This window comes from Rickettsia endosymbiont of Ceutorhynchus obstrictus (genome assembly GCF_964026565.1).
GTDB lineage: Bacteria > Pseudomonadota > Alphaproteobacteria > Rickettsiales > Rickettsiaceae > Rickettsia.
The window spans coordinates 56,319-170,850 of the sequence record NZ_OZ032162.1; the positions used below are offsets into that span (position 1 = coordinate 56,319).

A 114,532-nucleotide genomic window follows, 5' to 3' on the forward strand; every position below is an offset into this window, starting at 1 on the left:
AATAAACAAAATTATATAAAAATTTACTATATAATTCGCTTAAACATTTTCTAGATTCCCGCTTTTAGCTAGAATGACATCGAAAATTCGAGCCATCCAACAAAGCCGGCTTGACCACGGCATCCAGTCTTTTACTAAGATTTTTTCTGGATACCGTGGTCAAGCCCACTACTGTACGAACGTTGAAAAAAGGCTGTGTCATGCCGTGACTTGATCACGGCATCCAGGAAAATAAAGCCATATTAGACTTATTTTAGAATCTTTTTATGATATTATAAGCTGGATTCCGTGGTCGTAGCCACGGAATGACAGAATTTTTACCTCTTTATTTAAACGTTCGTACAGTAGTGGGTCAAGCCACGGTATGACACCATACTTGTATAACCATAATACGGTAAATTATGAGCCATGCAACAATGCCTACAGCGGCTCGCAATGACGATTTGAGTACCTACGCACTTACTTTTGCTTCTTTAACATTAACAAATTTTTGATCTTTCTTAGTTACAAATTCAACCAAGCCTTCTATCAACGCAAAGATAGTGTGATCCTTACCAAGACCGACATTTTTTCCGGGATGAATTTTTGTACCGCGTTGCCTGACAATAATATTACCGGGTACTACATATTGACCGTCTGCTTTTTTTGCTCCTAGCCTTCGTCCGGCTGAATCTCTTCCGTTCCTAGAACTACCGCCAGCTTTTTTGGTTGCCATTTTATAATTCCTTTATTGTCTAGACTCTGTAAATATTTCTAAAATAACATAATTTTGGCTCTTTTTTGCTGCAAATTATAAGATTTTTTTGAAATAAGAATAACTATTCCTACAAAAATCTTATTAATTTTCGCTAAAAAATACCTCAAAATATAAATTAATTAGAAATGTTCACAGAGTCTAGTATTATTGTTTAGTAATATCTAATATTTTTAACTCTGTTAATTCCTGTCTGTGACCGGCTTTACGACGATAATTTTTCCTACGCTTTTTCTTAAAGACGATAATTTTATTATCTTTAAATTGATTGGTAATCTCAGCGGTAACAACCGCCCCTTTTACCATTGGAGTACCGATAAAAGACGGTTTCGAGTTTTCACCTATCATCAAAACTTGATCAAGACTGATTTTAGCACCAAGCTCTCCTTCAATCTTTTCTACTTTGATGATACTGTTTGTACCTACTTTATATTGTTTTCCACCTGCTTTTATGACTGCGAACATGAAAAATATCTCTTTAAAAAATTATAAACACTTGCGATATCATATTATTATATTAAAAATTAGTCAATAGAAACTATTATGTGAATGTAATATAGTAGTTTAATCCACTACTGTACGAACGTTTAAATAAAGAGGTAAAAATTCTGTCATTCCGTGGCTACGACCACGGAATCCAGCTTATAATATCATAAAAAGATTCTAAAATAAGTCTAATATGGCTTTATTTTCCTGGATGCCGTGATCAAGTCACGGCATGACACAGCCTTTTTTCAACGTTCGTATAGTAGTGAGTTTAATCGCAGTTGATGACATCGGAAATTCGAGTCATGCAACAACGCCCCTAATACCGGAAAAGTAAGAATCGGATACCGGTCAAGCTACGGTACGACAGCCCTTCAATTTAACCAAATATATACCCAATAACAACATAGGCAGTGATAAAATCTGACCCATAGTTAGGGTATCAAAAATAAAGCCGATTTGTATATCGGGTTCTCGAAAAGTTTCGATAATTATTCGGAAAATAGAGTAAAATACCAAATATATTCCAAAAGTTAAACCGGATCGTTTAATAGTTTGATATTTAAATACTAAGCATGCTAAAATAAGGAATAATACTAAACCTTCAAAAAATGCTTCGTACAATTGGCTAGGGTGACGTGGTCGTAAATCACTATTCGGGAAAATCATCCCGAAAGAAGAGCTAGTTACTCGACCGTATAATTCACCGTTAATAAAATTGGCAATTCTACCGAAAAATAAACCGATCGGCGCAGCGCTTGATATAATATCTGCAAGGCTTAAAAGGTTAATATTATGCTTTTTACAGAAAAAATAAGCAGAAATTATAAGACCGATAAGACCGCCGTGAAAGGACATTCCGCCTTCATAGGTTTTTAAAATTTCAATCGGGTTTGTTAAATATTTGTAAGGGTTATATAATAAAACATAGCCTATTCTGCCGCCGACTATTATTCCGATAATAGCCCAGCTAATAAAATCCTCCAAATTCTTTTTGGTAATTGAAAGGTTAAATTTTTCTATAATTTTACTCGCATACCGCCAACCGAGCAAAATACCCGTAACGTAAGAAAGTGAATACCAAGAAACGGCAAGCGGTCCTATAGAAAAAATAATAGGGTCAATATTCGGGAAAACCATATAAAAAGAATATTTTTGTTGATAAGCATAAAATTTTTAGTCAAGATGTATATTTTGTAAATGGTTCGATGTCATTCTAGCTAAAGGCGGGAATCCATTCTTGTCATGCTGAACTTGTTTCAGCATCTATTAAAAGATATCCCGAAATAAATTCGGAATGACGCACAAAATGGATTCCCGCCTTTAGCTAGAATGACATCGGAAATTCGAGCCGTACAGCAACACCATTCAAGTTAACCAAATATATAACCATAATAATAATGGGGGGAATATGCAATATCTAATAGATTTATATAATAGACTTAGTGCTGAAATTATAATGCTGATCATTATGTTATTGTCTCTTATTCCCTTAGTTTTATTTATTCAAAAACTGGTTTTTGCACCTATTAAAAATTACATGGCTAAGCATCATTATGATGATTATGAAAAAATATTAAGAAAATATTCCATATTTCGCTATTTATTACATAGTTTACTTGGAATTTATTTTATATTTTGGGGTAATATTTTCAAGCCGAGTTCCTTTGGTTCGCACGTATTAATTAATATTAAAGATACCGTAGTAATCTTATATACTAGTATATCTTTAACGATGTTACTATTATCTATTACCGATGCTGCTGCCGATCTTTATCAACATAAAATTAAAGCTGTTTCTAAAAACGCTCCGCTTAGCTTATATTTCCAAATATTAAAAATTATGGTAATAGCTATAGCGATTATCGTAACTATTTCTTATCTTTTAAATATTTCTCTGAGGACGTTTTTAACAAGCTTAGGCGCAGCGGCGGCTTTATTAACATTTGTCTTTAAAGATACCGTTTTAGGATTACTCGCTAGCCTGCAACTGACTAGTCAAGGTATAATTCATATCGGTGATTGGATACGTGTCGGTGATATTGAAGGGACTGTTGAGAAAATTACTATTTCCGTGGTAAGTATCAGGAATTTCGACCAATCTATCTCGACGATTCCCACTTATAATATTGTAAATACCAATGTGACGAATTACCGCGGAATCAGTGAAGCGGGGGCCAGAAGGGTTCAAAGAGTTCTTAATATTAATATGACAACTATTAATTTTTGTGATGCTACTTTTTTAAAAGAATTAAAAAAATCGCTGTATCTTTCAAAAAATGTAATTAATAATATTAATTTTGATAATGAAAATAAAGACTTAACTAATCTCAAACTATTTAAATTATACATACAAGAATATTTGAAAAATAACCCTGCCGTATATCAAGAAGGTTTTACTTTTTTAGTAAGACAGCTTGCTCCGACAATTAACGGTTTACCGATAGAGATATATATTTTCGTTAAAGAGGTCGGTATGGTCGGGTATGAAAATATACAGGGCGATATTTTTGAACATTTAATTTCTATATTACCGGAATTTAAATTAACAATATTCCAAAATATAGGTATTGTACAAAATGTGATTTAGAATCTTATAATGTCATTCCTAGCTAAAGGCGGTGTTGTTGCATGGATGGTTAAAATCGCTTAAAACTTGTCATACCGTGGCTTGACCCACTACTGTACGAACGTTGAAAAAAGGCTGTGTCATGCCGTGACTTGATCACGGCATCCAGGAAAATAAAGCCATATTAGACTTATTTTAGAATCTTTTTATGATATTATAAGCTGGATTCCGTGGTCGTAGCCACGGAATGACAGAATTTTTACCTCTTTATTTAAACGTTCGTACAGTAGTGGGCTTGACCACGGTATCCAGAAAAAATTAAAAAGCCTGACTGGATGCCGTGGTCAAGCCACGGCATGACATCGCGGTACTTTTAAAGAATACCCAAAATATAGCAATTTTCGATCCATGCAACAAAGCCGCTAAAGGCGGGAATCCAGAAAATTATAGTAATCCTGAATTTATTTCAGGATATCTTTTAATAGATGCTGAAACAAGTCCAAGATGACAAGGAAAAGTCTGGATTCCCGCCTGCGCGGGAATGACATACGGCACTTTTTTAGAGCCATACAACAAACGCTAATGCTTTGTGAGAATGACATGAAAGTAATTAATTGTAAATCTCTTGATTATTTTATATAAATCCTATAAAACTCAATACCACTAAAATATTGAAAAATTAAGACTTTATAATGAATCATAATATAATTAATCTTATAGCGGCAGTTGTATTGTCCTTAAGTATTATTTTCGGCTGGCAGTATTTTTATACGGCACCACAAGCAAAAAAGCTTCGACAACAAGAGGCTTATACCAAAAAAGTAGAGAATTTAAAGAAACAACAGGTAAGCTTGATAAAGTCGGAGTCTAAAACTGAAGAGGTAAATCTAGACCAGCGTATTAAAATAGAATCAAGTTCGCTTAACGGCTCTATTTCCTTAAAAGGGCTGCGGTTTGATGATTTAATTTTGCGTAAATATAAGCAAGATTTATCAAAAGATAGCCCCGAAGTAGTGCTATTTTCGCCTGCTAACACGGAAAATGCTTATTTTGTTGAAATGGGTTGGGTGAGTAACTTATCAACCGTAGATTTGCCGAATAGCGAAACTATTTGGCGTAGCGATAGTAATCTACTTACTCCGACAAATCCGATTAATTTATTTTGGGTAAATGAGGATGATGTTAAATTTTTAGTTACTATTAGCTTAGATGATAATTATTTATTTAATATAGAACAAACTATAGTTAATAACAGTGACAAGGATATTCCCGTTCAATCTTACGGTTTAATTAACCGTAAATATATTTCGTCCGAAAAAGCCGTTAATATATTACATCAAGGTCCGATCGGTTGTATTAATGGAAATCTTGAAGAATATTCTTACGATACTATTAAAGATAAGAAGAGCGAAAAATTTGCTACCTCGATTGTTGATTGGATAGGTATTACCGATAAATATTGGCTTGCTTCTTTAATTCCGGATAAAATAAATCAATATAGTTCTAACTTTAATTATGCTGCCAAGCAAGGAGTGGAGAGATTCCAGGTAGACTTTATTTCATCCATGCAAATTATAAAGCCCGGACAAAATTTTACTATTTCTCAAAAACTTTTTGCCGGTGCAAAAAAAGTTGATTTACTTGATAAATATGAAAAGCAATATAACATCAAACTTTTTGATAGAGCTATTGATTTCGGTTGGTTTTATATTATCACTAAGCCGGTTTTCTATGCGATGAATTTTTTCTACCGTTATGTAGGTAATTTCGGTATTAGTATATTAATCGTGACGGTGCTTATTAAGCTGTTAATGTTTACTTTGGCTAATAAATCATATCGTTCAATGAAGAAAATGAAGAATTTACAGCCGGAGATTGAACGTATAAAAGGCTTATATAGTGAGGATAAAGTCCGCTTAAATCAAGAAATTATGACTCTATATAAAAAAGAAAAAGTAAATCCGGTAGCCGGGTGTTTACCGATACTTGTTCAAATTCCGGTATTTTTCTCGATATATAAAGTATTATATGTAACTATTGAGATGCGTCATGCACCGTTTTACGGTTGGATTAAGGATTTATCGGCACCTGATCCTACCACGATTTTTAATTTATTCGGTTTAATACCGTTTTCCCCCCCTAGCTTCCTAATGATTGGAGCGTGGCCTATTTTGATGGCTATAACTATGTTCTTGCAGCAAAGAATGAGTCCTGAGCCGGCTGATCCCGTTCAAGCTCAAGTAATGAAGTTTATGCCGTTAATCTTTCTAGTAATGTTTAGCAGTTTTCCGGCAGGACTATTAATTTATTGGTCTTGGAATAATATTTTATCTATAATTCAGCAATATTATATTAATAGGCTGGATAAGTAGTTTTGCATGCGATAGGTGGGTGCATGATATCAATTTAAGAAGAAACACCGGCGTTGTTGCATGGCTCGAATTTTCGATGTCATTCCCGCGCAGGCGGGAATCCAGAAAAGTATTTAAGCGAATTATATAGTAAATTTTTATATAAGTTTGTTTATTTTAAGTGTTTTTTCTGGATTCCCGCTTTTAGCTAGAATGACATACTGCTGCTTTTATCGAGCCATGCAATAATGCCTGTGCCTCCTCGCAATGACGATTATTTGTAACGATAATAACCTTAAACATTTTATGACAAATAAAAATTATTAGTTGATGAAAATTGATAAAAATTTACCGAATTATCTGACGATAGCTAGAATTATCGTCATTCCGGTTATTGTAATGACTTTTTATCTAGATCATCCCTTTGCTCATAGGCTTGGGGCAGTATTATTTATTTTAGCCAGTATTACCGATTTTTTTGACGGGTATATAGCAAGAAAATTTAATTTAGTTTCAAATTTCGGTAGGATGTTCGATCCTGTAGCAGACAAAATATTAGTCGGCTGCGTTATTATAATGTTATTAAAAAAAGATATGGTAGGAGAAATACCTTGCTTACTAATTTTAGCTAGGGAATTCTTAGTTAGCGGTTTACGGGAGTTTTTAGCCTTAGTTAAAGTAAGCGTTCCGGTATCAAGGCTTGCTAAGGTGAAAACATTTTTGCAGATGTTTGCTTTGTCGATATTAATACTGGGGTCAAAAGGTTCCGGTATTGCTTATTTGGATTTATTCGGAGAAATAATTTTATGGATTGCTGCTTTTTTAACAATTATAACCGGTTATTCTTATTTTAAGGCGTGTAGTAAATATTTTTAAATGAGGGTTATGTTATGCTGTATATAAAATATATAATTTTAGGGTTAATTATGTTATCTAATTTCAATCTTTATGCCGATAGTAATAGTAAAGATGCTCTTGCCGGCAAAAAAGTTTTAAAAGTAAAAGTAAGTAACGAACATCTTCGTATTCTTAATACAGCTTCTACTCTGCTTATTTCTTGTGTTGACTTTCGTTTGAGAGATGAAACCGTTGATTTTATGAACGAATTAAATTTGCTAGATGACTATGATGAAGTATCGCTTCCGGGTTCCTCCCTTGCTTTAGTCAATAATCAATATCCTTATTGGGGTAAAACAATTGAAGATGTTATTGAGATTTTACAAAAACTACATAATATTAAACAAATTATTTTTCTTGATCACCGTGAATGCGGAGCTTATAAGCTTCTTGTCGGTGAAGAATATCTTGAAACCCCTGAAAAAGAAACAGCGGCACATGCAGAAATTTTAAATAAGGCAAGAGAAATAATTAACGAAAAATTTCCTCACCTTAAAGTTTATACATTTTTAATGGGGCTTGACGGGGTAGTAGAGCAGATTTACGAAGATAATAAGAAGTGAAATTCATATGTCATTCCCTGCCCTCTTAGGCTTTGTTGCATGGCTCGATAAAAGCAGCAGTATGTCATTCTAGCTAAAAGCGGGAATCCAGAAAATAATAATTCCCATAGCATTCCTGGCTATTTTTTTCCTAGATTGCCACGTCGGGACTTTGTGCCTCCTCGCAATGACGATTCCGGTAGCCATGCAACAATGCCGCCCTCTTATGCCATTCCCGCCTGCGCGGGAATGACATCGAAAATTCGAGCCATGCAACAACGCCGTGAGTATAGGCGAATGTCGAAAATTTGCTTGTATCAAGCGATCGAGATGACGCTGTACAAGGCGAGAGAGGATCATTTGACTATAGCTCTTATAAATTTTGCGGCTCTATCTTCATTAATAGCTTTTTGGTGATATTTGGTAATTATATAATTATCGTGAGGTTGATAATAATCGTCATTATCTGCAATTTGAAAATTAGGATTTTGTTGAATTAGCTTAAGCACCTCATTAAAATAATCTTGAATATCCGAAGCAAATATTAGATTGCCGTTAGTTTTTAATTTATTTTGTAAAATATTTAATCGCTCCGGATTCAAAATACGTTTCTTTTTTTGTTTGTTTTTCGGCCAAGGATCGGGAAATAAAATATAAATCCCATCTAGTATTTTATTCGGTAGTTCATATAATATTAAATCTAAATTATTAGACCACAGTAAAAAATTTGTCACATTTTGTTCGAGTGCTAGCTTTAAAACATTTGCTACGCCGTTTAAATATACCTCCGCACCGATAAAAAGCGCTTCCGGATTATTTTTAGCTTGATGGATAAAATGCTCGCCCATACCAAAGCCGATCTCTAAAAATATTTTACGTTTCTCGAATTTTATTTTTTCGTTAGAAAATAGATAATTCGGTAATTCGGTTTTTAGTAAATTTTGTTGTAAAGATGACAGGCTTTTGCCGATTCGCCTCGCATATGACCGATTTAAACCGGCATATGATATTACGAGTACGCGCGGATGACCTTGTAGATCCTTATAAATATGATCAATAATATAACCGTAATCATTAAAGATTTTGCTTACCTTTTCCGCTTGCAGATAGCCGATTTCTATTATTAACTTACCGCTCGGTTTTAAAAATCTTTTGGTCTTCTGCGCAATTATATAATAAGCTTGTAGCCCTTCTTGCTCGGCAAATAAAGCAAGATGCGGTTCGTAATTAATTGTCTCGACTGCCATATTTGCAGTTTCTGCCGGTGAAATATAAGGCGGATTACTAACGATAAAGTCAAATTTTTCTTCCCCTATATTTTCAAACCAATCGCTATGAATTATTTTTATTCGGTCGCTTACCTTATGTTTTGAAGCGTTATTTTTTGCAACCTCTATCGCCTCTTTACTTATGTCGGTTGCGATAATCGTAGAATTAGGAATAGCAAGCAGCAAACTTACAGAAATGCAGCCGCTACCGATGCCGAGCTCTAGGATTTTTGTTTGTTCATTATTGAATTCTTCTTTTATGTCATTCCCGTTTTCGCGGGAATGACATTGAAAACTACTCATTACACTATCAACTAATAACTCCGTATCCGCACGTGGGATTAATACATGCTTATTAACGATAAATTCATGCGAGTAAAATTCTTTAACGCCGGTAATATATGCTATCGGTTCGTGCTTTAATCTTCTTGCTAAAACTTCTTCAAAAGCTTCTATCTCTGTTTTGTTTAACTGCTCATCAAGATTAATAAGCAAATATTGGAGGGATTTATTTGTAACATACTGTAATAAAATTCGTGCTTCTAATTGCGGCGAATTGATACCTATTTTATTTAATTTATCTGCTGCGGCACTTAAAACTTGCTTTATAGAACATTGCATGGAAATTTATTCTCTATCGAAATTCTTCATTTCTAAAATCTCATCTACATTACCTAACGGTACTCGTTTTTTAAGTTCTACAAACTTTTGAAATCTCTCGGTATTATTATCTATAATCTCTTTCATATCTTGCGGTAAATCGCCGGAAAACTCAACTATTTCCTCACTTACCGGATGAGTAAAGCTTAAATACCATGAGTGCAGAGCTTGGCGTTTAAAATTCAATAACTTTGATTGCAAAGCCGGCGGGCTATAATTTACTTTTCTATCGTTATTGCCGTATAATTGATCGCCGACAATAGAATGCTTTAAATTACTTAGCTGCACTCGAATTTGATGAGTTCTGCCTGTGCTAAGTTTACACTCGACCATGCTGATAAAGCCGTTAAAAAATAGCTCTATTGTTTTATAATGAGTGATAGCCACTTTGCCGCCGTATTTTAATATCGTCATTTTTTGCCGATCTACGCGGCTGCGCCCGATATTATTTTTAACTATTCCCTCTAGCGGATTAATTACTCCCCATACTAATGTTTTATATTTCCGTACCACTTGCCGCTTCTCTATTTGATTTGCCAGATGCATATGAGCAAAATTATTTTTAGCAACTACCATTAATCCCGAAGTATCTTTATCTAAACGATGAACTATTCCGGGTCTTTCCGGTGAACCGATATCGGATAAAACCCTAGTATGGTATAATAAAGCGTTGACTAACGTATCTTGATAATGACCGGCTCCAGGGTGTACCGTCATACCGGCGGCTTTGTTGATTACGATTAAATCTTCATCCTCGTAAATTATATCAAGTTTAAGATCAAGTGCTTTCATCGTTACCGGCTCCGGTTCTTTAAAGGCAAATAATATAACATCATTCTCCTTGACCGAAACGTTAGAATCGGAAATAATTACCTCATTAACTTGGACGCAAGAAGCTTTAATAGCTTTTTGAATTTGACTCCTTGAAACTTGATTAAGAAGAGTAGATAAGGCTTTATCAAGCCTGGAGCCGCTTAACTCAGGCGGTACGTGGTATTTTATCATATATATTCAAGTATAATTTAAAGGGTCGTGGTTTATATCATGCTTGCGAGCATTGTTTGGTGGATCGATAAAACCTTTCGATGTCATTCCCGTGAAAACGGGAATCCGGAAAAAACAAAAAAGTCATCCTGAATTTATTTCAGGATCTACTAAAAAAAGATGCGCAAAACTTGTTCAGCATGACAAGGACCGGATTGCCGCGTCGGCATAAATGCCTCCTCGCAATGACGATTCCGGTAGCCATGCAACAACGCTCCTTGAGCTAGGAATGACATCGATTTTAAACATTATAATAGAAAGAACTATAGATTAAAATGGATTATTTAACACAAAAAACCGATCGTCTTAAGTGGTTGCAAGCAATCGGTATAGAATATTATTGCTCAGAATCAATAAAAGAAATAGAAATAAATAAAGTAATAAAACAAACGGAGCAAAAAGCTTCTCCTGTATTACTAGAAAATTCTAAAGTTGAACCTATGAAAAAAAGCGTGGTAGTTGTTAATACGTCAAACTTTTCTCAAGAAACTACAAATATTACTTTAGCAAGGTCTCTTGCCGATAAAGCTAATAATATAGCAGAATTGAAAGAATCTCTACTAAATTTCAATGGCTGTGAGTTAAAGAAACTGGCTAATAATACGGTATTCGGTGACGGCAATCCTAAAGCTGCTATTATGCTGATAGGTGAGGCACCCGGTAGTAATGAAGATTTGAAAGCTATACCTTTCTGCGGTGAAAGTGGGAATTTGCTTGATAATATGTTGCTGGCTATAGGGGTTTCAAGAAAAGATAACGCTTATATTACTAATACGGTATTTTGGCGTCCTCCGGCTAATAGACAGCCAACACTCGAAGAAGTCGATATTTGCAGACCTTTCGTCGAAAAACATATTGCGCTGATTAATCCCAAATTAATTATTTTAGTCGGTAGTACTGCCGCAACTAGTTTACTCGGTAAAAATGCCGGTATTACTAAGATTAGGCAAGAATATTATTTGTACACTAACAAATATTTAACTGCTCCTATCCAAACTACGGCTATGTTTCACCCTGCTTATTTACTACGGCAACCTATGCAAAAACGCACCTCATGGTATGATTTACTTAAGATTAAGGAATACCTTGCAAATAAGAACTTAGCATAAAGTATAAAATTTGGGGATTGCCTAATAACTATAGATAACTTGAAAATCCTACGTCATTGCGAGGAAATTACATAGTAATTGACGAAGCAATCCAGTTAAAAATGTTAAGATTAGCATTTTTAATTATTTTTCTGGATTGCCGCACTCCTTTCAGTCGTTCGCAATGACGATATCTATAGTTATTAAGCAACCCCAAAATTTGTAACTAATTTTAGTTACTTGTATTAATAAATATATTATTTTGAAATATTGAACGCTTAAGGTCATACCGTGGCTTGACCCACTGCTGTACGAACGTTGTCAAAACGTCATTGCGAGCAGCCTATAGGCTGCGTGGCAATCTAGAAAAAGTAATAAAAAATGCTAAAGATTAACATTTTTAACTAGATGCCGTGATCAAGTCACGGCATGACAACAAAAAAAGAGAAATTAATATGATAAAAAATGATTTTATAAGTTATAAAGGCTATCTAGGATCAGTACATTTTGATTCTTCAGAAGAGTTATTTTTTGGTAAAATAGAATTTATAAGAGATTTGATAAGCTATGAGGCTTCTGACGCCAAATCTTTAATATTATCGTTTCATGAAGCGGTAGATAGTTATTTAGAAGATTGTAATACACTTGGTAAAACATCTGATAAGCCATTTAAAGGTAGTTTTAATGTTAGAATTGAACCTGAGTTACATAAAGAAGCAAGCTTATATGCTTTACAACATGGGGATACTTTAAATGGAATAGTTAAAAAAGCTTTAAATGAATTTATAAAATATAAATTACAGTACTGATTAGATTCTGTGAATAAAATTACAAATTTTGAAAAAAAATTTTATAAAAAATAGAATTTATTTCTACTTTTCTTAAAGTAGAGTTATACTTTTGGTATAGCAAAAGTATAAAGTGTGGATATGAGTAACAAAAATAGTAATGATTCAGAATTTGTTGAATTAAAAATTAAAGATAAAATATTTAAATTACCCGTAAAAAAGGCTAGTATCGGGGAAGACGTCATTGACGTTAGTAAGATTTATGCCGAAACCGGTTATTTTACTTACGATCCCGGATTTATGTCAACGGCTTCTTGTCAGTCTACTATAACTTACATAGACGGCGACCTTGGCGTACTCCGGCATCGTGGTTATGATATCAAAACTTTAGCCGAACAGAGTGAGTTTTTAGAAGTAGCTTATTTATTAATTAACGGTGAATTGCCGAATAAGGAACAATATGACGATTTTAATAAACAAGTTACTCACCATTCGTTGCTTAATGAGCGGTTAAGGAATTTATTTCCGACATTTTGCAATTCCGCTCATCCGATGGCTATTATGCTTGCGGCAGTCGGTTCGCTTTCGGCTTTTTATCCCGATTTATTAAATGTTAAAAATGCCGATTATGAACTAACCGCTATTAGGATGATTGCGAAAATACCGACAATTGCCGCAATGTCTTATAAATATTCAATTGGGCAACCGTTTATTTATCCTAACGATAATTTAGATTTTACCGAAAATTTTTTATATATGATGTTTGCTACTCCTTGTGAAAAATATCAGGTAAATCCGATAATAAAAAACGCTCTTAATAAAATATTCATTCTGCATGCCGACCATGAGCAAAATGCTTCCACTTCAACAGTGCGGCTAGCCGGCTCGTCGGGCGCTAACCCTTTTGCTTGCATCAGCACGGGTATTGCCTCTTTATGGGGTCCTGCTCACGGCGGCGCTAATGAGGCGGTTATAAATATGCTGAAAGAGATCGCTACGCCCGAAAATATTCCGAAATTTATTGCTAAAGCTAAAGATAAGAACGATCCGTTTAGGCTAATGGGTTTCGGTCACCGAGTATATAAAAATTACGATCCACGTGCGGCGGTTCTTAAAAAAACTTGTAAAGAGGTATTAAATGAACTAGGGCAGTTGAAAAATAATCCGTTATTACAAATTGCCATAGAACTTGAAAGCATCGCTCTTAAAGATCAATATTTTATTGAACATAAATTATATCCGAATGTTGATTTTTATTCAGGTATTATTTATCAGGCTATGGGTATACCGTCGCAAATGTTCACGGTACTTTTTGCAATAGCAAGAACCGTCGGCTGGATGGCTCAATGGAAAGAAATGCATGAAGACCCTGAGCAGAAAATCAGCAGACCCCGTCAGCTTTATACCGGCCATGTTTTGCGGGAATATAAGGGCATTAAGGATAGGTGAATTTAAGCTATTTTTTGATATTCAAAATATATTTTCCTTACCGCATAAATCCATGCTAAACAAACAAAGGTAAATATTACCATTAAGATCGGTGAGATTGAGCTAAAAGTTGCTGTCGGTATTATAGTAAAGATAATCGACTGTACCAGCCCGCTTGAAGATTTTCCGACCTTAGAACTTATTACGTCGACGGCAGCCTTTCCTTTTGTTTTTAACTCTTTATCAAGCGGTATATACAACATCTCTCTTGACGTATCCCAAATTGAGTATTTAGTGCCTTTGGCTAAAATATTTTGTATTGCGCCGATGGATACGGCAAGAGCAAGGGGAGTCATTAAAATCGCTCCTTCAAAAAGCGATAATATTTGCCGATCAAATACTATCAACATAAAAAATAATATGCCGGTAATCATTATTATAACCGGCGAAATTACTGCTGCGACAAACCAGTTATAGGTACGCATGACATTATTACCGATAATTGTCATTACCATAATAGCGACGCCGGTCCAAAGGATGTATAAGCTGTTAAATTCAGCAAAAGTATTTACCGTTGGGTATAATTCTTTAATTTTTGCTTTCCAGACTGCTTCTACTAAGTTCATCGATAACCCGAAGGCTGCCGAACATATTAGTAGTAACCACAAATATCTGGACTTTGCAATATATTGAAAACTTTTTATCAATCCCATTCTGTCTTTTGTTGACCTACCGCTTTTTGCTTTGGCGTAAAATGTCGGGTTAGTAAATATGTTTTTAGTAATAAATTTTACCAGTAAACAAGAAGCAATAGCCGCAACGGTTACAAGAGCAGTGGAGGTTTGCACAAGAATGATTTTATTGTCGGAAACATCAATAAAATATTTAATAATAGTTTGCTCGGATGCTAAATTCATCATCAGAAAGCCGACCAATATCAATGAAGAATTTCCGAATAAAGAAAAAAGCGTATAAAATCTTTTTGCTTCTTCGGTAGTAGTCAATTCATTAGCAAATTGCCAAAATAATAATACGTAAAAAATATTCGGCCAAAGTTCGGCAAGACTATAATATACTATGTAAGCCCAATTGCCTATCAAGGCTATATACCATTTAAAATGAGGATATGCCTCCATCATTTGTGCTAAATTATCGGGATTTGCGTGAAACAGGTGAATATTCGGATAAACGATAAAAGCAAAAAAAACAAAAAAACCGACAAAGAATAAACTTAAATAGTAAAAAATTTTTTCAAAGGTAAAATGATTAACCATTTTAGCATAAGCAATAACGAATATAGCGGCAGCCGGAGTAACACAGTAAACTTTGGCAAAACTTGCCACTTCTGCGCTAATTTCAGAAATTAATATACTATCTTTAAGAATTCGGAGGATATTTTGATTGAACAAAATGCAAAACATCAAAGCGCTCATAGGAATAAATTTCCCAAGCTCATGACCATGCACGGGCCAAAACATAGCCCTAAATTTACTTTTAAAGGAGTTATTTCTAAATGAAGACGAGGTACTTAGCATTATAAAGCCCTAGGGACAAAAAAAAAACTTAAGCACTTCAAAGGGAAGTGGTGTCACCCCGTGGCTTGTCCACGGGGTCCAGTCTTTATTATTAAGATTTTCTGGATACCGTGGTCAAGCCCACTACTGTACGAACGTTGAAAAAAGGCTGTGTCATGCCGTGACTTGATCACGGCATCCAGGAAAATAAAGCCATATTAGACTTATTTTAGAATCTTTTTATGATATTATAAGCTGGATTCCGTGGTCGTAGCCACGGAATGACAGAATTTTTACCTCTTTATTTAAACGTTCGTACACTAGTGGGTCAAGCCACGGTATGACATCGGATCGCTTTGCAAAAATGGTCGAAACACTGTTTTTCCGATCCGCACAACAAGCCTGCACTAGGTGACAATCCCCTTATACTTCTAAATAAACTTGCATATTAGTTTTAAAATGCACTAATATTAAAAGTGCAAAACTTATATAACATATTAGGCTTTTTGTCAAGAATTACTAATTTAAATTAAGAACTTAAAATGCTAGATAGCAATAAATTTCAAGAATATTTTGATCAGTATAATAGTTATTCAAAAACTTACAATTTAGGTAGCAGATATTTAGAGCTTGGCAAAAAAGTAATGCAAACTAGATATTATAGATTGCTGTATTATCCCGCAATGTCATTCCCGCGAAGGCGGGAATCCAGGAAAAATAATAATCCCCATGAATTTGCTTCAGAATATAATAATGAGAAACGAGTTCAGCCTGACAAATTAAGTCCGGATTCCCGCCTTCGCGGGAATGACATAAAGGGGCGCGGAAATGACATCGAGGATATTTCTAAAGTAAAGAAGCCTAACAAAACATTCCTTATTGTCCCGTCTATTTTCAATTCGCCGGAAATTCTTTTTTTAAGTCGTGATAAAAATTTTATCGATAATTTAAGAGAGTGTGGGGAAGTTTTTTTAATTGATTGGTCGGAAGTTAAAAATCCCGAATATTTACTAGATGATTATGTACGGCAAGTAATTGAGATTATAGATAAGTTAAAAAAACGCGGTATCACTTCGATTAATTTAATAGGTCACTGTCTCGGCGGTAACCTGGCAATAGCTGCAAACGTGATAGCTCCGGGGAGTATACAAACTTTAACTTTACTTACCACACCGTGGGATTTTTCGCATTTTTTTTATATACGGCAATTCCACCGGTATTTCGACTTAGATTATTATGTAGATAATTTACCGGTAATACCTAAAATACACCTCCAAATTTTATTTTTTCTTTTATTCCCTAACTATTTTAATGTTAAGTTAGATAAGTTTTTTTCTTTAACTTCTTTGAAGGAGCAAGATTTAGCGTTTAGAATAGAAAACTGGTTAATGTCGGGTAACAGTTTGCCAAAAGCTACTTATTACCAAATCATGCAAAATATATTAGACGATAATATGTTTGCAAATCTTAGGTGGAAAATTAACAATACGGTAATTGATCTGGGGCTAATCAATCAGCCCGTATATATTGTAACCGCAAATAACGATCAAATAGTACCGAAATCCTCTATTTTATCTTTGCATCGGTTGCTAAAAGATTCTACACTATTAGAAGTAGAAGGAGGGCATATTAGTTATTTAGTAAATAATAAATTAGTTAACTTGTTTAAGGAGTATAAAAAATGAATACACGAACAGTTTATATAACACATGCAAAAAGAACTGCCGTCGGCTCTTTTTTAGGTGGGCTTAGTACCATTGCAGCACCTCATTTGGGTGCGGCTATAATTAGCTCCATTTTAAAGGATAGTAAAGTTGATCCGGCTTTAATTAATGAGGTAATACTCGGTCAAGTTATAACCGGTGGCAGCGGGCAGAATCCGGCCAGACAATCTTTAATTCATGCGGGTATTCCGAAAGAAGTTACCGCTTTTACAGTAAATAAAGTATGTGGATCGGGTCTTAAAACTGTGGCTTTAGCGGCAGAATCGATCGCAGCTGGTAATAACGAAATAGTAATAGCGGGGGGGCAGGAAAATATGTCGCTTGGACTGCATGGCGCATATGTACGAGCCGGTCTTAAATTCGGTGACGGTAAAATGGTTGATTTAATGCAATATGACGGGCTTACCGATGTGTTTTCCGGTAGCTTCATGGGCATCACTGCTGAAAATGTTGCCAAGCAATTTAATATTACTCGTGAAATGCAAGATGAATTTTCCTTAAAGTCTCATCAAAAAGCAGCAACTGCGCAGCTAGAGGGGCATTTTAAAAACGAAATTTTACCGATAGAAGTTGTTGCTAAGAAAAATACGATTATTTTTGAGCATGACGAGACTGTTAGACCAAACACCACACTGGAAATTTTAAGTAAACTTCGTCCGGCTTTCGATAAAAACGGTACGGTAACCGCCGGTAATGCCTCTTCTATTAATGACGGTGCTGCTTGTTTAATGATAGTATCCGAAGAAGCACTTAAAAAACATAACTTAACTCCTTTAGTCCGAATCGTATCTTATGCCTCTGCCGGTGTCGATCCGAATATTATGGGTACTGCGCCCGTTCCCGCCTCAAGGAAAGCATTAGCAAGAGCAGGTTGGAGCGTAGAGGATTTAGATGTTATAGAAGCGAATGAAGCATTTGCCGCCCAAAGCGTTTACGTTAATCAAGAAATGAAATGGGATTTAAACAAAGTCAATATGAATGGCGGAGCTGTCGCAATAGGTCATCCGATAGGTGCAAGCGGCGCAAGGGTGTTAGTTACATTAATTCATCAAATGAAAAGGATTAACGCTAAAAAAGGACTCGCTACCCTTTGCATCGGCGGCGGTATGGGTATGGCTATGTGCGTTGAGGCGGTTTAACAAATACATCTTCATTGCGAGGAGGCGTTGTTGTGTGGCTCGGAAATTGCCTCAAAAAGGATGTCATTTCTAGCTCAAGGCGGCGTTGTTGCATGGCTCGAATTTTTGATGTCATTCCCGTGAAAACGGGAATCCAGAAAAATACTTTTTAAGTCATCCTGAATTTATTTCAGGATCTACTAAAAGATGCTGAAACAAGTTCAGCATGACATAAATACGGCTAGATTCCCGCCTACGCGGGAATGACATAGGGGGTGCGGGAATGACATCGGAGGTGCTTTGTACTATCCACGCAATAATGCTTTGCGAGCCGCTGCAAGCAGTGAGGTATTCAAGAAAAAAATACTTAATATCATAATTTTACTTAATATAAGTTTATGTACAATCAATCTCTTGAGCAAGTAAAATCCATTTTAGACGTATGGAAAATTATTGAAGTCATCAAGCCCACCAAAAATGAAAATTTAAATAATTATTTTGAACTAATAAAAAAGCATACGGAGCAAGAAGAAAAATTTTATTGCGAGTTAAAAAATCATGAAGCTCTTTTTTTATTAAAAGATGCACCTTTTGAAAGTTTTGATAAGCAAAAGCTTGGTATAGACCTTAATGAAAATGATGTAACTGTTCATTGGAATATTTATTTAGGTTATTTAAAATGGTCAGATGCTGAAATTGATATTTGGAAAAAAGTAAATAAATTACCTGAAATAAATAAAGAAATTCTAGCAGATCATATAAATCAAGATGCTGCAACTATTACGCCGATTGCAGCTTTAATTATTGATGAAAATATGCATTACGTAAAAGATTCAATGATTATTTCTACTGCCGCTTATGCGCTTGGAGAAATAACAAAAAGCAATTTTTGTGAAGAGGATTTTAAAAAATTGGTTAACTTTGATGATATAAATAATTCATTAATACATGAAGCATTAAAGTGTGCCGAAATTGACTCCGAAGAAAAGGTAATATTAAATGCAAAAAATATTAATCTTATAATTGATTTTTTAATTATGGAGTTATGTCTTGATCAGAAATATTTAATTAACCGCTCTGAAATATGCGTTAGAAGAGTTACGTCATCACAAAAAAAGAAAAAAGAGGAAGAAGAAAAGGAAAAAAGCTCTAATCTAGGATATACGCCGTCTTTAGAAATGTTTAATAGTTTTTTTCTAAAACCGCTAGATTTTGTTAGAAATAATATAGAAAATATTTCCTCCGGTTCTGCAATTGCTAAATATTTAGGACTAGAGGATAAACCAAATTCGCTAGATATTTTAGAGAATTTGGAGGCTTTTAAAAATTTACTTCAGCCAAGCAGAATGCAATTTACTCGCTGGCCCTCGTCACCCAAAAATTCTTTAGCTGCTTTGCAAGCCGCAGCAATTAATTCAATATTACCGGATTCCAAAGAAAAGCTTTTTGCCGTTAACGGTCCACCCGGAACCGGTAAAACAACCTTGATGTTTGATATAATTGCAAATCTCTATATTGAGCGGGCTTTAAAATTATCTCAGTTGCAGCACCCAAGCGAGGGATTTGAAAAACAAAAAAATCATGTATATTCATCCTCGCATAAATCTTTTACGCATAATATAAAGCCTTTAAAATCAGACTTACAAGATTACGGTATTGTTATAGCTTCTTCAAATAATAATGCTGTAGAAAATATCTCAAAAGAGTTACCGCTTTATGCCAAAATAGACCCAATTTATCGAGATAAATTAGATTTTTTTAGTAGGCTTTTAACTGACAAAGATAGTTGGGGTATATTTGCTGCAGTGCTGGGTAATTCAAGCAATAGGAAAGAATTTATTAGTAAATTTTGGTCAATTAGAAGTTATGAAGATAATCAAAAAGCCAAAACTTTTACAATGCGCCAATATTTAAATTTATTAAAGAATAGTAACCATAAAGATCATGCTCCTAAACACTATAAACCCGAATATTGTAATTCACCGACAGAGTTAGAAAATAAATGGAATATAGAGTGCCGAGAATTCAAGGAATTACATAAAAAAATTACCGATATTTATAATGCAATTGATACGGTAATTGTTCAAAATAAGAAAAAAAGGGATATCTTAAATAAATATGAGTATATGGTTAGTGAAGAAGAATATCCGGAGGAAATTACTAAGCTAAATCTTATCCTAAAAAATATTGAATCTGAAATAAATGAAATAGAAAAAAAATTCAAAGGCTTTAGTTTAAAGTTATCTGAAAAAATTCATAAATTTTTTAAAACAAAAAAATATCATCATTTTGAAGAAAGAAAGAATAAATTGGCTTTTTCAAAAGAAATAATTAAAAAGCTTGATTATATTAAAGAGCTAAAAAATATAAAAGAGTCTCTGATTAAACCTATAAAGCTTTTAAAGAATGAAGATTTTAATATTAAAGCCTTTGATGAGGATTCTTTTTGGCAAGCATGGGAGGCTAATCGTAAAGAACTCCATAAAACGACACCTTTTTTTAATGAAAAATTTGAACAGTTTAGATCAGAATTATTTATTAAAGCTACTAAAATACATGAAGTATTTATAAACGCTAACGCCGATAATTTTTGGTGTAGTTTAAATTTATTTATAGAAATTTTAAGTAGACCTTGCGCAGATATTGACCCTCAAATTTGGAACATAGCTTGGCAAAACTTTTTTATGGTTGTACCGGTAGTATCCACAACTTTCCATTCTTTTGATAATATGTTTAAACATTTTGCTCATAATGGTCTTCCATGGTTAATAATTGATGAAGCAGGGCAAACACCGCCGCAATATGCAGTTAGTGCTATTTATAAAGCAAAAAATGTTGTAATAGTCGGTGATCCGATGCAAACACAACCAATATCTATGCTTAAACAAGATTTAATTAAAACGTTATGTAATAAATTTAATATTTCGTTTCCTGATTGGTCACCCTCTAAAGTTTCAGCTCAACATTTAGCCGATCGTAATTCTTTATATCAAACTAAATATAATGATGTTACCGTCGGCTTTCCTTTATTAGTACATAGAAGATGTCAAAATCCAATGTTTGATATCTGTAATAAAATCGCTTATGACAATAAAATGATTTTTGCGGTAACCTTCGTTAAATCAGAACTTAAAGAAATTTTAGGAAATTCTAGATGGATAAATGTTGTAGATGATAGTATTGATCAAGCAAAGCATGAATCTGAAGCCGAATTTAAAAAATTATTTGAATTTTTAAAACTTATTTTTCAGCAAAAAAATCCTGACAGTTTATTAAAACAAATTTATATAATAACTATGTATAAAAATTAGTATTTATGTTAAAAAGAATATAAAAAAGAGAATTTTAGAGTTAACTACAAGTCAAGAGCTAATGAAGAAGTTACAAATTTTTTGCGATAAAAACATTGGTACTATACATGCATTTCAAGGTAAAGAAGCCGATACGGTTATTATGTTACTCGGCGCACAACGTTCTGAAGACAAAGGTACTAGAAGCATTATGACCGATAAGCCGAATGTCTTAAATGTCGGTATTAGCAGGGCTAAAAATAATTTATATATTATCGGTAATAAATCAGTGTGGTGCAAGCATACTCATATGCCGGAAATTTATGATATGATTGGCGAGCAAAAGTAAAGGCATTGCTAACTAAAGATAGATATTGTCATGGCTCACCGCTGCAAGCTTTGTTACAATCCAGAAAAATATACTAAAAAGTCATCCTGAAATAAATTCAGGAGGACTATTATTTTTCTGGATTCCCGCCTGCGCGGGAATAACATAAGGGGCAGCGGGAATGACATAAAGTAAAAATCATAGGGTATATACTGCGCAGCGTACTATGTACCTTCAAAACACAAAGTATAAATCAGTGCAAAAATTTTCGTTTAAATTAAATCATCAACATAACAACGCAAGATGCGGCGTTATTACTACTGCCCACGGGGAGATTCGTACCCCTACCTTTATGCCGGTAGGTACCAGAGGAACGGTTAAGGCCATGTTGCCGGAATCGGTAGCAGATACGGGCGCGGACGTGATACTCGGCAATACTTACCATTTAATGCTGCAACCGAGCGCGGAGCGTATAGCTCGCCTTGGGGGGCTTCATAAATTTATGAACTGGGATAAACCGATATTAACCGATTCCGGCGGCTTTCAAGTGATGTCGTTATCGAAATTGCGTAAAATATCCGAGGAAGGCGTGGCTTTTAACTCACATATTAACGGTGATAAATATATGCTAACTCCGGAGCATTCTACCGAAATACAGCATTTGCTCGGCAGCACTATTACAATGGCATTTGATGAATGTACCCCTTACCCCGCAACATTTGAGCAAGCCAAAACCTCTATGCAGCTAACGAGTAGATGGGCGCATAGATCGCGGGAAGCTTTTGTAAAGCGTGACGGTTACGGTCAATTCGGTATTATGCAAGGAGGGATTTATGAAGAACTGCGCGTACTTTCAGCAAAAGACTTAGTAGATTTGGATTTTGAAGGCTATGCTATCGGCGGCCTTGCCGTCGGTGAAGGGCAGGAATTAATGTTTAAAGTGCTAGACTATGCGCCTGACTTATTGCCCCAAAACAAACCGCGCTATTTAATGGGAGTGGGTAAGCCTCTTGATATTATCGGTGCGGTTGAAAGGGGGATAGATATGTTTGATTGCGTAATCCCGACAAGATCAGGGCGGAACGGTCAAGCCTTTACAAAATACGGCACTGTTAATATCCGTAATAGTAAATATGCCGACGATAACGAGCCTTTAGAATTTGATTGCTCTTGCCCTGCTTGCGCAAATTATACTAAAGCTTATCTACATCATTTAGTTAAAACCTCTGAAATACTCGGCTCTATGCTCATGACTTGGCATAATCTTACATATTTTCAGAATCTAATGAGCCGAATTAGGGAATATATAAAAGTAGGCAAGAATTTTGACTTTGTGGCTTAATGTCATTCCTGCGCAGGCAGGAATCCAGTCTTGTTTACTCTTGTCATGCTGAACAAGTTTTGCGCATCTCTTGTAGTAGATCCTGAAATAAATTCAGGATGACTATTATTTTTCTGGATTCCTGCCTTCGCAGGAATGACATAAAGGGCAGTAGGAATGACATAAGGGAAGTAAGGAAGGACTAGAAATAACATAAAACTGTATTTACAATAAATTATCAATGTTATTATATCAAAAATATTTTATAAGAAGTATCTTTCCGTTGCTTATCACGGTTACTTTTTCGGTAACTAGTTTGGTGTGGATTACTCAAATATTAAAGCTTTTATATCTCTTTGACAAAGGTATAAAAATTACGGATTTTTTTAATTTGATAATCCTAGTATTGCCTTCTTTATTATTTGTTTTATTGCCGATAATAACCGTTATTGCCGTTATTTATACGTATAACGATTTAAAAACAGCCAGGCAGTTAATCATATTGCAAGCCTCAGGCGTAAATAATCTGCAGTTAGCTAAACCTGCTTTATATATTGCACTTATAGTAACATTATTTGCTTACTATCTATCTTCTACTGCCATGCCCTTATCTTATATAAATTTAAAATCCCGTTTAAGTTTTATAAAAAATAACTATATTTCCAATATGATAGAGGAGAAAATTTTTAATAAAATATCAAAAGACATTACTATTTATATTGATAAAAAATTAGCCAATAACATTATGTCCGGCTTAATAGTTTTCGATAGCCGAAATCTTGAAAATCCTTCTATATTATTTGCCGAGTCAGGTACATTAAGTATATATGATAACGATCCGGTATTTGAATTAGATAAAGGAATAAGACAAATATACGATAATAACGGTAATTTAACTCAATTGTCATTTAATGCATTGATAGTAAGGCTAAGTAGCGATAACCCTCTAGCTCACGAAAGAAATAAACATAACCGAGATATTAACGAGTATTATATTAAAGAATTATTACAGCCGGATACTGAACTTTTGACGCAGAAAAAAATCAAATTAATTGCCGAAGGGCATCAAAGATTGCTGTGGCCGTTATATAATTTTGCCTTGACTTTTTTAGCACTCGCTGTTTTTTTTAAATATCCTTACAGTAGAAAATCCACATTAATACCGGTTTTACTCGCGGCTCTTTCGGTATTAGCCGTTACTTCTCTACATTTTACCCTTCAAAATTTTGCTTCTAAAGATTTAAGTTTTATCTTTCCTTGTTATCTTAATATATTTGTTGCTATAGTAATAGGGTTATATTTATTTTTATGCAAGAGTATTAGCTGAGTCGCTAATAAAAGCGTTAATATGTCATTTTCGTTTGATATTGTTGCGTGGATACCCTAAACGTCATTGCGAGTGACTGCAAGGAGCGCGGCAATCTAGAAAATAATAAATTTCATAGTATTTTTTGCTTAGATTGCCACGTCGGCACTTTGTGCCTCCTCGCAATGACGAATAAAATCGATCCACGCAACAATGCCTTGCAGGAAGGACATTAAATTTTGAGTATTTTATGAGTTTTCGGAATTTAACGCAATTTTTAGAATTTCTAGAAAAAAACGGTCAGCTAAAACGTATATCTATCGCAGTGCAAGCTGATTTAGAGATTACGGAAATTAGTAGAAGATCGCTTGCACAAGGCGGGCCGGCATTACTTTTTGAAAATGTCATAAAATGCGACGGCACAAAATCCTCTTTTCCTGTTTTAACCAATCTATATGCTAGTTTAGAACGTATTAGCATGGGGCTAAAATTAAACAGTCCTGCAGAACTTAGAGAATTCGGTAAGTTATTAGCATTCCTCAAACAACCCGAACCTCCTGTATCTCTTAAAGAAACCTTTTCGATGCTACCGCTGGCTAAGCGAATATTTGCTATGTCGCCGAAAATCGTTTCAAAAGCCGCCTGTCAAGAAATCGTTATTGATCAGCCGGATATTAATATATTACCGATTCAAAAATGTTGGCCTCTTGACGCTTCACCTTTAATTACTTGGCCGATAGTCGTAACTAAAGGACCTAGTAACGACAAAATAGATAATTACAATCTCGGCATATATAGAATGCAGGTAATAGCCGGTAATAAGTTGCTGATGCGGTGGCTAAAGCTTCGAGGCGGGGCGGAACATCATAAACGTTGGAAAGAGAGCAAAAAAGAACCTTTCCCTGCTGCTATTGTTATTGGCGCGAGTCCTGCCGTTACTATGGCGGCCGTTATGCCGTTACCTGAGAATATTTCCGAATATAATTTTGCCGGACTAATAGGGAATCAAAAAATAGAATTAGTAAATTGCAAAAATATTGCCTTAAAAGTACCTGCTCATAGTGAAATTGTCATTGAAGGTTATGTAAGCCTAGACGAGTATTTACCGGAAGGACCGTTTGGCGATCATACAGGCTATTATAACGATGTTGAAGATTTTCCGGTATTTACTATAAAAACTATTACTATGAAAAAGAACCCTATATATTTAAGCACTTATACCGGTAAGCCGCCTGATGAACCTTCAATACTCGGTGAGGCGTTAAATGAGATTTTTATTCCGCTAATTCAACAACAATTTCCTGAGATCATCGATTTTTGGCTACCCCCTGAAGGCTGTTCATATAGAGTAGCCGTTGTTTCAATACGTAAATCCTATCCTGGTCATGCTAAAAGAATAATGCTTGGTATTTGGTCATATTTACGGCAATTTATGTATAGTAAATTTATTATCGTGGTAGATGAGGATATAAATATTCGTAACTGGCAAGAAGTAATTTGGGCTATAGCAACCAGAAGCGATCCGTCTCGTGATACCACTTTTATAGATAATTCGCCGATAGATTATTTAGATTTTGCGTCGCCCGTGTCCGGTCTCGGTAGTAAGATGGGAATAGATGCAACTAATAAAATATACCCTGAAACTAATAGAAAATGGGGCGAAAAAATAGAGATGAGCCGGGAAGTTATCGACAAGGTTAATAATATGTGGGATAGTTTAAAGTTGTAGTGTCAATTGCCAAAACGTCATTGCAAGGGGCGTTATTGCATGGCTCGAGAAAAGTGCCGTATGTCATTCCTAGCTAAAGGCGGGAATCCAGAAAAAACACTTAAAATAAGCAAAATTATATAAAAATTCACTATATAATTCGCTTAAATATTCTCTAGATTCCTGCTTTCGCAGGAATGACATCAAAAATTCGATCCATGCAACAATGCCTTCGTGGCTTCACCATGACAGTTTGGGTATCCATGCAACAAAGCCAATGCCTTCTCGCAATGATGATCTACACACTTAACACAAATATAAAACAGAACCAAATATATGCATAACATTCCTAGCGAGCAAATAATCAATAATCTAAAAGAAATTAATGATAAATATCAAGAGATTCTCCTGCAGTTAATGCAAGGGAAAGGTAGTATGATACCGAGTAGCTTAGTCGATAGTGACCGAAATAGAGTAATATTCACCAGCATGGTTGAGCAATTTTGGGCAAATCCGGAAAAATTTTGTAACGTTAATGTTGAATATATAGAGAAATTTAGAGAACTTACCTCTAATGCCTGTGCAAAATTTGTCGGTAGCACGGCAAAACCTATATTTTCTCCTGATAATAAAGATAAAAGATTTAAAGATTCCTCTTGGCAAGATAATGCTTATTTTGATTTCGTTAAACAATTTTATTTAATGTCTTCAGAATGCATACAAAAAAATATTCGACAATATGAATTATCACCTAATTTAAAACAACATTTAGAATTTATAACAAAGCAGTTTATCGATGCATTTTCCCCATCGAATTTTGCTTTTTGTAATCCTAAGGTTTTACGTGAAACTTTGGAAAGCGGCGGACAAAATCTTGTGCAAGGTCTTGAGAATTTTCTGAGAGATATCAAAAATTCCGGTGACTTATTAAATATCAATACTACCGATAAATCAGCTTTCCAATTAGGAAAAAATATTGCAAAGACCAAAGGAAAAATTGTTTTTCAGAATGATTTAATGCAGCTTATTTGCTATGAGCCGAAAGATCAAACTCATTCAGTGCCGTTATTTATTATTCCGCCCTGTATCAATAAATATTATATACTCGATTTATCTACCCATAATTCATTAATATCATATTTGGTAGAAAATAATTTTCAGCTATTCCTTGTTTCTTGGGTTAATCCGGATAGCGATATGTCGGAAAAAACTTTTGAAGATTATTTAAAGGACGGCTTACTTGCTCCTTGTGAGTATGTAATGAGTCTCGGCTATAAAAAAATTAACTTTGTCGGCTATTGTATCGGCGGAACTTTTTTAGCTATTTTACTTAGCTATTTAAAATCAAAAAAATTGGATTACGTTAATAGTGCTACCTTTCTTACTACTCTTTTGGATTATACTCACCCCGGAGAAGTCGGCGTATTTATTAACGAGTCGACAATAGGGCATATCGAAGAAGATATGAAGCAAAAAGGCTATTTTGACGGGCGATATTTATCGAATAGCTTTAGTTTATTGCGGGCTAACGATTTAGTTTGGTCATTCTTCGTAAATAATTATTTGCTCGGTAAAACACCGATGCCGTTTGATTTATTATATTGGAATGCCGACCATACTAATCTGCCGGCAAAAATGCACAGCTATTATTTACGCAATATGTATCTTAACAATTTACTAAAAGAACCGAATGCTTTGTCGTTACTAGCTACGCCCATAGATTTAAGCAATATCGATTGCAATTCTTTTTGTATTGCCGCAAAAGATGACCATATAGCTCCTTGGCGTTCGGTATATGAAGGGATGAAGTTACTAAACGGTAATAAAGTTTTCTGCTTAACGGATTCAGGGCATATAGCGGGAATAGTTAACCCTCCGGCAACATCTAAATATAATTATCGCACTCATGATGATTTATTGCTTAGCAGCGAAGACTGGTTTATGGCAGCTAAAGAACATAAAGGATCTTGGTGGAGCTATTGGCTTGATTGGTTACAAAAAAATAATAATGTAGAGCTTAAAAAATCGATAGATTATAAAAATCTAACAACTATTGAAGAAGCTCCGGGTAGTTATGTAAGGAATAAAGTACAGCTAAATTCATAAAGCTTGATACAAGCGAATTTTTCTGGATTCGCCTGTACTCACGTACTAAGTGTACGCTGCGCAGCTCACCATTAAATTCATCTTGTCTGAAGCTTCCTGAATTTAGCTGTAGCTTGATTTGAAGCATGTTATTCCTGCAACTCTTTATGTCATTCTAGCTAAAGGCGGGAATCCAGAAAAATTATAGAGTCATCCTGAATTTCAGTATCTATTACAAAAAGATGCTGAAACAAGTTCAGCATGACAAAGTAAAGTCTGGATTCCCGTTTTCACGGGAATGACATCAAAATACGATCCACACAACAATATCCCGCTATAGCTTAAAATATAATTATTTATAAAATCTAATGAGAAAAAAAAGAAACGCTAGGAAATTTACTGAAATAGTAATTATCTTCATTTTAGGAATTGCTCTCGGTTCTTACTTAGAAAATCCTGATTATTTTACCGATCTATTTCAAGCGAATTTTTCTCCACCCAATAATATAATTAAATCGACTTTACTTGATACTCACCAAGAAACAAGTAATGAAAGAGTACCAGACTATAAAATATCACAAATCTCAAAAGGTAAAGTCAGTACCTGCTTTACGCCTCCCTCCGGTTGCACTAAATTTATAGCGAGTGAAATTGATAAAGCGCAAAGCTCTATTTATATGCAGGCATACGGTATGAGCGACCCTTTAATTACCGACGCTTTAATTAAGGCACAAGCTAGAGGGGTTAAAGTCAGGATGTTACTCGATCGAAGCAATTTGAAGCAAAAATTTTCTAAAATACATGAATTACAAAGAGCAAAAATTGATGTCGGCATAGATAAGGTACCAGGCATTGCTCATAATAAAGTGATAATTATCGATAAGCAAAAAGTCATTACCGGCTCGTTTAATTTTACCGTATCGGCCGATACGAGAAATGCCGAGAATGTTATAGTTATTGAAGATGCTAAGCTCGCTGAGTCTTATTTACAAAACTGGTTAAGCAGAAAAGCAAAAAATCAGAGTAATTGATATAAACCTTATATACAGAATCGATAATAAATATGCACAAAAGAGCTAAAATTTATTTATGTGCGTAAATTTCTCTGGATTCCCGCCTTCGCGGGAATGACACCGAGGGCGTTTTTAACCATCCATGCAACAACACCGGTCAAGCCCACTACTGTACGAACGTTTAAATAAAGAGGTAAAAATTCTGTCATTCCGTGGCTACGACCACGGAATCCAGCTTATAATATCATAAAAAGATTCTAAAATAAGTCTAATATGGCTTTATTTTCCTGGATGCCGTGATCAAGTCACGGCATGACACAGCCTTTTTTCAACGTTCGTACAGTAGTGGGTCAAGCCACGGCATGACACCGAATGCTTTGCAAAAATTCGAGCCATGCAACAACGCCTTTGGTCGCTCGCAATGACGATTCCGGTATCCATGCAACAAGGCTTACAGCTTCTCGCAATGATATTTCAAGCTACAATACTATTACTTAGCTATAATATTCCTTACCGATTTCAATTTTCGGACGGTTGTTAGTTATCCGCCAGTCATTAGTATCACGAAAAGAAAAGATGCAACCACAAAATTCCTGCTTATAAAAATTTTCTTCTTTGGCAATTTCGTACATTCTACTACTACCGCCGTCTTTGCGCCAATTATACGTCCAATAAGTAATGCCTTCGTAATGTGAGGCAGCTTTAATACCGGATTCGTTAATCTGATTCATATCCTTCCATCTCGAAATCCCAAGCGAGCTAGTGATAACTTTAAAATCGTTTTCATAAGCATAAAGGGCGGTACGCTCAAAACGCATATCGAAACATATACTGCAGCGCTTACCTCTTTCCGGTTCGTATTCCATTCCTTTAGCCCTAGCAAACCAATTTTGTGGATCGTAATCGGCATCAATAAATTTTATATTGTTCTTTTCCGCAAAGCGAATATTTTCATTTTTTCTTAACTCATATTCTTTTTTAGGATGGATATTGGGATTATAGAAAAAAATAGTTAAATCAATTCCTGACTTTGCTATTTTTTCCATAAGAGGTCCGACGCAAGGCGCGCAACAAGAATGCAAAAGAACTTTATTTTCTCCTTTCGGTAACTCAAAAACTTCACTCATGACTCTATCAAACTTTTTTTATAGGTTTCTTTGTAAAACCGCAAAATTATAGAAGATAATAATGCCAGCGCAATTAAATAATACGAAATTGCATATTTGTCACCGGTGAATTTTGTGAGCATCATACCCATTACCGGTGCAGTGCCGCCGAATATTGCCGCCGCTAAATTATAGGAAAGTGCAACTCCCGTAAATCTTACGCTGGTCGGGAATATTTCCACTAGCACGGTTGGAATGGGTCCCATATAAATAGCAATAATTCCGGCAAATACTATTTGTGACAGAAGAGCCAGGCAGAAATTCATTGATCCTAAACATATAAAAATCGGATAAACAAGTAAGATCATTAAGACAATTCCCCATATTAATACAGGACGTCGACCGATTTTATCGGAAATATAAGCAGCAATAGGAAATACAACCATCATAGTCACGAGTATTGCGCTGCTAACGATTGAGCTTTGATGATTACTATACCCAAGCGTTTTCATGAAATTACCGATAAAAACCGTTGAGGTATAAAAAGGTGCCGTTACCGTAATATAAAGACCGATTGCTATAATCAATTCTCGCCAATATTTAGTTAGTGTTTCCCGAAGAGGGAAACGTGCTAAACGCCCACTTTCTTTGGCTTTTTTATAGATTGGACTTTCCGATAAATTTTTTCTAATATATAGCCCTACTAAACTGATAAATAAACCGGCAATAAAAGGTATCCTCCAACCCCAATTATAAAGAATATCGGGAGGCATAAAGTAAGAGAAACCGGCAGCCGTAGCAAGACCAAGGAGCATACCGGCACACATACTAACGAAAGAAGCGCTACCTGCAAGCCCTCTTTGTTCTAAAGATGCATGTTCTACAATATAAGAGATACAGCCGCTAAATTCTCCGCCGAGAGAAAAACCTTGTATTAATCTAATAACGGTTAAGATTATAGGAGCAGCAATACCGATAGTATTATAACCGGGTAATAACCCGATGCCGGCGGTCGGTACCGCCATTGTTATAATACCTACTACTAAAGCAATACGCCGACCGAATCTATCACCGATATTGCCGAAAATAATTCCGCCGAGCGGTCTTACTATAAAGCCGGCGGCAAACACGGCAAAAGTTAGTGTTTCACGCATTTCTGAATCAGGAAAAAAATGCTGACCGATTATATAAGCAAATTGAGCATATAATGCATAATCATACCATTCAAGGGCATTGCCGATCATGCCGGATATTACGATCTTTCTCATCAAGTTACTTTGTATTTTATATATCTCAAATAAAGAATAATAAAGTTAATAATCCCTATTCACAAGCAAAAAATAGTTGATATAATATGATTATTGTCGGGTAAGCCATTGAAGCCCTTGTCATTGTCATTGCGAGGCGGTATTGGCATTGTTGCATGGATCAAAAATTGCTATATTTCGGGTATTCTTTAAAAGTACCGTGGTGTGTCATACCGTGGTCAAGCCCACTACTGTACGAACGTTGAAATAAAGAGGTAAAAATTCTGTCATTCCGTGGCTACGACCACGGAATCCAGCTTATAATATCATAAAAAGATTCTAAAATAAGTCTAATACGGCTTTATTTTCCTGGATGCCGTGATCAAGTCACGGCATGACACAGCCTTTTTTCAACGTTCGTACAGTACAGGGTCAAGCCACGGAATGACAAGTTTTAAGCGATTTTAACCATCCATACAACAACGCCAACACCCATTCGCAATGACGTATATGATTATCTATCTGTGTTTTTCATATTGCGGCTTTTTAACTTTATTAATATTTTCCTTTGCAATATCTATTTTACTAGGAGAAATTGTAGCTTCTATCGCTTTATTTTTATTACGCTTTTTTGCTTTTTCTTGCGTCAAAAAAGCTTGATTATTATTTTGAATTTCAGCTTTGAATTCACTAATTTCTTTCTCTTTAGATTTTATTACCGAATCATTATTTAAAATCAACTCGCCGATTTTTTCTCCGATTTGAGGCGCGTATTTTATAGCAAAAATAGAGGTCGGTATAATTATGAGAGAAAAAGTAGCACCTGCTGTTGCAACGCTGATTGCTCCTATGGCTAGCGCACAAATAGCACTGGCAATTTTGCCGGCGGCTTGTTTAAATGTATTATTTTTTTTAATAAATTCTAAAGAAATTTCTAATACTTTATCAATTTCTTTTTTTATATACGAATTTATCTCGTCTTGCCTTTGATATTTCTTTATTGCATACATTACCGAGCTACAAAATAATTCGGGATTAGATTGAATATAATTAATTATATTATTAGAATTTTTTTCTTTTAATAAATTCTTAAATACTGCTTTAATTGCTACTTTATCAGTGTCGCTTATAACTATATCTTTAAAATAAATATTTACTAAATTCTCTGCCACTACATCTTGCGATTGCTCTAAAATATTATCTTTATGAGCAGTATTTGTATCTTCAGATGTAATAGCTACGGCAAATAACGTTAAAGCTACTGAAAAACTATCGTCATTTATGACCTTATTACCCAAAAAAGTTTTTAATTTGAGAATGCAAGAAGCAATATATTTTTTAGCATCAGGCTTAGAGTTAAGCCTTATTACATAGTCTATAGAAATAATATTTGCCAGTGTTGAACATGTAAGACTTGAGATATTATCAATAAAATTATTCATGATATCTTTTTTAAACAATTGAGAATTAATATTATTTAATATAATCATATCATTTATAGTTAGTTTTTTGATACTAATTCCCTAATATACATAGTTAATTTAGCATAAATAAAATCAGGGGATTTTGCTGGTGAAAGTTTATAAATAGTTTTAGGAGTAAGCACTTCCTCGTTACGTACTCGTACAAAAGTTACGATAGTGTTAACCGGCATATAAGAATAAATTTCTCGAAATATTTGTAAAAACGTGTTGAAATCCCGGGCTGCAAATTTTAAATTCACACTATAATTATTTATACTAATTTTTTCATGTTCGCCTTGAAATTCCTGAATATTATTTCTTAGGAAGATTGTATTGACGGTTACGTCAATGGGTTCAGCTAATTTATATTTATCGGCAAGGCTTTGTATTTTTGGTATAAGTTCATAATGATTTAAACAGTCGCTTCTCTTAGGAATACTTAAATTGGCATATTTGGTATAAGCCTCTAATATTTCTTCTTTAGAATTAATTATAGAATATAATTTTAAAGTTTCTTCCGTTAGAGCTTCTTGGGTACTCTGTTTCCTAATAGTAGAGACCTTATACTCTTCCTTAAGGGTTTGTATTAGGAGAATAATTAGTGAAGTACAAAAAAAATATACGACAAATTGAAAAAAAATATAATTTTTTAAATACATAATATATTTTGTAAACATGTTCCTATCCCTTTCGGCTATATTTAATGAATAACGGTATTACTACCTTGCCGGATGTATTAATTATTTTATCTTCAGATACGGTGATATTGAGTTTAATATTTTCGTCGGCCATAGTATCTTGGATAAGTTTTATATGATCATTTAATTTGTTTATAGATTCTGTTACGGATAAGTTAGCGGTTGTAAAATTAAGCAGAATTCTAACATTTAAATATCTTTTAGACATCAATAATATGTTATCTACGTCAGTCAATTCCCATGTGATTTCTTTTAACTGAAAAGGTGGCCCTAAAGTTGTTATATATTTTTCTAATAAATCAAACGGTAATGTTACCGGTGCTTCCAATAATTTTTCTATCACATATAAGTCTGCTAAATTAGTAGTATTTTGAATGTAAGGATATTTATATTTTATCTCATCATATTGTTGGGTCGTTGCATAATATTTTTCACTAAAAAAAAGTGATGCTTTATTGTTTTGGAATGTTTTGTATTTAGTAGCCCCTGCTATAATAAGTAATATAATCATACCGAAACTAAATAATTTAAATATTAAGGAGCCAATAAAATTAAGCTTCTCTATTGATTTTAAATAAGTATTAGTCGCTCGGAAATTTTTATATTTGATAAATAATTTGCTAATATTAGCGTCTAAGAATTTATTAGCGGTTAAATTTACTTCATTTAATATCCCATCCATGGGGATGAAAATTACAGGATGATTTTCAAAATTTGATTGTTGTAATAAAGTTTGTAATTCAGGTTCTACTATAAGAATTATACACGCTTCATTGTTTAAGTTACCGATATAATTTTTAAATAATAACAAACAATCATTTATTTCTTGTTCAATAATTCCTTGAATATATGATTCCGATTTATCGGGAGGATATTCAAATGTGCGCATAGAAATTATATTATCTTGATGTTTTATAATAAATTTAATGCCGCTTGCTTCTAAAATAAATACACAGATCTGAAAATAATCGGCATATTTATTTTGCTGAGTATTTTTTATTATTTTATCAAGAATAGTTTTAAATTCTAACGCTAAAAAATAAATTCCCTTAAAGGCTAGTGATTTGTTTTCAAATACACATTCACCTATGTCGCTCAAAGGCGGCTGATAAGGGCTAGACATAATTAAAGTAGACCAAAACTCGCTCGGTGTTGTAGTCCTCTTATAAACATAATGTGCTATTATATCGTCTTTATTAAAATAGCCGTTAATAAATTGCTCGATAGGGTTAGTTTTTACTATCGATTGCAATATAGGTATTGAATCATGGCGCATTTTGCATTCAGCGCCGTCAAGTAAGAAAAAAACATCGGAGTTTTTAAATTTATGAAAAAAACTTTTATATAAGTTTAAATCTCTCGAATCCGTAAAGGGAATAAATAAACTTTCCGCTAACTTATTTTTTATAAAAGCACTAAGAAAAACACCTTTACTGCCAAATAAAATAACAATATTTTTTTTATACAACCAACGCACTTTTACGTTAGTTAATAAATTAGTCAAGAATTTTGTAATAAATTGCGTGTTTAATTGCATATTTCGTAGTTTGTTTAAATTAAACATAATTAATTATATTTTTTACTATACTGCTTATAACCATTTAAGTATAAAGAAATCTTAATATAACTTAAATATCGATGTCATTTCCGTGAAAACGGGGCGTTGTTGCGTGGCTCGAATTTTTGCAAAGTGTTTCGGTGTCAAGCCACGGTATGACACCGTACTTATAATAACCATAATACGGTAAATTATTAGCCATCCAACAACGCGCCGTTTTCACGGGAATGACATCGGATATACTCAAAAGACACATTCAATAATATCTTATTATGACTAAATTTACCACCGAAGAAGTTAGAAGTAAATTTATAAGTTACTTTGCTTTAAATAATCATGTTCATGTACCGGCTAGTTCATTGATTCCTTATAACGATCCGAGTCTTATGTTTGTTAATTCCGGTATGGTGCAGTTTAAAAACGTGTTTACCGGACAAGAAAAAAGAGCTTATAAAACAGCCGTGACTAGTCAGAAATCACTTAGAGCCGGCGGCAAACATAACGACCTTGAAAATGTCGGCTATACTGCAAGGCATCATACATTTTTTGAAATGCTAGGTAACTTTTCTTTCGGCGATTATTTTAAAGAACAAGCCATATATTATGCTTGGAATCTACTAACTAAAGAATTTGAATTGCCTAAAGAAAAATTATATGTAACGGTTTTCCATACCGACGACGAGGCGGCTTTATATTGGCAGAAAATAGCTAATCTAAGCGATGATCGAATCATTAGGATTAAAACAAACGATAATTTTTGGTCAATGGGTGATCTAGGTCCGTGCGGTCCGTGTTCGGAGATTTTTTATGATCACGGTGAACACGTAAAAGGCGGCTTGCCCGGCACTAAAGATGAAGACGGAGATCGTTTTATCGAAATCTGGAATATGGTATTTATGCAATATGAGCAGATAGATAAAGATACTAGAGTTCCGCTACCGCAACAATCGATCGATACCGGCATGGGGCTTGAACGCGTCACCGCCGTAATGCAAAATGTAAATAATAATTACGATATAGATTTATTTAAAGAAATAATAAACTTCACCGAAAACATAGTAAAAGTTAAGGTCGAAGGTGAAGCTAAGTTTTCGTACCGAGTAATTGCCGATCACTTGCGAGCAGCAGCTTTTTTAATTGCCGACGGAATAATGCCTTCAAACGAAGGAAGGGGCTACGTTTTGCGGCGCATTATGCGCAGATCTATGAGGCATGCGCATATACTCGGTAGCAAAGAGCCGTTAATATATAAGTTATTACCGAAATTAGTGGACCTAATGGGTGATGCTTATCCTGAGCTAAAAAGGGCAGAAGATTTTACCGGCGGTATTTTAAAACAAGAGGAAATTAGATTTAAAGCTACTTTAGAACGCGGTTTAAAATTACTTGACGAAGAAACAAAAACATTTGTCGGCGGTAGTAAATTATCGGGAGAAGTAGCATTTAAATTATATGATACTTACGGCTTCCCGCTTGATTTAACGGAAGATATCTTAAAAAATAGGCAAATTTCGGTTGATCATGCAGGCTTTGACCAAAATATGCAACAGCAAAAAGCGCGCGCGCGGCAATCATGGCTGGGTTCCGGTGAATCTAAAACCGAACAGCTTTGGTTTGAGATAAAAGCGGAATTCGGTAGTACCGAATTCCTTGGTTACACACTTAATGAGGCTGAGGGCATCGTAATTGCTTTAATAAAAAATAACTCGTTAGTAGATGATATTAAGGAAGTAGGTGAGCGATTTTTATTAGTTAGCAATCAAACACCTTTTTACGGCGAGTCCGGCGGTCAAATAGGCGACATAGGATTTATTACTTCACAAAACAGTAAGATTCAAGTAATTAATACTTTAAAATATTTGGGTTCTATTATCGTCCATGAATGTCTTTTAAAGGAAGGCATAATCAAAAAAGGAGATACTGCTAGTTTTAGTATTGATATTAAATATCGGCAAAACTTAAAAATTCATCATTCCGCTACCCATATATTACATGCGGTATTACATGAAATACTGGGCAAACACGTAACGCAAAAAGGTTCATTAGTCGCACCCGATCATTTACGTTTTGATATTAGTCATTCAAAAGCTATTAGCGGCGAAGAGATTAATTTAATTGAAGATAAAGTAAATCAAATTATTAGGGATAACCATAAAGTAAATACTGCTTTAATGTCTACCGATGAGGCAATTAAACTAGGCGCGATGGCTTTATTCGGCGAAAAATATGATCAAGAAGTACGAGTAGTGTCAATGAAGGATGATTACTCGCTAGAGTTATGCGGCGGTACGCATGTCAAGCAAACCGGCGATATAGGTTGTTTTAAAATTGTTAGTGAAAGCGCTATAGCGGCAGGAGTCCGAAGAATAGAAGCAGTTTGCGGAGAGTTTGTCTTAAAATTAATGAGGGACAACGATTTTATACTAAAGTCAGTGGAAAATATTTTGCGAACTAATAAAGATGAACTGGTTAATAAAATAAATAACGTTCTTAATCGCAGTAAAGAATTAGAAAAAGAATTATCGAAAATGCAAGTTGCGGCCCTTGATTTAAGTATAGAGCAAATTGTCAAGGAAGCTACGGAGATATCGGGTATAAAGCTAATCTATAAAATTGTTGAAAATTTAGATAATAAAATATTACGTCAAGCCGCCGAACAATTGGCAAGCAAAATAGAAGATTTGGTAGTTATATATATTGCAAATTGTAACACAAAATTATCTATTACCGTTGCAGTCAGTAAAAATATCAGCAATAAGCTTAATGCCGGTAATATAGCAAAAGAACTTTCCTTATTTTTAGGCGGTAACGGCGGTGGCGGGCAACCCACCGTTGCCCAAGCCGGCGGCAGCGAGATAAGCAAGTTACCTAGTGCGGTAGAGAAAATAAAGAATTTAATTAAAGAGTTAATTAGCAAGTTTTATTAAAATGATATTTTTACCACATTAAAGCGGCACTAACGACATATAGTTATATTTTAGTCTTTTAACTGGTAAAATAATAATATATACTAACTTACATAGCTTAGCCGGGTTGTACTTATCAATTTTGAGATAACCGACTAAATAATTAATACACAATAATAATATTTAAAACTTAAAGGAGCTTAATTATGACAACAAAAAAAATTACACTAGCTTTTCTTGCTTTATTTCTTCTTGCAGGCTGTAATACTTCAAAAAGAACTGCACAAACTGACGGTATGATGAATCAAGGCGAAGAAACTTCTTTAATGAAAGATTTTGAAAAAAGTGCCGGTAATGCAGTATGGTTTGCTTACGATAGTTCCGCTTTATCCGAAAAAAGTAAAGAAGAACTAGAAAAACAAGCTTGCTGGTTATCTAGACATCCTCATGTAAAAGCTACAGTTGAAGGACATTGCGATGAAAGAGGTACTAGAGAATACAATCTAGGTCTTGGCGAAAGAAGAGCAGCCGCTGCACAAAAATTCTTAACACAGAAAGGTGTTGGGCAGGACAGAATAAGCATCATATCTTACGGTAAAGATAGACCGGCTATGATAGGAAATAATGAAGAAGCTTATGCTTATAATCGTAGAGCTGTAACTGTTGTACATCAATAAAAGTTACAACATCTAATTTATCTTTTTAAAGAAGGTCGGGCTTAAAAACCCGACTTTTTTTATAACGAAAATGGTTAAAATATCGCTTAAAGTGCCTTGCAGTTTAATAATTTTCCTTCCATGTCTACAGCGTCATCTCGATCGCTTGATGGCGTTGTTGCATGGCTCAAAAAAAGTGCTGTACAGCGTCATTCAGAAAGCTTGATACAAGCGAATTTTTCTGGATTCGCCTGTGCTCACGTATTATTAACGGCTAGCGCAGGCTCACCTTTAAATTCACATTGTCTAAATCTTTCTGAATTTAGCTGTATGTCATTCCTAGCTAAAGGCGGGAATCCAGAAAAAACACTTAAAATAAGCAAAATTATATAAAAATTTACTATATAACTCGCTTAAATATTCTCTAGATTCCCGCCTTTAGCTAGAATGACATCAAAAATTCGATCCATGCAACAACGCCTGATAACTTAGAATTTACACCGGTATGGAAAGCTGTTATGCTGTAGTCAATTCTTTAAAAAACAATTGATAGTTATTTATGAGTATAAAAATTCATTCAACCGAAGATTTCCACAAGATGCGAGCAGCGGGGAAGTTGGCAGCTGAAACTTTAGATTTTATTACCGATTATGTAAATCCCGGAGTTACTACAAACTCCTTGAATAATCTTTGTCATGATTTTATTATTGCGAGTAATGCTATTCCGGCGCCTTTAAATTATAAAGGGTTTCCAAAATCGATTTGCACGTCGATAAATCATATAGTGTGCCACGGTATTCCAAACGATAAACCGCTAAGGAACGGTGATATAATTAACATTGATGTAACCGTAATCGTTGACGGATGGTATGGCGATACTAGTCGTATGTATTATGTCGGTGAAGTGGCGATTAAACCGAAGCGGCTTATCCAGGTTGCCTATGATGCCATGATGAAAGGGATTGAAATAGTTAAGCCCGGTGTGCGCTTCGGTGATATAGGGCATGCTATCCAAACTTACGCCGAGAAGCATAATTATTCGGTGGTAAGAGATTATACGGGACACGGTATCGGTCAAGTTTTTCATGCTGAACCGTCTGTATTAAATTACGGAACTAAAGGCACGGGGGCAGTACTTAAAGAAGGTATGTTTTTTACTATTGAGCCGATGGTTAATGCCGGTCATTATGCTACGCATTTAAGCAAGCTTGACGGCTGGACGGTTACCACTCGCGATAAATCTTTATCGGCGCAATTTGAACATAGTATGGGAGTTACTAAAGACGGTTTTGAAATATTTACCCTATCACCTAAAAACCTCCGCCACCCTCCTTATGTTAGGTGAAATATGAAAAGTGATAAAAAAATCGTCTGAGCTAAGGAGGCGTTGTTGCATGGATAATTAAAGCACGGTCGATGTCATTCCCGTGCAGGCGGGAATCCAGAAAAAATACTATATAAGTCATCCTGAATTTATTTCAGGATCTTCTATAGATGCTGAAACAAGTTCAGCATGACAAGAAAAAGACTGGGTTCCCGCCTGCGCGGGAATGACATCGAAAATTCGAGCCACGCAACAACGACGGCTTGACCACGGCATCCAGTCTTTTTATTAAGGTTTTTCTGGATACCGTGGTCAAGCCCACTACTGTACGAACGTTTAAATAAAGAGGTAAAAATTCTGTCATTCCGTGGCTACGACCACTTCAGTCCAGCTTATAATATCATAAAAAGATTCTAAAATAAGTCTAATATGGCTTTATTTTCCTGGATGCCGTGATCAAGTCACGGCATGACACAGCCTTTTTTCAACGTTCGTACAGTAGTGGGTCAAGCCATGGCATGACAAGTTTTAAGCGATTTTAACCATCCATGCGGGCATTGCCTCCTCGCAATGACAGTTGGATGTTCAAGCAACAAAAATCTATACTTAATTAAAAATGCTATATGAAAAGTAACTTATATTTAAATAATTTTAATGTTTGGGATTTAACATACGAAAATGATATTGAAGGAGTTAATAGCCTTAACGAAGCGGAGGGGTGTCAAGGTGATTATATAGGACCTCATTATATAGGGCATCGAAAGCGGGTAAAACAACGTCTTATTAATGCCGGCGGAGCATCGGGGTTTTCTGATTATGAGTTACTAGAACTGATATTATTTTCTGCTATCCCTCGCAAAGACGTAAAACCTTTAGCAAAAAAATTGTTGGAAAAATTTAAAAATCTTACTAATTTAATTAGTCTTGATAAAGATAAATTACTCAGTATAAGCGGTACAAATGAAAATTTATACGTTAATTTTGCGGTAATGCGTGAGTTAATAAATAGGATATTAAAACAGAGAATAACGAATAAAAATATTATCGGGTCATGGGGAGCTTTAGTTGATTATTTGAAAGTTACAATGAGTAGTATACCGCTAGAGCAGTTCCGCGTATTATTCTTGAATAAAAAAAATATTTTAATTGCCGATGAAGTTTTAAGCCAAGGTACCATTGACCAGGCAGCAATATATCCGCGGGAAATAATAAAACGAGCGTTATTTAACGAAGCGAGCGCGATTATATTAGTTCATAATCATCCAAGCGGTAGCCCGCAGCCTTCAAAGGCCGATATTGATACGACCCGTAAAATAGTAGAAACTTGCCATACCGTAAATATATCGGTACACGATCACGTTATTATAGCTAATAATGATTATTTTAGCTTCAAATCTAATATGTTATTATGACTTATATAAATAGCTATATGTTATTATTTATTTGTTCGATGGTAGCGACGAGTTTACTGACTAGGTTATTGATTCGCTATCTTTCTTCTTTGGGAGTGGTGGACGTGCCAAGCAACCGCCGCTCACACGATAAAGTAACGCCGCGCGGGGGAGGGCTTGCTATCGTAATTGTCGTAACTATAGCTTTTAGTCTGTTTGAATATTTAACTACCGATGCGCTTATTACTTCAATAAAACTTATCCCACTGTTATTTGTTATTGCGGCAGTGTCATTTTGGGATGATTTAAAACCGATATCCGCCTTTATTCGGTTAATAGTTCATTTAATTTGCTCTGCTTTTGCTGTTTTCTTTTTTTTATTGCCGGTAGTGTCGCTTGATTACGACCTATCTTTATATATAATTTTTACCTTAGCGGTTATTGCTTTAAGCGGTTTCACAAATATTTATAATTTTATGGACGGCATAGACGGTATTAGTTGCATGCAGTCAATTCATCTATCAATTACGATGTTACTGTTATGCTATTTACAATCTTATGCAATCGCAAATCTATATTTTATAGTTACTTTAAGCACTATTATACTCGGCTGCTGTTCCGGTTTTTTGATATTTAATTGGCATCCGGCTAAGGTGTTTTTAGGGGATATCGGCAGTATTAGTCTTGGCTTTTTAACAGGTCTTTGTTTGCTTTTACTTAGCTCTTCCGGCATCCATTTGTTTATCGCTTGTTTTATTGCGGTATTATATTATATTGCCGACGGAGGTCTCACTATCTTAATTAGGCTTATTAATAAAGAAAAAATTTGGCAACCTCATTTAAAACATTTTTTTCAAAAAGCGGTACAAAACGGTAAAACCCATAAGCAAGTAGTAAGCAGCGTTGCTATTTGTAATATATTCTTAATGATATTGTCCGTGACTTCTTTATATTACCCTATTATATCTATTATGCTTGCTTTGGCGGTAATGTTACTAACTTTAGTTAAGTTGTTAAAATGAAACCTATTAAAGATAATCTAGATTTAATTCTTAGACGAGTTTTAAATAAGCAACATCCGCTACTTGCCGAAATTGTGATTAATTGGCACAAAATTGTCGGCAGCGCAGTTAATGCTAAAGCGCGTCCTTTAAAAATAACCTCAGGCATGCATAAAGGACAGAAAACAAATATACTTCATGTACAAATAGAGAATTCTGCAGTCCATCCGGAAATTGCTTTTCAGCAAGAAATAATATTAGAGCGCATTGCAATTTACTTAGGTTTCAAAGCAATACATAGTTTACGGATAATGGTCTATAAAAGCTCGAAATAATATTCTAAAACTCGTCTCGGAATAAAAGCTTTAGTTTAAGAAAGGAGTTTTTAGTAGACCTCTCTGATGTCATTCTAGCTAAAGGCGGAGCCTTGTTGCATGGCTAATAATTTACCGTATTATGGTTATTATAAGTACGGTGTCATACCGAGGCCCCTCCCCACTACTGTACGAACGTTTAAATAAAGAGGTAAAAATTCTGTCATTCCGTGGCTACGACCACTTCAGTCCAGCTTATAATATCATAAAAAGATTCTAAAATAAGTCTAATATGGCTTTATTTTCCTGGATGCCGTGATCAAGTCACGGCATGACACAGCCTTTTTTCAGCGTTCGTACAGTAGTGGGTCAAGCCACGGCATGACACCGAAACACTTTGCAAAAATTTGATCCATGCAACAATGCCTATGTTGCCTCGCAATGACGATCCCTTAAGTTGACACCCATGGATCCACGCAGATATTGCCTCCTCTTAATTCTTCATTTCTTCAAACAACAACATAATAATATAGTATATTAATAAAATTTAATAGTTATATAAAAGCAACAGATATTTTTATTAACCTCCAAAGGTTTATTTTTCTCAATAATTTATATAGACATAACAAAATCATCGCTATATATTACTGCATCTTAACGTAATTTTAATAAAATATAAAAAATTCTTAATAAATTGATTTAAGGTGTAATCTCATGAACAACTCTCGGAAAATTCTTAATAAAATATTTAAAACAGGCTTAGTAACAGCTTCTAGCCTTACTTTACTAATGAATAGCGGAGCATTTGCAGCGGCAGGGGGAGCGCCGGCACAGGCTGCTGCTAGGAAGGCTAAAGAAAATGGAACGAAAGAGGATGTGAGGCCAAGATCGGACCACAGGACGATAAGCCTTGAAACGGGTAAAGGTTTAACAGGTAAAGGTGTAATTAGCAAAGATGGAAAATTCGTTGACGGTTCCACATTACAATTAAACAATATAAAGGCTGAGATTTATACCGGTAATCAATCAAATATACGTGCGCTTGATTTACACGATCAAAAAGCTACTCTTAATGTGGAAGGATATATTAAGTTAGGCTCCGTGGTTAATACAGCAGGAGGAGACAAAAAGCTTCAAGTCATAATTAATGATGCACAAGCTTTAACTTTAACCGGTACCGGCACAGACGATAATTTAAAATTTTTCTCCGATGCTAAAGCAATGCCTAATAGCTATGCTGCTCTGGGCAGTATAACTTTAGGAGATCAATCGAAGTTAATTATAGATTCTCTTGTGGATAATAAAGAAAATATAACATTATACGGTACTATAAACGGTGGTGGTACATTAATTATTAATACACCGGCAGAATTTACTAATAGCGCAGAATTTACTAATAGCATCGGCAATAAACTAGACAATGAACTAGGTAATCAATATTCCTTAAATGCAATAAATATTAACGCAACTACAGCTATATTTAAGGGTGCAGAAATTAAAGCTAGTAAGATTAACCTAACTGCTGAGTCAGTTTTTAATATTAGCAATAGAGGCGTAGCAGTGGTAACCGGTGATATAGATAATATTAGTACACAAGAGGGTAAGGGGCAATTAATTATAACGGGAGCAAATAGTCGAATAGTCGGAAATATAGGAGTCACAAATTCACTGCAAGCGATAAGTATGGGGGAAGGTATAACTACTTTGCAAGGTCAAGTAATTAAAGCTGGGTCAGTTGTTTTTCTTGCTAATAATTCTAGTTTATCCCTTGACCGTCAAGGAACAAAATTGACCGGTAATATATGCTTCGACGGCTTTGATGCTAAGCTTTATGTCGCTGATGATATATTAATAAAGGGTAATATAACAAACTATAATAAGGAAGTAGTAGGTGAAATTAACTTTCTAGGCAGCGGAGTAGTTCAAGGAAATACAGGTCAAGGTGAGACATTAAAAAATATTAACATTCAAGGTGGCGATACAAAAATAGTCGAATTGCAGGGAGATGTTGCCACGAAAAATTTGAATTTTGTTCCTGCTAATGGTATTGCCGCCGGTACCGTGCAAATAGGCGGTGATTTAACGGCAGAAAACGTTATATTTTCTAACGGTAATGTTCAAGGCGGTATATTAGAATTTAACGGACAAAATAAAAAAGGCTATGTTTTTAGTGCTAAGGTAGAAAACGGGGGTAACGGTATGCTTAAAGTTAATACTTACAAACTTACGGCAAATGATGTAACTATCGGTGATATCAAAACAATTGATATTCAAGAAGCTAAAACATTTATAATAAATGCCGATCGTGAAGATATTACTTTACTGAAGGGTGGCAACGAAATTAATTTTGTAGGAGTGAATTCTAGATTAATATTTAGAAGTAAAAATAATGCAACTATAAACTTAGCTGCTGATTTACCGGCTTTTGCTAACGGCGGCGGTAAATTAGTTTTTATAGGCGATAATAATAACACATTTTTAACTATTAATAGTGATACTCCCGGTGAAAATAGAAAGATTGGAGAGGTCAACGGTAATAAATTAGCAGAACTAACTGTTGTTAATAATGTTATTGTAACTGACTTAATAGACATAAGCGGCACCCGGCAGCTTAATATTATAGGTAAAGCCAAATTTGTTGATCAAGGAGCAACATCCGCTAAGATTCCGCAAATAAATATCGGGGCGGCATTTCCTCTGACTAAATCTCCGAAGGGTCATGCTATCTACGCGCTTGATGCAAAAAACGGTGATTTTGGTATTTTAACAGATGGTAATACTATCAATTTTATGCATGAAGATGCAGCATTTATGTTACGAAATTCAGCTGCCGATGATAGAATTATAACGCTCGCTAATACTCTTGATACGGGATATAATAATTTTGGTCAAGTTGTAATAAATTCCGTAGAAGCCGGTAAGACATTAACTATTGCTAGTGCCGACAACAATATTAATATTACCCTTGGTACCGAGGAACACAAATTAAAAAAATTAATTTTTACAGGTGCAGGAAGCATTGATATAGATCCTGATATTTTTGCTACCATATCTTTCGGAGGAAATACAGAGGTAAGACAGCAGGGTAATATCAACGGTAATGTAAATTTCCAAAACCGCGATGCAACTATAACTTTAGCTGACGGTAAAAACATTACCGGTGATGTTTTTGGGGGTGCTAATGGTACTATAGAGTTTTTAGGCGACGGCAAGATTAAAGGCGAGATCGAACGTCTTAAAATGTTAAAGGTCGGTAAAGGAAACGTATCGCTCCAAGAAGGCGAGGATTATATAATCAACGAGATTCAGGGAACCGGTACCAAGATGTTAACCTTACCGGAAAAATTTATTCTAATCGGCGCTATTAACTCAACCGGCGGCGAGCCTTTAAAATTAAACTTTATCAATGGCGGTAGTGTCAGCGATGTTGTCGGGACAGAGGTAAATCCAGTCGGCGACATTACAACAAACGGTGTGACAAGTTTTGATAGTGCCATTAATAGTAACGGTAATATTACATTATCAAAAGGCTCGACGACAGAATTTGTCGGTAATATAACCGCAATGAATGTAATAGCTGACGATGCTATTATAAAGGTTACTAATGGCCTTGCTTTTAATAGTAGTTTAACCGGTAGCGGTGCCACGATTAGTTTAGGCATTTCGCAAATAACCTATACAGGGCAGGCTAATTTTTCAGATCAGTTAACTATTTTAGCAAATTATGATGTAGTAAAGAAAGACGGCGGTAACATATTAATTACAGCCGGCAGTAAAATAGACTTATCGCAAGTAACGGATTTACAAATTAATTTTACTGCTCCTGATATAGATATTAACGAAATAGATAAAAATATTAAACATACGCTAATATCTTCAGAAGACGATCACGGGCTAGTGCTGCCTGCCGATAAAATTAATATTACCGTCAGCGGTGAACAAAATCGTTTTGTTAAATGGTCGATAGATGAGTCATCACTGACTGTATCGGCTGCTGATATCTCTAAAGAAGTATTAAAGAAAGAGGCGAAAGAAACTTCCGATCCGATAGTGAAAGAAGTTATAGAAGCATTACTTAGCGGTGGTAATAATGATAAAGATGTAGTAGAAAAACATCAATATAGTCCTGCGGTCGGTGGAGTTGTAAATCAATTAGGTCGTGTTGATAAAGATAAGACACCGGAAATAATAAAACCTCTGATCCAAAATAAGATCAATCCATCGACTGTTGTTCGTATACATACAAAAGTAAATAATATAGTGAACGCTACCCTAAATACGAGAATGAATAATTTTGTAGCAGAAGCGGCAGGTGATGAAACGGAAACAAAGCTTGGCGTATGGGTGAGTCCTTTTATCGGTAATAGCGAGCAGAAAATAAAAGGCGACGTGAATGATTATAAAGCAAAATCAAGAGGTGCTACCCTAGGGTTTGATGGTTTTGTAACCGACGATTTGTTACTCGGTACATCTTATACTAGAGTTTATACGATAATGAAGCATAAAAACGATAAGCTCGGTGATGAAAGTAGAGTTAAGAGCGATATTTACTCTTTATACGGATTATATGATTTACCGAATAGTAATTTATTCTTTAGCGGTATTGCCTTATATAGTAATAGTTTAGTTAAAAATTATTCGCAACGTCCGATGATATTGGCGGGCGGAGTAATGAGTTATCAAACGGCGATCGGCAAACATAGATCGCATTCTTATACCGGACAGATTTTGGCAGGATATGATTATTTGTCTTCCCAAGCAGTAAACTTAAAACCGATAATAGGTATTAGATATTCTAAATTTAGAGATGCTAGCTATCTTGAGACAGGTACTTCGTTCCAAAATTTAACGGTTAAAGGAGCAACTTCCGACTTAGTTGAAGGAATAGTTGGTTTTAGAGCTTCTAAAAACATCAATACCGGTCATATGATCCTAACTCCGGAATTATATAGTTTTGTTCATCGTCATTTTAAAGATAAATCACAGCTCGTTGATGCAAGGTTACCCGGCATGACAAATCCGTTCCCGAACAGTAAAATTAACCAGGCTAAAATTAGCTTTAATGTTGGGGGCGGTGTGACTGCTAAATATAAAATGATGGAGTATGGTATTAATTACAATGCTAACATTGCAAATAAATATCTTGCCCAACAAGGTAGCTTAAAAGTTAGGGTGAATTTCTAATCTTAAAGTCATTATAAATCTTTTTCTTTATATTGACCTCTTATTTGTTATATCATATTTTAGACTTACAATTGCGAGGAGGCAATGCCCGCGTGGATAGTTAAAACGTTCTCGATGTCATTCCTAGCTCAAGGCGGGAATCTAGAAAAAATACTTAAAATAAACAATTATATAAAAATTTACTATATAATTCGCTTAAATATTTTCTGGATTCCCGCCTGCGCGGGAAGGCATTGTTGCGTGGATCAAAAATTGCTATATTTCGGGTATTTTTTAAAAGTACCGCGCTGTCATGCCGTGGCTTGACCACGGCATCCAGTTAGGCTTTTTAATTTTTTCTGGATACCGTGGTCAAGCCCACTACTGTACGAACGTTTAAATAAAGAGGTAAAAATTCTGTCATTCCGTGGCTACGACCACGGAATCCAGCTTATAATATCATAAAAAGATTCTAAAATAAGTCTAATATGGCTTTATTTTCCTGGATGCCGTGATCAAGTCACGGCATGACACAGCCTTTTTTCAACGTTCGTACAGTAGTGGGTCAAGCCACGGTATGACAATTTTAAGCGATTTTAACCATCTACGCAACAATGCCGCGCGGGGAATGACATCAAAAATTTGAGCCATGCAACAACGCCGTATCTATGCGGGAATGACCTTGTCGGGTAAATAAATGTCAAAAAAAATAGCTATTATTCTTTTCAATTTAGGCGGACCGGATAGTTTAAAATCGGTAAAACCGTTTTTATTTAATTTATTTTACGATAAGGCAATTATTAACCTGCCGAACCCTTGGCGTTTTGTCATCGCTAAAATAATTTCTATCACGAGAAATAAAAAATCTCAAAAAATCTATTCGTTAATCGGTAATAAGTCGCCTTTACTAGCTGAAACGGAAGCGCAGAAATTAGCCTTAACTAAGGAACTGCAAAAAACTATAAAAGAAGATTTTAGTATTTTTATAGCTATGCGTTATTTTTCACCGACATCAACGGAAGTAATTAAGCAAATAGAAAAATATGCGCCGTCAGAGATAATTTTATTACCGTTATATCCACAATTTTCAGCTACTACTACCGGCTCGTCGGTTAAAGATTTTATAAATAATTTCAACGGCAATATTCCGATAAAAACGATTTGTTGTTACCCAAGGCAAGCAGATTTCATAAAAGCGCATGTTTCATTAATCAAAAAATATTTAGCAGATAAAGATAATTGTCGTATAATATTTTCGGCACATGGCTTGCCGGAAAAAATAATAACGGCAGGCGATCCTTATCAATGGCAAATAGAGGAAACCGTAAGGTTGGTAGTAAAGGAGTTAAATATCGATAATTTGGATTATAAAGTAACTTATCAAAGCAAAGTAGGACCGGTAGAGTGGTTAAAACCCAATACCGAAGATGAAATAGAGATAGCCGGAACGGTAAAAAAAAATTTAATAATAGTGCCTATTGCTTTCGTCTCCGAACATGTTGAAACTTTAGTAGAGCTTGATATAGAATATAAATTAATTGCAGATAAATACGGAATCGCTTATACTCGCATACCGACACTTAGAGTAAATAAAATTTTTATTAATGGCTTAGCAAAAATAGTATTAGGATTAATTAATATTAAAGCTGATGAAAAAGGTAATAATTTAATAGTAAGTGCTGAAGGTAAAAGAATATGTCCCCCCAAATTTACAATGTGTTTGTGTAAGAAATAATATTAGAAGAAAGAGCAAGAAAGAAGGAAACGGTCATTGCGAGGGGGCGTTGTTGCATGGATCGAAAATTGCCATGAAAAGGGCGTCATTCCCGCGTAGGCGGGAATCCAGAAAGTTAAAAAGTTAATATGAGCAAATTAAATAGTAATTTATTATATAATTTTACTTATTTTAAGTATTTCTCTGGATTCCCGCCTGCGCGGGAATGACACCGAGGGCGTTTTTAACCATCCATGCAACAACACCATTGCCTCCTCGCAATGACCGTTTCAGTCTTGCCGATATTCTTCTTTTACCGATAATTATAAAAGATTTAAATAGGAAAAATGGCAAATTATTATCTATGGTTTAAAGCAATTCATCTAATATCCGCGATATGCTGGATGCTAGGGTTGTTATATTTACCACGTATGTATGTTTATCATACTAAGGTAAAAATCGGCGGGGAAGCCGATAAAATGCTGCAAGTGATGGAATTAAAGTTAATGCGGATTATCATGAATCCGACCATGATCAGCACCTTTATTTTCGGTATCATAAATGCTTATATTTACGGAATAGTTGCGTTAGGTGTTTGGTTTCATGTTAAAATGCTAGCAGTTGTAATTTTAGTTATTTTTCATGGGTTACTTGCCAGATGGCGTAAAGATTTTGCAACCGGCAAAAACACCCATTCCGAAAAATTTTATCGTCTTGTTAACGAGATTCCCACAGTTTGTATGGTTGTAGCCGTCACTATGGTCATAGTGAAGCCGTTTGAGTAGAGTTCTATCCAAAACTCTACTTGTGGGGGTAATTTATACGTCGATCCGGGGCTTGATCCCGGCATCCGGAAAATAAAGCCTTAAATAAATTCAGGATGACTTTTTTGTTTTTTCTGGATTCCCGCTTTTAGCTAGAATGACATACTGCTACTTTTATCAGCCGTCGTAGCCACGGAATGACAACCTACCTTAAAATCATCACCTTTCCTTCTCAACTTTGTTGCAAATTTACAGTTCGTTAAATTTTTATCAGATGCCTAACTAGTTATTTATTCAACTTATAAGACAAAAATGCTTTTATATTTTGATTGATCAAAATAAATAAATAATCAATTTATAAGGCATAGATTAGTTATGTTACCTAACAATAACAATAACAGCAACAGCAACAGCAACAGCAACAATAATAATAACGACAGCAGCAATAGTTTGTTAAATAGTATTATTATTAACCTCTCTACTAGTCTTTTTGGTAGCAGTTCCCCACCGCAAAATCGTTCTACTGATTTGGATTCTTCTGCTTTGACAAAGATATTAAGGAAGTATTATTCTATTCCCGGTTCTTTGAACAAGCTATCAACCATATTAACGGAATATTATTCCGAGAAGATAAATAGAAAAAAAATATTAGAATTAAATAAAAAAAATTTATCAGAATTAAAAGAGCGAGTAAAATTAGATGAAAAAGAATTATCGGAATTAAATGCACTATCAGAATTAGATGAAAAAGAATTATTGAAATTAAAAAAAGAACTATCAGCATTTAGTTTGAGACACATATTAGAAACTAAGAGTCTTAATAAAGAATTATGTCGTGAAGATGATAAGGATCCAATGCGTTTTGTTTATTCCCCTAAGACCCCATTTCCTAAGCCTGATATTGAAAAAGCAATAAATCAAAAAGAACGGTCGGAAATTATCCTAAAATGGGCTCACGATCACGCAACAGCTATAGATGCAAAAATTATCCTAGAATGGATTGAAAAAAACGTAAAGTGGCGTGATGACATAAAGTGGTTAGAGGATGGAGAAGTATTACCTTCTATTTATCCTTTACTTAATATTAATGTCCTAAGTATTGCTAATACTTTTTTTAATGATGATCATATTTTAAAGTTAGCAAACTGGCTTAGAAATAATACCACAATTATAGATTTGAGGTTAACAAGCATCGGTTTAGATAATAAGAAAGCAATAACTTTAGCGGAAATATTTAGGACTAATAAAACAATAAAAACGGTTGAGCTTAGAGATAACGGCCACCTAACAGAAGAAGGGATAAAAACTTTATTAAAAATAAGAGAATTTAACAAATCAGTAGAAGGGATTTTTATTGGTGGGGGACCAACAGGAGTCAATATTTTTAAAGCAGCCGTTGAAAAAGAGCGGATAGAATATATGGGAGATAAAGAACTTTCAGACAAATTAGAAATATTAAATTCACAAGAGCCGGAAAATAGCCCGGTTAAAACAATATTAAATTCAATGATCCGTGGAGGTAATGAAATAAAAGGAAATTATGAAAAGTTTTCGATGCTTTTTGGAGGAGAACGTGCCGGTAAAAGTATCTTTGCTAGCTTTCTAACAGGAAAACAATTAGTAATATTGAATGATGAATCTGCCGGGGCTTTTAAAATAGTTGATCTCCAAGCAAGGGAGGATAATTTTGGTCCCATTAAAACTCCAACTAAATTTACGGGGGGAGATATAATTATTGAGTGTCCGGGGATCGGAGATACCGGAGTAAAAAGTATCGAGCATATAATTACTGCTCAGTATTATATTTGGCAAACATTTAATAATGCAATTAAGCCGCAATTAAAGTTATGTAAGTTTTTACTTACTATTGATGATTCACCTAATAGGAATGATATTATTATTACTACTTTAATTAAGCAGTTTGCCGAGATTTTTAAAGATGAAAATGAAAATATTTGGCGGGAGAATATTAAAAAATTAGAAAATAGCGTATCGTTAACGGTAACTCATGCGGATGAAAAAAGAGAAGAGAAACATATACAAACTATCCTTGACAGGTATATAAGAAACAATGAAAAAGAATATCATAAAGATATAGGAACATTTTTAAAAAAATCCGTGAATATTTTTCGTAAGCCGACTGATAATAACAACCCAATCTCCAACTTAGTAAATACGAAGAATTTAAAATTAGATTTTGTTGCAACTAAAGAAGGTGATTCATATCTAACAATTATCCCCGGATCATTAGAATTAGTAAAACAATTACATCAGCAAACATGTAATAATATTTTTATAATAGGCAAAATTATATTAAATTTTTTTAATAGTAACTTTGCAAACTTAACTGATCCTTATAAATCTTCATATTCACTTAATTTACATCACCCATTAGAGGAAACGGCATTTTCTATATATTCGCCTCTTTTAACTTCATGCTTGCCTCCTAAGCCTATTTTACATGAAAATCATGAAGATGTGGGGGATAAATCTTATTTTCCGGCGTTAAAGGAAATAATACAGCTCAGAGAAGTAGCTGGTATAAATAATGGATTTATAAACAGTGTGAATATTTTAATTCTATACTTAACAATTATAAGAGATTTTTTCGGAAAAGAAAAAATTCATGAAAAAAGTGATGCAGAAATATTAGAATTTAAAAATCAAATGAATAACTATATTCACATTTTAGAGCAGCAAGCCAATTTTTTAATATTTTTTGAAAAGTTAGGCAATGGAAAGTTGGGCGACATCGACATAATAAACTCGACAAATTTATTTAAGAAAATATCTGGGGGCAGAGATACTGATATAACTATCGAGATTCGTGAGACTATAGAGGAAATGCTTATTCCGGCCATTAAATGTATTAAGCTAAAGCCGCATCACCCCGTAGAGTATTATCAGGAAGCCTTGCATTGGATAGCAAAATATCGGGAGCTTACAAATGACGCGCTTACAAATGACGCGCGTGGGAAAATAGTCAAGAAGGAAAGTAAAATCCACTATAAAATAGGATTAATATACGTTAAAGATGCAGACGAGGCTAGTAAGCGGAAGGAAATTATAGAACAGGTAGAAAAAGATTTAAGTCAGGTAGGATTAGGCTTAGGCTTAGAGAATGTGGTTAGGGATAAAAAAAATATACAGGAGCTAGAACAATCTTTAAATCAGATGATGAAATTAAGTTTGGAAGAGCTGATTGAGAAGAAGAAATTAATGGAATTAATGGAAAAACATTATGGAAGTCTAATAGAATTAAGGTTAGGAAATATAGAGATGATGGATAAGATGATTATGGATAAAGAAAATATAGAAGGAATAGAAAGAGACTTAAATGAAAAGGGATTAAGTTTAGTGAATGTGATTAAGCAGAAGGAAGTTATAGAGAGGACAGAACAAGCTTTAAATCAGATGGGATTAAGTTTAGAGGATATAATTAGGGATAAAAATCTAAATATAGACCGGATAAATAAATATTGGAGTGAGGCAGGATTAAAGTTTGGGCTCTCTATCAACTATTATCCTGAGCGTGATAAAGCATACAAAGCATTATGTGATTTATTGTGTAAATTAAAAAATGAAGATGCACTAAACTATGCGATAAAATATTATAAGCTTATTAATAATGATACAGGAGTAAAGGAGGCCTTTTCACTCTTAGAAGGATTATTCCAAAATAACCTTAACAATTTAAAAGCATCATTAGAAAAGCATTGTAATATTTTAGCACATTCCTTTAATAATAAAGGCATAATAGCTAGTGGAGATGAAATAGAAAGACTTGCTGCTGAATGTAAAAAAATAGCCCTTAAAATAATAGACCTTAAAATACGTCAAGGTGACTATGAAGTTGAGAAGGGTGAAACCCAACCCGGTAGAAAGGATTATCAGATAGCAACAGAATTAGCGGCTGAGGAAAGTGATGAGGGAAAACTAAGTGATATAAGATTCAAAAAGCATAACAGTCATCAAGTAGATATAGAAGCAGGCAAACAAGATAATAGATTTATTAAAGCAAGCTATGAAAAAATAAAAACAGCCAAGGATTGGGATCCTTCAAAAATTAATAAAGAATTACTTAAAACAGACTTACAAATAATCGATAATATAATAAAAGAATATTTTCCTTATAACGATGCTGCTGAAAACCCTCCGCCTGGCAACAATAATTTAGCCGGCAATGGCAATCCGCCGGCCCCTTTAGCTGCTGTCGAAAATCCGCAGTTAGGAGGTAATAATGCAAATGCTGTTGTTGAAAATCGGCAGCTAGGAGGTGATAATGCAAATGCTGTTGTCGAAAATCGGCAGCTAGGAGGTGATAATGCAAATGCTGTTGTCGAAAATCGGCAGCAAGGAGGTGATAATGCAAATGCTGTTGTCGAAAATCCGCAGCAAGGAGGTGATAATGCAAATGCTGTTGTCGAAAATCCGCAGCAAGGAGGTGATAATGCAAATGCTGTTGTCGAAAATCCGCAGTTAGGAGGTGATAATGCAAATGCTGTTGTCGAAAATCCGCAGCAAGGAGGTGATAATGCAAATGCTGTTGTCGAAAATCCGCAGCAAGGAGGTGATAATGCAAATGCTGTTGTCGAAAATCCGCAGCAAGGAGGTGATAATGCAAATGCTGTTGTCGAAAATCCGCAGCAAGGAGGTGATAATGCAAATGCTGTTGTTGAAAATCCGCAGCAAGGAGGTGATAATGCAAATGCTGTTGTCGAAAATCCGCAGTTAGGAGGTGATAATGCAAATGCTGTTGCTGCTGAAAATCCACCGCCGGTCAACAATAATTTAGATGTTAACGGTAATCCACTTGCTCCTTTTTATGTTGGTGAAATAGAGATAAGGGAAGGCGATGATGTGGAGCTAGTAGGGCAGCCGTAGTTAATCCTAACTAGCTGTTTAGGCAACAAATATTCAATTATTTCAGGTCATGCTTTCAGGCAATATTGACACGAATTTAGGATAAGAACTTATCCTTATTTCTATCAGTATTAGGATAAGATTTTTTGAAAATCTTATCCTAAACCGGCGTTATTGGGGATTAATTTTTTGAGCTAGTCGGTCAAAATAAATAATCAATTTATAAGGCTATAGTTATGTTTGGGTTTAGTTATTTTTTCTCGTCACAAAAGCGACCTACTATTCCTCCTTTGAAAACAATATTAGAGAAGTATTTTTCTACTCATCCGGGTGAAGGAGAACCCTTAGAATTTAATTTCACGAAAATATTAGATGAACCGTTAAGTGAATATTTTACTGCTATAAATAAAGAGAAACCTAAAGAATTTGAAATATTACACGATGAACGTCCTGAGGTTGCAGTAGTTATTGATCCGATACATAATAAAAATGATATTTTATTTGTTAATGTAAGTGCTATTTTAGAATGGATTGAAGATAATGCAAAGTGGATAGATGATATAAGGTGGGTGAGTAAGGGGATAGAAAGTTGCCAAATATTGCCTCTCTCTTTATTTAATATTTATAAGCTTGATCTTAGTGGGATATCTTTTGATTGTGATAATATTTTAAGGTTAGCAAACTGGCTGAGAAATAATAAAACAGTTTTACAGCTAAATTTAACAAGAACCGATTTAAATGATAAGAAGATAATAACTTTAGCAGATATATTTAATATTAACAAAACTATGAAAATAGTACATCTCGGAGATAACAAAGGGATAAAAGAGGAAGGGGTAAAAACTTTATTAGAAATAAGGAATTTTAACGAATCAGTAACAGATATTTATGTATCACTAACAACTATTTTTGCTAGTTGGGAAAATAGAGCTTGGAATATTTTTGATTGTAAAGACAAAGCCCTAGAATACCTCGAAGATGAAGAGCTTAACCAAAAATTAACACATTTAAGAAATATAAAACTTGCCGGAGATTTTCCTAGGCTAGACTTCACAAAACCGCAAGGACTAATTCCTGAAAATGATAATATTTTTATAATAGGCAAAATTATATTAAATTTTTTTAATAGTAACTTTGCAAACTTAACTAATCCTTATAAGTCTTTATATCATCTTGACTTACATCACAAATTGGAGACAACAGCATTTTCTAAATATGAGCCTCTTTTAAAAGATTGCTTTTCTATGCCTATTTTATATGGAAATAATGAGGCTGTAGGTGAAAAATCTTATTTTCCGGCGTTAAAGGAAATAATAAAGCTTAGAGAGGTAAGTATTGCTAAGGATAATAAAGATGAAGTGAATATTTTAATTCAATATTTAAAGGTTATAAAAGGTTTTTTTGGTAATGAAAAAAATCAAATGGATAATTATATCCACATTTTAGAGCAGCAAGCCGATTTTCTAAAAATTTTTGAAAAATTAGCCGAAAGAGTGCCGGTAAATCCATTTGAGAAAATAGTAGAAGATATTAGGCTTACTATAGAAAAAATGCTTATCCCGGCCATTAAATGTATTAAGCTAAAGCCGTATCATCCCTTAGAGTATTATCAAGAAGCCTTGCATTGGATAGCAAAATATCAGAAGCTTACAAATATAAATGAGGGGGGAATAAAAAAGAATTTAAGTGAAGCCCATTATAATATAGGGTTAAGAAACGTTGAAAAAGCAGAGAAGATGGTTAATTCGGAAGAGCAAGAGCAAAAAAATAAATATTTAAAGGAGGCGGCATTAAGTTTTTACAACTCTATCCACGATAATTGTGAGTTTTTTAAAATATATAAAGCATTAGGTAATTTATTATGTAAATTAAAAAATGGAGAGGCACTAGTCGATGCAATAAAATATTATGACGCCATTGATTATGAGACGGGAGTAGAGAATTGCTTTTTACTCTTAGAAGAATTAACAGAAAATAATAACAATAAAATAAATATACTCCTTAAAATATTCCAAGGTTATCATGCAGCCCATGCAGTTCAGAAAGGGCAAACCCAATTCGCTAGACAGCATTATCAGAAGGCAAAAGATTTAACAGCGATTGAAAAAAATAATAAAACAGAACAAAATGATATAGAATTACAAATTTTGACCACTAAGCAATTAGATATAAAAGTCCGCGAACCGGATAATAGCTTTGTTAAAGCAAGCTATGAAGACTTTAGAACCCCTAAGGATTGGAATTCTGGAAAAATTACCCTTAGAAAATTAGAAACACCCGCAATAATAGAAAAATATTTTCCTTGTAAAGATGATGATCGGCAAGTTGGTGGCATTGGGGAGCGAGTCGATGATTCGGACGCTGCTGAAAATCCTCAGCCGGCCCCTTTAAATATAAATAACCCCTTACCATACCAAGGCGGTCAGCAATGGGCCTGGTTAGATGTTAATACAATTCAAGAAAAGATAGATGAAGCCGTAATTTTAAATAATAATGATGATGAAATTTTTTATGAATTTTATGAAGTAGAACATTTAGGATAGACTAATGATTAACTATACAGCGGCGTTTATTATCTTGAGTTATTTGTAGGTTAATCCTAACTAGGGATTTAGGGAGTAAATGCTCAATTATTTCAGGCCATTCTATTAGGCATAAATTGCCCTGCAAGGCATCTTCTATACCGAGTTCATAAATTTCTGCCGGTGATTTTAATCGGTAAAGATCAAAGTGATAGATCGTAAAATTTGTCGCTTGATAAGTTTGGAGAATATTGAAAGTCGGGCTAATAATTTCGGTATTAGAACCGCAAAAATATTTAATAATTTCCCTGCATAGAAAGGTTTTGCCGGAACCGAGATCACCGGTAAATAGCACAACGCTACCTGCACTTAATTTTTGAGCTAAAATTTTAGCAAAATTTTTAGACTCTTCTTCGTTATTTAGTAATGTTTCGTGGTTTAGCATAATGGAGTTGTTGTATGGATTAGGAGTTTCTCAAAGAAGATGTTATTCTCGTTACTTCCTATGTCATTCCCGCCTGCGCGGGGCGTTGTTGCATGGCTACCAGAATCGTCATTGCGAGGAGGCATTTATGCCGACGTGGCAATCAAGTATAAACATATTTTTATACTAAACTTGTTTAGTATTCTAATTAAATCCCTCATTACATTCGGGATAGCCTGGATTGCCGCAGCCACTTCGTGGCTTCGCAATGACGGGTTTTTTATTAATTTTCGAGCCATGCAACAACGCCCCTGCGCGGGAATCCAGAAAAAACAAAAAAGTCATCCTGAATTTATTTCAGGATCTACTAAAAGGATGCTGAAACAAGTTCAGCATGACAAAGCTAGAAAGCCTGGATTCCGCACCTAAAGCAGGAATGACATACTGCTGCTTTTATCGATCCACGCAACAGTACTGACGTTTGAGTAGCTTTACCTCTACGCTACCAGCTTCTCACGCAATACTTCTACTAATTTATTAATTGCCTCGGCGGGGTTTATATTTTCAAGAATAGCCAGCTCACCGGCGAGTCTATTTAATGCAGATTCGTAAAGGGTTCTTTCACTGTAAGAACGATCATTATCGACATTTTTGTGGAGATCACGCAATACTTCGGCAACAGCAACAATATTTCCGGAGTTAATTTTACTTTCATATTCTTGTGCTCTTCTACTCCACATTCTATTGCCTTGTTTAGCTTTACCTTGCAGGGTGGAATATATTACATCGAGATCTTTTTTGCTTGCAACCGCTCTAAGACCGACAACGACCGCTCTGCTAACAGGAACTTTTAGCGTCATTTTATCTTGCGGGAAAGAAATTACGTAAACTTTAATTTCCGTACCGGCTAAAGTATGAAATTCTATATTTATTATTTCTCCTACTCCGTGAGCCGGGTATACAATTCTTTGTCCTATTTTAAACTCAGATTGCGTTGACATATTTTTAATTCCTCCGTAAAATATTTAGACTATCCTAGGTAAATGGCTAAAACTTAGTATAGCACATTTTACTATAGTTAGAAAGAACTAAGTTTTACTATTATAATGCGGCTTCCGAAGGTATTTACAAGATATCGGTGCTAACAAAGAAAAAATTAATTTTATACAGAAGTTTATTTATTATTGTAATTACATTAATAAAATCCTATTGTGTTTTATTAATAATGTAAGGTTAAATAGTCTGATTTAGTCAAACATTTCGGATGTTAAGTCCGTGTAGGTGAGAAGACGTTGTTGCGTGGATACTAGAATCGTCATTGCAACAACGCCTAACAATACCGATTTGCATTAACTAAAACTAATATTAATTAAAAAATAAATATCATGTATAATATTTTTATTGCGATAATATTTTTATTGTTTTTAAGCTCTTGTTCTGAAGACAAAGTAAAAGATCAAGAGGAAAAACCGGAGCAAGTCGTAACAGAAAATAACGACGCCCTATTAGAAGAAACAGAAAATCCTACCGGCACCGAGTCTATAACCGTGCAAACTAACTTAGAAGAAAACCGGGCGGAAACGGTTGTGCCTGAAGAAAATATTAATCAAGATTCGGCGGTGCAAGAGCAAGATAAGCAAAAAAATGAAACGGTAACAAATTCTAGCGCTGCCTTGATAGAATCTTCCGTAACTTTTAACGTAGGCAAAAACGATATCGTTCTTGGAAATAAAGAATCAAAAGTGGTTATGGTAGAATATTTTTCTCCTACTTGCCCGCATTGTGCTTATTACCACACGGCAGCTTTTCCGGAAATTAAGAAAAAATATATTGATACTAATAAAATAGCTTATGTTATTCGGGAATTTATTAGTAATAAACAAGATTTGGATGCAGCAATTTTAGCTCGTTGCAAAGGTGATATAGATAGCTTTTTACAATTTCATAAAGTAATATTAGAGCAGCAAGATAAATGGGCATATAGTAATAAATATCGTGACCTGTTAACAAATATCGGGCAAATAGGCGGTATTTCTCCTGAAGTCTATCAACAATGTTTAAGTAACGATAAAATTACGGAGATATTGCTTGCTAATACTAATTTTGTAGCAAAAGCTCCAAAATTTATCGGTACCCCGTCATTTTTTGTTAACGGTGTGCAGATTGAGCAAGGATATACTATTAATAATATTTCGGTGGCTATAGATAAAGCTTTAGAGAAAGATGAAGTTAAAATTTAGTGACCTAGGAAATAGCGGTCAAAAAATTAATGGATCAGGAAAAATTAAAAAATATTCAAAAAAGAATAAAAGAATTTAAAGCAACAGAGAATTCTAATTTAAAGTCAAAGCAAGAAATTAATGCATTTACTATAGGCGTAGATTTAGTTGCCGGAACAATGGTCGGCGTGTTTATCGGCATAACGATCGATAAATTATTTAATTCCAAACCGTTATTTCTTATATTATGTATGATAATAGGAATTATTGCCGGCTTTAATATAATTCGGCAAAAATTAAAAATAACCAATAAAAGATGACGCACAGTCCTTTAGTCCAATTTAACGTAAAAAAGTTGATCGAAATCCAATTGTCGGGTATCGATATTAGTTTTACCAATTCAAGCGGCTATATGCTATTAGCCGTTATTTTAGCTTTGACTTATTTTTACGTAGCTTTACAAAAAAAACAAGTAATTCCTTCAAGGCTGCAGGCAAGTGCTGAAATGATCTATAATTTGGTTACCGGTATGCTAAGTCAGAATGTCGGAGCAAAGGGGCGTAAATTCATCCCGTTAATTTTCAGTTTATTTATATTTATTTTATTTTGCAATTTGCTAGGTATGATTCCCTACGGGTTTACCGTTACTAGCCATATCTCAATAACTTTTGTCTTGGCAATTATGGTTTTTTTAACGGTAACAATTGTCGGTTTTTATAATTACGGTCTGCATTTTTTGACCGTTTTTTTACCGCGTGGAACTCCCTTATGGCTTGCTCCCTTAATGATAATAATTGAATTATTTACTTATCTTGCAAGACCGCTAAGTTTATCATTGCGACTTGCCGCTAATATGATGGCCGGACATATCCTATTAAAGGTAATAGCCGGCTTTACGGTTTCCCTAATGATTTACTTGAAATTTATCCCGATACCTCTTATAGTTGTGCTAATCGGGTTTGAAATTTTTGTTGCAGTGCTTCAAGCTTATATTTTTACTATTCTTTCTTGTGTGTATCTTAATGATGCTATTAATTTACACTAATATATAGCTTCAATCATTAAGGTCTATACACTAAATTTTGCAAGACTCGCTTGTGCTCACGTACTAGTTGACGGCTAGCGCAAGCTCGCTCTGAAATTTAATGTCTATACCTTAATGCTTTTTGCTATACTTCACATATATCAAGTTCTGAAATTATGGTATAATATTTATTTAATTAAAGTTGGAAATTTCTATGGATATGATCTCTTTAAAATATATAGGTGTCGGGTTTATGGCTATCGGTATGTTTGGAGCGGCACTCGGTGTGAGTAATATATTTAGCTCACTACTAAGTTCGATAGCTCGAAACCCTTCGGCTTCCGAACAACTCCAAAGAATGGCATTAATCGGTGCCGGACTTGCGGAAGCGATGGGACTGTTTTCTTTCGTGATTGCTATGCTACTGATATTTTCTTGATATATAATTGTTACGTGGATACCAAAACGTCATTGCGAGGAGGGGCGTAGTCCCGACGTGGCAATCTAGTTGAATATATTAGAATATTAAACAAGTTTAGTATTCTAATTAAATCCCTCATTGATAGCCTAGATTGCCACAGCCACTTTGTGGCTTCGCAATGACGGATTTCACTTAAAACCAATCCTTCATTTACGAGCAACACATGCCGCAATTTGATCTTACTAACTATTATTCACAAATTTTTTGGCTAATTGTTACTTTCAGTTTGCTATATATTGTTGCTTATAAGTTTATAGTGCCTGTTGCTGAGAAAATTTTAAATAATAGACAAACAAATATTCAAGATAATGTAGAGCAAGCGGACAAATTAACGCTAGAAGCTGAAGAATTAAATAAGCATTATAATGAAGAATTAACTAAGATATCAGACGATATAGCATATCTGAAAAAAGAGGCTATAAATTCCTTGGAAGCTGCTTTTTTGGTAAAAAAAACTAATATGGAAAAAGAGTTAAAACAGCAGATAAAACAAAATCTTGAAGATATAAATATAGCAAATAAAGTCTTTTGGTCTAATGAAAACGACGCCGTGGCAAGTTTAGCTGCTAATATAATTAAAAAAATTACCGGTAAGCAAGCTGATATAAATTTACTAAAGAAAAAATAATATATGCATTTTCTAGATGAAAGCTTTTGGCTTGCGATTAGTTTTATACTTTTTTTATATTTACTTTACCGACCGATAAAAAAAGTGATTTTGAACTCCTTAGATGCAAAAATTTTAGAAGTTCAGGAAAAAGTTTTAAAAGCCGAAAAGCTAAAAGATGATGCTGTTTTGTTATTTGAGCAAACTAGGAAACAACTAGAAATATTAGAAGTTTTACGTAATCAAATGCTGCAAGAAGGGCAAAAACATACCGAAGAAATAGTTAAAGAAAAAAATAAGGAAATTGAAGAATTTTTAGAACGTAAAAAAATAGAAGTTGTTAAGTTAATCGAAAATCAGAAAAACCAAGCAAGTCAAACTTTACAAATCGAATTTTGTGACCAAGTAATAGAATTAGTTTTAGCTTATTTTCAATCATCAAAAAGTACCGACTTTTTAGATAGTGATATTGCTAAAAATCTAATGAATAATCAAATTAAAAATCCCGATAATAAATATAATTAGTTATTGATGTTGTTGCAGAGACATAAGTTTAGCATCTTTGATTAACTTCTAATATGTCATTCTAGCTAAAGGCGTATGGGTGTCAACTTAAGTGATAAAGGTCTATAAAGTCCGTCATTGCGAGGAGCCGTAGGCGACGTAGCAATCCAGGTATGCTAAACTTGCCGTCTTATAAACTTTTTTGGCATTCTAATTTAAATCCCTCATTACATTCGAGATAGCCTGGATTGCCGCGTCGGCACTTTGTGCCTCCTCGCAATGACGTTTGGGGTATCCACGCAAGAACCTATCCGGTGTTGTTGCATGGATGGTTAAAAACGTTTTCGGTGTCATTCTAGCTAAAAGCGGGAATGACATACGGCACTTTTTCGAGCCATGCAACAACGCCTAAAACTACACGCCATGACGCTCTACAATCAAACTTTTTATTTCTGCAATGGCTTTAGCGGGGTTTAAGCCTTTCGGGCAGGTTTTTGTACAATTCATAATTGTATGACAGCGGTAAAGTTTAAACGGGTCTTCTAAATCGTCAAGTCGCTCACCGGTATGATCGTCTCTAGAATCAGCAATCCATCTATAAGCTTGGAGTAGAATAGCCGGACCTAAATATTTATCGCCGTTCCACCAATAGCTAGGGCAAGCAGTAGAGCAACAGGCGCATAATATACATTCATATAAGCCGTCAAGTTTCTCTCGTTCTTTCAGAGATTGTAACCGTTCGCTATTGGAAGGAGGCGGGCTATCAGCTTTAAGCCACGGTTCTATAGATTCATATTGGGCATAAAAATGCGACATGTCCGCCACTAAATCTTTAACCACTTTCATATGAGGAAGCGGATAGATCTTAATATCACCTGATATGTCTTCTATCGGCTTGATGCAAGCTAAAGTATTGGTCCCGTCTATATTCATAGCGCAACTGCCGCAAATTCCTTCTCGACAAGAACGCCTAAATGTTAAAGTAGAATCTATTTCATTTTTGATTTTTATTAAGATATCTAAAACCATCGGACCGGTTTTGGTTAAATCTATCTCATAACTGTCCATACTCGGATTCTGACCTGAATCCGGATCGTATCGGTAAATTTTAACTGTGCGCGGCTGTTTTGCCGTAGCAGTTGCTTTATGCACTTTGCCGCCTCGTACAACAGAATTCGGCGGTAATCTTAACTCTGCCATAATTACCTTTTAAATATAGATTTATTCGTGTGGATAGTCAACGCCCTCGATGTCATTCTAGCTAAAGGCGGGCGTTGTTGCATGGCTCGAAAATTAATAAAAAACTCGTCATTGCGAAGCCACGAAGTGGCTGCGGCAATCCAGGCTATCCCGAATGTAATGAGGGATTTAATTAGAATACTAAACAAGTTTAGTATAAAAATATGTTTAACTGGATTGCCACGTCGGCATAAATGCCTCCTCGCAATGACGATTCCGGTAGCCATGCAACAACGCCCTAAAGGCGGGAATCTAGACAAAATAGTCATCCTGAATTTATTTCAGGATCTACTATTTAAGAGATGCTGAAACAAGTTCAGCATGACAAAGGAAAGTCTGGATTCCCGCCTTTAGCTAGAATGACATCGAAAATTCGAGCTATGCAACAACACCCATGGCATTATTGCGTGAATACCGGAAGCGTCATTGAGCGACCAAAAGCCTTGTTGCATGGCTCGAAAATTAATAAAAAAACTCGTCATTGCGAGGAGGCACAAAGTACCGACGTGGCAATCCAGGCTATCCCGAATGTAATGAGGGATTTAAATTAGAATGCCAAAAAATTTATATAGATGGCAAGTTTAGCATAAAAATATGTTTATACTTGATTGCCGCGTCGGTGCTAAAGCACCTCCTCGCAATGACGTTTTGGGTATCCACGCCGGCATTGCCTCCTCGCAATGACGCCCTTTTCAAGCAGGCTTTTTATCCTCGGTTTTAGTATTATTTGCTTTTGTTTTACTAGCAGATTTTTCCTTATCTACCTTAATAACAGGAGAAGGAGTTAGCGGAAAAGTATTTTCTTCCTCAGCGTCTAAAGGTCTATTACTAAGCAAATTTTTAATTTGCTGACCGGATAATGTTTCATATTCTACTAAAGCATTTGCAAGTATATGAAGTTGATCAATATGCTTGGTTAAAATATTTTTAGCAAAATCATATCCTTCCGTAATAATTCTTTTTACCTCTGCATCAATTAAATCCGCAGTAGCTTCCGACCTTTCGCTAGTATTTTGTCTACCGTATATATCGTCACCGGCTGAACCATGGAATATCGGTCCGACTAGATCGCTTAATCCTAATTGTGTAACCATAGCTCTAGCTACCTGCGTAGCTCCTTTTATATCTGCCGAAGCACCGGAAGTAACTTTATTTCTGCCGTAAATAATTTCTTCCGCTACTCTTCCACCCATAGAAACGGCTATATCTGATTCTAATTGCTCTCGGCTTTCAGAATATTGGTCTGTTTCCGGTAATCTTTCGACCATCCCAAGCGCTCTGCCTCTCGGAATAATAGTAGCTTTGTGAATAGGATGAGAAGCGGAAGAATAAAGCCCTACAATTGCATGCCCTGCTTCATGGTATGCCGTTCGTTTTTTTTCTTCGTCAGATCGTATCATTGAGTGATGTTCAACTCCCATTAATACTTTATCTCTTGCTTCCTCCAAATCACTCATATCTACTTCTTTCTTATCTCGCCTTGCGGCAAGTAATGCAGCTTCATTAACTAAATTAGCAAGTTGCGCACCGGAAAATCCGGGAGTACCGCGGGCAATAATTCTAGGTAATATATTGCTATTACATTTTACTTTTTTCAAATGTACCTTTAAAATTTGTTCTCGCCCATTAATATCGGGGTTAGATACTACAATTTGACGATCAAATCTACCGGGACGTAATAATGCTCGATCAAGGACGTCAGGGCGGTTAGTGGCCGCGATAATAACAACACCCTCATTTGTTTCAAATCCATCCATTTCAACTAGCATTTGGTTAAGCGTTTGCTCACGCTCATCATTACCGCCGCCCATGCCGATACCTCTATGGCGACCTACCGCATCAATCTCATCGATAAAAATAATGCAAGGTGCATTACGTTTACCTTGCTCAAACATGTCGCGTACACGGCTTGCACCGACGCCGACAAACATTTCAACAAAATCAGAGCCTGATATGCTAAAAAACGGTACGTTAGCCTCACCTGCTATTGCTCTCGCCAAAAGAGTTTTTCCGGTTCCCGGCGGACCTATTAGTAAACACCCTTTCGGAATTTTACCGCCGATTTTTTGAAACTTACCGGGATCTCTTAAAAAATCAACAATTTCCGTTAATTCTTCTTTTGCCTCATCAATACCGGCTACGTCCTTAAAGGTAATCTTTTGTCCTTTATCCGATAATAATTTAGCTTTAGATTTACCGAAACCCATTGCTTTACCGCCGCTATGCATTTGGCGCATAAAGAAAACCCAAACGCCGATTAACAGTAACATCGGGAACCAAGAAATAAAAATACCTAGTAAAGAATGCATTTTTGTATCGGGAGGTACGACCTCAATACTTACTTCATTATTATTAAGACGATTTATTAAATCCGGATAATCGGGTGCGTAAGTAGTAAAGGAAGAACCGTCGGAAGAGATACCTTCGATTACTCTACCTTGAATTTTTACCGAACTAATAGTTTTTTCATCAATTCTTGCTAGAAAATCCGAGAAAGTAATATGGTTTTTGCTGCCCATTAAGCTATCTGACTGAAAAACATTAAAAAGCAATATTGTAAAAATAAAAATTACTGCCCAGATTAAAATATTTTTACCTTGATTATTCATTATATATAAAACCTAACAAAAATGTGTAAAACGTGATATAAAACTCGGATTAAAAGAAACGTTAAAAATTTTTCTCTCGTTATCATAATATGATATATGAGGCATTGCTATAACTTTTTCAAGTATTTTAATTACCGGCAGGGTAAATAAAATTGCTATGTGGTTTCCAAAAGTTAAATCTTTTAGTAATTTAATATCTAAATATTTTTTTATCGCACTGTAATCTTTCAGTGTTAAATTAGTTACATATTCAAATAATCCCTCCTCGCCTATATCGTTGCTCGCCCTTTCACGTATTTTTATGTTTTTTGTAATATGAAATCTATTATCCCAAATAACAGATTTATTTTGTAATGTTATATTGCTTGGAAGTTTTTTGCCGAATTCTCGGTATATCAGTAAATTATTTTCTATTCGTTTAATGATGCAACCATGTAGGGTTTTTTTTAATTTCGTAGCCTTTTCAATCAAAGTTAATATCGGTGCTATCGAATAAAAACGTGTGCTATTTTTATTGCCGCTGATTATTATAAGTAAAAAACTAATTAATTGTACTCTTACTTCAAAAGAAAATTTAGCAAATTCTAGCAAGTTTAAACAGGCAAAACCGAATTCATAAATTTTTACCGATTCTGCTATTGCAGCAATTAGCTCAGGTTTAAATTTACTTTCTAGTAGTTCATTAGTTTCAACCTGTCTTAGCTGTATATCGGTTTTAATATATTCTTTTTCTTGTGCAAGTTTTTTCCTAATAACGTTACGTTGATATTTGTCCGATAAATTAGACTCGTCTTCAAACCATTTAATATTATTAGCAATTAAATAACTAATCAGTTCACTTTTCGGGACGTTAAATAAAGGTCGTGCTATTTGGATATTATTATACCAGTTAATATTATTACTGCTTAAACCGAATATACCGCTTTTACGTTCTAATCTTATACAAAAATTTTCAACATAATCATCCTCATGGTGAGCTGTTAAAAGAATTAATATATCGAGTTTGTGACATAAATCGGTCATTAACTCGTAGCGTCCTTCTCTTGCTCTTTCTTGCAAATTAGAAAAATTATTTTGATGATCAAAATGTAATTGATAATGAGGATGCCCTAGCTTATCGCTTATTTCTTTTACATAGTCATTTTCTAATTTTGATTGTTTTCTTAAATTATGATCGACGGATATAACAAATAATTTAATATTATTCTTTTTTGCCCAGAAGCTAGTAAGATATAAAAGAGTTGTTGAATCGGCACCGCCGGAAACGGCAATAGCAATTTTGGAGAAAGGAAAATTATCGATTAAATCGCTAATATTATTTTGAAATTTTTTGTAAAGCATATGTTCGGTATTTTTCGGTATGGTTGCGTTGTTGCGTGGCTCGATAAAAGCAGCAGTATGTCATTCCCGCGAAGAGGCGTTGTTGCGTGGTTACCATAATCGTCATTGCGAGCGACTGCAAGGAGCGCGGCAATCTAGAAAATAATAGTCATCCTGAATTTATTTCAGGATCTTTTGCAAGAGATGCTGAAACAAGTCCAGCATGACAAAGAAAAATCCGGATTCCCGCCTTTAGCTAGAATGACATCGAAAATTTGCGCCATGCAACGCCGTATGGTTAACTTGATGACGATTAAGTTATCCACACGAGAACCGCAATTTTAACTACCAAAGCCATTATTTCGGTTGGTCTTTATCTAACTTATCCGAGGAAGAGCTATTTGCTTGATTTTCTTTTGAAATTGAGATTTTTTTCTTATATTTTTGTTGTTCGGTTAAAAAACTTTGTGCTTCTTGTGATAAGCTATCATATAAATCACGTTTTTTCTTGTTAATCGCAACTATTTCTTCCCTATATTTTCTTATTTCTTCGCGTATTCCCGGCTTAATACTACCTGCATAAGCCTGAAAATCATCTATTATTTTTTGTGATGTATCGGCGTTATTTGCCGACGCCTTCGCTGAATCTGCTTTTGTTAAATCTGTTTTCGGCAGTGTAGAATTAGGCATCTCGGCAAAACTATTTACGTTTGATAATAATATTGCCAAAATAGTGATACTTACGGCTTTGTTTTTAATCATATAAATCTCTTTATAATATTTAAAAAATTGCAAAAATTTAAAAGCATACTCTAAGTATTTCGAGAATTGGATTTTATTTTGAAGGGTGAACGAGCGCAGCCTATACTTAATAGCCATCTATTAAATAACGGCACGTGAATCCCCTGATAAAATGAAAAAACAATTCTTGAAAGACAACGAGTATACGGTTATACTTTAAGAATAATTAATAATACACCATGATTACATCATATAGTCAATTAAAAGATACTTTCAAAGTTTTTTTTAACATTAAATATCGCGATATTGAAATTTTTGAAGAATTTTTTGCAGAAAAAGCTAGCGCTACGTCGATGTGTGAAATCAAATCCGATACTATCGAATCAAAGTCTGACGATATTTGGAATTTTGAGGCTTATTATAATCACAAACCTAATTTGTCACTATTAAAAAAACAAATTCAAGAATTAGCAAAATATAATAATCTTGAAATTATCAAGGATATTTACCTAGAAAGAATTGAGGATAAGGATTGGGTAGCATTTTATCAAAGTCAATTGACCCCAATAGAAACCAAACATTTTTTTATTAGCACAAAGTTACATTTAGATAAATGTCCTAAAGATAAAATCTTACTACTTATTGAGGCTTCAAGGGCTTTCGGCACAGGTCAGCATGAAACTACTTTAGGGTGCCTTGAAGCCATAGAAGATTTAGCCGATATATACTCAAATGATTTGAGTATACATAAAATATTAGATATCGGTACCGGTACGGGAATATTATCTTTTGCAGCCGAAAAACTTTGGTCGAAAGCACAAATTTTTGCCTGTGATATCGATAAAATAGCAGTAGAAATAGCCGGGGAAAATGCTAAATTTAATAACTCTAACGTAATTTTTTATAAAAATAGCGAAGATAAAATTTTACTTTCTAAACAGAAAAATACTAAGTTCGACTTAATTATCGGTAATATTTTAGCATCGCCGTTAATTGAATTATCAAGTCAAATCGGATTAATGATTGAAGCAAAAGGGCATCTTATATTGTCCGGCTTTCTTGATTATCAACTATTCGAGGTTAAAAATGCTTATCAATCAATAGGGTTTGAGCCTAAAAAAATTATACGTAAGAATTCGTGGGTAATATTAATATTGCAATTTACCGGTAAGTAATGATTGGAATTGACTTTTTTAACATATATCAGTATAATACTGATCGATTTTAACAGGGAATTTAAGAGGAAAATTTAAGCTTATGAATACCGTAAAAAGTGATGCCAAAAAAAGTGACGATTACGTTTCGGAGCTTAGAAAAATAATTTGGCCGATTGAGTGGCACGAAAACAAAAAATTCTTGCCGATGGCTTTTATGATGTTTTGTATTTTATTAAACTATTCAACGCTTAGGTCAATTAAAGACGGTTTTGTAGTAACCGCTATCGGACCTGAATCAATAAGTTTCTTAAAAACTTATATAGTTTTACCGTCGGCAGTGCTTGCCATGATAATCTACGTCAAACTCTGTGATATTCTAAAACCGGAAAATGTTTTTTATACCGTGACATCATTCTTTTTGGTATATTTTGTGCTGTTTGCTTTTGTTTTATATCCGTATCCTGATTTAATTCATCCCGATCCTGAATATATAGCTTCTTTAAGTAGCAGCTACCCAAATTTTAAATGGTTTATTAGAATAATCGGTAAGTGGAGTTTTGCATCTTTTTATGCGATGTCGGAACTTTGGGGTACTTTAATGTTAAGCTTACTATTTTGGCAATTTGCTAACCAAATTACTAAAACTGAAGAAGCAAAGCGATTTTATTCAATGTTCGGGTTACTTGCTAATTTAGCGTTGCCTGTTACTTCTGTGATTATCGGCTATTTTTTAAATGAAAAAACTCAGATAGTTGCCGAGCATTTAAAATTTACGCCGTTATTTATCATTATGATAACAAGTAGTGTAGTTATTCTATTATTATATAGGTGGATGAATAAAAACGTTCTTACCGATCCAAGGCTTTACGATCCGTCTCTTGTCAAAGAGAAGAAAAATAAAGCAAAATTGTCGTTAATCGAAAGTTTTAAAATGATTTTTGCCTCTAAATATATAGGTTTTATTGCTTTATTGCTGATCGTTTACGGTATTTCGGTAAATCTTGTAGAAGGTGTTTGGAAATCAAAAGTTCACCAATTATATCCGACAAAAGAAGCCTATACGATGTATATGGGACAGTTTCAGGCTTATCAAGGGTGGGCGGCAATTGCTTTCATGATTATAGGAAGTAATATTTTAAGGAAAGTATCGTGGATGACGGCAGCAATTATAACGCCTTTAATGATGTTGATTACCGGTATTGCTTTCTTTGTTTTTATTTTCTTCGACAGCGTTATTGCTAGGCACCTCACCGGTGTATTGGCTTCGGGACCGCTTGTATTAGCCGTTACAATCGGTATGATTCAAAATGTTTTGAGTAAAGGGGTGAAATATTCGTTATTTGACGCCACTAAAAATATGGCATATATACCGCTTGATAAAGATTTAAGAGTAAAAGGGCAAGCTGCCGTTGAGGTTATAGGCGGTAGGCTCGGTAAATCGGGAGGGGCGATTATTCAATCGACTTTCTTTATTTTATTTCCGGCTTTTGGTTTTGTTGAAGCAACACCGTTTTTTGCCTCTATATTTTTCGTGATAGTAATATTATGGCTATATGCGGTTAAAGGGTTAAATAAGCAATATCAAGCTTTAGTAACGACGAAATAGGCTATTACGTTTTGGTGTCGTTTGCTAACTGCGGCGGGAATCCATTGTTGCGTGGATAACTCAAGCGTCTGAGTTCAGCGACTATAGGCGTTGTTGCATGGCTACCGGAATCGTCATTGCGAGGAGGCACAAAGTGCCGACGTAGCAATCTAGTCTTTGTCATGCTGAACTTGTTCAGCATCTATTGAAAAAGATCCTGAAATAAATTCAGGATGACTATGATTTTCTAGATTCCCGTTTTCACGGGAATGACACGGCACTTTTTTAGAGCCATGCAACAAAGCCGGCTTGACCACGGCATCCAGTTTTTGTATTAAAATTTTTTCCGGATACCGTGATCAAGTCCACTACTGTACGAACGTTGAAAAAAGGCTGTGTCATGCCGTGACTTGATCACGGCATCCAGGAAAATAAAGCCATATTAGACTTATTTTAGAATCTTTTTATGATATTATAAGCTGGACTGAAGTGGTCGTAGCCACGGAATGACAGAATTTTTACCTCTTTATTTAAACGTTCGTACACTAGTGGATCAAGTCACGGTATGACACCGAAACACTTTGCAAAAATTCGAGCCATGCGATAACGCCGCGACTGTAAGGAGCGCGGCAATCTAGAAAATGTTTAAGCGAATTATATAGTAAATTTTTATATAATTATTTTAAGTGTTTTTTCTAGATTCCCGCCTGCGCGGGAATGACATCGAAAATTTGAGTCAGGTAACAAAGCTTACAGTCGCTCAGAATAATGTTTTTCTTTTTTAATTTAAGTTGCATAACATGAATACGAAGTCTAAAGCTAAAAACCAAAGAACACCGTTCGTGAAGAACTATAATAACTGGCGTGTGAGAATTTTGTATTCTATCATTATCGGTTATGCAACTTTTTATTTTTGTCGACAAAATTTTAGTATAGCAACGCCTGCCTTAATAAATTATTTCGGTGTTACAAAAACTCAAATCGGTTGGATATTAACAACGTCCTCTATAACTTACGGTGTTAGTAAGTTTTGTAACGGTTTTATTAGTGACAGGGCTAACGCTCGTATATTTATGGTGTCCGGGCTTTTAGTCGTGGGTATTATTACTATAGGCTTAGGTTTTTCCGATTCCTTAATAGTAATCGGTATTTTATGGATTGTATGCAGTTGGTTTCAATCAATGGGTTGGCCTCCGGCAACGCGCATGTTAACGCATTGGTTTGCGCCCAAAGAGCTTGGAACTAAATGGGCCTTAGGTGCTACTTCTAATCAAATAGGCGGCGCCCTTGCAATGGTAATTTGCGGTTATTTAGTTGAAAGTTACGGTTGGAGGGCAGCATTTTTCGTGCCGGGAATAATTGCCTGTCTAGTTTCGTTATTTTTATTTAATCGTTTGCGCAACTCTCCGAAAGAAGTAGGGCTTCCGACGGTTGAAGAGTATAAGGAATGTGAAATTCAAACATTAAATGATTATGAACGTTTGTTAACCCCTGCCTTACTTAAAATGGTATTCGGTAACAAATTAATTTGGTATGTTTGCTTGGCAAATATGTTTGTTTATATCATACGTTCGGGGATAATTTATTGGGCGCCGACATTTTTATTGCAGTTAAAAAATATAAGTCTTGCAAATGCAGGGTGGCAGATAGGTTTTTATGAGGTAGTTGGAATACCCGGGGCTATTATTGCCGGTTCAATGTCCGATAAATTATTTCAAGGACGTCGCGGTCCTGTCGGGGCAATATATATGTTGATTCTTAGTATTGCGCTTATTTTATTTTGGCGGGTGCCTATGCAAAGTGAAATATTAAGTATCGTGATTCTTGCTTTAATCGGTTTCTTTGTCTCCGGTCCTCAGTTATTAGTAGGAGTTGCCGCCGCTGATTTTAGTACTCGGCAAGCTGTCGGCACCGCTAACGGCTTTTCCGGTTTGTTTGGCTATCTAGGAGCGGCAATCGCCGGTGTAGGTGTCGGATGGATAAGCGATAACTGGGGCTGGGACGGTGTATTTATATTTTTTAGTATATCGGCCTTTTTAGGAGCGTGTTTGTTTGCTTTAACATGGAATCATTCTGCTAATAGCTCAAAAAAAATCTAATAAAATTTTAATAAACTAAAAAAGGTTAATAATGACAATCGAATATACTTTTTCAATGATTAAACCGGATGCTACAAAAAGAAATTTAACCGGACAACTCAACGCTTATTTAGAAAAAGCCGGTTTAAAAATTGTAGCGCAGAAGATGACTATTTTAACAAAATATCAAGCTGAGTGTTTTTACGATGAACATAGAGCAAGACCGTTTTTTAATAGCTTAGTTGAATATATTACTTCCGGTCCGGTAGTGCTGCAAGTCCTTAAAGGAAGTAATGCTATTACTTTAAATCGTAAGATAATGGGAGCTACTAATCCAAATGAGGCGGAAACCGGCACCGTTAGGAAAGATTTCGGTGAATCAATTGAAGCTAATAGTGTTCATGGTTCTGATAATCAAGATAGTGCTAAAAGAGAAATAAAATTTTTCTTTGCTAAAAATGAAATTATAGAATAATTAATATACCGCTCGCCTTTTGAGAATAGTTTCAAGAATTGTTTTTTCATTTTATTAGAGGCTCGCATGCTCACTTATTAAGTAAGCGTAGCTAGCTCATCCTTCAAAATAAAAATGAAATTATCGAAATACTTCACGTATATCAAGTTCCAAAATTAACGTATGCAGAAGCGATTTTTCATGGAACTTAGCAACCTCACCTATTAAGTTTAGGCGTACGAAGGTTCGCCAATCAAATCACTTCTGTTAATTAATTTGGGAATTGATATAGTGCTTGAATATAAAGTAATAGTTATCGGTGCAGGTCATGCAGGCGTAGAAGCGGCTTCTGCTTCCGCTCGTCTTGGAGTTAATACGCTTTTAATTACGTTAAAGGCGGAAAATCTCGGTGAAATGTCGTGTAACCCTGCGATCGGCGGGATCGCAAAAGGTACTCTAGTTAAAGAAATCGATGCTCTTGACGGCTTAATGGCGCGTATTATAGATCAAGCCGGTATACATTACAAAATGCTAAATGAAAGCAAAGGACCGGCGGTGTGGGGGCCTCGCGCTCAGGCTGATCGCAAGCTTTATAAAAAAGCTATGTACTCTGCATTAACCGATCATGAAAACTTAACTTTACTCTATAGTTCGGTAGAGAATATTGAAACTAAGGATGAGAAAGTGCAAGCCGTCATTTTAAAAGACGGTACAAAAATTCTATGTCAAAAAGTTATATTAACCACAGGAACATTTTTATCGGGTCTTATTCACATAGGGCAGGAAAAAATTCCGGCCGGTAGAATCGATGAAGAGCCATCTTATGGATTATCTAGTACGTTAAAAAAAATAGGGTTTAAGCTTGGAAGGTTAAAAACAGGTACGCCGCCGCGGCTTGACGGACGCACCATTGATTATAGTAAAGTTGAATCTCAACCCGGTGATAAAATTCCACGTCCCTTTTCTGAATTAACTATTAATGTTCAAGTCCCTCAAATAAATTGTTATATTACTAGAACTACCGCGCAAACGCATGATATTATCAGAAATAATTTAGATAAATCTGCTATGTATTCAGGTCAAATAGAAGGTACTGGTCCTAGATATTGTCCTTCCATTGAAGATAAAATAGTTAGGTTTAGTGCTAAATCTGAGCATCGTATATTTTTGGAACCGGAAGGTATCGATGATTATACAATTTATCCTAACGGTATTTCCACTTCGCTGCCAAAAGATGTTCAGCTTGAATTAATAAAAACGATACCGGGGCTTGAAAATGCCGTAGTACTGCGCCCCGGTTATGCAATTGAATATGATTATGTCGATCCTCGAGAATTAAAAATTACCTTAGAAACCAAGAAAATTACAGGACTATATTTTGCCGGACAAATTAACGGTACTACCGGCTATGAAGAAGCAGCGGGGCAAGGTATCATAGCCGGTATTAATGCTGCTTTAGCTGTAAAAAATCAAAAACCTTTTATATTAACTAGAGCAGATAGTTATATCGGAGTAATGATAGATGATTTAATAATGTTTGGCACCGTAGAGCCGTATCGAATGTTTACTTCAAGGTCGGAATATAGGTTGTCGGTAAGAGCGGATAATGCCGATTTACGATTAACACAATTAGGCATAGATATTGGACTCATATCGAAAAAAAGAGAAGAAATATTTATAAAAAAATGTCAAGATATTGAAAAAGCAAAAATTCTAGCCGCTTCCTTATCTTTAACAACAAGTCAATTAGCAAAAAACGGTATATTAGTTGCTCAAGACGGAACATATAAATCAGTGTTGGATTTATTAGCAATGCCTAATTTTACTATAGACCAAGTGGTTAAAATTTTCCCTCAATTAGCAAGCATAAACGATAATATTTTACAATTTCTTTACATTGAATCAAAATATTCTTCATATTTAGTTAGACAACGGGCAGATATACGGCTATTTAAGGAAGAGGAAACTTTATTAATCCCTCAAAATATTGATTATTCTCGAATATCAGGGTTATCTGTGGAAGTATGTGAGAAACTTACTTATCACAAACCTTTAACTATCGGTATAGCACGAAGAATATCGGGAGTAACTCCCGCAGCTATTACTGCTATTATAATTTATTTAAAAACTAAATACCGTGATTAAAAATTACGATTTTATTCCACGTGAAATAATTGAGAAATTAAAGGAATATCAAGAATTAGTATTAAAATGGAATAATACTATTAACCTTGTATCGCACAATAGTGTTAGAGATTTTTGGTTGCGTCATGTAATCGATTCTTTACAATTATTACAATATATTGATAATAAAGATATATGTTTAATTGATGTAGGTGCGGGAGCGGGTTTTCCTGGAATAGTATTGTCGATAGCAGGGATAAAATCAGTAACTTTAATAGAGTCGGATATTAGAAAATGTGTATTTTTAGAAAAAGCATCAAACATATCAGATAATAATATTAAGGTAATCAATCAAAGGACGGAAAAAACCGAATTTGATTGTAATATATTAGCTTGTAGAGCTTTTGCGCCGTTAAGTATGATATTTAGTTATACTGAAAATATTTTGGTAAAAGAAAAGTTTTTGCTATTAAAAGGGAAAAATTACCACGCAGAATTAGAAGCGGCCAAAAAAATTTGGTCATTTGATTATTCTGTACATAAAAGTATGACATCTGAAGAAGGTAAAATATTAGAAATTCGTAATTTAGTGAATATTACATGACCGTAAAAATAATTTCTATAGTAAATCAAAAAGGAGGGGTCGCTAAAACTACTACTACAGTAAATTTAGCAACCGCTTTTGCTGCTATGGAAAAAAAAACTTTAGTAGTAGATCTTGACCCTCAAGGAAATAGTAGCACCGGTTTTGGCATTAATCAACTAGAGAGAAAAAATACTATTTATCAAGTATTAACCGGTTTGATTAAATTAGAAAATGCAATAATGTCTACAAACGTTCCAAATTTAAATATTGTTACTTCAAATGCTAATTTATCGGCTGCAGAATTAGATTTAATGAATATGAAGGATAGAGAATATTTATTAGTAAATTTGCTTGAAGAGTCAAAAGCTTATTATGATTATATCATTATAGATTGTCCTCCCTCACTTAATTTGCTTACGATAAATGCTTTAGTTGCAGCTGATGAGGTATTGATTCCAATGCAATGTGACTTTTATTCGTTAGAGGGACTCAGCCATTTACTAAAGACAATTGAAATTGTAGAAAGAAAGTTAAACCCTAAAATAAAAATTGCCGGTATATTATTTACTATGTATGATAGACGCAATCGCTTAACTGAACAGGTGGAGGCGGATGTAAGGAAATATTTAGGAAAATTAGTGTTTAAAACAGTTATTCCTAGGAATATTAAATTATCTGAAGCACCGTCATACGGTCAGCCGGCCATTATTTATGATCATAAATGTTCAGGCGCTATTGCTTACATGCAGCTTACAAAAGAAATTTTAGGGAGACACAATGAAAAATAAAGGATTAGGGCGGGGATTATCGTCATTACTTGGTGAAGAAGTTGTACCAAGCGCGAAAGATGAAATAATTCAAATTGTAAATATTGATAAAATTAAACCAAACGAAAATCAACCAAGGAAAAATTTTGAATATGATAAAATAAAAGAATTAGCTGATTCTATAGCAAATAACGGTTTATTACAGCCTATTATCGTTAATCATGATTATAAAATTATAGCAGGCGAGCGGCGTTGGCGAGCATGTAAACTAGCAAAAATTATTGACATACCGGTAATTATAAAAAACTTAGATGATAAAGAGAGTATGGAGATATCTTTAATCGAAAATATACAGAGAGCAGAGTTATCTGTTATAGAAGAAGCTGAGGGGTTTAAGCATTTAGTAGAAAATTTTAATTATACAACAGAAATGTTGGCTGAAAAGCTTAGTAAAAGTCGAAGTCATATAGCAAATCTTTTAAGGTTAAATAAATTACCGCAGTCAATTAAAGATAAAGTAAATGAAGGGGTGTTAAGCATGGGGCATGCTAGGTGTTTAGTAAATCATGAACATGCGGAAGTAATAGCTGAGCATATAGTAGAACACGGACTTAATGTCCGTCAAACCGAAGAAATAGTTAGAAAATGGTCTAAAGATGAATATGTAAAATCACCGGATGAGAATTTTCGAGTCGGGAAGCGTTTTTTAAAAGAAGGTGATAAAAGTAATGATTTACAATTACTCGCAAAAACATTATCGGAAAGGTTTAATATAAAGATAACAATAGAAAATTATTCAATAGGCGGGAGATTAATATTTCATTATAATAGCCTAGAAGAACTAGACACAATTTTATTAAAATTAAGTTAAATAAAGGAATCAATAATCTATGTCATATCAATATGTTTATGAAATGGATGGTTTAAGTAAAACCATCAACGGTAAACAAATTTTGAAAGAAACGCGCTTATCATTTTTGCCGGGAGCTAAAATTGGCATAATCGGTCCAAACGGTGCCGGTAAATCTACTTTGCTGAAAATTATGGCCGGGCTTGATAAAGAATTTGACGGTAAAGCGTCTCCGGCCAATGGTATAAAAGTGGGTTATTTAGCCCAAGAACCCCATCTTAATCCTGATAAAAATGTTTTTGATAATATTATGGAAGGGCTAAGTGAGAAAAAAATACTTATTGATGAATTTAATGAAATAAGTAATAAATTTGCTAACGAAATGACGGACGAGCAAATGAATGAACTGCTTACTAAACAAGCAGAGTTACAAGAAAAAATAGATGCTTGCGATGCTTGGAATTTAGAACGTGAAATAGATATTGCCATGCTAGCGCTGGGGTGTCCTGCAAAAGAAGCGAATATTACTAAAATTTCCGGTGGTGAAAAAAGAAGAGTTGCGTTGTGTAAATTGCTTTTAGAAAAACCGAACATGCTTTTACTTGATGAACCGACAAACCATTTAGATGCAGAATCGGTTTCTTGGCTTGAAAACTATTTAAAAAACTATAAAGGTACCGTGGTAATTATTACCCATGATCGTTATTTTTTGGATAATGTCACGGAATGGATATTAGAAATTGATCGAGGAAATTGTGTGCCTTGGCAATCTAATTATACTGCTTGGCTTGAGCAAAAACAAAAAAAACTTGCTCTAGAAAGCAAAGAAGAAGACGATAGAAAAAAACAACTTAATCGAGAGCTGGAGTGGATACGTCAAACGCCAAAAGCTAGACAATCAAAAAGCAAAGCACGTATTACCGCTTATCAAGAATTACTAACTAAACAGCAAGAACAAGGAAACGGTACGGCTCAAATTATTATACCTAACGGTCCTCGTCTTGGAGATTTGGTCATAGAAGCCGACCATATAGCTAAAAAATTTAATGATAAAATATTATTATCGGATTTTAGTTTTAAAGTTCCACGTGGCGCGATAGTGGGGATAATTGGTCCAAACGGTGCCGGTAAATCTACTTTATTTAATATTATTACAGGAAAATTAGTTCCGGATAATGGTTCTATTAAACTTGGACAGACAGTTAAATTAGGTTATGTTGATCAGTCTCGAGATCATCTTAACGACAACAAAACCGTATGGGAAGAAATTTCCGAAGGGTTAGACGAGCTACAGCTTGGTAGTAGAATAGTAAAAAGTAGAGCTTATTGTGCAGCCTTTAATTTTAAAGGCGGTGATCAGCAAAAAAAGGTCGGTCAACTTTCCGGCGGTGAACGTAATAGAGTACATATAGCAAAATTGTTAAAAGAAGGAGCAAATGTCATATTACTTGATGAACCTTCAAATGATCTTGATCTTGATACTTTAAGAGCTTTAGAAGATGCTATTTTAGATTTTGCCGGGTGTGTTTTAGTAATTAGCCATGACCGTTGGTTTTTAGATAGGATAGCTACTCACATTATTGCTTATGATAAAGAAGGCGATGCTACTTGGTTTGAAGGAAATTACCAAGATTATCATGAGTATATGTTGCAAGCAACCGGACAAAATCTTATAAATCCTAAATATAAACATAAAAAATTAATTTAATGTCTTTAATAGTAATTATATTAGTAATATTATTGGTAATAAAGCCAAAAGATATTCCTATGATTATAAAAAAAATCCATGAAATAAAGTCTTATTTTACTAATTTTCAAAAACAAACAATTTCTTATATTATAAACAACGATGATAATATATTAAATGAAGATATAGAACAATTAAACTTTTATTTGCAAAAGATTATTAGTATGGACGGTCATTATGACGGAGATTACACTTTAAAAAAAGTAAAACATAAATATCATGCATTAATGAAAGAATATATTAACAAGGAAATACCGCAAAAGAAAGATGAATAATATAATGTCAAAGCATAATCACGTTGTATTAGTTGATGAACAGGATAATGTGCTAGGGATAGAGGACAAAGCTACTGTTCATAATTCCGCTACGCCGTTACATCGAGGTTTTTCAGTTTTTCTTTTTAATAATAAAAAAGAATTGTTAATACAAAAAAGAAATTCTAGTAAAAAAACCTGGCCGGCATTTTGGTCAAATAGTTTTTGCGGTCATCCACGGCTTAACGAAAACTATGAGGATGCAGTACATAGACATGCTAAATTTGAATTAGGTATGACCTTACAAAAATTATATTTTATAGATAGCTACCGTTACAAATTTGCCTTAAATAATATTATAGAGAATGAAATATGCCCAATTTATTTAGCTTTGTCAAATGATGATATAAGGATAAATAAAAATGAAGTTGAAGAAATAAAATTATTTCAATGGACTGATTTTTTAGTTTATTTAAAAGAATCTTTGCCGAATTTTACTCCTTGGTGTATTGAAGAAATAAATATATTAGAAAAAAGTAATATATTTAAGAAATTTATGGATTCGACTTTATAATTGTAGTATAAACACACCAAACGTCATTGCGAGCATTTGTGGGCGTTGTTGCATGGCTCAAATTTTTAATGTCATTCCTAGATAAAGGCGGGAATCCAGAAAATAATAGTCATCCTGAATTTATTTCAGGATCTCTTAGAGCCTATCAGTAAATAAAAATTAAAGAATAAAGAGTAGAAAAATAGAAGAAGAAATGTTATATAAGGTAGCAAAAAAGCAAAAGAACTATGAGCTATCCAAGTGAATTACGGGATGAAGAGTGGGAAATAATAAAAGAATATTTTGCCTATAAGAAGAAAGGCAGGAAAATAAAAATAGATAGAAGATCAATAGTAAATGCAATATTTTATCAGAGCCGTACAGGGTGTCAGTGGCGATATTTACCAAAAGAATATCCAAATTATAAAATAGTTAATGAATATTATAATAAATGGAATCGTAGAGGATTATGGCAAAAGATAAATGAAGATTTGGTTTCAAGATGCCGAGAATCAATGGGGAAAAAAAGCAAATCCGAGAATTGGAATAATTGATTCGCAATCAATTAAGAATACGCAAAGAAGTGAAGTAAAAGGGTATGATGCCGGTAAAAAGATAAAAGGAATAAAGCGTCATATAGTAACAGATGCAAATGGTTTATTACTAGCTGTTAATGTACATTCAGCAAGTATACAAGATAGGGACGGTGCTAAAGAAAGCTTGCTTGTAGCAAAGAATAAATATCCATCAATTGAAAGATTTTTTGCAGATGGAGGCTATAGTGGTAATTTACAAAATTGGTGTTTTTTGAATACAAAATCATTGTTATCTATAGTAAAGAGAAAATCAGAAAAATTTGAAATCTTACCGATTAGGTGGATAGTAGAGCGTACTTTTGGTTGGTTAAATAATTTCAGAAGGTTAAGTAAACATTACGAACATACTGTCAAATCTGCTACTAATCAGATTTATATTGCTATGATTCGGTTAATGCTTAATAAGCTCATTTGTTAACACTTATTTACTGATAGACTCTTAAATTAGATGCTGAAACAAGTTCAGCATGACAAAAGCAAAAAAAGTCCGGATTCCCGCCTTTAGCTAGGAATGACATAAGAGTGCAAGGAATGGCATAGAACATGCTAACCTATCCACAACAATACTATCCATAATCGGGGTCATAGCTCAGTTGGTAGAGTGCTTGGCTGGCAGCCAAGAGGTCGGGGGTTCGAGACCCCCTGGCTCCACCAGTTCCTCTGGGGTTTTCAAAGGCGGTAACATATTTTTGAGTGCCGCATCTGCTAATATTTTGTATAGTATAAAACGGCGAATTTAGTTGTCAACGTATTTTACCCGTAATGCCCTTCAGACTAGACGTTTCGTATAAATAAGTATCGTTTAAAAAGTGCTTGTTGCCATTATATTAAGGCGTATAAGCTTAACAAGCGATTATATTTGTAAATTTTTCTGCAAATATCGAAAACGGTATAGCAAGGTGCTGCCATTCCCCTTTACCTTTATCAATAGAAATATGATTTTCTATGTCTTTCATAGTAACTACTGCAAGTTTTTGAATATCGTTGCTTAAATCCCATAAATGAAAGCAATGCGATTCTGTGTCAATGGCACGTTCCCATTCATTGCGAGTGAGATAAAAAAGTGCATCTATGCCGTTTTTGGTAGTTTTTACTTCAATTGATAGCTTTGTTTTATCGTTATTGCTAATAACGGACAACACATCATATCCATCTTCATTCGATTCTATCGAAACCCATTTAGGTTGATAACCGGTACGTGCTTTTTCATAGTTAAGCGTAAGACGTTCGCCGTGCCTTCCGATAGATAATAGTAAATCATTTTGTAGACCTCTTGCTCTTGAAGCAAGTATATCCCAAAATTTTACTATATCTTCATCTACACTTTCTACTAAGCCTGCTTCCAGAAAAACTTGATATATTTCAGAATGTACATATAAAAGTAGTTTTTTTCTACCAAAAGCGGCATTTTGTAGCCAAAAAGGATGTTTGACGTTAATAAAATCTAATATTGATTGTTGAAGCTTTTGTTTTGTTTCTGCTAGGGTTAATAATTTTTCTCCTGAGTCGGAAGCGATAGCTACGCCCGTTTCATTAAGCAATATCCATCCCATCTCTTGAGCGTAGGTTAAGGAGTAATCAGTTGGTGTTACACCTATCTTTTCAAATGCACGTCTAATATCGTCAAATGATAATTTATGACGATTAATTATCTCTAAGAGCCTATCAGTAAATAAAAGTTAAAGAATAAATAGTAGAAAAATAGAAGAAGAAATGTTATACAAGGTAGCAAAAAAGCAAAAGAATTATGAGCTATCCAAGTGAATTACGGGACGAAGAGTGGGAAATAATAAAAGAATATTTTGCCTATAAGAAGAAAGGAAGGAAAATAAAAATAGATAGAAGATCAATAGTAAATGCAATATTTTATCAGAGCCGTACAGGGTGTCAGTGGCGATATTTACCAAAAGAATATCCAAATTATAAAATAGTTAATGAATATTATAATAAATGGAATCGTAGAGGATTATGGCAAAAGATAAATGAAGAACTTGTTTCAAGATGCCGAGAATCAATGGGGAAAAAAAGCAAGTCCGAGAATTGGAATAATTGATTCGCAATCAATTAAGAATACGCAAAGAAGTGAAGTAAAAGGGTATGATGCCGGTAAAAAGATAAAAGGAATAAAGCGTCATATAGTAACAGATGCAAATGGTTTATTACTAGCTGTTAATGTACATTCAGCAAGTATACAAGATAGAGACGGTGCTAAAGAAAGCTTGCTTGTAGCAAAGAATAAATATCCATCAATTGAAAGATTTTTTGCAGATGGAGGCTATAGTGGTAATTTACAAAATTGGTGTTTTTTGAATACAAAATCATTGTTATCTGTAGTAAAGAGAAAATCAGAAAAATTTGAAATCTTACCGATTAGATGGATAGTAGAGCGTACTTTTGGTTGGTTAAATAATTTCAGAAGGTTAAGTAAACATTACGAACATACTGTCAAATCTGCTACTAATCAGATTTATATTGCTATGATTCGGTTAATGCTTAATAAACTGATTTGTTAACACTTATTTACTGATAGCCTCTAACAATTCAAAACAAGAATGTGCAAGTCCGGGTGAAAGAGACATAATCAAAAATTCTTCTTTTTAAAATCTCGTAATAATGCTTCAATATCTTCCGGTAAGAGACCTATCACGTAATCTTCCGGATCATCGGTAGAAATAGGATCGATAGGTATAGGGTCGATTTTTAAGCTTGAGTCTTCTAAGGCTTCTGCCATTTTTCCAACCTTAAAATTTAGTCTTTCACGTACCGTTTCGTCAATAGTTCCTGTGCATTCAACTATTTCAATATTTGTTTGTTCATTTGGGCTAAGACCTAGCCTATGTATTCGGTCTTCAGATTGTAAATAATGTGCAGCATTAAATGTTCTATCTAGATATATAGCATGATGACAAATCTTGTGAAGACTTACTCCTTCACTTGCGGCAGCAGGGTTTGCTACCATAATTTTTACATTCGGATCATCATGAAATAGCTTGATTTTTCCTTCTCGTGTTTCATCGTCATCCTCGTCGCCCGCATCTACTCCACCGTGAATATATACTGCTCCTAAGTCGACTAATCTCTGTGCAATATATTCGACATTTTTTACAAAAGAAGACCAAATTAAAACTTTTTGATTATTACGTACTAATTCTCTAGCACGTTTTAAAACATATTTAAGTTTTGGTCCGTCGCCTTCTGCAAGTACTGCTTGTAACAAGTTAGAATGTACAAAGCCAATTTCTCGTGACAAAAGAGCGGGGTTAGAAACAAATTGCAGCAATTTTGCTACCGATCTTCCAAGAATACGAAGAGCTTGTTTAGTTCCATTATTTAAAGCAGTAGCAGCTTCGCGTGAAACTTCAAATTTCATAAGATTATATAATTCATACTGAACAGGAGCCATATGTAACTTCCGAACAACTCGAGTAACGGGCGGTAACCCTAACTCAGCCTTATTAGTCCGAACATATATAGGCTTTATTAACTCTATAACGTTATTACCGGTAACAGGAATTTCAGGATATAAAAAAGTGAATTGTGGGATTAGATCTTCTACGGCTTGAGGCATTGGAGTTCCCGACATTATTAATTTACCGACCGGTAAGTGTGCGATACTAAGTATTGTTTGAGGTGTTTGTTTCTCAAGGCCACTTTTTATTCTATGACTTTCATCAAGAAATACATGGGTCTTATAACGACTTAAATATCCGGCTATTAACTCTCTAACGCGTGGTAATTGCTGGTAAGTTATCAACATGAAACGAGGACGACTTTCCAGAAGTCTATTAATCTTATCTGTCCCGCCGCGTAGCCTAGTAAAATTTTTATAAATATTCGGCATACAAGCTTCAAGTTGTTCATCCCAAGCTCCAAAAGCATTTTTAGGAGCAATAACTAATAAACCTTCATCAGATGTTGCTTTGAAAAAAAAAGTAGCTAATGCCTCTGTTGTTTTCCCGGCACCAGGGACTGAAAAGGTTGCTGCTGCCGGCAAAGCGGCAATTTTACATATATTACGTTCTTGTTGAGTAGTAAGTAGACGAGAAAACCCCACTTCTTTTAATTTTGATAATAAATCTTCAATTTTTACAGCATAAAGCTCTTTCGCTTTTTGGTAATCATGGTTATTTTGAGTTGATTGCCTAAGTAATAGCTCTGCTTTTGTTTCAATTTCAAGGTTTTCACCTATTTGTATCTCGTATCCTTTTAAAAGTTGACCAAATTGCGAACGCAATGAAATAAAAGTCCACCAGGGTAATGATAGCTGATAACCGCCTTCCTGTTGTGCTTTATCCGAATTATCAAAAATTAGGCGTTTTATAGGCTCAAGCCATGGTTGAGCATAATCAATTTCTTCCCATCCAATCAATGCTTTTCTGTCTTTATCTCTATAGGCAATTTTAAGCATTATTATTTAGCCATTTATAGATTTTAGAAATATTATTTTCCATAATTTTTAATTGTTTTTCTGCACCCTCTCTATTTGATTCAGGTCTCAGGCCATGCTCTACGGCGGCGGCAAGATCGCTATTTGCTCTAGCCAATTTTTTAAGAAGATAATGAGCATTTAATGCATCTTTTTTTAGCTCCTTCTGAGACTCAATGACTTCAGTAATAATTTCACGTGCTCGGTTGCCGTTTTCAGGTTTTGAAATTTCTCTAGATAACGGAATATCAATCGAATCAGCACTATTAGCAACACAAAATATTTCATCAATATCTTTATGCTTTTTTGGAAGCTCTACATTAAATTCTTCTTGTAACTTCAATTTAATCAGCTCTAAATGTTTTTCAGTGTTTGGAATAGCTTCATATAAACGTTCACCTACAGCTTCGGGATCATCTATTAAAACAAAAGCAGCTTCTTTAAATAATTCTTGTTTTCCGATAGAAGTTATTTTACTACGGCTTTGAATCAGCTTACGAAAAGCAAACTCATTTTCCGAGATTTCTGACCAATAATTTTCTTTACCACGAGTTTTTAAATATTCTGCTGCGTAAGCTCTCATGTCCAAAAGCTCTTTTATTTCTGATTCTTTTAGACCGTAAAGATCAGCAACTTCTTTTGTGTTAAAGTTATGTTGTTCTTGTTTTTGAAATATCATATTGGCTTGAGTATCCCAAGAATATTTTGCCTTTATATCGGGGGCTATCTGTAATTGAGCCTCAAGCTTATCAATTTCCTTTTCACCGCAATGCGGAAGTACGGCAATATCAATATAAGCAAAGTGATCATATTTCTTTCTATCTTCATTATATAATTCTCTCCAACTAGCAAGGCGGCGGTTACCGTTTATCACAAAACCGTATTCATCTAACAAAATTGGCTCTACCTGTTTATTTCCCGTATCTTTAAAATAATCCAACAAATTTGATTGTTTAACCAGCTTAAGAAGTAATTGATGCTGAGTTTCTTGAACGTCAAGAAGTTCCGGGTCTTTTAAGAAGTAATCTGAGGTAATAGTCGAATTCTTAGCTAAATATTCCTGTTGACCGGAAATAGTTCTACCGTTTGCTAGCCTATATTTAGGAAGATTTAAAGGCACTGTCAGAATTGCAATATCTTGATTCTTTCCTTGAAAAACTATGCGATAAGTAGTTAAGTCATTTTGTTCCGATAGTTTCTTAAAGTTTTCTTGGCGACTCGTACGTGGCCAACCGAATCGTGAAGAGAGTGGATTAGTAAGAGGAAAGGTTGACGTATTCATAGTATTACTCTATCGCAAAAATTATAATAGGTACAAAAATTACTTTCTTAAATATTGTAAGCTCCTTTTCAAGACGTACGGCATTAGTAATATTACTGCCTAAAATCTTAGAAGATGAGTATGTGGGAACAATCATCACTGCTGAATTGATTATTTTATCAATGTAAAGTTTTTGGAGCTTGATTAAGTCTGCATACATTCTAGCAATATTACCGGTTTGTAGACAAAGACCGACCTTATCTTTTAGCGAAGTAATAGTAATTCCCGACTCTCTAGAAATAGTGACATTAGAAGACCAGCCTTTTGTAACCAAGTATCTAAGGAGGTCATCACGTATTTTTGAAGCAGCCCCCTTACTGACTTTTATAGCTACTTGATTTATTGCGTCTGCAACCTCATTAAGGATATCCTTAGTCACAACTTGATCACCTTCAAAATGGCTTATTGAACAGTATCTCATTTCTTTTCCTCTGATTTCAAAGATAAGTTTAAATTTTCAGGCATTAAAGATAAATTACTTTTAGTATGGTCATATAGAGGTTTATCATGCGGTCTATATCTAGCTTGCCCTTTTAAAGCTTCTTCCAAACGGGTAATACCTATTTTTGCATATTCTTTATTTAATTCACATCCCCAAAAACGTCGGGAGTGTATAGCAGCTGCCACTCCTGCTGAAGCAACTCCGGCAAATGGATCAAATATTAGATCTGATTTATCGGTAATTGCTAAGGTTAAACGCTCTATAAGCCCCACCGGAAATTGACACGGATGGCTTGTCTTTTCAACATGATTACTTTTTACATTCGGAATATTCCAAATGTCATCAGGGTTTTTACCAAGAGGATGCCCCGATAGCTGACCGGCTTTTGGACCTTTAAAATGCCTTTTCCCGGGATATTTTGAAGGTACTCGTACATCGTCAAGGTTAAATGTATATTCATTAGATTTTGTATACCATAAAACAACCTCATAACGACCGGAAAAGCGTTTTTTAGAATGCAACCCATGCCCAAAATGCCAAATAATACGATTACGCATTTGTAATTTGTGTTCCTTAAACATAGGTGCAAATTCAATATCTAAAGGAACGATATAACCGTTATCTATAAAATTACCGACTTGCCAGCAAATACTTCCTGTAGATTTTAATCGTGGAATTAGCTGATCAATTATTCTTTTTTGCCATTCTAAATATATTTGTAGATCATTTTTTTTTTCATAAGGTTTACCTATATTATAAGGAGGAGAGGTTATAATTAGGTCAAATATCGGTTCCATAGGAAGATTTGATAAAAATTTTTCTACATCACCAAGCCATACCGCATAATCAATTTTATCTAATGATGGAGTTTGTTTATTCAAAATATTCAATAATAGAGGCTTAGAGTATTCTTGAGTACTTGATTTCATTTGTAATAATTGTTTTTTAATTCACATATTATTATACGATGATTTTCTAGATCAACAATTGATATAATTGCTGATTGGAAATTAAAACAATCCATGATTTGCATAAGCATATACATTTTTTATTATTAATACAAGAGCGATTGTAATACATAAATAAGAGATTGGGTAAGAGGATAGAGTTTGCTGCTTTTTTCTATACATTAAGGCAGAACAAGGGCATTGTTGCGTGGCTCGAATTTCCGCTGTCATTCCCCGCGCAGCATTGTTGCGTGGCTAAGTTAAAGCATGTTCTATGTCATTCCCGCGCAGGCGGGAATGACATAAGGGCGCAGGAATGACCCCGGCTTGCTTTACCAAAATGGTCAAAATCACTACTCCACCATCTTGCCGTGGGTATAAAAATCATAGGCGGTTTGGTAAAAGCTAACGGCTTCTTCGGTTAAAGCCGGGAGGTCTAATATTTCCTGTTTTTTGCCGTCTGATGATAATTTATAAGTTTTAGGCTTAGAGTTCGGGCTTAGAATTACTAAATATTCGTCTTTCATAAAGCCCAGCAATTGATAAGTACTTATGAAAGCCCTATTTGCCGGCTCGTTTAATATATCTTGTCCCCAAAATTTACTTTTATATTCAAAACCCAATAAGCCGAAAATTGTTGGAGCTATATCTATCTGGCTAGCTAAATTAGCTATTTTTTGCGGAGATAATATTTTAGGGGCATAAATAATTAAAGGTATGTGATATTTATTAACCGGCAGCTCTGTTTTACCGGCACTTGCAGCGCAGTGATCGGCGGTAATTACAAAAATAGTATTATCAAACCACTCTTTAGTTGCTGCCTTCTCTAAAAATTTACCGATTGCGTAATCGGTGTATTTAACTGCGGCATTACGTCCGCCGCCGGAAGGTAAATCAATTCTATTTTCGGGAAAAGTATAAGGACGATGATTGGAAGTTGTCATAATCAAAGAAAAAAATGGCTTACCGGTTTTATAATCTTGATCAGCTACCTCAAGGGATTTATTAAATATATCTTCGTCCGCCACTCCCCAAATATTTGCAAAACTTATTTCATTTGCCGTTAAGTTACCTCGGTCAATTATATTATAACCGTTTCCTGCAAAATAATTCTGAAAATTATCAAAATAGCTATAGCCGCCGAAGATAAAATTAATTTGATAACCTTGTTGTTTAAAAATAGTGCCGATATTAAATAAATTTTGATTATCGGGTCTTCTAATAATCGAAGAGCCGGGCGTTGGCGGTACGGATAAAGTAATAGCCTCTAAGCCTCGCACGGTTCTTGTCCCCGTAGCATATAGATTAGTAAAAAATATACCGTTATCAGCGAGTTTATCTAAGTACGGCGTGATATTATCGGAATTCCCAAAGCTCTTCATAAATTTCCCGCTGAGGCTTTCAACAGTAATAAGCACCACGTTATATTTACTTCGGGATAAGGTTTTTGGGGTAATAATGCGTTCTATGGAATCGGCAGATAAAAATTGTTGATTATTACCTTGAAGTAGTGTACGCACCACGCTTAAAGCGCGAGTATTATCGATTATCGGGTAAAAACTATTATAATTTAAGCTATTATTAAAATAAGCCGAGAAAAATTCATAAGGACCGTTTTTGCTTAATTCTCTTGCATATCTGTTATTAGAAAAATTAAGTTTTTCGGGAGCATAGAACTTAAAAGCCAGCAAACTACATAAACTTAATAGAATTATCGCAGTCAAACGAGATTTAATTTGTATGCTACTTGCGGCATTAATTAAAGTATTTCTTAGCAAATAAGTAATCACTACAGCGATTGCAATAATGCCGGTTGATATCTCGACATACGGCATAGATTCTTTTACCGTGCCGATAATTTCATGCGTGTAAATTAAATAGTCAACGGCAATAAAATTAAACTTCGTACCGAACTCGTCCCAAAAGGTAATTTCGGCAATTGAGATAAAAATCAAAAAAGTGATGAAACAGCAGAAAAATATATAACAAAATAATCGATGTAAAAATTCACATCTTGATAATATTAAATGAAATAATAGGGTTAAAATTAATGTGATCGGCAGAAAATAAACACAGGATATGAAATCGTTAACTTCTCCTAGAATAAATATTAACGGCAAATCGGCAAAAGAAATTTGTTTATGCCATACGGCATAAGCGCATAAGGACAGCCTAGTAATAAGCTGAAATATTAAATAAGTTTTAGCGGTGATATTAAATAACGTTTTTATCATGTTGTGTACTGTTTTGTGTCATTCCCAAGTGGATGCAACAAACGCCTACAGCGGCTCGCAATGACGATTCCGGTAGCCATGCAACAACGTCCCACGTAGGCGGGAATGACATCGAAGACGCTTTTAACCATTACACAATAACTCTACACTGGAATCACATCTATCTCATCTATCCGGTAATAATATTTCTCTTTTGCCGGTGTGATTCGGTGAGGAAATTATGCCGTCTTGTTCCATCTTTTCAACTAAAATAGCGGCTCTATTATAACCGATTCGGAGCGATCGCTGAATATAGCTAATTGAAGCTTTACGTTCAAGCTGCACTATCTGCACTGCTCTTTTATACAGCATTTCGTCCGTTGTTCCGTCGTCGCTACTATTCTCTAAAGCTGCATCTCCTTCATCGATCTGTTCGGTTACTGCTGAAATATATTCAGGGGTACCGGTTTCTTTTAAATATTCGGTAATTTTCTCAATCTCATTTTCATCGACAAAAGGCCCGTGTACCCTGGTAATTTTTGAAGTATTACCCATAAATAACATGTCTCCCATGCCGAGTAACTGCTCGGAGCCTTGCTCACCTAAAATTGTCCGACTATCGATTTTGGAAGTAACTTTAAAACTAATACGGCTTGGGAAATTTGCTTTAATTACGCCGGTAATAACGTCTACGGAAGGTCTTTGCGTCGCCATAATAATATGAATGCCTGCAGCCCTTGCCATTTGAGCGAGCCTTTGAATGGATAGTTCGATATCTTTACCGGCAACTAACATTAAATCAGCCATCTCATCAACAATTACCACGATAAACGGTAATTTATCCATATTCATTTCTACCGTTTCATAAATAGGCTTGCCGGTCTCATGATCAAATCCTGTTTGAATAGTACGTTCAAGGGTTTTACCTTGTCTTGCTGCTTCTAAAATTTTAGCATTATAACCGGCAATATTTTTAACGCCGATATTCGACATCATTCTATAACGATTTTCCATTTCCTTCACCGCCCATTTAAGAGCTACCACCGCTTTAGCAGGTTCGGTTACGACGGGAGTCAGTAAATGCGGTATTCCTTCATAAGCAGATAGCTCCAGCATTTTCGGGTCGATCATAATAAGGCGGCATTCTTCTGGGGTATAACGATATAATAGCGAGACGATCATTGCATTAATTCCGACCGACTTACCGGAGCCGGTAGTTCCTGCAACTAGTAAATGAGGCATTTTAGCCAAATCGGCGATTAACGGTTTGCCGGCTAAATCTTTCCCTAAAATTAGGGGCAATAAAATAGATTGATCTTGATATTCCGGCGTTTCAATTAGCTCCTTTAAACAAAAAAATTCTCTATGCTTATTCGGTAATTCAATACCGAGAACATTTTTACCGGGTATTACCGCGATTCTGGTTGAAATGGCGGAAAGCGATCTTGCTATATCGTCGGATAACCCTACTACTCTTGAGGTTTTTGTACCGGCTGCCGGCTCAAACTCGTATAAAGTAACCACCGGTCCTTGACTAATATTAATAATTTGCCCTTTAACGCCGAAGTCACTCAGAACAGTTAATAATTTTTCCGATTTTTGTTTAAGCTCTTGAGAAGAATCACTTTTTATATGGTGATTATCAGCATTTCGCAGTAATGCAATAGGCGGTAACGGTGCTAGATTGCTTTGTTCATTTTTTGGTAACAGCGTAGATTTATTAAAAAATTTCGGTCGGATATTAGTTGCCGGTTTAGCTATACTTATTTCCGTTACTTTTATTTTTTCCTGAGTAGAAAAATAAGAAGGAGTAATTCTTGGCTGGTTTGCTTCGTCTTTTTTAGGCAATAAAAATTTTGCAAGCGATAGGTAAGGCGTTAAATTAGATAAGATATTACGTATTTGATAAGATAAAATGCTATATAATTTTATTGTAAAATCCTTCAGTGAGGTAAATTTTATTTCAAGTAAAATAACGAATAAAATAAATGTCGAGAAGATTAATAATAGATAAAGTTGATTCGTAAATTGCTTAAGAAAATTAAAGCTAGCTATCCCTATCGCGCCGCCGGCACTTCCTTGCAAATATGGTATCTCAAGATTTGCAAATAATGTTGCCATACTAAGGATAGTAAATAACATTACAATTATACGTACTAGCAACAATTTACTTTGAGCAAGCCAACGGCTTTTCGCCCAAATAAAACAACAAATAGGTAGAATAAAAGCGGCTATACCAAAAAATTGATACAAAAAATCCGATAAATATGCACCGAAAATACCTAATAAATTGTTAGGATATCTTTGAGTTACTAAATTAAAGCAAGGATCATCGGTTTTATAAGTTATTAAAGCGCAAATAATGCCGAAACCTATTACGCTTAAAATAACAGCTTGTAGTTTGTTATTTGAAAAAAATTTATTTATATAATATAACACGAAAATTATTAAAAAATTTGTATAGTAATAATAACATATAACTAATTTGGCGGCTTGATACAAGAATAATTTAAGTAATGCCGTATTCTCGTCGCATTACAGCGTCATTCAAAAAGCTTGATACAAGCAAATTTTCGACATTCGCCTGTGCTCACCTACTCTAATACGTTGAGCAGGCTCGTCTTTAAATTTATCTTGTCTGAAGCTTTCTGAATTTAGCTGTATACCGGAATCGTCATTGCGAGGAGGGACGTAGTCCCGACGTGGCAATCTAGTCTTAGTCATGCTGAACAAGTTTTTCGCATCTTTTTTTAGTAGATCCTGAAATAAATTCAGGATGACTATGCTTTTCTGGATTGCCGCAGCCACTTCGTGGCTTCGCAATAACGGGTTTTGTATTAATTTTTGAGCCATGCAACAACGCCTATATTAGCCGGATTATTTGAAATAGCCTTTGCTATATCTTTAAAATTATCGTATAGGAGTAGGGGGTTAATAACTCAGTATTAACAAATCCTTATTTATTTTAAAGCTTTTAAAACGCTGAAGTACCGACATACCGAGTAGTGAAATATCTAGATTGCCGATGCCTATATGCCCTTCGATATCTTTAAATACTCTACCGATCACCATGCTATCTAATATTATAGGAGCGGCTTTACTTGCGCCGTTAGCGGTAAGATATATCCTGCTATATTTTAATTTAGATAAATCGAATCCTAATTTTTTAGCATCCTGCTGAGTCAAAGCTACATCACTTGCGCCGGTATCGATCATAAAGTTTATTTTCACGTTGTTTACAAGTGCTTCGAGATAAAAATGTCCGTCACCGCTGCGGGCTATAACAATTTCACCCTGCCTATTAACCCAGCTATATGAAGGAATTAATACCGATAATACTCGCTGACTCGCATAAGTTAATTCAAACCTAAAAGCATAGCCGATTATTATAACTAAAAAAATAATTCCCCAGCTTGATAGTTGCAGAAAAAATTTTCGTAAGTTATTTTGACCGAAAAAACTATATATAAAACTAATTAATATTATCAGTGCTGAAAAAAATGCTACAAGATTTTGAGAATCATCAAAAAAATGCGGAAATTTTTCATTTATAAATTTATATAAGAATGAAATAGCAAGCCCACTAATGCCGAAAATAACAACTGCTTTTATAAGATTTTTATATGTCATAGTAATAAACTCTATGTTCTAAGGAGATATAGCTTCGCTTATTAAGGTCTATACATCAAATTTCGCGAGTCTCGCTTGTGCGGCATTGTTGCGTGGATAGTACAAAGCGCCTTCGATGTCATTCCCGTGAAAACGGGGCGTTGTTGCATGGCTCGATAAAGCAGCAGTATGTCATTCCCGCGTAGGCGGGAATCTAGAAAAAATACTTTTAAGTCATCCTGAATTTATTTCAGGATCTTTTTCAAGAGATGCTGAAACAAGTTCAGCATGACAAAAAAAGCCTAGATTCCCGCCTTTAGCTAGAATGACACCGAGAGCGTTTTTAACCATCCATGCAACAACGCCTACAGCTTCTCGCAATGACGTTTAACGTTTCACGCGGGTATTGCCTTGTGAGCGAGCTGTATATTAACGCGAACTATGGATAAGGAATTATCCATAGTTGGGGTTATATTATAGTAAAACTTAGAATATTCTAATTAAAGGTAAGTATAATTTTAATGGTAGCGAGGGAGGGATTTGAACCCCCGACATGCGGATTATGATTCCGCCGCTCTAACCAACTGAGCTACCCCGCCAGGGGAAGTATTTAGTGTATACTCGATGAACTTTAAAAATTGCCTAGCCTGCGCCAGTTTGATTTTGACAGCGAATTTTGTAAAGCTCGCCTTTACGCATGTATTATTTATACACTTGCGCAGACGAGCTTTAAAATTCATCTGTCAAAATTAAACTGTTCTTGGCTTTTGTCGTCTTATAAGTTCTGCGATGCGCTACGTTAATTATACGCTGCGCTTCTTGACTTATAGACTCCTTGCTCTTTTTAAAGTTGATCTTCGTCTACCAACTCTTCACTTCACAGGAGTGCCATTTTTTGCGTATCATGCGTGTTGAGCAGCGTTTGTTGCGTGGCTCGGAATCCTTATAAAAAACACCGTCATTGCGAAGCCACGAAGTGGCAGCGGCCAATCTAGAAAAAAATAGCAAAAAATGCTATGAAAGTTATTATTTTCCTGGATTGCCGCGCTCCTTTTAGTCGCGACGTTGTTGCATGGCTCGAAAATTGCTATATTTTGGGTATTCTTTAAAAGTACCGCGATGTCATGCCGTGGCTTGACCACGGCATCCAGTCAGGCTTTTTAATTTTTTCTGGATACCGTGGTCAAGCCACGGTATGACAAGTTTTAAGCGATTTTAACCATCCATGCAACAACACCTTCAGTCGCTCGCAATAACGATTCTGGTAGCCACGCAACAATGCCCCGTTTTCACGGGAATGACATCGAAAATTTAAGCCATGCAACAACGCTCTTCTGCAGGAATGGCGTCGAAATTTCAAACCACGCCGGCAATGCTGAGTAATAACAATCCCTTAAATAATATCTTAACGTTTAGAGAATTGAGTTTTCTTACGTGCTTTACGTTGTCCGTATTTTTTACGTTCTACAACTCTAGAATCACGAGTTAAAAATCCACCTTTACGTAAAAGCGGATGAAATTCCGGAGCGGATATATCAAGTGCTTTAGCAATGCCGTGTAAAATAGCACCTTTTTGTCCGGAAATTCCGCCGCCTTTGACGGTACAAATTACATCATATTGCCCGCTAGTTTTTGTTAAAATAAAGGGTTGTAAAATAGTTTTAACATGCGTATTAGAAGTAAAATATTGATCTATATTTTTTTCGTTAACCGTTACTTTACCCTTGCCGGCTTTTATCCAAACTCTAGCTATAGCATTTTTTCTTTTGCCTGTAGCGTAAAACTTATTAGTATTTTCTGAACTTTCTTTAGGAGATTTAACTAACAATTTTTCTTGAGTTAAAGGCTCTTTTTCGTTTTTAATCTTTAATTTTGTCATACTAAATTACTTTTTATTTTTGGGATTCTGGCTTGCAAAATCATAAGCTACCGGTTGTTGTGCTTGATGAGGGTGTTCCTCTTTTGCATAAACATATAAATTACTCATTTGCTTTGCACCCAAAACATTTCTCGTAATCATTCTTTTTACAGCCGATTTAACAACGCGTTCAGGATATTTGCCGCTTAAAATTTTTCCTGCGGTAGTTTCTTTAATCCCGCCCGGGAATCCCGTATGTCTGTAATACACTTTACCGTCTTTGGGATTGGCTTTCTTACCGGTCAATTTTATATGTTCCGCGTTAATTATAATTACATTATCTCCACAATCCATATGAGGAGTAAAAGTAGGTTTATGTTTACCGCGTAACATATTGGCAACTTTGCTAGCAAGCCTACCAAGAATCAGATTTTGCGCGTCTATAACCCACCATTTTTTTTGAATATCCGATGGTTTTGCAGAGTAAGTTTTCACAGTAATATCTTTTTAATTAGAATTATTCAAATCAAGATTATTTGAGCATATTAAATAGCATTAAAGTCGGCTATTTGTCAAGTTAAATATAATATTGATATGTTTTTGTCATGCTGAACAAGTTTGGGCGTTGTTGCGTGGCTCTAAAAAAGTGCCGTGTATCATTCTAGCTAAAGGCGGGAATCTAGAAAAATCTTAATAAAAGACTGGATACCGTGGTCAAGCCCACTACTGTACGAACGTTGAAAAAAGGCTGTGTCATGCCGTGACTTGATCACGGCATCCAGGAAAATAAAGCCATATTAGACTTATTTTAGAATCTTTTTATGATATTATAAGCTGGACTGAAGTGGTCGTAGCCACGGAATGACAGAATTTTTACCTCTTTATTTAAACGTTCGTACAGTAGTGGGTCAAGCCACGGTATGACATCGTACTTATAATAACCATAATACGGTAAATTATGAGCCATGCAACAAGACCCGCGCCGTTGTCGGAATGACATCGTAACCGCGGCTTTTAAATCGCTTTGTTAGTATCGAATATTATTTTTTTATCGGTAGAAAAATATATATTATTATCAAATCCTATACCGTAATAGCGGATATTTTTAGTAATTTTTGTAATAGTAGGTATGGTACTTAAATGTCCGTTCTTATCTGAGCGGAAACTATATAAAACTCCGTTAACGGAAATAACGTTTAAGCTCATACCGGTATTATCTTTACTAACGGAAGGCGCTAAAAAAATGGCTGATTTTAATTTTTTAACATCTTTACCGTCATTTAAATCGGCGACAAATTTTACTTGACCTGATGCAAGAGAGAGTGCTGCAACCTGCCGAGCATTATTTGTGACGAATAAGCTATTACCGATTAATGACATGGATTGAATATCATTAGCGTTAGTTTGCCAAATAACGACACCGGTTGCAACATTTAGCTTTATTATTTTACCTAAACCGCTTGCTATGTATAAATTATTATTGTCGCTAATAGGTGCGCATAATATACTAGCTTCTTCAAAATTCGGTAGAGACGCATGTTCGGAATCTGTAAGCTCAAAACTCCAAAGAACTTCACCTTTTTTGGTGTTAATAGCAAGAATTTGTCCCGAACTGTAAGTAACTATAATGCGATCATGATATATTATAGGAGCAACTTGGTAGCTAGAAGATAAAACTTCTACCGTTCCTTCATGTTGCCAAACGGGATTTAAAGTTTTGGTATTTAAAGCAACTAGCTGATTACTAATAGTTTGAACTAAAATAGTATCATCATTTATCGTAATCGGCTTAATTCTGATAATATCCGGCAGCTCTTTTCTTATTAGTTCATGTCCTGATTTTGCATCTAATACTACTAATAACCTTGAACCGTATGTTACGTATAATTTTCCGTCATGATACAAAATTCCGCCGCCGATATAATTATCTTCTTTATTTCTACTGATATTATAAGACCAGATTATACTATTTTTTTCTTTGGAAAATGCCGATATATTTGATTTAATATCTAAAGTATACACTATATTATTAACAAAAACCGGCTCGGTAACGGTTTTGTATTTAGTAAAGGAATATTCTTTATTTTTTAACATGTTATGGTTAAATAAATAGGTGTTTTTACTAGAATCTAAATATATCGATTCATTAGTTTGAGCTGAGAGCCTTGGAGTTAATTCTACAATATTTTTTACTTTTTTAGGTCCGAGTCCGTTACAGGAAATTAAAATAAAAGGTAATAATAAAATTGCTAATTTTTTGTTCATATTCTCTTGTCCTTATCACTATCTAAATTTGAGAGTAAAGCCTTGGCCTGATCTTTTGTCAGTTCCGGAGCATTATTTGACGCTATTAGTATTTTTAAAGTTTCTTTTGCTACGTCCGGCATATCGTTTTTAATATCCCAAATTGCTTTTATAAAGTTGGCCGTAGCCCAAAAAGCTTTTTCTTCGTCATTAAAATATTTTAAATATGTTAATGCCTTTTCTTTATCTTGCTTAGCTATATTTTCTTCATCGATAACTAAACTTAACCATGAAATACGGGCATAAGCCGTAGTTATTTCTTGATATTCGGTATTTTGAATAATTTTTTCTAATAAAGCCTTAGCGTCTTGATGTTTTTTTTCTGAAATCTTTATAGCAACTTGCTCTAATAAAGCAATTTCTTTTATTCTATTGCTACTTGTATTGCTTAAATTTTCTAAGGTGCTAAAAGCAAAATCTTTGTTGCCTTCGATCATTTCAATGCTAATGGCTTTAACAAAAATATCCCCGTTTTTCTGATTATTTTTAATTCGGTTATCTTTATGACGGTTATTAATTATCATTATAATAACAATGAATATCGCAAAAATTATAACGATGGGTAAAATCTTTTTGAAAAATCTTAACCTTTTTTCTTCGTTTTGATCATTTAATACTTCTTCTAGAATATCAGACATTTTTATTTACTTTGTTGAGTTTTACAACCGAATTTAACTTTAGCATCCTCCGCCATTTTTTTAGATATTGCGGATCTATTAGTCGGAAATTCTTTATCAAGCTTGGTAAGTATATTACAGGCTTCTTGTTTTTTCTTTAATTCACCGAGTGATAACGACAATTTAAGTAAAGCATCGGAAGATTTAGGACCTTTAGGAGATTGTTTATAACATTTTAAATAATTGATCGCAGCGCCGTTAAAATCTTTGCGTTTAAAAAAACTTTCTCCGTACCAAAAATAAGCGTTACTGATTACGGCACTACTCGGATAAGTTTGTATAAAACTTGCAAATTTCTTCTCCGCTTCCTCTAATTTACCGTCTTTAAAAGAAGCAAGGGCCAAATCATAAGCTTGTTTATCGGCTGCTATATCTTTTTTGTTAATAACGGGAGTCGTGGAATTAGGGGTATTATTTATCTCTTCTAAAGCAGATACGTCAAATACATCGGGAATGTCGGAAGTTTCCGGTATATTTTCCGAATTTTGAGCATGCTCCGTAATATTTAATTGTTTTGTTATTATTCCAACTTTATGCTCTAAGATTTCAATTTTACCGAGTAATCGCTGAATTTCTTTTTCTTGCTCGTCTAATCTATTTTCATAATCATTATTTGCTACAAATTTTAGATTTTTACTTTTAATTACTTGATCTTCTCCAAATACGCAGAAGGGTAATAAAACAGTAAATAATAATGTAATTAGTTTCATATATTTTTTATTTTTGTGATGTCATTCTAGTTCAAACGGAGCATTATTGCATGGCTCAAATTTTCGATGTCATTCTAGCTAAAGGCGGAAATCCAGGCTTTTTTTGTCATGCTGAACTTGTTTCAGCATCTCTTGAAAAATATCCTGAAATAAATTCAGGATGACTTAAAAGTATTTTTCTGGATTCCCGCCTTTAGCTAGAATGACATTTATAATTTTTCATCCACGAGCAGTATACAAAAAAATTTCCATTATTCCATATCTTTTTATATTTCCATACTTCCGTCATAAGAAAAAGTTAAAGTTATCGTCGTTCCTTCCTTTATTTTGCTCTCTAAATTAAACTTACCGTTCATAAGTTCAACTAATTTTTTTGTTAACGGTAGACCAAGTCCGGTACCTTCGTATTTTCGACTAAGCTCACTATCAATTTGCCCGAATGCCGATAATGTTTTCGGTATATCTTTTTCTTCAATACCGATGCCGGTATCTATAACTTTTATATATACTAACCTTTCCAATTCGTTTCGTTCGATACTTATAGTTACTGTACCGCCGTTATTAGTAAATTTAACCGCGTTCGATAAAAGGTTCAATAATACTTGTTTAAGCCTCTTCGGATCAGCTTTTATAATAATATGGTCTTGAGGTAATTTATCGATTAACGTTACCCCTGCTTGGTCTGCTCTCGGCTTTACAAGTCTTATTGAAGAGCTAATTAATTTATTTAGATCGAGATCGATATTATCTACTTTTAATTTGTCGGCAGAAGCTTTAGAAAGGTCTAAAATATCATTAATCATGCTAAGTAGGTGCTTGCCGGCATTATTAATGTCTTGTAGGTAAGTACTATTTTTTGCCGCATCTTTCTCCGACATTAAAATTTCCGAGAAACCTATTATAGCATTAAGCGGGGTACGCAACTCATGACTAATATTAGCAAAAAATTTAGTGTTTGAGGAACTTGTTTGTTCTACTTTAATTATTTCTGCTTTTAAGTTTCTATTAGTTTTAAGCTGTTGATCTATAATTTGTCTAGCATAATTAGTATTACTAATAATTATAGTACAAAATATTATAAAAATAATGATAAATGTTATAAAAACTTTTTTTTCAAGCTCTAATATATTCTCCCATTGATCGGTAATATCGGTATTAATTTCTAGTACGCCGTCCACCGGAAACTCATATAGATTGTTATCTATTATAGGTATATAGCTTGTAATAAAAACAGCTTCTTCTTGGTTATTATCGTTTTCTATTATTACTTTAGGTGCCAATAGATGGCTTGTGATTCCGTTAAATGCTTTATGAAGTGCTCCTTTAAAAATAAACGGTTTTAAAAAATATCTATCAATTTTTGCGGTAATTATTTCATACAAATTATCGTCCGGATAGCTTTTTACATTATACATGTTAAGCAAGCCGCTAGTGATAAATCTATTACCTTTAATATCGTATAAAGAAATATTAATATTAAGATTAGTAAACCAGTCGGCAGAAACCGTAGCAAAGTCAATAAAATCTTGATCCCGCAATAAACTTATATAACCGAATTTATGCAATTTAGCTGTTGCTGCCGGATGAGTATTCCAAACATGTTTTGTATAAATTTCGGCAATTTGAACATTCTCCGCCGCCACATGTTTTAAGATCATTTCCTTTATCATAAAATAACGATAAAACATCATATTTATGATAATATTAAGAAATAATACAATGAATGACAATCTTACTATATATTTATTTTGGTTCATTATATTTGATCTTTATATTGCAAAGATTGGCTTAGGGCGCTTGTCATTCTCACGTAGCATTGTTGCGTGGATACCAAAACCGTCATGGCGAGGTGCCTCTTGGCACCGTGGCCATCCAGTTAAACATATTTTATACTAAACTTGTTTAGTATTCTAATTAAATCCCTCATTATATTCGGGATAGCCTGGATGGCCACAGCCACTTCGTGGCTTCGCCATGACGGGTTTTATTAATTTTTGATCCACGCAACAATGCCGCGCAGGAATGACATAGAGCATCGAGTATACCTACTTACCCTCAACTTTTGTATTTAATTGATTATTTTGATTACTAAGAATTAATCCTTTAATTACATCATAAGCCCGTGCAAATTGATAATCTTTTTTATATAATTCCGATAATTGTTCTTCTTCCGGCTTATTATTTTTTGTTTTTGTTTCTTTTTTGCTATCTTTATTTTTAGCTGAATCAGCCTTTTTATCATTATCTTTTTCTTTATCATTTTTTAAATAATTCTTTAAAGAACTTTCAGAAAAACGTATGTCCAACTTTTTTTCTTCTGCATACTCAATTTTTTCCGGCTTAATAATAATGTCCGGCTCAATTCCTTCTGCCTGAATGGAGCGACCGTTTGGTGTGTAATATTTAGCAATAGTAAATTTTATAGCAGCTCTTGGACTAATTTGCATTAGTGATTGAACCGATCCTTTACCGAAAGATTTTGTACCCATTAATAATGCTCTCTTATGATCTTGCAAAGCACCCGCTACTATTTCCGATGCAGAAGCAGAACCGCCGTTTATTAAAATTATTACCGGTACTTTCGGAGCTTTCGGTGAAAATCTATTAGCACTAACGGTGCTATTGCTTGCTTCGGTTCTTCCTTTAGTCGTAACAATTATTCCGGAATCAATAAAATACTCACTAACGGCAATAGCTTGCTCTAATATACCGCCTCCATTATTACGTAAATCCAATATGATACCCTGAATATTATTTTTACTTTCGGTTTTTAATTTTTTTACAGCATCTTTTAGTTCAGAAATCGTTAATTTATTAAAAGTGCTTATGCGAATATAAGCAATATTACCTTTTTCTAAATGGGCTTTTACCGGCTTTATTTTAACTATCTCACGAGTAATTTCTATTTCTTGCGGCTTAGCTTCGTCCTCTTTAACTACTAATAATTTAACCTTAGTACCGGGAGCGCCTCGCATTTCCTTTACGGCTTTATTGGGACCTAAAGAAGATACTAATTCATCATTTACTCCGACTATATAATCACCGGCTTTAATACCCGCCTTATATGCCGGCAAATCATCAATCGGTGATATTACTTTAATAGCACCGCTATCATACATTATTTCAACACCGATACCGCCGAATTCGCCTTCGGTAAAAGTTAATATATCTTCTAAATCTTCACCGGTAAAATAGCTTGAATGAGGATCGAGCGAATTTAACATGCCGTTAATTGCTTCATCAATCATTTTTTGCTTATCGGGGACTTGCACATAATCTTTATTCACTCGCTCAAATACTTCTTGAAACTGTTTATAACATTCTTGATCCGATATGGTATTTTTAACTTCTTCTTCCTCTTTCTCTTCAGCAAAAGAAATAGTAAAATTCGTGATAAAAAGTAATAGTAAGATTAAACGTAAATACATAATATTCCAAATATAATTAATTAGGTAAAGGCATCACTCTCAACCGGCCTTATTGCGTGGATACCAAAACCGTCATGGCGAGGCACCTCTTGGTGCCGTGGCCATCCAGTTAAATAAATTTTATACTAAACTTTTGTTTAGTATTCTAATTAAATCCCTCATTATATTCGGGATAGCCTGGATGGCCACGGCGGCTATGCCGCCTCGCCATGACGATTACTGGCTTTTTTTGCCTATCCTTAAACTGAACATCCCCTAAATATCCAAGTTATTTATTATTTTATCCATTTTAACTAAGGCTTGCTCATAAATAAACTGAAAGCGTTTTTCCGGTTTTTTGCCCATTAAATCATCTACTATTTTATCAACATTCTTAAAATTTTCTAGAGTAACTTTTAAAAGTGATCTTTTTTCGGGATTCATAGTAGTTTCTTTTAACTGAGCAGGCATCATTTCACCTAGTCCTTTAAACCTACCGATTTCAATTTTAGCTTTGCTAGCTTTTGATAATTTAGCTATCATACTAACTTTTTCATCTTCATCGCCGGCATAATGAGTTTTGTTAGATTGAGTTAAGCGATAAAGCGGCGGCTTTGCTAAATATAGATGACCGTCCTCTACTAATTTAGGCATTCTCAGGAAAAAAAACGTCATTAAAAGCGCCGCTATATGAGCGCCGTCAACATCTGCATCGGTCATGATAATTATTTTTTCATAACGTAAATTTTCGCTGCGATAATTTTTTAAAGTGCCGCAGGCAAGAGCTATTTCTAAATCTTGAATTGATTGATTATTAACAATTTTCTCTAAAGTAGAGTTTGCAACATTTAATACCTTTCCCCATAAAGGAAGTACGGCTTGAGTTTCTCTGTTACGTGCTTGTTTGGCAGAGCCGCCGGCTGAATCCCCTTCTACTATAAATAATTCCGTACCGAGCGGTGAAGTTCGAGTGCAATCTGCCAGCTTACCGGGCAAACGTAATTTTTGAATAGCGGTTTTACGAGAGATATTTTTCTCATTTTTCTTATTTATGCGATATTCAGCTATATTAATAATATGTTCAACTAAGGCAGTTGCAGCTAGCTTATCGTGACTTAGCCAATGATCTAAATGATCTTTTATAATATTCTCGACGATTTTACTAACGCCGTTTGATACTAATTTTTCTTTAGTTTGACCTTGAAATGACGGCTCAGCTATGAAAATTGACAGCACTATTAAAGCGGTTTCTAAGATATCTTCGATCGTTATGTTAGCAGCTTTTTTGTTGCCGACCATTTCGCCGTATACTTTAATACTACGCAATAAAGCACTTTTAAGTCCTTGCTCATGAGTTCCGCCAAGGGGCGTCGGTACAGTATTACAATATGATTGAATAAATGCCTGCTGCTCATTATTTTGCCAACAAATCGCCCACTCGATTTTTATCTTATCTTGCTTTTGACCTCCTTGTTCTCCTTCTATATTTTCCGCAAAAATATTAGGAGTAATTAAATTATCGGCAGTAATTTTTGAAGTTAAATAATCTTTTAAGCCGTTTGGGAAATTTATTAAAGCTTTTTGTGGTATATCGTTGTTTAATTCAAGCTCGCATTCCCATTCGATAGTAACGCCGCGATATAAATAAGCTTTTGAGCGCGCAAGTTCATAGATTTTTTTAGGGTTGAAATGAGTATTTTCACCGAAAATTTCTGGGTCGGGACTAAAGTTGATAGCAGTGCCTTTTAATTTTTTAAGCGTATCCTCGCATATCAGCTCCGTTAATTTTTCGCCCTTAGAATATGATTGCTTAAATAATTTCCCTTGTTGGTAAACTTTAATTTCCAAATGCTGCGATAAGGCATTAACTACGGATATACCGACGCCGTGCAATCCGCCGGCTGTTTGATAGACGTTACCGGAAAATTTTCCGCCTGAATGAAGCGTAGTTAAAATTACTTCTAATGCCGATTTATCGGGAAATTTAGGGTGGTTGTCTACCGGTATTCCGCGACCGTTATCCCAGATAGTAAGACTGTAATCTGCATGCATTTTTATAGCGATAATATTGGCGAAACCGGCAACCGCTTCATCCATGGCGTTATCTAACACCTCAGAAACTAGATGATGCATAGCATTGCTATCTGTTCCGCCGATATACATACCCGGCCTTTTCCGAACAGGCTCAAGCCCCTCTAATACTTCAATGTCTTTTGCGCTATAAGAATTGATGATTTTAGTTTTTTTTTCATTATTAAAACTGAAAAGATCACTCATATATTAGGATGTAAGTTAAATTTGATTGTAATTTTTTGAATAAATTAAACTATTTACGGCGGAAAAGCAAGCGTTGTTGCGTGGAAGGGTTAAAGCATGTTCTATGTCATTCCCGTGAAAACGGGAATCCAGAAAAATTATAGTCATCCTGAATTTATTTCAGGATATACTACAAAAGATGCAGCAAACTTGTTCAGCATGACAAAGAAAAGGCTGGATTCCAGTTTTCACGGGAATGACATCATCAATACTTTGACATCGATACTATACATGTATAGCATTTTCGCATAACCCTACCACCCTTTAGCTTTGGTTAACATACAGACAATATTGTTGTTACGCCTTGTTAAAGCAATGTCTGAAGCATTTTGACATTCGGAATTAAGTGAGGAAATTTTAATACCGCGAATTACTAAAAATTTAGCTAAATAATAATTATCGTTACTAGCAGCTTCAGTTAAAAGCGTTTCACCGTTTTGGCTCTTTTCTTGTAAAATCGGGTAAACGTCAAGTAACGACCGAACTATAAAAAGATTATCTTTTTTTATTGCTGCAAAAGCATTTTCTATAGCATCACAATATGATAAATTTGAATAAATTAGTTGCTTTTTGTTTAAATTATTATCATATTTGATAAAATTATTTACTATTTCCCGCCGATCGGTATTTGATATCCACTCTTCTTTTTTCTGCATTAATTTTATATACGAATACATATCCATCTGCTCGAATGTTGCCTGTTCCGTTAATTTGCCTAATATTATGTCGTCATTAGGTAAAAGCAGCATTTGTGTTTCGTCTTTAGCAAATTTTGTAGCCGACGGAGAAGTTACGGTAGGGGCGTTATCTTCTTTCTCTTTAGTAGTTATAATTTTTTCGTCACTAGTCGGTTCATTATTCGGCTTTGCTATAGATTGTTGTACTTCTTTGTTTGAAGCGGGAAGATGGGAGTTAGCTGATTGATTTTGAGGGTTAGCAACTACCTTGACGGGAGTAAGCGGAATATCCCAATTTTCGGCAGTACTAGAAGATTTTTGTACATTGCTAGGGCTTGCTTCACTAAGATTTGGTTCATTTTGAGGTGTTGTATTTTCCGGAGGAACAACTTTACTTTCCGAGGGGATATTTATTTTATCCGTAGAATCGGTTGTCGGCGCAGGCGGCGGTAATGTCGGAACGTTTACCGGTACAGGCGGAGTAGGTACGTTATCGGCATTTACCGGTGAGTTAATTATCGGCATTGGAGTAGGAGGAAAGCTAGAGGCCGTTGTTTGAGGCGGAGCTATAGTTTGAGGCGGTGATACCGGAGCATTTACCGGAGTCGTCGGAGGCTCACTTACCAAAGGAGCCGGTACGTTAGGCGTTACAGGTAAAGGCGTACTTTTGATATTATTAGATGCTAAACTCGTACTAGTAGTAGGATCGGCAGAAGGCTTAAATTCATGATCTATGGTTTGTGATTCTGCAGCACTAGGTAGTTTATTGTCGCCAAGATCAATAAAAGGTTCAAGAGAACTATCTTTTTCCGGTTCTTCCTGTATGGCAGGAATATCTGCTTTGCCGGCTAATTTGTTTTTTTCCTCTATCGTTTTAGGTGCAGGAGAATTTTTCGGTTTATAAAAAAATTGTTTTATTTTAGAGAAAGTTGATATTTCTTGGGTTGATACTTCTTGCGGGCTTTCATTTGTAGAAGAGGTATTTTTCGTTTCTTGAACAGGCAAAGGCGGAAGTGCAGGGGGAGCTGCATAGCCCTGTGCCGTAAATATTAATATATTTATCAAGAACAATATTTTACTTAACATAATACACCTTATCTATTTTTTATTATATACTCAATTATAATCTAGAGAGTTGAGATTTATGTCATTCCAGCAACGACGGAGCGTTGTTGCATGGGTCGAAATCCTTATAAAAAAACACCGTCATTGCGAGGAGGGACGTAGTCCCGACGTGACAATCTAGGAAAAAACACTTTTCTGTCATCCTGAATTTATTTCAGTATCTACTAAAAGATGCGCAAAACTTGTTCAGCATGACAAAGACTAGATTCCCGCTTTTAGCTAGAATGACATACTGCTGCTTTTATCGAGCCATGCAACAAAGTCCCGCCGTTGCTGGAATGACGTCACAACCTTATTTTTTATTGCTCGGTATCAGTTTTTTTATTTCGCATTCTACTAATTGTTTAACAAGTGACGGTAAGTTTTCGTTCAACCATTGGCGTAGCTCCGGTTTTAACATTTCGATTATTAACTCTTCAAGTGCGTTTTTTGTAGGAGCGGAAGTATCTAACTGCTTATCTTTTATAGTATGAGCAAAATTTTTTAAAATATCGCTAGTTTCGGAAGCAAATTTTGGTGATATTAAAGGCTCTTCTGCATTAGAATCTTCATCATCCGAGTCCTCTAATCCCTCTTCCTTATCACTCATTACTTCAGTTAGCTCAAGTATATCTTCATCATTACTAGTAGTATGGTTAAGGTGCTTACGTTCGTTAATTACTCCTTTTATTGATTTCAGTATTTCTTCTACCGACATATCATGATGTTTTTTATCTTCCTTACTCACCTAAAAACCTATAATAAGTTTCTTTTTAATATTTTTAAATTCATCTTCAGGGCTAAAATATCGCACTTTAAGCTTTAAACTTTTTGCAGTTAATTCGCCTGTTAAAGACTTCATTTGATATGCGGCTATTATCGAGGCTTTATATGCATCAACCCGCGATGTTTTAGCCTCATATAACTTGTCTTCGGCACTTAGAACATCTAATATTGTTTTAGAGCCGACAATCTCTTCTTGTACCGTCCCGTTATATGATATCTGCGCTGCCTCAACTCCATGATTAGTAGAAATAATACGGGATTTTGCCGCTGCAAATTCTTCCCAGCTGCTGATAGCGATTGCTTGAATTTGTTTTATCGTATTATCAAGTTGAATCGCATTACTTCTAGTTTGATTTTTGGCTTTTCTAATATTTGAATATTGCGCGCCGCCGTTCGGATAGATAGGTATGGTTACTGAAAGCGTAGAGGTAATAGTTCTATTATTAATATCACGCTGTACAATATCTTCCGGATTATAATAAGTTTTGCCGCTTTGCACGTTAAACTCTACCTGCGGCAGTAATTTACCTTTTTCTACCATTTCATTTGCTTTGGTAGCATGTACGCTGTGCCTTGCGGCATCTATATTAGGATTTAGTTTAATTGCTTTCTGCGTTAATTCATCTAATGAAGTCGGTAAATTTTCCGGTAAAGCCGGCATTGTTATATTGTCCGGCTCTATACCGAATGATTTAATAAATGCAGCTTTTTTTGATTGAAAATTAGCATAAGCAATAAGTTTATCCGTCTCTGCTGCCGCAAGACCGGCTCTTGCCGTAGCCATATCTATCTCTGTTGCTTCTCCAAGCCTTAATTTTTCTTCGACCGTTCTTATCTGTTGTATGTTAGTTCGCAAGCGGCTCTCGGAAATTTCATATTTTTCTTTAGTCTCATAATAATCAAGATAAGCATTTATTAAACTCAGAAGAATTTTTTGCTCCTGAGTATAATAATTACCACGCGCAGCTCTAAAAGCAGATTGTGCCGATTTAAGTGCCGCTACACTAGAGCCGCCGCTAAAAATAGATTGTTTTATTTTTAATGCTCCTTGTTGACTATCTACTTCTTTCGGAGTACGACCTAATGTATTAGCATATTGACTATTAAATTTATTTTTAGTATTTACTTTTGCAACTTCTAACGAAGCACTAGGCATAAAACCGGAAAAAGCTTGCGGAAATTGCTCGACTTCATCTAAAAATTTATTTCTAATAGCTTTTAACTCATCGTTATTTTCGTATCCTCTAGTTAGAGCTTCTTCTAGATTAATAGCAAAAACCGGTGAGCCAAGCGATAGGATAATAATGAGTACAGCTAATTTACGCATAAATATTTTTATAAATAACGATTAAGATTAAGGAATTTTGCTTATCTCTGCAAGAATATAGATGTTTTAAAACTAAAAAATACAGATTTTTGTAGCAATGCTAGCACGTAATATAACAAAAATTAATCATAAGAGCAATATAACTATGTAAGACATTTTACATTTTGCTTTATTAATATTAGGATTTGAGTTAAATACTGAAATTCAATTCTTGAAAGACGAGCAGAATACAAACAATTTTTGGAGAGATTTTTATGACCGTATCATTTATTAACCTAGCACAATTTGCCGCTTTAACCGATAAGCAGAAGGTAGAATTGCAAAAACTTTCAGATAGAGCAAATAATGTTGCTAAGGCTACTGCCGTAAATCTAAAAGAATTTCGTAAAAAGATGCATGATATTTTGCGTAATTCTTTAGTAGAATTTTCAGAAACGGAAAAAATAGATATAGAAAAGCTTTTTGACGATACTATCGGAAAAGCTCAAGATGCTTTGTTAGAAACTATAGAAAATACTTATCAAGGGCAACTTAAAACAACGGATATTTTTCTATTTGACGGTGTTGTTGCAGAAAAAATTCTTAGTGTTCTCAAGAAAATCTTAGAATTTGAAGAAGCATTAGACAAGATGTATCCGGGAGCTTCTAAAGCAATTATTGAATCATTAGAAACTTTATTAATCGGGGTTATTTCTACGCAGCTACCGTTAGTAGGTACTTTAATAAAAATGAGCGGTATTTTCGATAAAATAAATAATGTTATTGATCATGAAAATCTACTGCCTAAAGTAAAAAAGTGGCATAAAGATATCCAGACAATGCAAGAAAAAATAGCGAATAATGAAAAACTTGGAGGAGTTTACCAAAAAGCAGAACAAACTGCTGAAGTTGCAGAAAAAGCTGAAGTAGCACCGCATAAGGTAGCTACCTTAAATTTAAATAAAGATTCGTTAAAGGAAACGAGTAAAAAGGTCTTTAATGATCAGGAAAAAAAGTCTATTAATAAGGTTGTTGAAGCGTCTGAATCAATGCCTAAAAGCAAAAAAGAAGTGGAAAAAACAATATCGGACATAAAAAATGATTTGGAAAAAATTATTCCGGCAGATATAGATAAGGATAAATTAATGTCTGCAAAAAAAATTATTTCAGAGAATTTAACTAAGGCAACGGTAGAATTGGCGAAAGTTGTTAACCCGCAAACTTCTTTTGCTGAAAAAGTAGCGGCATGTTGTGAAGCAGCTAACAATATAAAAGAGATTGCCGGAGAAATAACAAAAATAGCTGAACGAGTCCCCGGCGGTAAAGAGTTAGTAAGCGCAATAAATAGCACCGTAAAAAGAGGCGTAGAAACTATATTACCTAAAAAAATTGTGGCACTTAAAGAATTAGCGCCGGTTATAGCGAGCATAGCAGGGATAGGTAAAGCTATAATAATTAAAATATCTAAAGCAGAAATACCGAGTCAGTCGAGAAGGAAATAAACGTCTGAGCTAAGGAGGCACAAAGTCCCGACGTGGGGCGTTGTTGCATGGCTACCTGAATCGTCATTGCGAGGAGGCATTTATGCCGACGCGGCAATCAAGTATAAACATATTTTTATACTAAACTTGTTTAGTATTCTAATTAAATCCCGAATTACATTCGGGATAGCCTGGATTGCCGCAGCCACTTCGTGGCTTCGCAATGACGTTTGGGTATCCACGCGGGCATTGCCTCGCGCGTTGTTGCATGGCCCGAATTTTCGAGGTCATTTCCGCGCAGGCGGGAATCTAGCTTTTTTTGTCATGCTGAACAAGTTTTGCGCATCTTTTTAGTAGATCCTGAAATAAATTCAGGATGACTATAAGTATTTTCTGGATTGCCGCGTCGGGACTACGTCCCTCCTTAGCTCAGACGTTTAACGTTCCATGCGAGTATGACATCTTCAAGATGATAAAAACTGTTGAAAAACTTAAAAGAGGGTAAAAAATGCTAAATACTAATATTTTAATAGCTATAACGGGCTTGTTATTAGTGGTAATATTTCTAATTTACAAAAAATTTTCTGCTAATCGGAAAAATACCAATCTGACGGAAAATACTTTAAATGCTGTAACGGTTCCCGGAGTTCTCGGAATTAATAATAGAAAACAGGAAGATAAGAAACTTACGCTTCAAGAACGGATAGAATTATCCTGGAAGTTTTTATATGATATTACGGATATAATTATTAACAAATTTTCTAAAGAAGATGTCCAGCAGGTAAATAAATATGGTCATGTGTTACTGGAAAATGGCGGGAGATATGAGCATATAGTCGACCTTGCTATAAAACAAGTAAAATCTCAAACTCAAACTGTTGAACAAGGTCAGTCAAAAGGATCAAAATTAGGGGTGTAGCTTTGATTATTAAGGTCTATACATCAAATCGCGAGCCTTGTTTGGCTCATGTATAAAAATCGGCTAGCGCAAGCTCGCTCTAAAATTTAACGTCTATACCTTAATAATCTTTGTTAACCCCAACTATGGATAAGTTATAGCTTAAAAACTTATCCATAGTTGATAATAAAAAGGCGTTGTTGCATGGCTTAAATTTTCGATGTCATTCTAGCTAAAAGCGGGAATCTAGAAAAAACACTTAAAATAAACAAAAATAATTCGCTTAAATATTTTCTAGATTCCCGCTGCTTTTATCGAGCCATGCAACAAGGTATATAAAGGCGGACGGCATGGAAGGAAATATTTATATTCTAATATACTCTTTTTGCCGGGGGAACAGGCTTTACTTCATCAGTTAAACTAGTAAGGGTTACCGGTTTATAGTCAATCACTATCTTCCCGTGTTCATCAATCCACGCAAGCGTATGTTTCATCCAATCGGCGTCGTTACGATCGGGATAATCTTCCCTTGCATGTGCGCCTCGGCTTTCTTTTCTATTGGCGGCAGAATGTACGGTAATTGCTGCTTGATCAAGTAGATTATCTAACTCTAGAGCCTCTACTAAATCACTATTCCAAATTAAAGATTTATCATTAACTGTAATATCAGCGTATTGCGCCCTTGCTTGATCAATCATTTGCGCTCCCTCATCCAGAACCTCTTGAGTTCTGAATACCGACGCATGGCTTTGCATAGTTCTTTGCATTTTAAGCCTTAATGCGGCAACCGGAGTAGCGCCGTTGCTATGCCGAATTTTATCAAATCTATTTATTATTTTTTCTAATATTCCATCTGTAAGCGGTTTATGCGGCGTACCCGGCTTAATAATCTCCGCCGCTTTTAAAGCTGCGCTTCTCCCGAACACTACTAAATCAAGCAAAGAATTTGACCCCAAGCGATTTGCTCCGTGTACCGATACACAAGCTGCTTCGCCAATAGCCATCAAGCCGTTAACAATTTTATTATGCCTTCCTTGGTCTTTATTTTCCCCGTCTTTAATTATTACTTGACCGTGATAGTTAGTCGGCACGCCGCCCATATTATAATGCACTGTCGGTAAAACCGGTATCGGATCGGTATTGACGTTAACGCCGGCAAAAATTTTAGCGGTTTCCGAAATGCCGGGCAAACGGCTATGCAAAATTTCAGGAGATAGATGATTTAAATGTAAAAATACGTGATCTTTATGTTCGCCGACTCCTCGACCTTCGCGAATCTCTATAGTCATAGCTCTTGATACTACGTCCCTTGAAGCAAGGTCTTTCGCGGACGGTGCATATCGCTCCATAAACCTCTCACCGTTGGCATTTACTAAATACCCGCCTTCACCTCTAGCACCTTCGGTAATTAAACAACCGGCGGAGTAAATACCGGTTGGGTGGAATTGCACAAATTCCATATCCTGGAGCGGCAAGCCGCTTCTGATTGCCATACCGCCGCCGTCGCCGGTACAAGTATGGGCGGAAGTCGCTGAAAAATAGGCGCGCCCATAGCCGCCGGTAGCTAGCACTACCGTATGAGCATGGAAACAATGCATGCTGCCGTCGTCAAGATTCCATGCAACTAAACCCTTGCATTCACCGTTTTCCATTAGCAAATCAAGAGCAAAATACTCAACAAAAAACTGTACTTTATGTTTTAGAGATTGCTGATATAAAGTATGAAGTATAGCATGACCGGTACGATCCGCAGCAGCGCAAGTTCTTTGTGCCGCTTTGCCTTTGCCGTATTCCGTGGTCATTCCACCGAAAGGACGCTGATAAATTTTACCCTCGCTAGTTCTTGAAAACGGCACGCCGTAATGCTCAAGTTCTAAAATCGCATCGGCGGCATTTTTGCACATATATTCGATAGCATCCTGATCACCGAGCCAATCAGAGCCTTTAATCGTATCATACATATGCCAACGCCAATCATCTGCACCCATATTCCCAAGGGCGGCACTAATTCCGCCTTGCGCGGCTACCGTGTGGCTGCGAGTCGGAAATACTTTAGTAACGCACGCGGTATTTAAGCCTTCCTTTGCCATGCCGAAAGCCGCCCTAAGACCGGCTCCGCCGGCACCGACCACTACCGCGTCAAATTTATGATGAATTAT

At 34.9% G+C, this 114,532-nt stretch carries 131 protein-coding genes, 2 tRNA genes and 1 pseudogene (1 of these 134 running past the window's edge); 72 read left to right on the top strand and 62 right to left on the bottom strand.

Annotation, left to right across the window (positions count from 1 at the left end; genetic code table 11):
• Window positions 1-64: 64 nt before the first annotated feature.
• The 4 genes from AAGD64_RS00340 to lgt form a co-directional block, all read right to left on the bottom strand.
• Window positions 65-202, bottom strand: coding sequence for a hypothetical protein (locus AAGD64_RS00340; protein ID WP_341793442.1), 138 nt, complete (start codon window positions 200-202; stop codon window positions 65-67).
• A gap of 249 nt (window positions 203-451) precedes the next feature.
• The gene (gene rpmA / locus AAGD64_RS00345; protein ID WP_341793443.1) at window positions 452-715 is read right to left on the bottom strand and encodes a 50S ribosomal protein L27; all 264 of its coding nucleotides are present in this window, start codon (window positions 713-715) and stop codon (window positions 452-454) included.
• Window positions 716-901: 186 nt separating this feature from the next.
• Window positions 902-1,219, bottom strand: a complete 318-nt coding sequence (gene rplU, locus AAGD64_RS00350) for a 50S ribosomal protein L21 (RefSeq protein ID WP_253308208.1) — start codon at window positions 1,217-1,219, stop codon at window positions 902-904.
• Window positions 1,220-1,591: 372 nt separating this feature from the next.
• Window positions 1,592-2,380: a prolipoprotein diacylglyceryl transferase gene (lgt, locus tag AAGD64_RS00355; protein ID WP_341793444.1), complete on the bottom strand. Its 789-nt coding sequence runs from the start codon at window positions 2,378-2,380 to the stop codon at window positions 1,592-1,594.
• A 271-nt stretch (window positions 2,381-2,651) separates the two neighbouring features.
• On the opposite strand from lgt, the gene AAGD64_RS00360 reads away from it, so the two are divergent.
• The 6 genes from AAGD64_RS00360 (at window position 2,652) to AAGD64_RS00385 (ending at window position 7,620) form a co-directional block, all read left to right on the top strand.
• Window positions 2,652-3,830, top strand: coding sequence for a mechanosensitive ion channel domain-containing protein (locus AAGD64_RS00360; RefSeq protein WP_253308206.1), 1,179 nt, complete (start codon window positions 2,652-2,654; stop codon window positions 3,828-3,830).
• A 319-nt stretch (window positions 3,831-4,149) separates the two neighbouring features.
• Entirely contained in the window at window positions 4,150-4,317 is a 168-nt protein-coding gene (locus tag AAGD64_RS00365) for a hypothetical protein (RefSeq protein ID WP_341793445.1), read from the top strand.
• A complete protein-coding gene (locus AAGD64_RS00370; protein WP_341793446.1) occupies window positions 4,314-4,451 on the top strand; it encodes a hypothetical protein in 138 nt (45 codons plus the stop codon). The genes AAGD64_RS00365 and AAGD64_RS00370 overlap by 4 nt, the downstream gene beginning before the upstream one ends.
• Before the next feature lie 50 nt (window positions 4,452-4,501).
• Window positions 4,502-6,181: a membrane protein insertase YidC gene (gene yidC, locus AAGD64_RS00375; RefSeq protein WP_253308205.1), complete on the top strand. Its 1,680-nt coding sequence runs from the start codon at window positions 4,502-4,504 to the stop codon at window positions 6,179-6,181.
• A 309-nt stretch (window positions 6,182-6,490) separates the two neighbouring features.
• Window positions 6,491-7,036, top strand: coding sequence for a CDP-diacylglycerol--glycerol-3-phosphate 3-phosphatidyltransferase (gene pgsA / locus AAGD64_RS00380; protein ID WP_253308204.1), 546 nt, complete (start codon window positions 6,491-6,493; stop codon window positions 7,034-7,036).
• Between the two features lie 14 nt (window positions 7,037-7,050).
• The gene (locus tag AAGD64_RS00385) at window positions 7,051-7,620 is read left to right on the top strand and encodes a carbonic anhydrase (protein WP_341793447.1); all 570 of its coding nucleotides are present in this window, start codon (window positions 7,051-7,053) and stop codon (window positions 7,618-7,620) included.
• On the opposite strand, the gene AAGD64_RS00390 is transcribed toward AAGD64_RS00385, so the two are convergent.
• From AAGD64_RS00390 to AAGD64_RS00405, 4 genes are read right to left on the bottom strand one after another with little or no spacing between them, the layout of a single operon-like run.
• On the bottom strand, window positions 7,599-7,733 hold the full coding sequence (locus tag AAGD64_RS00390) for a hypothetical protein (RefSeq protein ID WP_341793448.1): 135 nt from the start codon (window positions 7,731-7,733) through the stop codon (window positions 7,599-7,601). The genes AAGD64_RS00385 and AAGD64_RS00390 overlap by 22 nt on opposite strands.
• Complete coding sequence (locus AAGD64_RS00395; RefSeq protein ID WP_341793449.1) at window positions 7,690-7,959, bottom strand: hypothetical protein; 270 nt, start codon at window positions 7,957-7,959, stop codon at window positions 7,690-7,692. The genes AAGD64_RS00390 and AAGD64_RS00395 overlap by 44 nt, the downstream gene beginning before the upstream one ends.
• Entirely contained in the window at window positions 7,956-9,488 is a 1,533-nt protein-coding gene (trmB, locus tag AAGD64_RS00400; protein WP_341793450.1) for a bifunctional peptide chain release factor N(5)-glutamine methyltransferase PrmC/tRNA (guanosine(46)-N7)-methyltransferase TrmB, read from the bottom strand. The genes AAGD64_RS00395 and trmB overlap by 4 nt, the downstream gene beginning before the upstream one ends.
• A gap of 6 nt (window positions 9,489-9,494) precedes the next feature.
• The gene (locus AAGD64_RS00405) at window positions 9,495-10,532 is read right to left on the bottom strand and encodes an RluA family pseudouridine synthase (protein ID WP_341793451.1); all 1,038 of its coding nucleotides are present in this window, start codon (window positions 10,530-10,532) and stop codon (window positions 9,495-9,497) included.
• Window positions 10,533-10,575: 43 nt separating this feature from the next.
• On the opposite strand from AAGD64_RS00405, the gene AAGD64_RS00410 reads away from it, so the two are divergent.
• The 4 genes and pseudogenes from AAGD64_RS00410 (at window position 10,576) to AAGD64_RS00425 (ending at window position 13,896) form a co-directional block, all read left to right on the top strand.
• A complete protein-coding gene (locus tag AAGD64_RS00410) occupies window positions 10,576-10,743 on the top strand; it encodes a hypothetical protein (protein WP_341793452.1) in 168 nt (55 codons plus the stop codon).
• Window positions 10,744-11,065: 322 nt separating this feature from the next.
• Window positions 11,066-11,680: pseudogene (locus AAGD64_RS00415) on the top strand (uracil-DNA glycosylase family protein); the annotation flags it as partial.
• Between the two features lie 392 nt (window positions 11,681-12,072).
• Window positions 12,073-12,468 (top strand): type II toxin-antitoxin system HicB family antitoxin, encoded by a 396-nt coding sequence (locus AAGD64_RS00420; RefSeq protein ID WP_341793454.1) that lies wholly within the window; start codon window positions 12,073-12,075, stop codon window positions 12,466-12,468.
• 120 nt (window positions 12,469-12,588) lie between these two features.
• Window positions 12,589-13,896: a citrate synthase gene (locus AAGD64_RS00425; protein ID WP_341793455.1), complete on the top strand. Its 1,308-nt coding sequence runs from the start codon at window positions 12,589-12,591 to the stop codon at window positions 13,894-13,896.
• 2 nt (window positions 13,897-13,898) lie between these two features.
• Here the strand turns inward: AAGD64_RS00425 and tlc5 are convergent, their stop codons facing one another.
• A complete protein-coding gene (gene tlc5 / locus AAGD64_RS00430; protein ID WP_341793456.1) occupies window positions 13,899-15,410 on the bottom strand; it encodes a GTP/GDP exchange transporter Tlc5 in 1,512 nt (503 codons plus the stop codon).
• A gap of 219 nt (window positions 15,411-15,629) precedes the next feature.
• The gene (locus AAGD64_RS00435) at window positions 15,630-15,797 is read right to left on the bottom strand and encodes a hypothetical protein (protein WP_341793457.1); all 168 of its coding nucleotides are present in this window, start codon (window positions 15,795-15,797) and stop codon (window positions 15,630-15,632) included.
• Between the two features lie 134 nt (window positions 15,798-15,931).
• Between AAGD64_RS00435 and AAGD64_RS00440 the strand changes: the two genes are divergently transcribed.
• On the top strand, window positions 15,932-17,074 hold the full coding sequence (locus tag AAGD64_RS00440) for an alpha/beta fold hydrolase (RefSeq protein ID WP_341793458.1): 1,143 nt from the start codon (window positions 15,932-15,934) through the stop codon (window positions 17,072-17,074).
• A complete protein-coding gene (locus tag AAGD64_RS00445; RefSeq protein ID WP_341793459.1) occupies window positions 17,071-18,252 on the top strand; it encodes an acetyl-CoA C-acetyltransferase in 1,182 nt (393 codons plus the stop codon). The genes AAGD64_RS00440 and AAGD64_RS00445 overlap by 4 nt, the downstream gene beginning before the upstream one ends.
• Here the strand turns inward: AAGD64_RS00445 and AAGD64_RS00450 are convergent.
• Window positions 18,230-18,367, bottom strand: a complete 138-nt coding sequence (locus AAGD64_RS00450) for a hypothetical protein (protein WP_341793460.1) — start codon at window positions 18,365-18,367, stop codon at window positions 18,230-18,232. The genes AAGD64_RS00445 and AAGD64_RS00450 overlap by 23 nt on opposite strands.
• A gap of 262 nt (window positions 18,368-18,629) precedes the next feature.
• Between AAGD64_RS00450 and AAGD64_RS00455 the strand changes: the two genes are divergently transcribed.
• The 4 genes from AAGD64_RS00455 (at window position 18,630) to tgt (ending at window position 23,191) form a co-directional block, all read left to right on the top strand.
• Entirely contained in the window at window positions 18,630-21,542 is a 2,913-nt protein-coding gene (locus AAGD64_RS00455) for an AAA domain-containing protein (protein ID WP_341793461.1), read from the top strand.
• Between the two features lie 61 nt (window positions 21,543-21,603).
• Window positions 21,604-21,870: an AAA domain-containing protein gene (locus AAGD64_RS00460; protein WP_341793462.1), complete on the top strand. Its 267-nt coding sequence runs from the start codon at window positions 21,604-21,606 to the stop codon at window positions 21,868-21,870.
• A gap of 25 nt (window positions 21,871-21,895) precedes the next feature.
• On the top strand, window positions 21,896-22,018 hold the full coding sequence (locus tag AAGD64_RS00465; RefSeq protein WP_341793463.1) for a hypothetical protein: 123 nt from the start codon (window positions 21,896-21,898) through the stop codon (window positions 22,016-22,018).
• A gap of 87 nt (window positions 22,019-22,105) precedes the next feature.
• Window positions 22,106-23,191: a tRNA guanosine(34) transglycosylase Tgt gene (gene tgt, locus AAGD64_RS00470; protein WP_341793464.1), complete on the top strand. Its 1,086-nt coding sequence runs from the start codon at window positions 22,106-22,108 to the stop codon at window positions 23,189-23,191.
• Between the two features lie 2 nt (window positions 23,192-23,193).
• Here the strand turns inward: tgt and AAGD64_RS00475 are convergent, their stop codons facing one another.
• Window positions 23,194-23,385 carry a hypothetical protein gene (locus AAGD64_RS00475; protein WP_341793465.1) on the bottom strand — a complete coding sequence of 64 codons (192 nt, stop codon included), beginning with the start codon at window positions 23,383-23,385 and terminating at the stop codon, window positions 23,194-23,196.
• A gap of 26 nt (window positions 23,386-23,411) precedes the next feature.
• Here AAGD64_RS00475 and AAGD64_RS00480 point away from each other — a divergent pair, with 26 nt between their 5' ends.
• The 8 genes from AAGD64_RS00480 to AAGD64_RS00520 all read left to right on the top strand — a co-directional run bounded on the left by AAGD64_RS00480 (window position 23,412) and on the right by AAGD64_RS00520 (window position 29,823).
• Window positions 23,412-24,497 (top strand): LptF/LptG family permease, encoded by a 1,086-nt coding sequence (locus AAGD64_RS00480; RefSeq protein ID WP_253308193.1) that lies wholly within the window; start codon window positions 23,412-23,414, stop codon window positions 24,495-24,497.
• A gap of 47 nt (window positions 24,498-24,544) precedes the next feature.
• The gene (locus AAGD64_RS00485) at window positions 24,545-24,712 is read left to right on the top strand and encodes a hypothetical protein (protein WP_341793466.1); all 168 of its coding nucleotides are present in this window, start codon (window positions 24,545-24,547) and stop codon (window positions 24,710-24,712) included.
• Between the two features lie 14 nt (window positions 24,713-24,726).
• Window positions 24,727-26,205 (top strand): UbiD family decarboxylase, encoded by a 1,479-nt coding sequence (locus AAGD64_RS00490; protein WP_341793467.1) that lies wholly within the window; start codon window positions 24,727-24,729, stop codon window positions 26,203-26,205.
• 176 nt (window positions 26,206-26,381) lie between these two features.
• Entirely contained in the window at window positions 26,382-26,528 is a 147-nt protein-coding gene (locus AAGD64_RS00495) for a hypothetical protein (RefSeq protein WP_341793468.1), read from the top strand.
• Window positions 26,521-28,290 (top strand): PHA/PHB synthase family protein, encoded by a 1,770-nt coding sequence (locus AAGD64_RS00500; RefSeq protein WP_253308191.1) that lies wholly within the window; start codon window positions 26,521-26,523, stop codon window positions 28,288-28,290. Before AAGD64_RS00495 ends, AAGD64_RS00500 begins: the two co-directional genes overlap by 8 nt.
• 347 nt (window positions 28,291-28,637) lie before the next feature.
• Window positions 28,638-29,300, top strand: a complete 663-nt coding sequence (locus tag AAGD64_RS00510; protein ID WP_341793470.1) for a phospholipase D family protein — start codon at window positions 28,638-28,640, stop codon at window positions 29,298-29,300.
• 278 nt (window positions 29,301-29,578) lie between these two features.
• Complete coding sequence (locus tag AAGD64_RS00515; protein ID WP_341793471.1) at window positions 29,579-29,707, top strand: hypothetical protein; 129 nt, start codon at window positions 29,579-29,581, stop codon at window positions 29,705-29,707.
• Window positions 29,677-29,823, top strand: a complete 147-nt coding sequence (locus AAGD64_RS00520; RefSeq protein ID WP_341793472.1) for a hypothetical protein — start codon at window positions 29,677-29,679, stop codon at window positions 29,821-29,823. The genes AAGD64_RS00515 and AAGD64_RS00520 overlap by 31 nt, the downstream gene beginning before the upstream one ends.
• On the opposite strand, the gene AAGD64_RS00525 is transcribed toward AAGD64_RS00520, so the two are convergent.
• The 6 genes from AAGD64_RS00525 to AAGD64_RS00550 all read right to left on the bottom strand — a co-directional run bounded on the left by AAGD64_RS00525 (window position 29,777) and on the right by AAGD64_RS00550 (window position 35,601).
• Window positions 29,777-30,409 (bottom strand): epoxyqueuosine reductase QueH, encoded by a 633-nt coding sequence (locus tag AAGD64_RS00525; RefSeq protein ID WP_341793473.1) that lies wholly within the window; start codon window positions 30,407-30,409, stop codon window positions 29,777-29,779. The two genes, AAGD64_RS00520 and AAGD64_RS00525, sit on opposite strands and share 47 nt — an antisense overlap.
• Window positions 30,406-31,656, bottom strand: a complete 1,251-nt coding sequence (locus AAGD64_RS00530) for a metabolite/H+ symporter (protein WP_253308188.1) — start codon at window positions 31,654-31,656, stop codon at window positions 30,406-30,408. Before AAGD64_RS00530 ends, AAGD64_RS00525 begins: the two co-directional genes overlap by 4 nt.
• Window positions 31,657-32,153: 497 nt before the next feature.
• Window positions 32,154-33,134 (bottom strand): RP853 family protein, encoded by a 981-nt coding sequence (locus AAGD64_RS00535; RefSeq protein WP_253310085.1) that lies wholly within the window; start codon window positions 33,132-33,134, stop codon window positions 32,154-32,156.
• Between the two features lie 2 nt (window positions 33,135-33,136).
• Window positions 33,137-33,775 (bottom strand): hypothetical protein, encoded by a 639-nt coding sequence (locus tag AAGD64_RS00540; protein WP_341793474.1) that lies wholly within the window; start codon window positions 33,773-33,775, stop codon window positions 33,137-33,139.
• Window positions 33,776-33,779: 4 nt separating this feature from the next.
• Entirely contained in the window at window positions 33,780-35,333 is a 1,554-nt protein-coding gene (locus tag AAGD64_RS00545) for a hypothetical protein (protein ID WP_341793475.1), read from the bottom strand.
• 91 nt (window positions 35,334-35,424) lie between these two features.
• Window positions 35,425-35,601 (bottom strand): hypothetical protein, encoded by a 177-nt coding sequence (locus AAGD64_RS00550; RefSeq protein WP_341793476.1) that lies wholly within the window; start codon window positions 35,599-35,601, stop codon window positions 35,425-35,427.
• Between the two features lie 25 nt (window positions 35,602-35,626).
• Here AAGD64_RS00550 and alaS point away from each other — a divergent pair, with 25 nt between their 5' ends.
• The 4 genes from alaS to map all read left to right on the top strand — a co-directional run bounded on the left by alaS (window position 35,627) and on the right by map (window position 40,261).
• Complete coding sequence (alaS, locus tag AAGD64_RS00555) at window positions 35,627-38,281, top strand: alanine--tRNA ligase (protein ID WP_341793477.1); 2,655 nt, start codon at window positions 35,627-35,629, stop codon at window positions 38,279-38,281.
• Between the two features lie 185 nt (window positions 38,282-38,466).
• The gene (pal, locus tag AAGD64_RS00560) at window positions 38,467-38,937 is read left to right on the top strand and encodes a peptidoglycan-associated lipoprotein Pal (RefSeq protein WP_341793478.1); all 471 of its coding nucleotides are present in this window, start codon (window positions 38,467-38,469) and stop codon (window positions 38,935-38,937) included.
• A gap of 96 nt (window positions 38,938-39,033) precedes the next feature.
• Window positions 39,034-39,309, top strand: coding sequence for a hypothetical protein (locus AAGD64_RS10545; protein ID WP_410526076.1), 276 nt, complete (start codon window positions 39,034-39,036; stop codon window positions 39,307-39,309).
• Between the two features lie 166 nt (window positions 39,310-39,475).
• Window positions 39,476-40,261 (top strand): type I methionyl aminopeptidase, encoded by a 786-nt coding sequence (gene map, locus AAGD64_RS00570; protein WP_253308184.1) that lies wholly within the window; start codon window positions 39,476-39,478, stop codon window positions 40,259-40,261.
• A 163-nt stretch (window positions 40,262-40,424) separates the two neighbouring features.
• Here the strand turns inward: map and AAGD64_RS00575 are convergent, their stop codons facing one another.
• Window positions 40,425-40,604, bottom strand: a complete 180-nt coding sequence (locus AAGD64_RS00575; protein ID WP_341793479.1) for a hypothetical protein — start codon at window positions 40,602-40,604, stop codon at window positions 40,425-40,427.
• Window positions 40,605-40,863: 259 nt separating this feature from the next.
• Between AAGD64_RS00575 and radC the strand changes: the two genes are divergently transcribed.
• The 5 genes from radC to AAGD64_RS00600 all read left to right on the top strand — a co-directional run bounded on the left by radC (window position 40,864) and on the right by AAGD64_RS00600 (window position 48,130).
• On the top strand, window positions 40,864-41,652 hold the full coding sequence (radC, locus tag AAGD64_RS00580; RefSeq protein WP_253308183.1) for a RadC family protein: 789 nt from the start codon (window positions 40,864-40,866) through the stop codon (window positions 41,650-41,652).
• A complete protein-coding gene (locus tag AAGD64_RS00585) occupies window positions 41,649-42,653 on the top strand; it encodes a glycosyltransferase family 4 protein (RefSeq protein ID WP_341793480.1) in 1,005 nt (334 codons plus the stop codon). Before radC ends, AAGD64_RS00585 begins: the two co-directional genes overlap by 4 nt.
• Window positions 42,650-42,967, top strand: coding sequence for a DUF721 domain-containing protein (locus AAGD64_RS00590; RefSeq protein WP_341793481.1), 318 nt, complete (start codon window positions 42,650-42,652; stop codon window positions 42,965-42,967). Before AAGD64_RS00585 ends, AAGD64_RS00590 begins: the two co-directional genes overlap by 4 nt.
• Window positions 42,968-43,088: 121 nt before the next feature.
• The gene (locus AAGD64_RS00595) at window positions 43,089-43,226 is read left to right on the top strand and encodes a hypothetical protein (protein WP_341793482.1); all 138 of its coding nucleotides are present in this window, start codon (window positions 43,089-43,091) and stop codon (window positions 43,224-43,226) included.
• A gap of 434 nt (window positions 43,227-43,660) precedes the next feature.
• Window positions 43,661-48,130 carry an autotransporter outer membrane beta-barrel domain-containing protein gene (locus AAGD64_RS00600; RefSeq protein WP_341793483.1) on the top strand — a complete coding sequence of 1,490 codons (4,470 nt, stop codon included), beginning with the start codon at window positions 43,661-43,663 and terminating at the stop codon, window positions 48,128-48,130.
• A 154-nt stretch (window positions 48,131-48,284) separates the two neighbouring features.
• Here the strand turns inward: AAGD64_RS00600 and AAGD64_RS00605 are convergent, their stop codons facing one another.
• On the bottom strand, window positions 48,285-48,440 hold the full coding sequence (locus tag AAGD64_RS00605) for a hypothetical protein (RefSeq protein WP_341793484.1): 156 nt from the start codon (window positions 48,438-48,440) through the stop codon (window positions 48,285-48,287).
• A gap of 180 nt (window positions 48,441-48,620) precedes the next feature.
• On the opposite strand from AAGD64_RS00605, the gene AAGD64_RS00610 reads away from it, so the two are divergent.
• The 3 genes from AAGD64_RS00610 to AAGD64_RS00620 are packed head-to-tail and all read left to right on the top strand — an operon-like array spanning window position 48,621 to window position 49,971.
• Window positions 48,621-48,755: a hypothetical protein gene (locus AAGD64_RS00610; RefSeq protein WP_341793485.1), complete on the top strand. Its 135-nt coding sequence runs from the start codon at window positions 48,621-48,623 to the stop codon at window positions 48,753-48,755.
• Window positions 48,756-48,806: 51 nt separating this feature from the next.
• Window positions 48,807-49,844, top strand: a complete 1,038-nt coding sequence (hemH, locus tag AAGD64_RS00615; protein ID WP_341793486.1) for a ferrochelatase — start codon at window positions 48,807-48,809, stop codon at window positions 49,842-49,844.
• Window positions 49,786-49,971 (top strand): hypothetical protein, encoded by a 186-nt coding sequence (locus AAGD64_RS00620; RefSeq protein ID WP_341793487.1) that lies wholly within the window; start codon window positions 49,786-49,788, stop codon window positions 49,969-49,971. Before hemH ends, AAGD64_RS00620 begins: the two co-directional genes overlap by 59 nt.
• 44 nt (window positions 49,972-50,015) lie before the next feature.
• On the opposite strand, the gene AAGD64_RS00625 is transcribed toward AAGD64_RS00620, so the two are convergent.
• Window positions 50,016-50,177, bottom strand: coding sequence for a hypothetical protein (locus tag AAGD64_RS00625; protein WP_341793488.1), 162 nt, complete (start codon window positions 50,175-50,177; stop codon window positions 50,016-50,018).
• Between AAGD64_RS00625 and hemJ the strand changes: the two genes are divergently transcribed.
• From hemJ to AAGD64_RS00640, 3 genes are all read left to right on the top strand, one after another.
• Window positions 50,171-50,608, top strand: a complete 438-nt coding sequence (gene hemJ, locus AAGD64_RS00630; RefSeq protein ID WP_341793489.1) for a protoporphyrinogen oxidase HemJ — start codon at window positions 50,171-50,173, stop codon at window positions 50,606-50,608. The genes AAGD64_RS00625 and hemJ overlap by 7 nt on opposite strands.
• A 354-nt stretch (window positions 50,609-50,962) precedes the next feature.
• Entirely contained in the window at window positions 50,963-55,471 is a 4,509-nt protein-coding gene (locus AAGD64_RS00635) for a hypothetical protein (RefSeq protein WP_341793490.1), read from the top strand.
• Between the two features lie 215 nt (window positions 55,472-55,686).
• Window positions 55,687-57,993, top strand: a complete 2,307-nt coding sequence (locus AAGD64_RS00640) for a hypothetical protein (RefSeq protein WP_341793491.1) — start codon at window positions 55,687-55,689, stop codon at window positions 57,991-57,993.
• Between the two features lies 1 nt (window position 57,994).
• Here AAGD64_RS00640 and tsaE read toward each other — a convergent pair whose 3' ends face one another.
• Genes tsaE through AAGD64_RS00655 form a run of 3 tightly spaced genes read right to left on the bottom strand, consistent with a single transcriptional unit; the run spans window position 57,995 to window position 58,695 of the window.
• On the bottom strand, window positions 57,995-58,417 hold the full coding sequence (gene tsaE, locus AAGD64_RS00645; protein WP_253308175.1) for a tRNA (adenosine(37)-N6)-threonylcarbamoyltransferase complex ATPase subunit type 1 TsaE: 423 nt from the start codon (window positions 58,415-58,417) through the stop codon (window positions 57,995-57,997).
• Window positions 58,411-58,542 carry a hypothetical protein gene (locus AAGD64_RS00650; RefSeq protein WP_341793492.1) on the bottom strand — a complete coding sequence of 44 codons (132 nt, stop codon included), beginning with the start codon at window positions 58,540-58,542 and terminating at the stop codon, window positions 58,411-58,413. Before AAGD64_RS00650 ends, tsaE begins: the two co-directional genes overlap by 7 nt.
• On the bottom strand, window positions 58,543-58,695 hold the full coding sequence (locus tag AAGD64_RS00655; RefSeq protein WP_341793493.1) for a hypothetical protein: 153 nt from the start codon (window positions 58,693-58,695) through the stop codon (window positions 58,543-58,545).
• Between AAGD64_RS00655 and AAGD64_RS00660 the strand changes: the two genes are divergently transcribed.
• Window positions 58,694-58,825, top strand: coding sequence for a hypothetical protein (locus AAGD64_RS00660; RefSeq protein ID WP_341793494.1), 132 nt, complete (start codon window positions 58,694-58,696; stop codon window positions 58,823-58,825). The two genes, AAGD64_RS00655 and AAGD64_RS00660, sit on opposite strands and share 2 nt — an antisense overlap.
• Before the next feature lie 68 nt (window positions 58,826-58,893).
• On the opposite strand, the gene AAGD64_RS00665 is transcribed toward AAGD64_RS00660, so the two are convergent.
• The gene (locus AAGD64_RS00665; RefSeq protein WP_253308174.1) at window positions 58,894-59,397 is read right to left on the bottom strand and encodes a CarD family transcriptional regulator; all 504 of its coding nucleotides are present in this window, start codon (window positions 59,395-59,397) and stop codon (window positions 58,894-58,896) included.
• 384 nt (window positions 59,398-59,781) lie between these two features.
• Here AAGD64_RS00665 and AAGD64_RS00670 point away from each other — a divergent pair, with 384 nt between their 5' ends.
• The 4 genes from AAGD64_RS00670 (at window position 59,782) to AAGD64_RS00685 (ending at window position 62,078) form a co-directional block, all read left to right on the top strand.
• The gene (locus AAGD64_RS00670) at window positions 59,782-60,636 is read left to right on the top strand and encodes a DsbA family protein (protein WP_253308173.1); all 855 of its coding nucleotides are present in this window, start codon (window positions 59,782-59,784) and stop codon (window positions 60,634-60,636) included.
• A 29-nt stretch (window positions 60,637-60,665) separates the two neighbouring features.
• Complete coding sequence (locus AAGD64_RS00675; RefSeq protein ID WP_253308172.1) at window positions 60,666-60,935, top strand: AtpZ/AtpI family protein; 270 nt, start codon at window positions 60,666-60,668, stop codon at window positions 60,933-60,935.
• Window positions 60,932-61,660, top strand: a complete 729-nt coding sequence (locus AAGD64_RS00680; protein ID WP_341793495.1) for a F0F1 ATP synthase subunit A — start codon at window positions 60,932-60,934, stop codon at window positions 61,658-61,660. Before AAGD64_RS00675 ends, AAGD64_RS00680 begins: the two co-directional genes overlap by 4 nt.
• Window positions 61,661-61,853: 193 nt before the next feature.
• Entirely contained in the window at window positions 61,854-62,078 is a 225-nt protein-coding gene (locus tag AAGD64_RS00685; protein ID WP_253308170.1) for a F0F1 ATP synthase subunit C, read from the top strand.
• Between the two features lie 10 nt (window positions 62,079-62,088).
• Here AAGD64_RS00685 and AAGD64_RS00690 read toward each other — a convergent pair whose 3' ends face one another.
• A complete protein-coding gene (locus AAGD64_RS00690) occupies window positions 62,089-62,262 on the bottom strand; it encodes a hypothetical protein (RefSeq protein WP_341793496.1) in 174 nt (57 codons plus the stop codon).
• 21 nt (window positions 62,263-62,283) lie between these two features.
• On the opposite strand from AAGD64_RS00690, the gene AAGD64_RS00695 reads away from it, so the two are divergent.
• Window positions 62,284-62,748 (top strand): ATP F0F1 synthase subunit B', encoded by a 465-nt coding sequence (locus AAGD64_RS00695; protein WP_341793497.1) that lies wholly within the window; start codon window positions 62,284-62,286, stop codon window positions 62,746-62,748.
• A 3-nt stretch (window positions 62,749-62,751) separates the two neighbouring features.
• Entirely contained in the window at window positions 62,752-63,252 is a 501-nt protein-coding gene (locus AAGD64_RS00700) for an ATP F0F1 synthase subunit B (RefSeq protein ID WP_253308168.1), read from the top strand.
• 189 nt (window positions 63,253-63,441) lie between these two features.
• On the opposite strand, the gene AAGD64_RS00705 is transcribed toward AAGD64_RS00700, so the two are convergent.
• Together AAGD64_RS00705 and AAGD64_RS00710 are read right to left on the bottom strand one after the other, a co-directional pair.
• The gene (locus AAGD64_RS00705) at window positions 63,442-63,633 is read right to left on the bottom strand and encodes a hypothetical protein (RefSeq protein WP_341793498.1); all 192 of its coding nucleotides are present in this window, start codon (window positions 63,631-63,633) and stop codon (window positions 63,442-63,444) included.
• Between the two features lie 12 nt (window positions 63,634-63,645).
• On the bottom strand, window positions 63,646-64,431 hold the full coding sequence (locus tag AAGD64_RS00710) for a succinate dehydrogenase iron-sulfur subunit (RefSeq protein WP_253308167.1): 786 nt from the start codon (window positions 64,429-64,431) through the stop codon (window positions 63,646-63,648).
• Between the two features lie 27 nt (window positions 64,432-64,458).
• Here AAGD64_RS00710 and AAGD64_RS00715 point away from each other — a divergent pair, with 27 nt between their 5' ends.
• Window positions 64,459-64,779: a hypothetical protein gene (locus AAGD64_RS00715; protein ID WP_341793499.1), complete on the top strand. Its 321-nt coding sequence runs from the start codon at window positions 64,459-64,461 to the stop codon at window positions 64,777-64,779.
• Window positions 64,773-65,021, top strand: coding sequence for a hypothetical protein (locus AAGD64_RS00720; protein ID WP_341793500.1), 249 nt, complete (start codon window positions 64,773-64,775; stop codon window positions 65,019-65,021). The genes AAGD64_RS00715 and AAGD64_RS00720 overlap by 7 nt, the downstream gene beginning before the upstream one ends.
• Window positions 65,022-65,162: 141 nt before the next feature.
• Here the strand turns inward: AAGD64_RS00720 and ftsH are convergent, their stop codons facing one another.
• Both ftsH and tilS read right to left on the bottom strand, forming a co-directional pair.
• Entirely contained in the window at window positions 65,163-67,079 is a 1,917-nt protein-coding gene (ftsH, locus tag AAGD64_RS00725) for an ATP-dependent zinc metalloprotease FtsH (protein ID WP_253308166.1), read from the bottom strand.
• 12 nt (window positions 67,080-67,091) lie between these two features.
• Window positions 67,092-68,420, bottom strand: coding sequence for a tRNA lysidine(34) synthetase TilS (gene tilS / locus AAGD64_RS00730; RefSeq protein WP_341793501.1), 1,329 nt, complete (start codon window positions 68,418-68,420; stop codon window positions 67,092-67,094).
• A 183-nt stretch (window positions 68,421-68,603) separates the two neighbouring features.
• Here tilS and AAGD64_RS00735 point away from each other — a divergent pair, with 183 nt between their 5' ends.
• Window positions 68,604-68,744 carry a hypothetical protein gene (locus AAGD64_RS00735; protein ID WP_341793502.1) on the top strand — a complete coding sequence of 47 codons (141 nt, stop codon included), beginning with the start codon at window positions 68,604-68,606 and terminating at the stop codon, window positions 68,742-68,744.
• A gap of 12 nt (window positions 68,745-68,756) precedes the next feature.
• On the opposite strand, the gene AAGD64_RS00740 is transcribed toward AAGD64_RS00735, so the two are convergent.
• Complete coding sequence (locus AAGD64_RS00740) at window positions 68,757-69,161, bottom strand: hypothetical protein (RefSeq protein ID WP_341793503.1); 405 nt, start codon at window positions 69,159-69,161, stop codon at window positions 68,757-68,759.
• A 218-nt stretch (window positions 69,162-69,379) separates the two neighbouring features.
• Here AAGD64_RS00740 and AAGD64_RS00745 point away from each other — a divergent pair, with 218 nt between their 5' ends.
• Window positions 69,380-70,315: a 50S ribosomal protein L11 methyltransferase gene (locus AAGD64_RS00745; RefSeq protein ID WP_253308164.1), complete on the top strand. Its 936-nt coding sequence runs from the start codon at window positions 69,380-69,382 to the stop codon at window positions 70,313-70,315.
• 82 nt (window positions 70,316-70,397) lie between these two features.
• Entirely contained in the window at window positions 70,398-71,903 is a 1,506-nt protein-coding gene (tlc1, locus tag AAGD64_RS00750; RefSeq protein ID WP_341793504.1) for an ATP/ADP exchange transporter Tlc1, read from the top strand.
• 4 nt (window positions 71,904-71,907) lie between these two features.
• On the opposite strand, the gene AAGD64_RS00755 is transcribed toward tlc1, so the two are convergent.
• Complete coding sequence (locus AAGD64_RS00755) at window positions 71,908-72,066, bottom strand: hypothetical protein (protein WP_341793505.1); 159 nt, start codon at window positions 72,064-72,066, stop codon at window positions 71,908-71,910.
• Window positions 72,053-72,199 (bottom strand): hypothetical protein, encoded by a 147-nt coding sequence (locus AAGD64_RS00760; protein ID WP_341793506.1) that lies wholly within the window; start codon window positions 72,197-72,199, stop codon window positions 72,053-72,055. Before AAGD64_RS00760 ends, AAGD64_RS00755 begins: the two co-directional genes overlap by 14 nt.
• Before the next feature lie 483 nt (window positions 72,200-72,682).
• Here AAGD64_RS00760 and AAGD64_RS00765 point away from each other — a divergent pair, with 483 nt between their 5' ends.
• The 13 genes from AAGD64_RS00765 to AAGD64_RS00825 all read left to right on the top strand — a co-directional run bounded on the left by AAGD64_RS00765 (window position 72,683) and on the right by AAGD64_RS00825 (window position 82,545).
• Window positions 72,683-73,981, top strand: coding sequence for an MFS transporter (locus tag AAGD64_RS00765; protein WP_253308162.1), 1,299 nt, complete (start codon window positions 72,683-72,685; stop codon window positions 73,979-73,981).
• Between the two features lie 31 nt (window positions 73,982-74,012).
• Window positions 74,013-74,435 carry a nucleoside-diphosphate kinase gene (gene ndk, locus AAGD64_RS00770; RefSeq protein ID WP_253308161.1) on the top strand — a complete coding sequence of 141 codons (423 nt, stop codon included), beginning with the start codon at window positions 74,013-74,015 and terminating at the stop codon, window positions 74,433-74,435.
• Window positions 74,436-74,705: 270 nt separating this feature from the next.
• Window positions 74,706-76,559: a tRNA uridine-5-carboxymethylaminomethyl(34) synthesis enzyme MnmG gene (gene mnmG / locus AAGD64_RS00775; protein ID WP_341793507.1), complete on the top strand. Its 1,854-nt coding sequence runs from the start codon at window positions 74,706-74,708 to the stop codon at window positions 76,557-76,559.
• Window positions 76,560-76,572: 13 nt separating this feature from the next.
• Window positions 76,573-77,142: a 16S rRNA (guanine(527)-N(7))-methyltransferase RsmG gene (rsmG, locus tag AAGD64_RS00780; RefSeq protein ID WP_253310081.1), complete on the top strand. Its 570-nt coding sequence runs from the start codon at window positions 76,573-76,575 to the stop codon at window positions 77,140-77,142.
• Window positions 77,139-77,912: a ParA family protein gene (locus AAGD64_RS00785; RefSeq protein ID WP_253308159.1), complete on the top strand. Its 774-nt coding sequence runs from the start codon at window positions 77,139-77,141 to the stop codon at window positions 77,910-77,912. The genes rsmG and AAGD64_RS00785 overlap by 4 nt, the downstream gene beginning before the upstream one ends.
• On the top strand, window positions 77,902-78,762 hold the full coding sequence (locus AAGD64_RS00790) for a ParB/RepB/Spo0J family partition protein (protein WP_253308158.1): 861 nt from the start codon (window positions 77,902-77,904) through the stop codon (window positions 78,760-78,762). The genes AAGD64_RS00785 and AAGD64_RS00790 overlap by 11 nt, the downstream gene beginning before the upstream one ends.
• 19 nt (window positions 78,763-78,781) lie before the next feature.
• Window positions 78,782-80,449, top strand: coding sequence for an energy-dependent translational throttle protein EttA (gene ettA / locus AAGD64_RS00795; RefSeq protein ID WP_341793508.1), 1,668 nt, complete (start codon window positions 78,782-78,784; stop codon window positions 80,447-80,449).
• On the top strand, window positions 80,449-80,763 hold the full coding sequence (locus tag AAGD64_RS00800) for a DUF2672 domain-containing protein (RefSeq protein WP_253308156.1): 315 nt from the start codon (window positions 80,449-80,451) through the stop codon (window positions 80,761-80,763). Before ettA ends, AAGD64_RS00800 begins: the two co-directional genes overlap by 1 nt.
• A gap of 4 nt (window positions 80,764-80,767) precedes the next feature.
• Entirely contained in the window at window positions 80,768-81,316 is a 549-nt protein-coding gene (gene idi, locus AAGD64_RS00805) for an isopentenyl-diphosphate Delta-isomerase (protein ID WP_341793509.1), read from the top strand.
• A 26-nt stretch (window positions 81,317-81,342) separates the two neighbouring features.
• Window positions 81,343-81,468: a hypothetical protein gene (locus tag AAGD64_RS00810; RefSeq protein ID WP_341793510.1), complete on the top strand. Its 126-nt coding sequence runs from the start codon at window positions 81,343-81,345 to the stop codon at window positions 81,466-81,468.
• A 75-nt stretch (window positions 81,469-81,543) separates the two neighbouring features.
• Entirely contained in the window at window positions 81,544-81,849 is a 306-nt protein-coding gene (locus tag AAGD64_RS00815; RefSeq protein WP_341793511.1) for a transposase, read from the top strand.
• Window positions 81,779-82,309 (top strand): IS5 family transposase, encoded by a 531-nt coding sequence (locus AAGD64_RS00820; RefSeq protein ID WP_341793512.1) that lies wholly within the window; start codon window positions 81,779-81,781, stop codon window positions 82,307-82,309. Before AAGD64_RS00815 ends, AAGD64_RS00820 begins: the two co-directional genes overlap by 71 nt.
• A gap of 160 nt (window positions 82,310-82,469) precedes the next feature.
• Window positions 82,470-82,545 (top strand) — tRNA-Ala (locus AAGD64_RS00825).
• 188 nt (window positions 82,546-82,733) lie between these two features.
• On the opposite strand, the gene AAGD64_RS00830 is transcribed toward AAGD64_RS00825, so the two are convergent.
• Window positions 82,734-83,444 carry a DUF3883 domain-containing protein gene (locus AAGD64_RS00830; RefSeq protein ID WP_341793513.1) on the bottom strand — a complete coding sequence of 237 codons (711 nt, stop codon included), beginning with the start codon at window positions 83,442-83,444 and terminating at the stop codon, window positions 82,734-82,736.
• Between the two features lie 194 nt (window positions 83,445-83,638).
• Here AAGD64_RS00830 and AAGD64_RS00835 point away from each other — a divergent pair, with 194 nt between their 5' ends.
• Together AAGD64_RS00835 and AAGD64_RS00840 are read left to right on the top strand one after the other, a co-directional pair.
• Window positions 83,639-83,944, top strand: a complete 306-nt coding sequence (locus AAGD64_RS00835; protein ID WP_341793514.1) for a transposase — start codon at window positions 83,639-83,641, stop codon at window positions 83,942-83,944.
• On the top strand, window positions 83,874-84,404 hold the full coding sequence (locus AAGD64_RS00840) for an IS5 family transposase (protein ID WP_341793515.1): 531 nt from the start codon (window positions 83,874-83,876) through the stop codon (window positions 84,402-84,404). Before AAGD64_RS00835 ends, AAGD64_RS00840 begins: the two co-directional genes overlap by 71 nt.
• Window positions 84,405-84,472: 68 nt before the next feature.
• Here AAGD64_RS00840 and AAGD64_RS00845 read toward each other — a convergent pair whose 3' ends face one another.
• The 4 genes from AAGD64_RS00845 to AAGD64_RS00860 are packed head-to-tail and all read right to left on the bottom strand — an operon-like array spanning window position 84,473 to window position 89,009.
• Window positions 84,473-86,299 (bottom strand): SNF2-related protein, encoded by a 1,827-nt coding sequence (locus AAGD64_RS00845; protein WP_341793516.1) that lies wholly within the window; start codon window positions 86,297-86,299, stop codon window positions 84,473-84,475.
• Complete coding sequence (locus AAGD64_RS00850) at window positions 86,292-87,599, bottom strand: hypothetical protein (RefSeq protein ID WP_341793517.1); 1,308 nt, start codon at window positions 87,597-87,599, stop codon at window positions 86,292-86,294. The genes AAGD64_RS00845 and AAGD64_RS00850 overlap by 8 nt, the downstream gene beginning before the upstream one ends.
• A 4-nt stretch (window positions 87,600-87,603) precedes the next feature.
• Complete coding sequence (locus tag AAGD64_RS00855) at window positions 87,604-88,059, bottom strand: BglII/BstYI family type II restriction endonuclease (RefSeq protein WP_341793518.1); 456 nt, start codon at window positions 88,057-88,059, stop codon at window positions 87,604-87,606.
• A complete protein-coding gene (locus tag AAGD64_RS00860) occupies window positions 88,056-89,009 on the bottom strand; it encodes a site-specific DNA-methyltransferase (RefSeq protein WP_341793519.1) in 954 nt (317 codons plus the stop codon). The genes AAGD64_RS00855 and AAGD64_RS00860 overlap by 4 nt, the downstream gene beginning before the upstream one ends.
• Window positions 89,010-89,170: 161 nt before the next feature.
• On the opposite strand from AAGD64_RS00860, the gene AAGD64_RS00865 reads away from it, so the two are divergent.
• Entirely contained in the window at window positions 89,171-89,347 is a 177-nt protein-coding gene (locus tag AAGD64_RS00865; protein ID WP_341793520.1) for a hypothetical protein, read from the top strand.
• Window positions 89,348-89,380: 33 nt separating this feature from the next.
• Here AAGD64_RS00865 and AAGD64_RS00870 read toward each other — a convergent pair whose 3' ends face one another.
• The 18 genes from AAGD64_RS00870 to AAGD64_RS00955 all read right to left on the bottom strand — a co-directional run bounded on the left by AAGD64_RS00870 (window position 89,381) and on the right by AAGD64_RS00955 (window position 103,826).
• Window positions 89,381-91,261, bottom strand: a complete 1,881-nt coding sequence (locus tag AAGD64_RS00870; RefSeq protein ID WP_341793521.1) for an LTA synthase family protein — start codon at window positions 91,259-91,261, stop codon at window positions 89,381-89,383.
• A complete protein-coding gene (locus AAGD64_RS00875; RefSeq protein WP_341793522.1) occupies window positions 91,242-91,373 on the bottom strand; it encodes a hypothetical protein in 132 nt (43 codons plus the stop codon). The genes AAGD64_RS00870 and AAGD64_RS00875 overlap by 20 nt, the downstream gene beginning before the upstream one ends.
• Before the next feature lie 53 nt (window positions 91,374-91,426).
• On the bottom strand, window positions 91,427-93,679 hold the full coding sequence (locus AAGD64_RS00880) for a DNA translocase FtsK (protein ID WP_341793523.1): 2,253 nt from the start codon (window positions 93,677-93,679) through the stop codon (window positions 91,427-91,429).
• A gap of 108 nt (window positions 93,680-93,787) precedes the next feature.
• A complete protein-coding gene (locus tag AAGD64_RS00885; protein ID WP_341793524.1) occupies window positions 93,788-94,093 on the bottom strand; it encodes a palindromic element RPE3 domain-containing protein in 306 nt (101 codons plus the stop codon).
• 78 nt (window positions 94,094-94,171) lie between these two features.
• The gene (locus AAGD64_RS00890) at window positions 94,172-94,870 is read right to left on the bottom strand and encodes a TIGR02281 family clan AA aspartic protease (RefSeq protein WP_410526077.1); all 699 of its coding nucleotides are present in this window, start codon (window positions 94,868-94,870) and stop codon (window positions 94,172-94,174) included.
• Between the two features lie 213 nt (window positions 94,871-95,083).
• On the bottom strand, window positions 95,084-95,230 hold the full coding sequence (locus AAGD64_RS00895; protein WP_341793525.1) for a hypothetical protein: 147 nt from the start codon (window positions 95,228-95,230) through the stop codon (window positions 95,084-95,086).
• A 141-nt stretch (window positions 95,231-95,371) separates the two neighbouring features.
• Window positions 95,372-95,448 (bottom strand) — tRNA-Met (locus AAGD64_RS00900).
• Window positions 95,449-95,751: 303 nt separating this feature from the next.
• Complete coding sequence (locus AAGD64_RS00905) at window positions 95,752-95,991, bottom strand: hypothetical protein (protein ID WP_341793526.1); 240 nt, start codon at window positions 95,989-95,991, stop codon at window positions 95,752-95,754.
• A gap of 41 nt (window positions 95,992-96,032) precedes the next feature.
• Complete coding sequence (locus AAGD64_RS00910; RefSeq protein ID WP_341793527.1) at window positions 96,033-96,209, bottom strand: hypothetical protein; 177 nt, start codon at window positions 96,207-96,209, stop codon at window positions 96,033-96,035.
• Between the two features lie 45 nt (window positions 96,210-96,254).
• Window positions 96,255-96,728 carry a 30S ribosomal protein S9 gene (gene rpsI, locus AAGD64_RS00915; protein WP_253308150.1) on the bottom strand — a complete coding sequence of 158 codons (474 nt, stop codon included), beginning with the start codon at window positions 96,726-96,728 and terminating at the stop codon, window positions 96,255-96,257.
• Window positions 96,729-96,734: 6 nt separating this feature from the next.
• Window positions 96,735-97,202 carry a 50S ribosomal protein L13 gene (gene rplM / locus AAGD64_RS00920; RefSeq protein ID WP_341793528.1) on the bottom strand — a complete coding sequence of 156 codons (468 nt, stop codon included), beginning with the start codon at window positions 97,200-97,202 and terminating at the stop codon, window positions 96,735-96,737.
• 313 nt (window positions 97,203-97,515) lie between these two features.
• Window positions 97,516-97,707, bottom strand: coding sequence for a hypothetical protein (locus AAGD64_RS00925; RefSeq protein WP_341793529.1), 192 nt, complete (start codon window positions 97,705-97,707; stop codon window positions 97,516-97,518).
• 14 nt (window positions 97,708-97,721) lie between these two features.
• Window positions 97,722-98,972, bottom strand: a complete 1,251-nt coding sequence (locus tag AAGD64_RS00930; protein ID WP_341793530.1) for a PQQ-binding-like beta-propeller repeat protein — start codon at window positions 98,970-98,972, stop codon at window positions 97,722-97,724.
• Window positions 98,969-99,649, bottom strand: coding sequence for a DUF2659 family protein (locus AAGD64_RS00935; protein WP_341793531.1), 681 nt, complete (start codon window positions 99,647-99,649; stop codon window positions 98,969-98,971). Before AAGD64_RS00935 ends, AAGD64_RS00930 begins: the two co-directional genes overlap by 4 nt.
• Window positions 99,650-99,651: 2 nt before the next feature.
• Window positions 99,652-100,398, bottom strand: a complete 747-nt coding sequence (gene ybgF, locus AAGD64_RS00940) for a tol-pal system protein YbgF (protein ID WP_341793532.1) — start codon at window positions 100,396-100,398, stop codon at window positions 99,652-99,654.
• A 266-nt stretch (window positions 100,399-100,664) separates the two neighbouring features.
• Entirely contained in the window at window positions 100,665-102,155 is a 1,491-nt protein-coding gene (locus AAGD64_RS00945; protein WP_341793533.1) for a HAMP domain-containing sensor histidine kinase, read from the bottom strand.
• Window positions 102,156-102,308: 153 nt separating this feature from the next.
• A complete protein-coding gene (locus tag AAGD64_RS00950; RefSeq protein ID WP_341793534.1) occupies window positions 102,309-102,434 on the bottom strand; it encodes a hypothetical protein in 126 nt (41 codons plus the stop codon).
• Between the two features lie 9 nt (window positions 102,435-102,443).
• Window positions 102,444-103,826: a S41 family peptidase gene (locus AAGD64_RS00955; RefSeq protein ID WP_341793535.1), complete on the bottom strand. Its 1,383-nt coding sequence runs from the start codon at window positions 103,824-103,826 to the stop codon at window positions 102,444-102,446.
• A 52-nt stretch (window positions 103,827-103,878) separates the two neighbouring features.
• Here AAGD64_RS00955 and AAGD64_RS00960 point away from each other — a divergent pair, with 52 nt between their 5' ends.
• Complete coding sequence (locus tag AAGD64_RS00960; RefSeq protein ID WP_341793536.1) at window positions 103,879-104,085, top strand: hypothetical protein; 207 nt, start codon at window positions 103,879-103,881, stop codon at window positions 104,083-104,085.
• Here the strand turns inward: AAGD64_RS00960 and parE are convergent.
• On the bottom strand, window positions 104,082-106,082 hold the full coding sequence (parE, locus tag AAGD64_RS00965; RefSeq protein WP_341793537.1) for a DNA topoisomerase IV subunit B: 2,001 nt from the start codon (window positions 106,080-106,082) through the stop codon (window positions 104,082-104,084). The genes AAGD64_RS00960 and parE overlap by 4 nt on opposite strands.
• A 96-nt stretch (window positions 106,083-106,178) precedes the next feature.
• Between parE and AAGD64_RS00970 the strand changes: the two genes are divergently transcribed.
• Entirely contained in the window at window positions 106,179-106,373 is a 195-nt protein-coding gene (locus AAGD64_RS00970) for a hypothetical protein (RefSeq protein ID WP_341793538.1), read from the top strand.
• 2 nt (window positions 106,374-106,375) lie between these two features.
• Here the strand turns inward: AAGD64_RS00970 and AAGD64_RS00975 are convergent, their stop codons facing one another.
• The 3 genes from AAGD64_RS00975 to AAGD64_RS00985 form a co-directional block, all read right to left on the bottom strand.
• Window positions 106,376-107,884 carry a hypothetical protein gene (locus tag AAGD64_RS00975; RefSeq protein ID WP_341793539.1) on the bottom strand — a complete coding sequence of 503 codons (1,509 nt, stop codon included), beginning with the start codon at window positions 107,882-107,884 and terminating at the stop codon, window positions 106,376-106,378.
• A 331-nt stretch (window positions 107,885-108,215) separates the two neighbouring features.
• Window positions 108,216-108,650 (bottom strand): DUF2497 domain-containing protein, encoded by a 435-nt coding sequence (locus AAGD64_RS00980; protein ID WP_341793540.1) that lies wholly within the window; start codon window positions 108,648-108,650, stop codon window positions 108,216-108,218.
• A complete protein-coding gene (locus AAGD64_RS00985) occupies window positions 108,651-110,015 on the bottom strand; it encodes a TolC family protein (protein WP_253308140.1) in 1,365 nt (454 codons plus the stop codon).
• A gap of 254 nt (window positions 110,016-110,269) precedes the next feature.
• On the opposite strand from AAGD64_RS00985, the gene AAGD64_RS00990 reads away from it, so the two are divergent.
• Window positions 110,270-111,496 (top strand): hypothetical protein, encoded by a 1,227-nt coding sequence (locus AAGD64_RS00990; protein WP_341793541.1) that lies wholly within the window; start codon window positions 110,270-110,272, stop codon window positions 111,494-111,496.
• Window positions 111,497-111,576: 80 nt separating this feature from the next.
• Here AAGD64_RS00990 and AAGD64_RS00995 read toward each other — a convergent pair whose 3' ends face one another.
• On the bottom strand, window positions 111,577-111,717 hold the full coding sequence (locus AAGD64_RS00995) for a hypothetical protein (RefSeq protein WP_341793542.1): 141 nt from the start codon (window positions 111,715-111,717) through the stop codon (window positions 111,577-111,579).
• Between the two features lie 134 nt (window positions 111,718-111,851).
• On the opposite strand from AAGD64_RS00995, the gene AAGD64_RS01000 reads away from it, so the two are divergent.
• Together AAGD64_RS01000 and AAGD64_RS01005 are read left to right on the top strand one after the other, a co-directional pair.
• Window positions 111,852-111,980, top strand: a complete 129-nt coding sequence (locus AAGD64_RS01000) for a hypothetical protein (protein WP_341793543.1) — start codon at window positions 111,852-111,854, stop codon at window positions 111,978-111,980.
• Window positions 111,981-111,983: 3 nt separating this feature from the next.
• Window positions 111,984-112,394 (top strand): DUF2660 domain-containing protein, encoded by a 411-nt coding sequence (locus tag AAGD64_RS01005; protein WP_253308138.1) that lies wholly within the window; start codon window positions 111,984-111,986, stop codon window positions 112,392-112,394.
• Window positions 112,395-112,744: 350 nt separating this feature from the next.
• Here AAGD64_RS01005 and sdhA read toward each other — a convergent pair whose 3' ends face one another.
• Window positions 112,745-114,532 carry the 3' portion of a succinate dehydrogenase flavoprotein subunit gene (gene sdhA / locus AAGD64_RS01010; RefSeq protein ID WP_253308137.1) on the bottom strand. 18 nt of this gene lie beyond the right edge of the window, so the window shows 1,788 of its 1,806 coding nt (coding positions 19-1,806); its start codon lies off the right edge, out of view — the gene reads right to left on this strand; its stop codon occupies window positions 112,745-112,747.

Bases quoted from the DNA above. Each gene is read 5' to 3' on its own strand.
- tlc1 (WP_341793504.1), top strand. From the start codon at position 70,398: ATGAATACCGTAAAAAGTGATGCCAAAAAAAGTGACGATTACGTTTCG.
- AAGD64_RS00395 (WP_341793449.1), bottom strand. From the start codon at position 7,959: ATGATCCTCTCTCGCCTTGTACAGCGTCATCTCGATCGCTTGATACAA.
- AAGD64_RS00870 (WP_341793521.1), bottom strand. From the start codon at position 91,261: ATGATAAAAACGTTATTTAATATCACCGCTAAAACTTATTTAATATTT.
- AAGD64_RS00685 (WP_253308170.1), top strand. From the start codon at position 61,854: ATGGATATGATCTCTTTAAAATATATAGGTGTCGGGTTTATGGCTATC.
- AAGD64_RS00525 (WP_341793473.1), bottom strand. From the start codon at position 30,409: ATGAGTGAAGTTTTTGAGTTACCGAAAGGAGAAAATAAAGTTCTTTTG.
- AAGD64_RS00710 (WP_253308167.1), bottom strand. From the start codon at position 64,431: ATGGCAGAGTTAAGATTACCGCCGAATTCTGTTGTACGAGGCGGCAAA.
- AAGD64_RS00440 (WP_341793458.1), top strand. From the start codon at position 15,932: ATGCTAGATAGCAATAAATTTCAAGAATATTTTGATCAGTATAATAGT.
- AAGD64_RS00985 (WP_253308140.1), bottom strand. From the start codon at position 110,015: ATGCGTAAATTAGCTGTACTCATTATTATCCTATCGCTTGGCTCACCG.
- AAGD64_RS00640 (WP_341793491.1), top strand. From the start codon at position 55,687: ATGTTTGGGTTTAGTTATTTTTTCTCGTCACAAAAGCGACCTACTATT.
- AAGD64_RS00815 (WP_341793511.1), top strand. From the start codon at position 81,544: ATGAGCTATCCAAGTGAATTACGGGATGAAGAGTGGGAAATAATAAAA.
- AAGD64_RS00925 (WP_341793529.1), bottom strand. From the start codon at position 97,707: ATGTCATTCCGACAACGGCGCGGGTCTTGTTGCATGGCTCATAATTTA.
- ettA (WP_341793508.1), top strand. From the start codon at position 78,782: ATGTCATATCAATATGTTTATGAAATGGATGGTTTAAGTAAAACCATC.
- hemH (WP_341793486.1), top strand. From the start codon at position 48,807: ATGTCAAAAAAAATAGCTATTATTCTTTTCAATTTAGGCGGACCGGAT.
- AAGD64_RS00595 (WP_341793482.1), top strand. From the start codon at position 43,089: ATGGTTATTATAAGTACGGTGTCATACCGAGGCCCCTCCCCACTACTG.
- ftsH (WP_253308166.1), bottom strand. From the start codon at position 67,079: ATGAATAATCAAGGTAAAAATATTTTAATCTGGGCAGTAATTTTTATT.
- AAGD64_RS00875 (WP_341793522.1), bottom strand. From the start codon at position 91,373: ATGTCATTCCCGCCTACGTGGGACGTTGTTGCATGGCTACCGGAATCG.
- AAGD64_RS00850 (WP_341793517.1), bottom strand. From the start codon at position 87,599: ATGAATACGTCAACCTTTCCTCTTACTAATCCACTCTCTTCACGATTC.
- AAGD64_RS00885 (WP_341793524.1), bottom strand. From the start codon at position 94,093: ATGGCTCAAAAATTAATACAAAACCCGTTATTGCGAAGCCACGAAGTG.
- AAGD64_RS00935 (WP_341793531.1), bottom strand. From the start codon at position 99,649: ATGTCTGATATTCTAGAAGAAGTATTAAATGATCAAAACGAAGAAAAA.
- rplU (WP_253308208.1), bottom strand. From the start codon at position 1,219: ATGTTCGCAGTCATAAAAGCAGGTGGAAAACAATATAAAGTAGGTACA.
- AAGD64_RS00665 (WP_253308174.1), bottom strand. From the start codon at position 59,397: ATGTCAACGCAATCTGAGTTTAAAATAGGACAAAGAATTGTATACCCG.
- tsaE (WP_253308175.1), bottom strand. From the start codon at position 58,417: ATGCTAAACCACGAAACATTACTAAATAACGAAGAAGAGTCTAAAAAT.
- AAGD64_RS00950 (WP_341793534.1), bottom strand. From the start codon at position 102,434: ATGCTCTATGTCATTCCTGCGCGGCATTGTTGCGTGGATCAAAAATTA.
- ybgF (WP_341793532.1), bottom strand. From the start codon at position 100,398: ATGAAACTAATTACATTATTATTTACTGTTTTATTACCCTTCTGCGTA.
- radC (WP_253308183.1), top strand. From the start codon at position 40,864: ATGAAAAGTAACTTATATTTAAATAATTTTAATGTTTGGGATTTAACA.
- AAGD64_RS00405 (WP_341793451.1), bottom strand. From the start codon at position 10,532: ATGATAAAATACCACGTACCGCCTGAGTTAAGCGGCTCCAGGCTTGAT.
- rpmA (WP_341793443.1), bottom strand. From the start codon at position 715: ATGGCAACCAAAAAAGCTGGCGGTAGTTCTAGGAACGGAAGAGATTCA.
- AAGD64_RS00860 (WP_341793519.1), bottom strand. From the start codon at position 89,009: ATGAAATCAAGTACTCAAGAATACTCTAAGCCTCTATTATTGAATATT.
- AAGD64_RS00585 (WP_341793480.1), top strand. From the start codon at position 41,649: ATGACTTATATAAATAGCTATATGTTATTATTTATTTGTTCGATGGTA.
- AAGD64_RS00510 (WP_341793470.1), top strand. From the start codon at position 28,638: ATGAGAAAAAAAAGAAACGCTAGGAAATTTACTGAAATAGTAATTATC.
- AAGD64_RS00635 (WP_341793490.1), top strand. From the start codon at position 50,963: ATGTTACCTAACAATAACAATAACAGCAACAGCAACAGCAACAGCAAC.
- AAGD64_RS01000 (WP_341793543.1), top strand. From the start codon at position 111,852: ATGACTATAAGTATTTTCTGGATTGCCGCGTCGGGACTACGTCCCTCC.
- AAGD64_RS00670 (WP_253308173.1), top strand. From the start codon at position 59,782: ATGTATAATATTTTTATTGCGATAATATTTTTATTGTTTTTAAGCTCT.
- AAGD64_RS00840 (WP_341793515.1), top strand. From the start codon at position 83,874: ATGAAGAACTTGTTTCAAGATGCCGAGAATCAATGGGGAAAAAAAGCA.
- AAGD64_RS00450 (WP_341793460.1), bottom strand. From the start codon at position 18,367: ATGACATCAAAAATTCGAGCCATGCAACAACGCCGCCTTGAGCTAGAA.
- AAGD64_RS00765 (WP_253308162.1), top strand. From the start codon at position 72,683: ATGAATACGAAGTCTAAAGCTAAAAACCAAAGAACACCGTTCGTGAAG.
- AAGD64_RS00370 (WP_341793446.1), top strand. From the start codon at position 4,314: ATGACAAGGAAAAGTCTGGATTCCCGCCTGCGCGGGAATGACATACGG.
- AAGD64_RS00650 (WP_341793492.1), bottom strand. From the start codon at position 58,542: ATGCCTCCTCGCAATGACGATTCTGGTAGCCATGCAACAACGCCCCGC.
- AAGD64_RS00360 (WP_253308206.1), top strand. From the start codon at position 2,652: ATGCAATATCTAATAGATTTATATAATAGACTTAGTGCTGAAATTATA.
- pgsA (WP_253308204.1), top strand. From the start codon at position 6,491: ATGAAAATTGATAAAAATTTACCGAATTATCTGACGATAGCTAGAATT.
- AAGD64_RS00475 (WP_341793465.1), bottom strand. From the start codon at position 23,385: ATGTTATTTCTAGTCCTTCCTTACTTCCCTTATGTCATTCCTACTGCC.
- AAGD64_RS00800 (WP_253308156.1), top strand. From the start codon at position 80,449: ATGTCTTTAATAGTAATTATATTAGTAATATTATTGGTAATAAAGCCA.
- AAGD64_RS00495 (WP_341793468.1), top strand. From the start codon at position 26,382: ATGACATCAAAAATTCGATCCATGCAACAATGCCTTCGTGGCTTCACC.
- AAGD64_RS00530 (WP_253308188.1), bottom strand. From the start codon at position 31,656: ATGAGAAAGATCGTAATATCCGGCATGATCGGCAATGCCCTTGAATGG.
- AAGD64_RS00545 (WP_341793475.1), bottom strand. From the start codon at position 35,333: ATGCAATTAAACACGCAATTTATTACAAAATTCTTGACTAATTTATTA.
- AAGD64_RS00500 (WP_253308191.1), top strand. From the start codon at position 26,521: ATGCATAACATTCCTAGCGAGCAAATAATCAATAATCTAAAAGAAATT.
- AAGD64_RS00835 (WP_341793514.1), top strand. From the start codon at position 83,639: ATGAGCTATCCAAGTGAATTACGGGACGAAGAGTGGGAAATAATAAAA.
- AAGD64_RS00390 (WP_341793448.1), bottom strand. From the start codon at position 7,733: ATGCTATGGGAATTATTATTTTCTGGATTCCCGCTTTTAGCTAGAATG.
- AAGD64_RS00755 (WP_341793505.1), bottom strand. From the start codon at position 72,066: ATGACAAAGACTAGATTGCTACGTCGGCACTTTGTGCCTCCTCGCAAT.
- AAGD64_RS00385 (WP_341793447.1), top strand. From the start codon at position 7,051: ATGCTGTATATAAAATATATAATTTTAGGGTTAATTATGTTATCTAAT.
- AAGD64_RS00745 (WP_253308164.1), top strand. From the start codon at position 69,380: ATGATTACATCATATAGTCAATTAAAAGATACTTTCAAAGTTTTTTTT.
- AAGD64_RS00700 (WP_253308168.1), top strand. From the start codon at position 62,752: ATGCATTTTCTAGATGAAAGCTTTTGGCTTGCGATTAGTTTTATACTT.
- AAGD64_RS00675 (WP_253308172.1), top strand. From the start codon at position 60,666: ATGGATCAGGAAAAATTAAAAAATATTCAAAAAAGAATAAAAGAATTT.
- AAGD64_RS00600 (WP_341793483.1), top strand. From the start codon at position 43,661: ATGAACAACTCTCGGAAAATTCTTAATAAAATATTTAAAACAGGCTTA.
- tlc5 (WP_341793456.1), bottom strand. From the start codon at position 15,410: ATGCTAAGTACCTCGTCTTCATTTAGAAATAACTCCTTTAAAAGTAAA.
- AAGD64_RS00890 (WP_410526077.1), bottom strand. From the start codon at position 94,870: ATGACATATAAAAATCTTATAAAAGCAGTTGTTATTTTCGGCATTAGT.
- AAGD64_RS00695 (WP_341793497.1), top strand. From the start codon at position 62,284: ATGCCGCAATTTGATCTTACTAACTATTATTCACAAATTTTTTGGCTA.
- AAGD64_RS00340 (WP_341793442.1), bottom strand. From the start codon at position 202: ATGACACAGCCTTTTTTCAACGTTCGTACAGTAGTGGGCTTGACCACG.
- parE (WP_341793537.1), bottom strand. From the start codon at position 106,082: ATGAGTGATCTTTTCAGTTTTAATAATGAAAAAAAAACTAAAATCATC.
- AAGD64_RS00425 (WP_341793455.1), top strand. From the start codon at position 12,589: ATGAGTAACAAAAATAGTAATGATTCAGAATTTGTTGAATTAAAAATT.
- alaS (WP_341793477.1), top strand. From the start codon at position 35,627: ATGACTAAATTTACCACCGAAGAAGTTAGAAGTAAATTTATAAGTTAC.
- hemJ (WP_341793489.1), top strand. From the start codon at position 50,171: ATGGCAAATTATTATCTATGGTTTAAAGCAATTCATCTAATATCCGCG.
- map (WP_253308184.1), top strand. From the start codon at position 39,476: ATGAGTATAAAAATTCATTCAACCGAAGATTTCCACAAGATGCGAGCA.
- AAGD64_RS00785 (WP_253308159.1), top strand. From the start codon at position 77,139: ATGACCGTAAAAATAATTTCTATAGTAAATCAAAAAGGAGGGGTCGCT.
- AAGD64_RS00990 (WP_341793541.1), top strand. From the start codon at position 110,270: ATGACCGTATCATTTATTAACCTAGCACAATTTGCCGCTTTAACCGAT.
- AAGD64_RS00930 (WP_341793530.1), bottom strand. From the start codon at position 98,972: ATGAACAAAAAATTAGCAATTTTATTATTACCTTTTATTTTAATTTCC.
- AAGD64_RS00460 (WP_341793462.1), top strand. From the start codon at position 21,604: ATGAAGAAGTTACAAATTTTTTGCGATAAAAACATTGGTACTATACAT.
- AAGD64_RS00660 (WP_341793494.1), top strand. From the start codon at position 58,694: ATGCAACAACGCCCCTGCGCGGGAATCCAGAAAAAACAAAAAAGTCAT.
- pal (WP_341793478.1), top strand. From the start codon at position 38,467: ATGACAACAAAAAAAATTACACTAGCTTTTCTTGCTTTATTTCTTCTT.
- yidC (WP_253308205.1), top strand. From the start codon at position 4,502: ATGAATCATAATATAATTAATCTTATAGCGGCAGTTGTATTGTCCTTA.
- AAGD64_RS00735 (WP_341793502.1), top strand. From the start codon at position 68,604: ATGCTGAAACAAGTCCAGCATGACAAAGAAAAATCCGGATTCCCGCCT.
- AAGD64_RS00830 (WP_341793513.1), bottom strand. From the start codon at position 83,444: ATGGGATGGATATTGCTTAATGAAACGGGCGTAGCTATCGCTTCCGAC.
- AAGD64_RS00455 (WP_341793461.1), top strand. From the start codon at position 18,630: ATGTACAATCAATCTCTTGAGCAAGTAAAATCCATTTTAGACGTATGG.
- AAGD64_RS00720 (WP_341793500.1), top strand. From the start codon at position 64,773: ATGCTGAAACAAGTTCAGCATGACAAAGGAAAGTCTGGATTCCCGCCT.
- ndk (WP_253308161.1), top strand. From the start codon at position 74,013: ATGACAATCGAATATACTTTTTCAATGATTAAACCGGATGCTACAAAA.
- AAGD64_RS00540 (WP_341793474.1), bottom strand. From the start codon at position 33,775: ATGTTTACAAAATATATTATGTATTTAAAAAATTATATTTTTTTTCAA.
- AAGD64_RS00790 (WP_253308158.1), top strand. From the start codon at position 77,902: ATGAAAAATAAAGGATTAGGGCGGGGATTATCGTCATTACTTGGTGAA.
- AAGD64_RS00655 (WP_341793493.1), bottom strand. From the start codon at position 58,695: ATGGCTCGAAAATTAATAAAAAACCCGTCATTGCGAAGCCACGAAGTG.
- lgt (WP_341793444.1), bottom strand. From the start codon at position 2,380: ATGGTTTTCCCGAATATTGACCCTATTATTTTTTCTATAGGACCGCTT.
- rpsI (WP_253308150.1), bottom strand. From the start codon at position 96,728: ATGACAAAATTAAAGATTAAAAACGAAAAAGAGCCTTTAACTCAAGAA.
- AAGD64_RS00820 (WP_341793512.1), top strand. From the start codon at position 81,779: ATGAAGATTTGGTTTCAAGATGCCGAGAATCAATGGGGAAAAAAAGCA.
- AAGD64_RS00855 (WP_341793518.1), bottom strand. From the start codon at position 88,059: ATGAGATACTGTTCAATAAGCCATTTTGAAGGTGATCAAGTTGTGACT.
- AAGD64_RS00590 (WP_341793481.1), top strand. From the start codon at position 42,650: ATGAAACCTATTAAAGATAATCTAGATTTAATTCTTAGACGAGTTTTA.
- AAGD64_RS00975 (WP_341793539.1), bottom strand. From the start codon at position 107,884: ATGTTAAGTAAAATATTGTTCTTGATAAATATATTAATATTTACGGCA.
- trmB (WP_341793450.1), bottom strand. From the start codon at position 9,488: ATGCAATGTTCTATAAAGCAAGTTTTAAGTGCCGCAGCAGATAAATTA.
- AAGD64_RS00740 (WP_341793503.1), bottom strand. From the start codon at position 69,161: ATGATTAAAAACAAAGCCGTAAGTATCACTATTTTGGCAATATTATTA.
- AAGD64_RS00970 (WP_341793538.1), top strand. From the start codon at position 106,179: ATGTTCTATGTCATTCCCGTGAAAACGGGAATCCAGAAAAATTATAGT.
- AAGD64_RS00680 (WP_341793495.1), top strand. From the start codon at position 60,932: ATGACGCACAGTCCTTTAGTCCAATTTAACGTAAAAAAGTTGATCGAA.
- AAGD64_RS01005 (WP_253308138.1), top strand. From the start codon at position 111,984: ATGCTAAATACTAATATTTTAATAGCTATAACGGGCTTGTTATTAGTG.
- AAGD64_RS00445 (WP_341793459.1), top strand. From the start codon at position 17,071: ATGAATACACGAACAGTTTATATAACACATGCAAAAAGAACTGCCGTC.
- AAGD64_RS00520 (WP_341793472.1), top strand. From the start codon at position 29,677: ATGCAACAACGCCTTTGGTCGCTCGCAATGACGATTCCGGTATCCATG.
- AAGD64_RS00490 (WP_341793467.1), top strand. From the start codon at position 24,727: ATGAGTTTTCGGAATTTAACGCAATTTTTAGAATTTCTAGAAAAAAAC.
- idi (WP_341793509.1), top strand. From the start codon at position 80,768: ATGTCAAAGCATAATCACGTTGTATTAGTTGATGAACAGGATAATGTG.
- AAGD64_RS00480 (WP_253308193.1), top strand. From the start codon at position 23,412: ATGTTATTATATCAAAAATATTTTATAAGAAGTATCTTTCCGTTGCTT.
- AAGD64_RS00575 (WP_341793479.1), bottom strand. From the start codon at position 40,604: ATGACAGAATTTTTACCTCTTTATTTAAACGTTCGTACAGTAGTGGGC.
- AAGD64_RS00955 (WP_341793535.1), bottom strand. From the start codon at position 103,826: ATGTATTTACGTTTAATCTTACTATTACTTTTTATCACGAATTTTACT.
- tilS (WP_341793501.1), bottom strand. From the start codon at position 68,420: ATGCTTTACAAAAAATTTCAAAATAATATTAGCGATTTAATCGATAAT.
- AAGD64_RS00845 (WP_341793516.1), bottom strand. From the start codon at position 86,299: ATGCTTAAAATTGCCTATAGAGATAAAGACAGAAAAGCATTGATTGGA.
- AAGD64_RS00945 (WP_341793533.1), bottom strand. From the start codon at position 102,155: ATGAACCAAAATAAATATATAGTAAGATTGTCATTCATTGTATTATTT.